At 61.9% G+C, this 103,831-nt stretch carries 104 protein-coding genes and 1 pseudogene; 25 read left to right on the forward strand and 80 right to left on the reverse strand.

Annotated elements, in window-relative coordinates:
* Positions 1-961 (forward strand): SPM autocatalytic domain-containing protein (locus tag ACMV8A_RS09265; RefSeq protein ID WP_495325492.1); only part of this gene is annotated, 961 nt, incomplete at its 5' end.
* Between the two features lie 54 nt (positions 962-1,015).
* On the opposite strand, the gene tsaB is transcribed toward ACMV8A_RS09265, so the two are convergent.
* The 4 genes from tsaB to ACMV8A_RS09285 form a co-directional block, all read right to left on the reverse strand.
* Positions 1,016-1,684 (reverse strand): tRNA (adenosine(37)-N6)-threonylcarbamoyltransferase complex dimerization subunit type 1 TsaB, encoded by a 669-nt coding sequence (gene tsaB, locus ACMV8A_RS09270; RefSeq protein ID WP_495325493.1) that lies wholly within the window; start codon positions 1,682-1,684, stop codon positions 1,016-1,018.
* 207 nt (positions 1,685-1,891) lie between these two features.
* Entirely contained in the window at positions 1,892-2,551 is a 660-nt protein-coding gene (locus ACMV8A_RS09275; RefSeq protein WP_495325494.1) for a hypothetical protein, read from the reverse strand.
* Between the two features lie 68 nt (positions 2,552-2,619).
* Positions 2,620-4,530: a DNA repair helicase YoaA gene (gene yoaA, locus ACMV8A_RS09280; protein WP_495325495.1), complete on the reverse strand. Its 1,911-nt coding sequence runs from the start codon at positions 4,528-4,530 to the stop codon at positions 2,620-2,622.
* A 72-nt stretch (positions 4,531-4,602) separates the two neighbouring features.
* Entirely contained in the window at positions 4,603-5,103 is a 501-nt protein-coding gene (locus tag ACMV8A_RS09285) for a hypothetical protein (RefSeq protein WP_495325496.1), read from the reverse strand.
* A 117-nt stretch (positions 5,104-5,220) separates the two neighbouring features.
* Here ACMV8A_RS09285 and ACMV8A_RS09290 point away from each other — a divergent pair, with 117 nt between their 5' ends.
* Both ACMV8A_RS09290 and ACMV8A_RS09295 read left to right on the forward strand, forming a co-directional pair.
* On the forward strand, positions 5,221-6,798 hold the full coding sequence (locus ACMV8A_RS09290) for a bifunctional aminoglycoside phosphotransferase/ATP-binding protein (protein ID WP_495325497.1): 1,578 nt from the start codon (positions 5,221-5,223) through the stop codon (positions 6,796-6,798).
* Positions 6,799-7,479 carry a hypothetical protein gene (locus ACMV8A_RS09295; protein ID WP_495325498.1) on the forward strand — a complete coding sequence of 227 codons (681 nt, stop codon included), beginning with the start codon at positions 6,799-6,801 and terminating at the stop codon, positions 7,477-7,479.
* On the opposite strand, the gene ACMV8A_RS09300 is transcribed toward ACMV8A_RS09295, so the two are convergent.
* From ACMV8A_RS09300 to hrpB, 7 genes are all read right to left on the reverse strand, one after another.
* Positions 7,474-8,418: a GIDE domain-containing protein gene (locus ACMV8A_RS09300; RefSeq protein WP_495325499.1), complete on the reverse strand. Its 945-nt coding sequence runs from the start codon at positions 8,416-8,418 to the stop codon at positions 7,474-7,476. The two genes, ACMV8A_RS09295 and ACMV8A_RS09300, sit on opposite strands and share 6 nt — an antisense overlap.
* A 94-nt stretch (positions 8,419-8,512) precedes the next feature.
* Complete coding sequence (locus ACMV8A_RS09305) at positions 8,513-9,085, reverse strand: LemA family protein (RefSeq protein WP_495325500.1); 573 nt, start codon at positions 9,083-9,085, stop codon at positions 8,513-8,515.
* A 77-nt stretch (positions 9,086-9,162) separates the two neighbouring features.
* Positions 9,163-9,702, reverse strand: a complete 540-nt coding sequence (locus tag ACMV8A_RS09310; RefSeq protein WP_495325501.1) for a putative metalloprotease CJM1_0395 family protein — start codon at positions 9,700-9,702, stop codon at positions 9,163-9,165.
* A 63-nt stretch (positions 9,703-9,765) separates the two neighbouring features.
* Entirely contained in the window at positions 9,766-11,919 is a 2,154-nt protein-coding gene (locus tag ACMV8A_RS09315; protein WP_495325502.1) for a hypothetical protein, read from the reverse strand.
* 100 nt (positions 11,920-12,019) lie between these two features.
* On the reverse strand, positions 12,020-12,556 hold the full coding sequence (locus tag ACMV8A_RS09320; protein ID WP_495325503.1) for a flavin reductase family protein: 537 nt from the start codon (positions 12,554-12,556) through the stop codon (positions 12,020-12,022).
* Positions 12,557-12,859: 303 nt separating this feature from the next.
* Complete coding sequence (locus ACMV8A_RS09325; RefSeq protein WP_495325504.1) at positions 12,860-13,120, reverse strand: hypothetical protein; 261 nt, start codon at positions 13,118-13,120, stop codon at positions 12,860-12,862.
* Between the two features lie 100 nt (positions 13,121-13,220).
* Positions 13,221-15,719, reverse strand: a complete 2,499-nt coding sequence (gene hrpB, locus ACMV8A_RS09330; RefSeq protein WP_495325505.1) for an ATP-dependent helicase HrpB — start codon at positions 15,717-15,719, stop codon at positions 13,221-13,223.
* Between the two features lie 104 nt (positions 15,720-15,823).
* Between hrpB and ACMV8A_RS09335 the strand changes: the two genes are divergently transcribed.
* On the forward strand, positions 15,824-16,282 hold the full coding sequence (locus ACMV8A_RS09335; RefSeq protein ID WP_495325506.1) for a host attachment protein: 459 nt from the start codon (positions 15,824-15,826) through the stop codon (positions 16,280-16,282).
* A gap of 128 nt (positions 16,283-16,410) precedes the next feature.
* Here ACMV8A_RS09335 and ACMV8A_RS09340 read toward each other — a convergent pair whose 3' ends face one another.
* Positions 16,411-17,799, reverse strand: coding sequence for an adenosylmethionine--8-amino-7-oxononanoate transaminase (locus tag ACMV8A_RS09340; protein WP_495325507.1), 1,389 nt, complete (start codon positions 17,797-17,799; stop codon positions 16,411-16,413).
* Positions 17,796-18,653 (reverse strand): 4-hydroxybenzoate octaprenyltransferase, encoded by an 858-nt coding sequence (gene ubiA / locus ACMV8A_RS09345; RefSeq protein WP_495325595.1) that lies wholly within the window; start codon positions 18,651-18,653, stop codon positions 17,796-17,798. Before ubiA ends, ACMV8A_RS09340 begins: the two co-directional genes overlap by 4 nt.
* A gap of 220 nt (positions 18,654-18,873) precedes the next feature.
* On the opposite strand from ubiA, the gene ACMV8A_RS09350 reads away from it, so the two are divergent.
* Positions 18,874-21,585, forward strand: coding sequence for a cation-transporting P-type ATPase (locus ACMV8A_RS09350; RefSeq protein ID WP_495325508.1), 2,712 nt, complete (start codon positions 18,874-18,876; stop codon positions 21,583-21,585).
* A 420-nt stretch (positions 21,586-22,005) separates the two neighbouring features.
* Positions 22,006-22,230, forward strand: a complete 225-nt coding sequence (locus ACMV8A_RS09355; protein WP_495325509.1) for a hypothetical protein — start codon at positions 22,006-22,008, stop codon at positions 22,228-22,230.
* 44 nt (positions 22,231-22,274) lie between these two features.
* Here ACMV8A_RS09355 and ACMV8A_RS09360 read toward each other — a convergent pair whose 3' ends face one another.
* Entirely contained in the window at positions 22,275-22,547 is a 273-nt protein-coding gene (locus ACMV8A_RS09360) for a hypothetical protein (RefSeq protein ID WP_495325510.1), read from the reverse strand.
* A 267-nt stretch (positions 22,548-22,814) separates the two neighbouring features.
* Between ACMV8A_RS09360 and hyfB the strand changes: the two genes are divergently transcribed.
* From hyfB to ACMV8A_RS09395, 7 genes are all read left to right on the forward strand, one after another.
* Entirely contained in the window at positions 22,815-24,830 is a 2,016-nt protein-coding gene (gene hyfB / locus ACMV8A_RS09365) for a hydrogenase 4 subunit B (protein WP_495325511.1), read from the forward strand.
* Complete coding sequence (locus ACMV8A_RS09370) at positions 24,815-25,780, forward strand: respiratory chain complex I subunit 1 family protein (RefSeq protein ID WP_495325512.1); 966 nt, start codon at positions 24,815-24,817, stop codon at positions 25,778-25,780. Before hyfB ends, ACMV8A_RS09370 begins: the two co-directional genes overlap by 16 nt.
* Positions 25,777-26,481, forward strand: a complete 705-nt coding sequence (locus tag ACMV8A_RS09375) for a formate hydrogenlyase (RefSeq protein ID WP_495325513.1) — start codon at positions 25,777-25,779, stop codon at positions 26,479-26,481. The genes ACMV8A_RS09370 and ACMV8A_RS09375 overlap by 4 nt, the downstream gene beginning before the upstream one ends.
* The gene (locus ACMV8A_RS09380; RefSeq protein WP_495325514.1) at positions 26,478-27,965 is read left to right on the forward strand and encodes a hydrogenase 4 subunit F; all 1,488 of its coding nucleotides are present in this window, start codon (positions 26,478-26,480) and stop codon (positions 27,963-27,965) included. The genes ACMV8A_RS09375 and ACMV8A_RS09380 overlap by 4 nt, the downstream gene beginning before the upstream one ends.
* A complete protein-coding gene (locus ACMV8A_RS09385; protein WP_495325515.1) occupies positions 27,962-29,545 on the forward strand; it encodes a hydrogenase large subunit in 1,584 nt (527 codons plus the stop codon). Before ACMV8A_RS09380 ends, ACMV8A_RS09385 begins: the two co-directional genes overlap by 4 nt.
* A gap of 7 nt (positions 29,546-29,552) precedes the next feature.
* Positions 29,553-30,080 (forward strand): NADH-quinone oxidoreductase subunit B family protein, encoded by a 528-nt coding sequence (locus tag ACMV8A_RS09390; RefSeq protein WP_495325516.1) that lies wholly within the window; start codon positions 29,553-29,555, stop codon positions 30,078-30,080.
* A 157-nt stretch (positions 30,081-30,237) separates the two neighbouring features.
* Positions 30,238-30,453 (forward strand): hypothetical protein, encoded by a 216-nt coding sequence (locus ACMV8A_RS09395; RefSeq protein WP_495325517.1) that lies wholly within the window; start codon positions 30,238-30,240, stop codon positions 30,451-30,453.
* A 112-nt stretch (positions 30,454-30,565) separates the two neighbouring features.
* Here ACMV8A_RS09395 and ACMV8A_RS09400 read toward each other — a convergent pair whose 3' ends face one another.
* Together ACMV8A_RS09400 and ACMV8A_RS09405 are read right to left on the reverse strand one after the other, a co-directional pair.
* Positions 30,566-31,636: a LysR substrate-binding domain-containing protein gene (locus tag ACMV8A_RS09400; protein ID WP_495325518.1), complete on the reverse strand. Its 1,071-nt coding sequence runs from the start codon at positions 31,634-31,636 to the stop codon at positions 30,566-30,568.
* 15 nt (positions 31,637-31,651) lie between these two features.
* Complete coding sequence (locus ACMV8A_RS09405; protein ID WP_495325519.1) at positions 31,652-32,029, reverse strand: DUF3579 domain-containing protein; 378 nt, start codon at positions 32,027-32,029, stop codon at positions 31,652-31,654.
* Positions 32,030-32,179: 150 nt separating this feature from the next.
* Between ACMV8A_RS09405 and cysB the strand changes: the two genes are divergently transcribed.
* Entirely contained in the window at positions 32,180-33,151 is a 972-nt protein-coding gene (cysB, locus tag ACMV8A_RS09410) for an HTH-type transcriptional regulator CysB (RefSeq protein WP_495325520.1), read from the forward strand.
* Between the two features lie 14 nt (positions 33,152-33,165).
* Here the strand turns inward: cysB and ACMV8A_RS09415 are convergent, their stop codons facing one another.
* The 17 genes from ACMV8A_RS09415 to ACMV8A_RS09495 form a co-directional block, all read right to left on the reverse strand.
* Positions 33,166-33,510 (reverse strand): c-type cytochrome, encoded by a 345-nt coding sequence (locus ACMV8A_RS09415; protein ID WP_495325521.1) that lies wholly within the window; start codon positions 33,508-33,510, stop codon positions 33,166-33,168.
* A 38-nt stretch (positions 33,511-33,548) separates the two neighbouring features.
* Entirely contained in the window at positions 33,549-35,159 is a 1,611-nt protein-coding gene (locus ACMV8A_RS09420) for a hypothetical protein (RefSeq protein WP_495325522.1), read from the reverse strand.
* A 31-nt stretch (positions 35,160-35,190) separates the two neighbouring features.
* A complete protein-coding gene (locus ACMV8A_RS09425; protein WP_495325523.1) occupies positions 35,191-35,802 on the reverse strand; it encodes a hypothetical protein in 612 nt (203 codons plus the stop codon).
* Between the two features lie 57 nt (positions 35,803-35,859).
* The gene (gene ccsA, locus ACMV8A_RS09430) at positions 35,860-36,651 is read right to left on the reverse strand and encodes a cytochrome c biogenesis protein CcsA (RefSeq protein ID WP_495325524.1); all 792 of its coding nucleotides are present in this window, start codon (positions 36,649-36,651) and stop codon (positions 35,860-35,862) included.
* Positions 36,648-37,682: a cytochrome c biogenesis ResB family protein gene (locus ACMV8A_RS09435; RefSeq protein ID WP_495325525.1), complete on the reverse strand. Its 1,035-nt coding sequence runs from the start codon at positions 37,680-37,682 to the stop codon at positions 36,648-36,650. The genes ccsA and ACMV8A_RS09435 overlap by 4 nt, the downstream gene beginning before the upstream one ends.
* On the reverse strand, positions 37,682-39,646 hold the full coding sequence (locus ACMV8A_RS09440; protein WP_495325526.1) for a cytochrome c3 family protein: 1,965 nt from the start codon (positions 39,644-39,646) through the stop codon (positions 37,682-37,684). Before ACMV8A_RS09440 ends, ACMV8A_RS09435 begins: the two co-directional genes overlap by 1 nt.
* On the reverse strand, positions 39,643-40,674 hold the full coding sequence (locus ACMV8A_RS09445; protein ID WP_495325527.1) for a 6-bladed beta-propeller: 1,032 nt from the start codon (positions 40,672-40,674) through the stop codon (positions 39,643-39,645). Before ACMV8A_RS09445 ends, ACMV8A_RS09440 begins: the two co-directional genes overlap by 4 nt.
* A 10-nt stretch (positions 40,675-40,684) precedes the next feature.
* Positions 40,685-43,645 carry a cytochrome c3 family protein gene (locus ACMV8A_RS09450; protein ID WP_495325528.1) on the reverse strand — a complete coding sequence of 987 codons (2,961 nt, stop codon included), beginning with the start codon at positions 43,643-43,645 and terminating at the stop codon, positions 40,685-40,687.
* Positions 43,646-43,661: 16 nt separating this feature from the next.
* Positions 43,662-44,576: an NHL repeat-containing protein gene (locus tag ACMV8A_RS09455; protein ID WP_495325529.1), complete on the reverse strand. Its 915-nt coding sequence runs from the start codon at positions 44,574-44,576 to the stop codon at positions 43,662-43,664.
* A gap of 55 nt (positions 44,577-44,631) precedes the next feature.
* Positions 44,632-45,708 (reverse strand): hypothetical protein, encoded by a 1,077-nt coding sequence (locus ACMV8A_RS09460; protein WP_495325530.1) that lies wholly within the window; start codon positions 45,706-45,708, stop codon positions 44,632-44,634.
* A gap of 126 nt (positions 45,709-45,834) precedes the next feature.
* Positions 45,835-46,797 carry a cytochrome b/b6 domain-containing protein gene (locus ACMV8A_RS09465; protein ID WP_495325531.1) on the reverse strand — a complete coding sequence of 321 codons (963 nt, stop codon included), beginning with the start codon at positions 46,795-46,797 and terminating at the stop codon, positions 45,835-45,837.
* Positions 46,798-46,832: 35 nt separating this feature from the next.
* Positions 46,833-47,897: a multiheme c-type cytochrome gene (locus ACMV8A_RS09470; protein WP_495325532.1), complete on the reverse strand. Its 1,065-nt coding sequence runs from the start codon at positions 47,895-47,897 to the stop codon at positions 46,833-46,835.
* A 136-nt stretch (positions 47,898-48,033) separates the two neighbouring features.
* Positions 48,034-49,038 (reverse strand): cytochrome c3 family protein, encoded by a 1,005-nt coding sequence (locus ACMV8A_RS09475; protein WP_495325533.1) that lies wholly within the window; start codon positions 49,036-49,038, stop codon positions 48,034-48,036.
* On the reverse strand, positions 49,035-50,129 hold the full coding sequence (locus ACMV8A_RS09480) for an outer membrane protein assembly factor BamB family protein (protein WP_495325534.1): 1,095 nt from the start codon (positions 50,127-50,129) through the stop codon (positions 49,035-49,037). Before ACMV8A_RS09480 ends, ACMV8A_RS09475 begins: the two co-directional genes overlap by 4 nt.
* Positions 50,129-51,943, reverse strand: a complete 1,815-nt coding sequence (locus tag ACMV8A_RS09485; protein WP_495325535.1) for a hypothetical protein — start codon at positions 51,941-51,943, stop codon at positions 50,129-50,131. The genes ACMV8A_RS09480 and ACMV8A_RS09485 overlap by 1 nt, the downstream gene beginning before the upstream one ends.
* Before the next feature lie 141 nt (positions 51,944-52,084).
* Positions 52,085-52,780, reverse strand: coding sequence for a cytochrome c3 family protein (locus tag ACMV8A_RS09490; protein WP_495325536.1), 696 nt, complete (start codon positions 52,778-52,780; stop codon positions 52,085-52,087).
* A 54-nt stretch (positions 52,781-52,834) separates the two neighbouring features.
* Complete coding sequence (locus tag ACMV8A_RS09495; protein ID WP_495325537.1) at positions 52,835-53,926, reverse strand: 6-bladed beta-propeller; 1,092 nt, start codon at positions 53,924-53,926, stop codon at positions 52,835-52,837.
* A gap of 299 nt (positions 53,927-54,225) precedes the next feature.
* Here ACMV8A_RS09495 and ACMV8A_RS09500 point away from each other — a divergent pair, with 299 nt between their 5' ends.
* The 3 genes from ACMV8A_RS09500 to ACMV8A_RS09510 are packed head-to-tail and all read left to right on the forward strand — an operon-like array spanning position 54,226 to position 56,109.
* The gene (locus ACMV8A_RS09500) at positions 54,226-54,765 is read left to right on the forward strand and encodes a hypothetical protein (protein WP_495325538.1); all 540 of its coding nucleotides are present in this window, start codon (positions 54,226-54,228) and stop codon (positions 54,763-54,765) included.
* Entirely contained in the window at positions 54,749-55,540 is a 792-nt protein-coding gene (locus tag ACMV8A_RS09505; protein WP_495325539.1) for a cytochrome c3 family protein, read from the forward strand. The genes ACMV8A_RS09500 and ACMV8A_RS09505 overlap by 17 nt, the downstream gene beginning before the upstream one ends.
* Positions 55,537-56,109, forward strand: a complete 573-nt coding sequence (locus ACMV8A_RS09510) for a hypothetical protein (RefSeq protein WP_495325540.1) — start codon at positions 55,537-55,539, stop codon at positions 56,107-56,109. Before ACMV8A_RS09505 ends, ACMV8A_RS09510 begins: the two co-directional genes overlap by 4 nt.
* A gap of 166 nt (positions 56,110-56,275) precedes the next feature.
* Here the strand turns inward: ACMV8A_RS09510 and ccmI are convergent, their stop codons facing one another.
* From ccmI to ACMV8A_RS09560, 10 genes are all read right to left on the reverse strand, one after another.
* Positions 56,276-57,463, reverse strand: coding sequence for a c-type cytochrome biogenesis protein CcmI (gene ccmI, locus ACMV8A_RS09515; RefSeq protein ID WP_495325541.1), 1,188 nt, complete (start codon positions 57,461-57,463; stop codon positions 56,276-56,278).
* Complete coding sequence (locus ACMV8A_RS09520; RefSeq protein ID WP_495325542.1) at positions 57,460-57,936, reverse strand: cytochrome c-type biogenesis protein; 477 nt, start codon at positions 57,934-57,936, stop codon at positions 57,460-57,462. The genes ccmI and ACMV8A_RS09520 overlap by 4 nt, the downstream gene beginning before the upstream one ends.
* Positions 57,933-58,475 (reverse strand): DsbE family thiol:disulfide interchange protein, encoded by a 543-nt coding sequence (locus tag ACMV8A_RS09525; protein WP_495325543.1) that lies wholly within the window; start codon positions 58,473-58,475, stop codon positions 57,933-57,935. The genes ACMV8A_RS09520 and ACMV8A_RS09525 overlap by 4 nt, the downstream gene beginning before the upstream one ends.
* The gene (locus ACMV8A_RS09530; RefSeq protein WP_495325544.1) at positions 58,472-60,427 is read right to left on the reverse strand and encodes a heme lyase CcmF/NrfE family subunit; all 1,956 of its coding nucleotides are present in this window, start codon (positions 60,425-60,427) and stop codon (positions 58,472-58,474) included. The genes ACMV8A_RS09525 and ACMV8A_RS09530 overlap by 4 nt, the downstream gene beginning before the upstream one ends.
* A gap of 113 nt (positions 60,428-60,540) precedes the next feature.
* Positions 60,541-61,002 (reverse strand): cytochrome c maturation protein CcmE, encoded by a 462-nt coding sequence (ccmE, locus tag ACMV8A_RS09535; RefSeq protein WP_495325545.1) that lies wholly within the window; start codon positions 61,000-61,002, stop codon positions 60,541-60,543.
* Positions 60,983-61,162: a heme exporter protein CcmD gene (gene ccmD, locus ACMV8A_RS09540; protein WP_495325546.1), complete on the reverse strand. Its 180-nt coding sequence runs from the start codon at positions 61,160-61,162 to the stop codon at positions 60,983-60,985. The genes ccmE and ccmD overlap by 20 nt, the downstream gene beginning before the upstream one ends.
* Positions 61,162-61,917: a heme ABC transporter permease gene (locus ACMV8A_RS09545; protein WP_495325547.1), complete on the reverse strand. Its 756-nt coding sequence runs from the start codon at positions 61,915-61,917 to the stop codon at positions 61,162-61,164. Before ACMV8A_RS09545 ends, ccmD begins: the two co-directional genes overlap by 1 nt.
* Positions 61,918-61,927: 10 nt before the next feature.
* Positions 61,928-62,602, reverse strand: a complete 675-nt coding sequence (gene ccmB / locus ACMV8A_RS09550; protein ID WP_495325548.1) for a heme exporter protein CcmB — start codon at positions 62,600-62,602, stop codon at positions 61,928-61,930.
* Entirely contained in the window at positions 62,599-63,231 is a 633-nt protein-coding gene (ccmA, locus tag ACMV8A_RS09555; RefSeq protein WP_495325549.1) for a cytochrome c biogenesis heme-transporting ATPase CcmA, read from the reverse strand. The genes ccmB and ccmA overlap by 4 nt, the downstream gene beginning before the upstream one ends.
* Before the next feature lie 22 nt (positions 63,232-63,253).
* Positions 63,254-63,490, reverse strand: a complete 237-nt coding sequence (locus tag ACMV8A_RS09560) for an HP1242/YdcH family protein (RefSeq protein ID WP_495325550.1) — start codon at positions 63,488-63,490, stop codon at positions 63,254-63,256.
* A gap of 230 nt (positions 63,491-63,720) precedes the next feature.
* On the opposite strand from ACMV8A_RS09560, the gene ACMV8A_RS09565 reads away from it, so the two are divergent.
* The 8 genes from ACMV8A_RS09565 (at position 63,721) to ACMV8A_RS09600 (ending at position 70,078) form a co-directional block, all read left to right on the forward strand.
* Positions 63,721-66,522, forward strand: coding sequence for a monovalent cation/H+ antiporter subunit A (locus ACMV8A_RS09565; protein WP_495325551.1), 2,802 nt, complete (start codon positions 63,721-63,723; stop codon positions 66,520-66,522).
* Positions 66,522-66,851 carry a Na+/H+ antiporter subunit C gene (locus ACMV8A_RS09570; RefSeq protein ID WP_495325552.1) on the forward strand — a complete coding sequence of 110 codons (330 nt, stop codon included), beginning with the start codon at positions 66,522-66,524 and terminating at the stop codon, positions 66,849-66,851. The genes ACMV8A_RS09565 and ACMV8A_RS09570 overlap by 1 nt, the downstream gene beginning before the upstream one ends.
* Positions 66,848-68,338 (forward strand): monovalent cation/H+ antiporter subunit D, encoded by a 1,491-nt coding sequence (locus ACMV8A_RS09575; protein ID WP_495325553.1) that lies wholly within the window; start codon positions 66,848-66,850, stop codon positions 68,336-68,338. The genes ACMV8A_RS09570 and ACMV8A_RS09575 overlap by 4 nt, the downstream gene beginning before the upstream one ends.
* Positions 68,335-68,826, forward strand: a complete 492-nt coding sequence (locus tag ACMV8A_RS09580) for a Na+/H+ antiporter subunit E (RefSeq protein ID WP_495325554.1) — start codon at positions 68,335-68,337, stop codon at positions 68,824-68,826. The genes ACMV8A_RS09575 and ACMV8A_RS09580 overlap by 4 nt, the downstream gene beginning before the upstream one ends.
* Positions 68,820-69,089, forward strand: a complete 270-nt coding sequence (locus ACMV8A_RS09585) for a K+/H+ antiporter subunit F (protein ID WP_495325555.1) — start codon at positions 68,820-68,822, stop codon at positions 69,087-69,089. The genes ACMV8A_RS09580 and ACMV8A_RS09585 overlap by 7 nt, the downstream gene beginning before the upstream one ends.
* A gap of 11 nt (positions 69,090-69,100) precedes the next feature.
* Positions 69,101-69,397 (forward strand): Na+/H+ antiporter subunit G, encoded by a 297-nt coding sequence (locus tag ACMV8A_RS09590; RefSeq protein ID WP_495325556.1) that lies wholly within the window; start codon positions 69,101-69,103, stop codon positions 69,395-69,397.
* A gap of 64 nt (positions 69,398-69,461) precedes the next feature.
* Positions 69,462-69,695, forward strand: a complete 234-nt coding sequence (locus tag ACMV8A_RS09595) for a type II toxin-antitoxin system Phd/YefM family antitoxin (RefSeq protein ID WP_495325557.1) — start codon at positions 69,462-69,464, stop codon at positions 69,693-69,695.
* Entirely contained in the window at positions 69,692-70,078 is a 387-nt protein-coding gene (locus ACMV8A_RS09600) for a type II toxin-antitoxin system VapC family toxin (RefSeq protein WP_495325558.1), read from the forward strand. Before ACMV8A_RS09595 ends, ACMV8A_RS09600 begins: the two co-directional genes overlap by 4 nt.
* A 220-nt stretch (positions 70,079-70,298) precedes the next feature.
* On the opposite strand, the gene ACMV8A_RS09605 is transcribed toward ACMV8A_RS09600, so the two are convergent.
* The 37 genes and pseudogenes from ACMV8A_RS09605 to ACMV8A_RS09785 all read right to left on the reverse strand — a co-directional run.
* On the reverse strand, positions 70,299-71,039 hold the full coding sequence (locus ACMV8A_RS09605) for a DUF4197 domain-containing protein (protein ID WP_495325559.1): 741 nt from the start codon (positions 71,037-71,039) through the stop codon (positions 70,299-70,301).
* Positions 71,024-72,019, reverse strand: a complete 996-nt coding sequence (locus ACMV8A_RS09610) for a 2Fe-2S iron-sulfur cluster-binding protein (RefSeq protein WP_495325560.1) — start codon at positions 72,017-72,019, stop codon at positions 71,024-71,026. Before ACMV8A_RS09610 ends, ACMV8A_RS09605 begins: the two co-directional genes overlap by 16 nt.
* Positions 72,020-72,028: 9 nt before the next feature.
* Positions 72,029-72,460 (reverse strand): hypothetical protein, encoded by a 432-nt coding sequence (locus tag ACMV8A_RS09615; protein ID WP_495325561.1) that lies wholly within the window; start codon positions 72,458-72,460, stop codon positions 72,029-72,031.
* 265 nt (positions 72,461-72,725) lie between these two features.
* Entirely contained in the window at positions 72,726-73,814 is a 1,089-nt protein-coding gene (locus ACMV8A_RS09620) for a GGDEF domain-containing protein (RefSeq protein ID WP_495325562.1), read from the reverse strand.
* Positions 73,815-73,939: 125 nt separating this feature from the next.
* Entirely contained in the window at positions 73,940-75,226 is a 1,287-nt protein-coding gene (locus tag ACMV8A_RS09625) for a TRAP transporter large permease (RefSeq protein ID WP_495325563.1), read from the reverse strand.
* Positions 75,223-75,714, reverse strand: a complete 492-nt coding sequence (locus ACMV8A_RS09630; protein WP_495325564.1) for a TRAP transporter small permease — start codon at positions 75,712-75,714, stop codon at positions 75,223-75,225. The genes ACMV8A_RS09625 and ACMV8A_RS09630 overlap by 4 nt, the downstream gene beginning before the upstream one ends.
* Before the next feature lie 28 nt (positions 75,715-75,742).
* A complete protein-coding gene (locus ACMV8A_RS09635; protein WP_495325565.1) occupies positions 75,743-76,723 on the reverse strand; it encodes a TRAP transporter substrate-binding protein in 981 nt (326 codons plus the stop codon).
* 409 nt (positions 76,724-77,132) lie between these two features.
* Positions 77,133-77,990 carry a TRAP transporter TatT component family protein gene (locus ACMV8A_RS09640; protein ID WP_495325566.1) on the reverse strand — a complete coding sequence of 286 codons (858 nt, stop codon included), beginning with the start codon at positions 77,988-77,990 and terminating at the stop codon, positions 77,133-77,135.
* Between the two features lie 92 nt (positions 77,991-78,082).
* The gene (locus ACMV8A_RS09645) at positions 78,083-78,505 is read right to left on the reverse strand and encodes a PIN domain-containing protein (protein WP_495325567.1); all 423 of its coding nucleotides are present in this window, start codon (positions 78,503-78,505) and stop codon (positions 78,083-78,085) included.
* A complete protein-coding gene (locus ACMV8A_RS09650; protein ID WP_495325568.1) occupies positions 78,495-78,725 on the reverse strand; it encodes a hypothetical protein in 231 nt (76 codons plus the stop codon). The genes ACMV8A_RS09645 and ACMV8A_RS09650 overlap by 11 nt, the downstream gene beginning before the upstream one ends.
* A gap of 70 nt (positions 78,726-78,795) precedes the next feature.
* On the reverse strand, positions 78,796-80,100 hold the full coding sequence (locus tag ACMV8A_RS09655; RefSeq protein ID WP_495325569.1) for an O-antigen ligase family protein: 1,305 nt from the start codon (positions 80,098-80,100) through the stop codon (positions 78,796-78,798).
* A 74-nt stretch (positions 80,101-80,174) separates the two neighbouring features.
* Entirely contained in the window at positions 80,175-82,052 is a 1,878-nt protein-coding gene (locus ACMV8A_RS09660; protein ID WP_495325570.1) for a polysaccharide biosynthesis protein, read from the reverse strand.
* Between the two features lie 67 nt (positions 82,053-82,119).
* Entirely contained in the window at positions 82,120-82,713 is a 594-nt protein-coding gene (locus ACMV8A_RS09665; protein ID WP_495325571.1) for a sugar transferase, read from the reverse strand.
* Positions 82,710-83,891, reverse strand: a complete 1,182-nt coding sequence (locus tag ACMV8A_RS09670) for a DegT/DnrJ/EryC1/StrS family aminotransferase (protein ID WP_495325572.1) — start codon at positions 83,889-83,891, stop codon at positions 82,710-82,712. The genes ACMV8A_RS09665 and ACMV8A_RS09670 overlap by 4 nt, the downstream gene beginning before the upstream one ends.
* Positions 83,881-84,522, reverse strand: coding sequence for a GNAT family N-acetyltransferase (locus ACMV8A_RS09675; protein WP_495325573.1), 642 nt, complete (start codon positions 84,520-84,522; stop codon positions 83,881-83,883). The genes ACMV8A_RS09670 and ACMV8A_RS09675 overlap by 11 nt, the downstream gene beginning before the upstream one ends.
* Positions 84,519-85,670, reverse strand: a complete 1,152-nt coding sequence (locus ACMV8A_RS09680; protein WP_495325574.1) for a glycosyltransferase family 4 protein — start codon at positions 85,668-85,670, stop codon at positions 84,519-84,521. Before ACMV8A_RS09680 ends, ACMV8A_RS09675 begins: the two co-directional genes overlap by 4 nt.
* An 8-nt stretch (positions 85,671-85,678) precedes the next feature.
* On the reverse strand, positions 85,679-86,614 hold the full coding sequence (locus tag ACMV8A_RS09685; RefSeq protein WP_495325575.1) for a glycosyltransferase family 2 protein: 936 nt from the start codon (positions 86,612-86,614) through the stop codon (positions 85,679-85,681).
* Positions 86,615-86,620: 6 nt separating this feature from the next.
* Positions 86,621-87,346 (reverse strand): glycosyltransferase family 2 protein, encoded by a 726-nt coding sequence (locus tag ACMV8A_RS09690; protein WP_495325576.1) that lies wholly within the window; start codon positions 87,344-87,346, stop codon positions 86,621-86,623.
* Between the two features lie 148 nt (positions 87,347-87,494).
* Complete coding sequence (gene fcl, locus ACMV8A_RS09695) at positions 87,495-88,460, reverse strand: GDP-L-fucose synthase (RefSeq protein ID WP_495325577.1); 966 nt, start codon at positions 88,458-88,460, stop codon at positions 87,495-87,497.
* A gap of 85 nt (positions 88,461-88,545) precedes the next feature.
* On the reverse strand, positions 88,546-89,667 hold the full coding sequence (gmd, locus tag ACMV8A_RS09700; protein WP_495325578.1) for a GDP-mannose 4,6-dehydratase: 1,122 nt from the start codon (positions 89,665-89,667) through the stop codon (positions 88,546-88,548).
* Positions 89,668-89,866: 199 nt separating this feature from the next.
* Complete coding sequence (locus ACMV8A_RS09705) at positions 89,867-90,967, reverse strand: glycosyltransferase family 4 protein (RefSeq protein ID WP_495325579.1); 1,101 nt, start codon at positions 90,965-90,967, stop codon at positions 89,867-89,869.
* Between the two features lie 3 nt (positions 90,968-90,970).
* Positions 90,971-91,762, reverse strand: coding sequence for a class I SAM-dependent methyltransferase (locus tag ACMV8A_RS09710; protein WP_495325580.1), 792 nt, complete (start codon positions 91,760-91,762; stop codon positions 90,971-90,973).
* Positions 91,759-92,466: a hypothetical protein gene (locus ACMV8A_RS09715; protein WP_495325581.1), complete on the reverse strand. Its 708-nt coding sequence runs from the start codon at positions 92,464-92,466 to the stop codon at positions 91,759-91,761. The genes ACMV8A_RS09710 and ACMV8A_RS09715 overlap by 4 nt, the downstream gene beginning before the upstream one ends.
* A 381-nt stretch (positions 92,467-92,847) precedes the next feature.
* The gene (locus ACMV8A_RS09720; protein ID WP_495325582.1) at positions 92,848-93,492 is read right to left on the reverse strand and encodes a sulfotransferase family 2 domain-containing protein; all 645 of its coding nucleotides are present in this window, start codon (positions 93,490-93,492) and stop codon (positions 92,848-92,850) included.
* Between the two features lie 69 nt (positions 93,493-93,561).
* Complete coding sequence (locus tag ACMV8A_RS09725; RefSeq protein WP_495325583.1) at positions 93,562-94,914, reverse strand: flippase; 1,353 nt, start codon at positions 94,912-94,914, stop codon at positions 93,562-93,564.
* Entirely contained in the window at positions 94,911-96,131 is a 1,221-nt protein-coding gene (locus ACMV8A_RS09730) for an O-antigen ligase family protein (protein WP_495325584.1), read from the reverse strand. Before ACMV8A_RS09730 ends, ACMV8A_RS09725 begins: the two co-directional genes overlap by 4 nt.
* A gap of 111 nt (positions 96,132-96,242) precedes the next feature.
* On the reverse strand, positions 96,243-97,649 hold the full coding sequence (locus tag ACMV8A_RS09735; RefSeq protein WP_495325585.1) for a mannose-1-phosphate guanylyltransferase/mannose-6-phosphate isomerase: 1,407 nt from the start codon (positions 97,647-97,649) through the stop codon (positions 96,243-96,245).
* Between the two features lie 63 nt (positions 97,650-97,712).
* A complete protein-coding gene (locus tag ACMV8A_RS09740) occupies positions 97,713-99,251 on the reverse strand; it encodes a phosphomannomutase (protein WP_495325586.1) in 1,539 nt (512 codons plus the stop codon).
* 184 nt (positions 99,252-99,435) lie between these two features.
* Positions 99,436-99,885, reverse strand: coding sequence for a hypothetical protein (locus ACMV8A_RS09745; RefSeq protein WP_495325587.1), 450 nt, complete (start codon positions 99,883-99,885; stop codon positions 99,436-99,438).
* Positions 99,886-99,899: 14 nt separating this feature from the next.
* Complete coding sequence (locus tag ACMV8A_RS09750) at positions 99,900-100,184, reverse strand: nucleotidyltransferase domain-containing protein (RefSeq protein WP_495325588.1); 285 nt, start codon at positions 100,182-100,184, stop codon at positions 99,900-99,902.
* Positions 100,175-100,816: an adenylyl-sulfate kinase gene (cysC, locus tag ACMV8A_RS09755; protein ID WP_495325589.1), complete on the reverse strand. Its 642-nt coding sequence runs from the start codon at positions 100,814-100,816 to the stop codon at positions 100,175-100,177. The genes ACMV8A_RS09750 and cysC overlap by 10 nt, the downstream gene beginning before the upstream one ends.
* On the reverse strand, positions 100,791-101,174 hold the full coding sequence (locus ACMV8A_RS09760; RefSeq protein ID WP_495325590.1) for a MarR family EPS-associated transcriptional regulator: 384 nt from the start codon (positions 101,172-101,174) through the stop codon (positions 100,791-100,793). Before ACMV8A_RS09760 ends, cysC begins: the two co-directional genes overlap by 26 nt.
* Positions 101,175-101,271: 97 nt before the next feature.
* Positions 101,272-101,694: a type II toxin-antitoxin system VapC family toxin gene (locus tag ACMV8A_RS09765; RefSeq protein WP_495325591.1), complete on the reverse strand. Its 423-nt coding sequence runs from the start codon at positions 101,692-101,694 to the stop codon at positions 101,272-101,274.
* Positions 101,694-101,942, reverse strand: coding sequence for a type II toxin-antitoxin system Phd/YefM family antitoxin (locus tag ACMV8A_RS09770; protein ID WP_495325592.1), 249 nt, complete (start codon positions 101,940-101,942; stop codon positions 101,694-101,696). The genes ACMV8A_RS09765 and ACMV8A_RS09770 overlap by 1 nt, the downstream gene beginning before the upstream one ends.
* Before the next feature lie 160 nt (positions 101,943-102,102).
* Positions 102,103-102,549: a putative toxin-antitoxin system toxin component, PIN family gene (locus ACMV8A_RS09775; protein ID WP_495325593.1), complete on the reverse strand. Its 447-nt coding sequence runs from the start codon at positions 102,547-102,549 to the stop codon at positions 102,103-102,105.
* The gene (locus ACMV8A_RS09780; RefSeq protein WP_495325594.1) at positions 102,546-102,782 is read right to left on the reverse strand and encodes a ribbon-helix-helix protein, CopG family; all 237 of its coding nucleotides are present in this window, start codon (positions 102,780-102,782) and stop codon (positions 102,546-102,548) included. The genes ACMV8A_RS09775 and ACMV8A_RS09780 overlap by 4 nt, the downstream gene beginning before the upstream one ends.
* Before the next feature lie 240 nt (positions 102,783-103,022).
* A pseudogene (locus tag ACMV8A_RS09785) lies at positions 103,023-103,583 on the reverse strand (aminotransferase class I/II-fold pyridoxal phosphate-dependent enzyme); the annotation flags it as partial.
* Positions 103,584-103,831: the final 248 nt, after the last annotated feature.

The raw sequence follows: 103,831 nt of genomic DNA on the forward strand, positions 1-103,831 counted from the left end.
CATGGGCGCCAGTGCCAGCAGTCTCAGCCTGGACCACGCCCTGCCGCGCCTTGCACTGCCCGAGCGCGCCGCCACGGCCGCTCCGGTTGCTCCGCCTGTCGCCGCCCCCGTCACCGAAACCGACGAGGCCGATGCCACCGTATACAGCGCCGGAGACCTGCAGGTCACCATCCTCAAGCTGCTGGTGGAAAAGCTCACCGGCCGCAAGCTGGAGTTGTTCGATGCCCGCCAGATGAACAACGGCAAGGAGGTGGAATTGCCTCCGGAGCAGGCCAGCGGCGGCGACCCGCGTCAGGGTTGGGGCGCGGTGTATCACGCGGAGGAAACCACACTGGAGCGGGAGAGCACCCAGTTCTCCGCCCAGGGCATCGTGCGCACCGCCGACGGCCGCGAGATCACACTGTCCGTGGAACTGAACATGAGCCGCGAATTCATCAGCCACACCAACCTCACGGTGCGTGCCGGCGATGCACTGAAAGACCCGTTGGTGATCAACTTCGAGGGCAACGCCGCGGAACTCACCCGCACGAAATTTGCCTTTGATATCGACGCCGACGGCAAGACGGATCAGATCGCCTTCGTCGGCCCCAACAGCGGCTTTCTCGCCCTCGACCACAACGGTGACGGCGTCATCAATGACGGCAGGGAACTGTTCGGCGCACTGAGCGGCAACGGCTTCGCCGATCTGGCCGCCTACGATACGGACGGCAACGGCTGGATCGACGAGAACGACGCCATCTTCGCGCGCCTGCTCATCTGGAGCCGCGACGCCGAGGGCAATGATCGTCTGGATGGACTGCTGGAACGCAACGTCGGCGCCATCTACCTGGGCCAGGCCGCCACACCGTTCTCGCTCAAGGATAATGACAACGCCCTGCTCGGCATGGTGCGCGCCAGCGGCATCTATCTCAAGGAAGATGGCGGGGCGGGAACGGTGCAGCAGTTGGATCTGGTGGTGTAGGAGCGGCTATGCCGCGATCTATCGTTCCCACGCTCTGCGTGGGAACGATAACACTCAGCGCTGGTGCGTGACCTTGTCGCGCAGATAGACCGGCTGCGCCTGCGCGGCGCTGACGGCCTGCCCTGACTGCCAGGCCGCCGCGGCCAACGGCAGCAAATCCGCGGCCTGGGGAAAACGCTCGCTTTGCCGGCTCTGGATGTCGCAGCGTTGCGCCAGCACCGTAGCGTAGGTGGCCCAACCGCTGCCGTAACCCACGTAACCTGCCTCAGAAGGCGCCGGTACAAGATCGGGCGCATACACCCCCTCCTCGCCTTGCAGCACCATCACGCCGTCATGGGCATGATACAAACCCCAATACACCTCGCCCATACGCGCATCGATGGCCGCCGCCACCTGCTGTGCGCCCAGCTCGCGCAGCGCGCCCTGCGCCAGCGCGGCGAGAGTAGAAATGGGCAACACGGGAAGATCGGCGGCAAAGGCCAGCCCCTGGGTCACACTGGCGGCGATACGCACGCCGGTGAAACTGCCGGGACCGCGGCCGAAGGCGATGGCATCCAGCACGCTCAAGGTGATCCCGCTCTCCGCCAACAGCTCCTGCACCATGGGCAACAGCAGCGCCGCATGTTCGCGCGGCGCCAACTGTGAACGCACGTGCACCTGCGTGCCGTCCAGCAGGGCGACGGAACAGGATTCAGTGGCGCTTTCCAGGGCAAGTATCTTCACGGGAACGACAACAGTAGAAAAGGAACGGCGATTATCGCATGAAGCGCGGAGCGCCGCTCACGACCTTCCATGGCCTCCACGGCATAAGTCCGTCCATGTCCAAGCGCCGCTCCCGGTCATCCATGGCCTCCGCGGCATAAGTCCGTCCATGGACAAAACAACAACGCCCGCGCCGAAGTTCGGCGCGGGCGTTGCTCTAGGCCACCATCAGAAACCGTAGGAAATGCCGATGGCGATCTGCGGATACCACTTGAAGCTGTCGAGGCTGTCCTTGGCCTTCTGTTGCTCCTTGGCCAGCTCCGTATAGAAGTCATCACACACCGGTGAGCCTGCCGTACAGCTGCCCACCAGCTTCACATTCGGGGCATCCTGGTAGACCGCGCCCAGTTCAAAGCTGAACCCAAATCCCTTGCGCGCCGAATTACCCCAACCTAGGCCGATATAGGGGCCGTCTGAGAAATCCACAGTGCCCGAAAGATCCGCGATGTCTGACGCCGAATAGGTCGTATCACCCACGGTATAGGAAACTGCGGGCTTTGCCTTCATCTCCAGCTTATTACCATTCAGCATATAGCCGGCGGTCAGGCGGAAGCTGCCACCGCCCGGGTGCCAGTCCAGCAGCAGCGCCGTGCTCTGCCACTTCATGTCGATGTCGTAGTCCACATCGCCTTCCTTACCGGAAGTGGTGAACTTGTAGCTGTTGAAGCCGACGCGACCGTTGAGGGTTTCGGTAAAGGACTTGGTGATCTCCGCACCGAAGCCGAGGGTGCCGGCCTTCACGCCCAGCCCCAGCCCCATCTCCGCCTGTGCGGCCCCTGTTGCCAGCATGGCCGCCGTCATGACTCCACCGAGTACCAAATGCTTCATCTTGTTATCTCCCTGGTTGGCAAATCTCGAATGCGGTTCAGTCTAGCCGCAAGTCAAAAAACACTCAATCAGCCCTGCGCAAAGAAGCGCTGCACCACGTCCAGCTTGCGTGTCTTGGACATGGGCGGCAGGCTGTCGATGAACACCCGGCCATAGGACTTGCTGCCCAGGCGCGGGTCGCACAGCATCAGCACGCCACGGTCGTTGATATCGCGGATCAGTCGCCCGACGCCCTGCTTCAGGGTGATTACCGCCTGCGGCAACTGATACTCCATGAACGGATTGCCGCCCTGCTCGCGCATCGCCTCGATGCGCGCCTGCAATACCGGATCGCCCGGTGAGGCGAAGGGCAGCTTGTCGATGATCACGCAGGACAGGGCCTCGCCGCGCACATCCACCCCTTCCCAGAACGAACCGGTGCCGAGCAGCACCGCGTTGCCCAGGGCGCGGAACTGCTCCAGCAGGCGCGAGCGCGGCATCTGTCCCTGCACCAGCAGCGGATACTCGATGCGGCCCTCCAGCAGGGCCGCCGCCTCCTGCAAGGCGCGATGGCTGGTGAACAGCAGGAAGGCCCTGCCGCGGCTGGCCTCCAGCACCGGCAGGGCCTGCTCGATGACGGCTGCGGTGTAGCCGTAGCTGTTGGGGTCGGGCATCTCCGGCGGCACGTAGAGCAGGGCCTGGCGGGCAAAGTCGAAAGGGCTGTCCCAGCGCCGAGTCTGCGCCTCGTTGAGGCCGAGGCGATGGGTGAAGTGTTCGAAGCTGTCGCCCACCGCCAGTGTGGCCGAGGTGAAGATCCAGGCGCAGGGTCGCGCCTGTACCTGGGCCTGGAACAGGGCCGCCACGTCCATCGGCGTCAGGTTGATGGTAAACGAGCGGGTGTGGGTTTCGTACCAATGAATCTGATCGGCAGGCGTATCGCCACTCACCTGCGCATAGCGCAGCATCAGGTCCTCGCAGCGGCGCAGGCAACTTTCCAGCCCCTTGCCGCGTGCCGCCAGTGGCTTGAGCTGGGCATGCAGTTCCTTCAACGCCGTATCGACATCGTTCAGCGCGGCCTGAAAACCGGACAGCTGCATCACTTCGCGCCAAGCGCCGCGACGCTGCTCCACGCCGAAGGCCAGGCGCAGATCCTTCACCGTCTTTTGCACATGTTCCGCGGCGCTGCGCAGGCGGCCCGTCTCACCCGCCTCGCGCAGGTCCTCGGCGATGGTATCGCTCGCCAGCTCCAGCAACTGGTTGCCGCTCACCGCCGTACCGAAAAAATTGGAGGCGGTTTCCGGCAACTGGTGCGCCTCGTCGAGGATGAAAGCATGGGCACCGGGCAGCAGCTCGCCGAAGCCCTCGCCCTTCAGGGCCATGTCGGCAAACAGCAGGTGATGGTTGACCACCAGCACGTCAGCCTCCTGCGCACGGCGCCGCGCCTGCATCAGATAGCAGTCGTCGTACTGGCCGCACTCGCTGCCCAGGCAGTTGTCGCCGGTGGAGGTCACCTGCGGCCACAGCGGCGCGTCCTCCGCCAGCTCGGTGAGTTCGGCGATGTCGCCGCTGCGGGTGCGGCCGGACCACTCGCGGATCAGCTGCAGATCGGAGACCTCGCTGCGGCTGCGAAAACGTCCTTCGGCCAGGGCCAGCTCCATGCGGTGCAGACAGAGATAATTGGCGCGCCCCTTGAGCAGCGCCACCTCCACCGGCACCCCCAGGGCCTGGCGCACCAGCGGCAGATCCTTGTGGAACAACTGATCCTGCAGATTCTTGGTGCCGGTGGAGATGATCACCTTCTGCCCGGACAGCAGCGCCGGCACCAGATAGGCAAAGGTCTTGCCGGTGCCGGTGCCGGCCTCGGCGACGAAGACCTGATGATGTTCCAGGGCGTGCGCCACCGCCTCGGCCAGTTCCTGCTGCTGGACGCGCGGGGCAAAACCGGGAATCAACTGGGCGAAGGGGCCATCCGCGGAGAGGATGGTGTGGATGTCATGCATCAATGATGTATTCGAGTTACAGAACTGGGGTCTTGAATGGCCGGTGGGAAATCAGCGCCGCACAAATGGTGATCAACGGTTTTCCCAAATCTCATCCGTGATCACCCCGTCCTCCCGCGTCCATACCAGGCGGCCGATGGCCTTGAACTTGGCCACGGACATGGGGCCGCGCTTGCTGCGGCTGCTGTTTTCGGACTCGCGCACCGCCTCCACCAGGACATCGCGCTCGGCCTCCCAGATTTCCGAGGGCTCGAACTCCTCGTCCATCAGCACCAGCATCACGCTGTCCCACTCCTGCTCCAGCTTGAGCTGGCCGATGCGCTGGCCGCCCTTGCTTTCATCGAAGATGGCGCGGCCCTTGATCTGCACGCGGCGGCCGGCGCGTTCACCGCTGCGGCCGACGGCATCGTAGCCCAGATTGGGGTCCTTGCACGACTCCAGATCGAGCAGGCGGGTGGCGTCGTACTTGGCGATCTCGCCGCTCACCGCCAGGGGCTGCCCCGTCGTGCGGCGGTATTCCGCCGCCAGACGCCGCGTCTCCGCCATCAATTTGTCGACCGAATAGACGCCCACCGGCTCGGCTCCTGTTGCCCTTTGCCGCCCTATCTTACCAGCCCCCTGCGGGGAATGGCTGCTATGTATTTGCTCCTGCATCTTGTAGCTGCTCCCCGCTAAAGGCACCATCACGCCATGTCCGACGAACTTTCCACGCAAAGGCGGCTGATCCAAGGCCTGATGCGCCAGGCACAGGCGACTTCCGGCCGTGCCGAACTGGTGGAAACCCACATCTCCTGGCTCATCCTGGCCGGCGACTACGCCTACAAGCTGAAAAAGGCCGTCAACCTCGGCTTTCTCGACTACTCCACCCTGGAGCGGCGGCGCCGCTTCTGCGCGGAGGAGATCCGCCTCAACCGCCGCACCGCGCCGCAAATCTACCTCGAAGCCGTCCCGGTATGCGGCACGCTCGATAATCCCTATTTCGGCGGCGCAGGCCCGGTACTTGAGTACGCGGTGAAAATGCGCCGCTTCGCCCCCGGCCTGCTGCTGGACGAACTGCTGCACGCCGGACGCTTACCGCCGCCGCTCATCGACACCCTGGCCCGCAACGTCGCCGGCTTCCACGCCGCCGCGGCACCGGCCGACCCGGCCTCGCCCTGGGGTACAGCGGAAGCCGCCTGGCAACCGGTGCGGGAAAACTTCGAACAGATTCTGCCGCGGCTGCACGACGCGGCACAGAAGGCGCAGGTCGGGCAGATCGCCGCCTGGGCGGCGGCGGAAAAGGAACACCTGGCAGCGTTGCTGACGCGGCGCCGCGCCGAGGGCCACATCCGCGAGTGCCATGGCGATCTGCACCTGGGCAACATCGTCCTGCTCGACGGCGAGCCGCTGCCCTTCGACGGCATAGAGTTCAACGACGGCCTGCGCTGGATCGACACCCTCAGCGACACCGCCTTCCTGGTGATGGACCTGCAGGCACGCGGCCGCAGCGACTATGCCTGGCGCCTGCTCGACGCCTACCTGCAACACAGCGGCGACTACGCCGCCCTGCCCCTGTTGCCCTGGTATCTGAGCTACCGCGCCATGGTGCGCGCCAAGGTGGCGGCGATCCGCGCCACCCAGGCAGGCATCGACGCCGCGCCGCGGCAGCAGGCGGAACACGATGTGGCCGCCTACCTGACCCTGGCAGACTCCTGTGCCGCACCGCGCCGGCCCTATCTCATCATCACCCGCGGCCTGTCCGGCTCGGGCAAGACCCGCCACAGCCAGGTCGTGCTGGAACAGCGGGGACTGATCCGGCTACGCTCGGACGTGGAGCGCAAGCGGCTGTTCGGCCTGGCCGCCACGGAGCGCAGCGGCTCCGCCGTCGACGGCGGCATCTACAGCGCCTCGGCCGGCGAACAGACCTATGCCCATCTGGCCGCCACTGCCCGGGATATCCTCCAGGCGGGCCTGCCGGTGCTCATCGACGCCACCTTCCTGCGCCGCGCCCAGCGCGATGCATTCCGCGCCCTGGCGCACGACCTCGACCTGCCCTTTCTCATCGTCGAATGCCACGCCTCCACCGATGAGCTGCGTCGCCGCATCCAGCATCGCAGCGCCCAGGGGCGCGACGCCTCCGAGGCTGGCCTTGCCGTGCTGGAGCGGCAACTGGCAAGCCAGGAGCCGCTCGCTGAGGATGAGCGCATGCTGTGCATCCGCGTGGACACCGAACAAGCCGACGCGGACACCGACATGCTGCGCCAGCTCGACCACCACCTATCCCGCTGAATGGAACCTGCGCTGAATCCCCCCTATCTGCTCGCCGCGCTGTTCAGCCCACAGTTGCTCGGCGCCCTGCTGCTCTATGGCCTGCTGGTGATGGCGCTGGAATATTTCACCGCCCGCCTGCACCACGCGGTGCGCGAGGTGGGCCTCACCGCCTGGGTGGTGGAGCATGTGCTGCTGCCCTGGGGTCGCGTGCTGGTGTTGCTGCTGTTTCTGATGCTCGCCTATCCAGTCATCTTCGGTCTGCATAATGCGCCGCCGATGCCCGACCTGCTGTGGGCACATAACGGCCGCGTCAGCACGCTGGTCAACACCGCCTTCGTCCTCAGCCTGCTGCTGCCGCTGGCGCCGCTGCTGGGCAATCTCCAGGGATTGGTGCTGCCGGTACAGGCCATCGCCATGGCTACCCTGCTGTTCCACTGGCTGGTCCTGGCTCTCGGCAGGAATGATGTCAGTTACTGGCCGGGCTGGCTGACGGTACTCATGATCGTGGTATTGGCGCCGCTGACCCGATGGGCTGCGCAGCACAGCGCCCACTGGCTGGGCGATCATCTCAACCGCGTCAACAACCGGGAGGGTTTCGAGAAGCTGGCCTATGAAGGACTGCTGTTGTTTTTTCAGGTGCCGGCGGTGCTGATCTATACGCTGGCGCTGGGAGCGCAATTGCGCCCTGCCGCGCTATGACAGGGTGCCAAAGCGTGCCGTCAGCATCCACGTCGCCACACTGCCGGCCAGCAGAAACACCAGCAGCGACAAACCGGCATAGCGACGGAAACGGCGCAGCAGCAACGCCTGCGGCAGCACCGACAGAATGAAAGGACGGCGGCCATCATCCGGCCGCGTCAGCAGATGGTGTACCGGGCCGCGCGCCCGCTTGGCCTGCGCCGCCAGCACGTCCTTCCACGCCGCCTTGCGCACCTCTTCCCACTCGTCGAGGCTGAGTACGCCGTCGTTGTTGCGGTCGAACCGCGCATGCAGCGCCACCTGATCGCGTTTCCACTCCGCCAGCAGCTCGCGCACCTCGGCGTGGGTATCGGGCAGTTCCTGCGAACCGCCGATGCTGCGGAACTGGCCGATGGCATAGAGCGCATCGCCCGGATGCATGCGCTTTTCCGTATAGCGGTAGCGCCCGCTGCTGCGGCGCAGCAGGGAGGCATTCCACATGGGCACATCGCCGTACCACACCTCGCTGATGGCCGGGGTCACTTCGGCCCCTTCCGGGTCGATGACACACTCGCCGGTGTCGTCCTTGAGCAGGAACAGATCATCGCTGGTCTCCTGGCGCAGGGTGCGCCAGCGCTCGCGCCGGTCGTTGCCCGATTCCGTCTTTTCCTCCACCTTGTAGCTGTACCAGGTGCAGGTGATGCCGGACAGCGGCGCGACGATGGGCGTGCCCGGCAGCAGGTAGCCGATGCCATCCAGTTCCACATAGCCCTGGGCGGCGGAGCGCACCTTGGAGGTGGGCGTGCCTTCGATGATGTGATAGCGATGGATGAAACGAAAGATGGCGTAAAAGGCCGCCAGCGCCAGTGCGATGAGCAGGGCGACGCCGATCCAGAACTCTTCCGGGGCGAGTTGCTGGACACGCAGGGCCCAGTCGGGCGGGATCAGGGATTCAAACACGGTTCAGGATTTCAGCACGATATGCGGCACAGGAGCGGCTACGCCGCGCGAGAACGTACCACGACGTATCGCGGCGGAGCCACCCTCACAGGCATCAACCAAACAACGCCTTGATGTCCACGTCCTTCTTTTCTTCTTCGCTGAACTCCAGCAACTGCTTCGGGCCGAAATTGAACATGCGCGCAATGATCACGTCCGGGAACTGCTCGATGCGCACGTTGTTGATGTTGACGCTCTCGTTGTAGAACTCGCGCCGATCGGCGATGGCGTTCTCCAGACCCGAGATGCGGTGTTGCAAATGCTGAAAGTTTTCATTGGCCTTGAGGTCGGGATAGGCCTCGGCCACGGCGAACAGATTGCCCAGTCCCAGGCGCAGCTGCGTTTCCGCCTGCCCCAGCGCACCGACGTCGCCGCGTTCGCGCGCCGCCGACACGGAGGAACGCGCCAGCATCACCTTCTCCAGGGTTTCCTGCTCGAACTTCATGTACTGCTTGCACACCTCGACCAGCTTGGGCAGCTCGTCGTGACGCTGCTTGAGCAGCACGTCGATATTGGCCCAGGCCTTGGCCACCGCATGCTTGAGCGTCACCAGATTGTTGTAGATGGCGATGACGTAGATGAGTACGACTGCGAGGATGCCCCAGGTGATGAAACCGCCGATGCTCATGCTGCACTCCCTGTTGTTGGTGACAGTGTGGGATGCAGTTTCGGGGTTTTCGCGCCCGGGTTCAACCGCGGCGTGATTCAGGCGTAGAGGTCGAGCTGGGGCGCTCTGGAATTATCGCCGGGGGTATTGGAAGTGCTGGCCGCCAGCGCCTGTTGCAGGCGCGCCTCCATGGCCATGTTCGCCGCCTGGGCAGCCACGGCACGGTCCTGGCCGGAAGGCTGCGCCGGCGCCAGCGCCGCGCGCATGATCTGTTCGGCCTTGCGCGCCGTCGCCACCGGGTCGCCGGGCACGGCCGAGGTGTCGATGCTTACCTCGCCACCCACGGCATAGAAGCGGCCGTCGGGACCGCGCTGATAGGCGAAGGAGGCGCCGCTGCGCACCAGACCGGCGCCGGCCGCCACATGGGCCAGCTCGTGGGCACGCACCTCGCGGTCGCGTGCCTGCAACTGCTGCAACACCTGGCGTTCCTCGGGTGACTGCGCCGGTGCCGCCTGTTGCGGCGCGGCCCCCGGCTCCGCCTGAGCGGCGTCCTCCGGCGTGGCGTTGTCGGCAGCCGCACGCCGCTCCGCCGCCGGGGGCGGGAAAGCGGCAATACGGCTGGCAACGGAGATTTCCATGGTTCAGGCACGCGGCAGAGGCAGTTGGCTAAATTTTAGCCAACTGCCGGTGATACGCAAAGTTCAGCCCAGCACACCGCGCTGCCACAGCCAATACAGCACGCCGCCTGCCGCAATGGCGAGGAGGAACAGATACCAGCCCCACGGCGTGCGCTTCTCTGCGAACGGGTCGCCGATGGGATGGGCCGAACCCGGCGGCAACTTGGCCAGGGCGGTGAGCGAGGTGCCGAAGGGGATATTGATGCGGGCGCGGGTGTTCACCGCCCAGCCGTTGGCGTCGAGCAGCGGCGCCAGATTGCGCTGGCGCAGTTTCATCCAGGCGATGAGCATGGACGGCCCGGAGATGGCGAGGATGATGCCGACGAACACCAGCGGCATCTGCCACCAGGCCAGCGACAGCAGGCCGGTGACCAGCGCCGCCAGCGCCGTGCCGATGGCGCCGATGGCGAGGCCGATGGCGGCGAAGATACCAGCGAACTTGGCCACATCGAACGGCGCCGGCGGCGCCTTGCCCGCCTCCGCTACCTTGGCGGTCCCCTCCACGCCGGCGGCCATGGAATCATCCACCGCCTTGGCCTTGGCACTGGCCATCTTTTCTACCTGCGCACCGATGAATCGCACCAGTTTCTTGTACGGGTCGCTGAAGGCCTGGCGGATGCTGATGGGGTGCTCGATCACCTTCACCACCGCCGCATCCCAGTCGTTGCCGTGGCGATCGATGAACAGGCCGTTGCGCCCCGCCATCAGGCCGTCGGCATCACCGGCGGTCACCGCCGCCGCGATGGTCATCTTCTCGCCGCCGCCCCGACGACGGCACTCGCAATACACCAGATAGGTGCGACTGAGTGTGGCCAGTGACGAATGCTTGCCGATGTCGTCAATGCGGATACACAGATCGCAACTGCGCTGATCCAGATACAGGGTTCCGGCCTGAAAGATGGCCTTGTGCTTGCCGCTGTAGAAATCGGCGAAGGAGATGTAGTTGCGCAGCAGCACGCACAGGTCGCGCACGTAACGTACCAGCCGCTCCACCTGCTCCATCGCCTCAATCTCGGGCTTGAGACCCAGATCCTGCGCAATCAGCGCCTCGATGCGCGCGCGGGTATCGCCGGCGAGCAGCGCCTGCAACTGCGCCGCATCGAAGCGTTCCAGCGCCGCACCCGGCTGCGTCGCCAGCCAGGCGGCATAGGGCGCGAGCCGCGCCTGAATAGACTGCCACTCCGCCTCGGTCAGTGCGGAGCGCTCGCCGAGCAGCGGCACCACCACGACGGAACGGAACTGCGCCAACACCGCGCGCCAGGCCGGGTTCACGCCCTGCTCCAACGGCAGCACACCCTCCGCCGTCACCGCCGCCAGCGGAAAACCCGCCAGTTGTTCATCGCCGCTGCTGAGGCACCGCGCTGCCAGCGCGGCATAATCCGCCTCACTGCGGTTGAGCGGCGTAGCGGCGCGCACATCGTAGGCCGCCAGGCGGCAGCGCACGAAGAAATCGTCGATCTTCTCGCGCACCGCGAGCAGCGCCGTGTGGGCTGCCGCGGTGGCATCACCCAGGGGAAGAATCTCGTCGTGTCCCGCCTGCGCCGCCTGCAACCAGCTGAGGCGCGACTGCGCCGCCTCAAAGAACTGCGCCAGCCTGTCGGCCGAAACGCCGGCCTCACCGCCGCGATCCGCATCGCCGCCGACACAGGCAATGATGTCCTCCACCACCGCGCGCACACCTGCATCCTCGACCGCCGACGGCGGCATGACGCCGTCGCCGTTGAAGGGCATCCTGGCCATCACATCGTGCGCCGTCATCAGATCATCGACGGAGATTGCGCTCGCCGCCTCCTTGCCCAGGCTCGCCAGGACGCGCCGTGCCGATGCCAGGGCATGCCTGCCGTCGTCGTGACTGTCATCGATGAGGTCCAGCGGCAATGCCTGCCCGCCCTCCACCAGCACATCGAGTTTTTTGAGCAAACGCTTGCAGAAATCAATGGCCGCCAGAATCTCCGGCACGCGGATGCGGTCGTCGTTGTCGCTGTCGATGAACTGCAGGGTGCGGGTATCGAACTCCAGGCCGTGCACCGGACAACTGAGCGTGGCCCACAGTTTCTTGTCCAGTTCGCCCAGCGCCGCCAGATCGGCGCCGTTGCGGATCACTACCTGATCGAAATCCCCGGCACGAAAAAACTGCCACTGGTGTACAGCGGCATCCGCTTGCGGCTTGCTGGACATCGGCTTCCCTCCGATTGGGAGTTGGTAACGGGATGGATAGACTGTTCCTGCGAGCCAGTATAGCCACTTCCCACCGGCCGAAGCACAGGGCGGCACGGCTTTATTTCATGCGCGAACGCAACCTGATCCGCTCGCCCGCCACCATGAACGTCCCCCGCCCCTCGTGATGCAGCGTGCGCGGGCTCTTCACCGCTGTATCGCGCCAGGCCTGCACCACCTCCAGCACGAAGAAGCTGTAGCGGTTCACCATGCGGACATCCACCACCCGGCACTCCAAATTGGCAAAACACTCGGCAATGAGCGGCGCCCCGACCAGACGTGCCGGTTTGGTGGTCAGGCCGAAACGGGCAAATTTATCCACCTCCGCCCCGCTGGTATTGCCGCAGCCCACCACCTGCGCCGCCAGCTCCACCGTGGGGATGTTGATGACGCACTCTTTTGTCGCCTTCAACGCGGCAAAGGAAAAGTCACGGTCGCTCACCACGCAGCCCACCAGCGGCGGCTCGAACTCCAGCATGGTATGCCAGGACATGGCCATGACGTTGGCACGCCCCCGATGCGCAGTGGTCAGCAACACCACCGGACCGGGTTCGAGCAGGGTGTAGACCTTGGACAGGGAGAATGTTCGCTTGGCCATGGCATCGTGCCTCGATAAACGACAGATGTTGGACTTCCTGCGTCAGCCCATACGAGCTACCGTGTTCATATCCATGGTTTTAGATTAAAAATGACCGCATAACTTGGCCGCAGCTGACGACATTTCTCATAGACGTTATGCATAGTCGCATCCATCTCAACTGAGAGTCTTGGCGGATCGTCAGCAGCACTAGCCAATTTTTGGTGAATCTCCCTCGCCAACCCACCCGCATCTCTATGTTTTAATGATGTCAGGTCTGATGCCGCATAGAGAATGCCTGGTATTTTTTCCCCTCCGCGAATTTCAGGGTGTGCATTTCCTGAATATATATTCAAAACCCAGGGCAATACGCTTGATTTGATTCCTAAGCTCTTCGAACCGCGCCATCCGCGTCACAACCACACCAGAATAAATACCAGCCACAACACCTGTAAACAAACCCATTGCAGCTCCGACAATTAAGCCGTCGCATGTTGGAAAAACGTCTCTTTCTATGACTGCGCCGATGTATGCACCGACAAAGAAGAAACATATCGCCATTGCTACTTGAGTGTCGCCTTTCATCTTGCTATGAACTCGTCCCGAGTTAACGTGTTGGGCTAACTCAGGAAGCCCAACATCCTTCTGTCCACTGAATATACGGCAATCCAACCAACAGAAAAACTCAACTCCGCGGCTTCGCCCGCGCCGTCGGCGTGGCGGTCCACGGGTCATCGGGCCAGGGGTGTTTGGGATAACGGCCCTTCAATTCCTTTTTCACTTCCGCGTAGGTGCGCTCCCAGAAGCCTTTCAGGTCCTGCGTCACCTGGATCGGGCGCTGCGCCGGCGACAGCAGGTGCAGCATCACGGCGACCTTGCCGTGGGCGATGCGCGGGGTGTCGGCGAGGCCGAACAGTTCCTGCAGTTTCACCGCCAGCACCGGCGGCTGGCCCGGTTCGTAGTACAGGCGCTTGCGCGAGCCGCTGGGAACGGTGAGATGGGGCGGCGCTTCGCTGTCGAGGCGTTGTGCGCGCTCCCAGCCGAGGCTGTCGCGCAGGATGGCGTGCAGGTCGAGTCTGGCCAGATGGCTGCGACGGCTCATGCCGCTGAGATAGGGCGCGAGCCACTGCTCCAGCGTGGCGAGCAGCGCGGCATCGGACAGGTCGGGCCAACCGTCCTGCGGACACCACTGACACAGTGATTCCACCCGCGCCTGCAACTGGCGCGTGTCGTCGTCCCACGGCAGCGCCTCCAGTCCCATGGCACGGATACCGTCGAGCAGCGCGGCGCCCATGCGTTCCGGCGCGGCCTTGTCCAGCGGCGCGCTCTCCAGTTCCAGCGCGCCGAGGCCGCGCACGCGCCGTGCCACCACCGCCTCGATCGCCGCGTCCCAGCGCACCTCCTCGCGCCATTGCAGGCGGGCGGCATGCACCTGTTCCAGTTCGGCCAGGGTGATGGCGGCGGCGCTGCGGATGCGGCTGTCGTCGCCGGCGCCGTCCAGTTCGGCGGCGACGATGTAGGGCTGGCGGGCCAGCGGGCAGTGGGTTTCCAGCTTGCCGCCGCGGCCGTTGGCGAGCAGGTAACGGCCGCCCTCGCCGCGCTGGCGCGCCACGCGATCGGGATAGGCCAGGGCCAGCAGCAGGCCGCATTCGGCGATGTGGGTTGTGTCGGGGGCCTGCGCCTCCACCAGATGGCGCCATTGCCGTGCGGCCCGCTCCACCGCGGCGCAGGCATTGGGGTCGGCATCGAAGCGGCGGGCGCCGTCGCGGCCATCACGGCGATGGGCCTGCACCGCCTCCAGCCGGACGGAAAAATCACAACTGCGTTCGTGGGGCGGGCCGCGCAGGATGTCGCGCTCGGACAGCAGGGCCGCCACGTCGCAGGCCAGGCCGGCGAGGCCGAGCGGTTTGGCGCGCAGCAGCATATGGGACAGACGCGGGTGCAAGGGCAGCGCCGCCATCTCGCGGCCCAGGGCGGTGATGCGGCCCTCCCCGTCCAGTGCCTCCAGTTCCGTAAGCAGGGTGTGGGCCTGACTCATCGCCCCGGCGGGCGGCGCATCGAGCCAGCGCAGGGCGGCGGCATCGCGCACGCCCCACTGCGCCAGGTCCAGGGCCAGGGGTGCCAGATCGGCGCTGCCAATCTCGGGCAGGGCGAAGGGGATCAGGCCGCGCTGGGTACCCTCGCCCCACAAGCGGTAACAGACGCCGGGGCCGAGACGGCCGGCACGGCCGGCGCGCTGGTCGGCGCTGGCGCGGGAGACGCGCACCAGTTCCAACCGGGTCAGGCCGCTGCGCGGATCGAAGCGCGGCACCCGCGCCCAGCCGCTATCGACCACCACGCGCACGCCCTCGATGGTGAGCGAGGTTTCGGCGATGTTGGTGGCGAGGACCACCTTGCGGCGGCCCTGCGGATCAGGCACCAGGGCGCGCTGCTGCTGCTCCAGCGGCAGATCGCCATAGAGAGGATGCAGCTGCACCGGGGCATCGGCCAGCAGCTCCGCCACGCGGCGGATCTCGCCGGAACCGGGCAGGAACACCAGCACATCCCCTTCCGTTTCACCCAGGGCGCGGCGCACAGCGGCGGCGGTGATGTCCGCCGGGCGGCCGTCCGGCTCCGCGTTCAGGTAATGGATATCCACCGGGTAGGCGCGGCCCTCGCTGGTGAGGATCGGTGCATCGAGCAGCCTGGCGATGGCGGCGCCGTCCAGGGTGGCGGACATCACCAACAGGGCCAGGTCGTCGCGCAGCGCCTCGCCGGCGTCCAGGCACAGGGCCAGCCCCAGGTCGCTGTGCAGGTGGCGTTCGTGGAATTCATCGAAGATCACCAGGCCGACGCCAGCCAGTTCTGGATCGGATTGCAGGCGGCGGGTGAGGATGCCCTCGGTAACCACCTCGATGCGGGTGCGGGCGGAGACCTTGTGCTCGAAGCGTACCCGGTAGCCCACCGTCTCCCCCACCCTCTCGCCGAGCATCTGCGTCATGCGCGCAGCGGCGGCGCGGGCCGCCAGCCGGCGCGGCTCCAGCATCAGGATGGTCTTGCCCGCCAGCCAGGATTCCCCCAGCAAAGCCAGGGGTACTGCCGTGGTCTTGCCGGCGCCGGGCGGCGCCTGCAACACCAGCCGACGGCCGGGACCGAGGCAGTTTTTGACTTCAGGCAGGATATGTTGGATGGGGAGCAGGTCCATGACGGAGGGGATTCTACTCCAGATGATCAGGCGGGATTTTTATGCCAAGCTTGAATCACGGCATTCCCCCGATGACGCAAAACGCACAGAGAAAGGAGAGTCGTATGGAAAACACCTGGGTTTTGGTCGCCAACGGCAGCGAGGCTCGCGTTTTCAACTTGGCCAAGCGCAGCGACGGTCTGAAACTGGTCAGCGAACATCTCCATCCCGCCAGCCGGATGAAAGGCGAAAAACTGGCCTCGGATCGGCCCGGCACCTACAAAGACGACAGCAACAGCATGAGCAGCGGCAGCGCCTATGAAGAGGCCGTGTCGCCCAAGGATTACGAGATTGATCGTTTTGCCCATGAGCTGGCCGGCATCCTCAACAGCGGGCGCACCGCCAACAGCTACAGCAAACTGGCCGTCGTCGCCCCACCCGCCTTCCGCGGCATGCTCAACAAGCACATGAACGATCAGGTGAAGAAACTGATCACCCAGCAGATCGACAAGGACTACACCAAGGTCAACGAACGTGAGCTGCTCGGCCAGCTCGAACCGCATCTGTTCCCGCTGGTCTCCTGACCAGTCTCAACGAGGGGGAGCCGCCGGCTCCCCCCCTTTTACCGTAGGTTGGGCTGACGGCAGAACGCCCAACAAATCGGCAAAGAAAAATGTTGGGCTCCGTTCCTCAGCCCAACCTACCACCAGCTTCAGAACAACAGGGTTGCCGTGGCACTGGAGGCATCCGACCGATCGCTCACGGCGACATCGATGCTCTCCGTCATCACCTGCGCCAAGAACTGAATCTGCTCCGGCGTAATCACATAGGGCGGCATCAGATAGCTGACATTGCCGAGCGGCCGCAACAGGGCGCCGCGCGACAGGGCGTGCTGATACAGGCGCACGCCGCGCCGCTCCTGCCACGGATAGGGTGTGCGACTGGCCTTATCCTTCACCATTTCCACCGCCAGGATCATGCCCATCTGGCGCACCTCGGCCACATGGGGATGGTCGCGCAGGTGCGCCGTGGCGCGCCCCATCTCCGCTGCCAGTGCCCTGTTGCGCTCGATGATGTTGTCAGCGGCGAAGATATCCAGCGTAGCCAGGGCCGCGCTGCAGGCCAGCGGGTTGCCGGTGTAGGAATGGGAATGCAGGAAGGCAGAGAGACGGGCGTAATCGTCGTAAAACGCCTGATATACCGTGTCATGAGTCAGCACCACCGACATCGGCAGATAACCGCCGGTGAGGCCCTTGGACAGGCACATGAAGTCCGGCGTGATGCCGGCCTGCTCGCAGGCGAACAGGGTGCCGGTGCGGCCGAAGCCGACGGCGATCTCATCGGCGATGAGGTGTACGCCGTGGCGATCGCAGGCCTCGCGCAGCAGCCTGAGATAAACGGAATCGTACATGCGCATGCCGCCGGCGCACTGCACCAACGGTTCGACAATCACCGCGCACACCTCGTGGGCGTGGCGCGCCAATGTTTCTTCCATGTGGGCGAAGGCGCGCGCCGAATAGTCGGCACAACTCTCCCCAGCCTCGCGCTGATAGCAGTCCGGCGACGGCACGGTGATAGGTGTGAGCAACAGCGGGTGGTAGGTTTCCTTGAACAACGCCACATCGCCCACCGCCAGCGCACCGAGGGTTTCGCCGTGGTAGCTGCCGGCCAGATTGATGAAGCGTGTCTTGTTCTTCTGTCCCACGTTCTGCCAGTAATGGAAGCTCATCTTGAGCGCCACTTCGATGGCGGCCGAGCCGTTGTCGGCATAGAAGCAGTGATTGAGCCCCGGCGGCGTCAGTTCGATCAGCCGTTCCGACAGGCGCACGACCGGCTCGTGGGTGAAGCCGGCGAGGATCACATGCTCCAGTTCGTCGAGCTGCGCCTTGACTGCGTTGTTGATGCGCGGATTGGCGTGACCGAACAGATTCACCCACCAGGAGCTGATGGCATCGAGATAGCGTTTGCCCTCGAAATCCTCCAGCCACACGCCCTCACCGCGACGGATGGGGATCAACGGCAGTTGCTCGTGATCCTTCATCTGGGTGCAGGGATGCCACACCACCGACAGATCGCGCCTGGCCCAGTCGTGGTTGTTCATGTCAGCAGATAATGCAACGCGATGCCGATGAAGATCGACGCGCCGAGGTAGTGATTATTGAGGAAGGCACGAAAGCACTGCTGCGCCTCGCGGCCGCGAATCAGGTACTGCTCGTACCCGGCAAAGCCGGCGGCCACCAGCAGGCCGAGGTAGTACCAGACACTCAGGTCGAAGCTGAGTCCGGCCAGCACGAACAGGCCGAACATCACCGCCTGCATCAGGCCGATAATCAGGCGATCGTGCCGGCCGAACAGGATAGCGGATGACTTGACGCCGATCTTGAGATCGTCTTCCCGATCGGCCATGGCGTACATGGTGTCGTAGATCAGCGACCAGAATACGTTGGCGATGAAGAACAGCCAGGCGGCGAGCGGCACCTCACCCAGTTGCGCGGCAAAGGCCATCGGCACCGCCCAGCCGAAGGCGACGCCCAAATAGGCCTGCGGCAGATAGGTGTAGCGCTTGGTGAAGGGATAACTGGCGGCGAGCAGCACGCCGATGATGGAGAGCTGGATGGTGAGCGGGTTCATCAGCAGCACCAGCGCGAAGGCCAGCAGCGACAGCACGGCAAACACCCACACCGCCTCGCGCGGCTGGATGGTGCCAGCGGCCAGCGGGCGCTGTTTGGTGCGAGAGACGTGCAGGTCGATATGCCGATCGGCGTAGTCATTGATGGCACAGCCGGCGGAGCGCATCAGCACCGTACCCAGCATGAACACCACGAACACCCGCAGGTCCGGCTTGCCTTCACCGGCCACCCACAGCGCCCACAGCGTCGGCCACAGCACCAGATAGATGCCGATGGGGCGATCCAGGCGGGTGAGGCGCACGTACTCGCGCAGACGCTGGGTGATTACCGACACGAAATTCTCCACAATGAGGGTCCAACGATGCAGGAGTGCCTTCGGCGCGATACAACGCCGAATCCGACCCCGCCTTATCGCGGCGGAGCCGTTCCTACAGAAAGGCGCACAGTGTAGCGAGTTGAACCACAAAAATCAGGTGGATGAAACTCCCCTGCCATATGGGCATCATACTGTTACTGACCAAGAACAATCCGCAGGGAGCTCCGCCATGTCCACCCCCAATACCCCGCCGACTGCCTGGCATGCCATCGCCGCCGAACAGGCGCTGAGTGCGTTGGACAGCCATACCGAGGGGCTCAGCGCCGCAGAGGTGCAGCGTCGGCTGGAGAAATATGGCCGCAACCACCTGCCGCAGCCGCGCCGGCGCAGCCCCTTCATGCGCCTGCTGCTGCAATTCCACAACATCCTGATATATGTCCTGCTGCTGGCGGCGGTGGTCACCGCCCTGCTCGGCCACTGGGTGGATACGGCGGTCATCATCGGCGTGGTGGTGATCAACGCCCTCATCGGTTTCATTCAGGAAGGCAAGGCGGAAAAGGCGCTGGACGCCATCCGTTCCATGCTGTCGCAAAAGGCGGTGGTGCTGCGTGACGGCCACCGTGCGGAAATAGCTGCCGAGGAACTGGTGCCGGGTGACGTGGTGCTGCTGCAATCGGGCGACAAGGTGCCGGCGGACCTGCGCCTGCTCAAGGTGCGCAATCTGCAGATCGAAGAGGCTGCTCTGACCGGCGAATCGGTGCCGGTGGAAAAGGACAGTGCGCCGGTGGCACAGGATGCCGAGTTGGGTGACCGCAGCTCCATGGCCTATTCCAGCACCCTGGTCACCTACGGCCAAGGCAGCGGCGTGGTAGTGGCCACCGGTGGGTATACCGAGATTGGCCGCATCAGCGCCCTGCTCACCGAGGTGGAGACGCTGACCACGCCGCTGCTGCGCCAGGTGGACCGTTTCGGCCGCCTGCTCAGCTTCTGGATCGCCGCCATCGCCGCCGCCACCTTTGCCGTCGGCGTGGTGGTCTACAGCCAGGGCGCCGAACAGGTCTTCATGGCGGCGGTGGGCCTGGCGGTGGCCGCCATCCCCGAAGGACTGCCCGCCATCATCACCATCACCCTGGCCATCGGCGTGCAGCGCATGGCCGGGCGCAATGCCATCATCCGTCGCCTGCCAGCGGTGGAAACCCTGGGTTCGGTCTCGGTCATATGCACCGATAAGACCGGCACCCTCACCCGCAATGAAATGACCGTGCGCTCGGTGGTCACCCAGCACCGCCGCTATGACGTCAGCGGCGTGGGCTATGACCCCCACGGCAGCTTCTCCCGCGGCGACGAAGAGGTAACACCGGAACAGCGCCCCTCCCTGTACGAGATCTGCCGCGCCGCAGTGCTCTGCAACGATGCCACCATCAGCGAGGAAAACGGCCATTACCGCCTGCAGGGCGACCCCACCGAGGGCGCCCTGATCACTCTGGGCCTCAAGGCCTGCCTGGATCCGGCCACGCTACAGAAGGAGTTTCCCCGTACCGACGCCATCCCCTTCGAGTCGGAACATCGCTTCATGGCCACGCTACACCACGACCATGCCGGTAACGGCTTCATCCTGCTCAAGGGCGCACCGGAGCGGGTGTTGACCGCCTGCAACAGCCAGCGGCTCGACGGCGATGACCATCCCCTCGATGTCGCCTACTGGCATGAGCGCATCGACGAACTGGCGGCACGCGGCCAGCGCATCCTCGCCATCGCCACCAAGCCGACCGGCAATGACGGGCGCCGCGAATTGACCTTCGACGACGTGGAAGGCGGCCTGACCCTGCTCGGTCTGGTCGGCCTCATCGACCCGCCCCGTGACGAGGCGATCCGCGCCGTGGCGCAGTGCCGCGAGGCGGGGATCCGCGTCAAGATGATCACCGGCGACCATGCCGTCACCGCCCGCGCCATCGGCGGCCAGATGGGCATCGGCGACGGCGTCCACGCCCTCACCGGCAAGGAAATCGAGCAGATGGATGACGCGGCCCTGCGTCAGGCCGTGCTCGACACCGACGTGTTCGCCCGCGCCAGCCCCGAACACAAGCTGCGCCTGGTGGAGGCCTTGCAGGCCGAAGGCAAGATCATCGCCATGACCGGCGACGGCGTGAACGATGCCCCGGCACTCAAGCGTGCCGATGTGGGCGTGGCCATGGGCATCACCGGCACCGAGGCGGCCAAGGAGGCCGCAGAGATGGTGCTCACCGACGACAACTTCGCCTCCATCGCCCACGCCGTGGAGGAAGGGCGCACCGTCTACGACAACATCCGCAAGTCGATCATGTTCATCCTGCCCACCAACGGCGGCCAGGCCTTCACCATCGTCGCCGCCATCCTGCTCGGCCGCAGCCTGCCCATCTCGCCGCTACAGATCCTGTGGGTCAACATGGTCACTGCCGTCACCCTCGCCCTGGCCCTGGCCTTCGAGCCGCCGGAGCCCAACGTCATGCGCCGCCCGCCGCGTCAGGCGGCCGAGCCGCTGCTCAGCCGTTTCCTGGCCTGGCGCATCCTGTTCGTCTCCGCCATCCTGGTGGCCGGCACCTTCGGCCTGTTCCTCTGGCATCGCGCCGCCGGTACACCATTGGATGAGGCGCGCACCATCGCCGTCAACACCTTGGTGATGTTCGAGGTGTTCTACATCTTCAGCAGCCGCTACATCCTCGAACCGTCCCTGAGCCGCGACGCCCTGTTGGGCAACCGTTACGTGCTGATGGCCGTGGCCCTGGTACTGGGGCTACAAATGCTGTTCACCTACGCCCCCCCCATGCAGCAGCTGTTCCACACGGTGCCGCTGAGTGCGGATATCTGGCTGCAAATCGTCCTCATCGCCGCCACCGTGTTCCCGCTGGTGGAACTGGAGAAGTGGCTGGTGCGGCGCTGGGTCGAACACCGGAGAACGTGAAGGCCGCAGGCCGGACCAGGCATGGGAGCGCGTGCGCTCGCGTCTTTACCGCCGCGGCGGCCGGATCGCCCACACCACCACCGCGACCACCACGGCCAAAACGATCAACTCGACCAGAACCAGCACGACAGACCTCCGTTCTGAAATATAAGGAAGGTCTGAATAAGTCCATCCTGGACTTCTCAGCCCACGCGAATCGAAAATGCGATTTTCGATTCGCTTCATTTTCCAACGACTTATCGTCGTCGGAAAATGGCGGCACATCCCTGTGCCGCGGAAGCTCTGAACTTATTCAGAGCTTCCTTAACCGGAATGCACCGTTCCGCCCGCATAGGGCATCTATACTGGGCCATCGGTGTAGCGGCAATTGCAGTTTGCACGCCACTCTTGCACATTATCCACTCCATAGGAGGCCATGACATGCCGGACCGATTGATGCTGTTGCCCGCGCGTGATTTCGAACACATCCGGCTGATCCGCATTCCCGACGATTACAGCGAGCGCGACGCCGTGCGCCGCGTGACGGCGCTGATTGCGGAGGCACAGGAGGAGCTGAAGGACTGGCGCTGGGAGGAAATCGCCGCAACGCTGGAGGATCACGGTTTCAGCAGCGTGGAGTTTACGCTAGGCCCGGCGTTGGACTGAACGGACAGAAGCCGCTGCTTGCGAACGCAGCGGCCGAAGGAAACTCAGTAGAGGGAGAAATTCTGGTGCTCGGGGTTCCAGCTCAGGATGACGTGGGAAATACCCTGGCGCCCCAGGCGACCGGCATACTCCGTGGCCTGCACGGCGTCGTCCAGCGCGATGAACGGCATCAGCGAGGCATCGGCCTCGCGCAGGGCCACGCAATAGCTCTTTTGCAGCAGGTGGTGGCGGCACTTGGTGCAGAAACGCTCCGTGGCATCACCCTCGCCATAGCTGGGTACCACGCAGGAGGTACAGTCCATGATGTGTCCTTCCATGATGTCAGCCCCATCGGTTAAGTGCGGGATCAAGTTAGCAAGCGGCGTAAGGCGTGTATGTAGGAAAAATCTGATTTTTACCCCTACACAAGCACGGTTATTTTACTTTTAATATCAAGGGCTTTCTGTCGTAGAGCGGGATCGGGGCCGAATCAGTCTCTACAAAAAATTACTTATCACGCCGCCTTAAACAACAATAGAAAGCTTATAATCGCGCTTCATGTATTTTTCATGTCGTCGTGGTCCGTGAGGGGGGCATAGGCAGACGTGGCACTACAGCTGATCGCATACGCAGTCGTGCTGGCCCTGTTGTCTGGGCTGCTTGGGCTGGGCGCCAGCCGCTACCGCTTCCTGCTCAAATGGCTCTGTTTCCCCCTGCTCGGCCTCTCCGGCCTGGCCGCCGCGGCCGGCGGCCTGCTGGCGCTCACCGGTGAGGCGGCGGCGGCACAACTCCCCCTCGGCCTGCCCTGGCTGGCCTGGTCAGTGCGGCTCGATGCCCTGTCCGGCTTCATCCTGCTGCTCATCGGCGTGGTGGTGTTTGCGGTCGCCGTGTTCGGCCCCGGTTACACCCGCGAATTCCTGCATGGCCGCCATTCGCTGTCCGCCCTGGGCGTCTTCACCGGACTGTTCGTGGCCGGCATGCAAATGGTGGTGATCGCCGATGACGCCTTCATGTTCATGGTGGCGTGGGAACTGATGTCACTGTCCAGCTACTTCCTGGTGGCCTTCCAGCACGAACACGCCCCCAACCGCCGCGCCGCCTTCCTCTATCTGCTGATGGCGCATATGGGCGGCCTTGCCATCCTGCTCGGCTACGGCGTGCTGGCCGCCTTCGGCGGCGGCTTCACCTTCGCACTGATGCGCGCGGCGGATCTGCCAGCACTGTGGGCTGGGGTGGCCTTTGCCCTCGCCTTCTTCGGCTTCGGCATGAAGGCCGGTCTGGTGCCGCTGCACGCCTGGCTGCCCGAGGCCCATCCGGTGGCGCCGTCGCACATCTCGGCCTTGATGTCCGGCGTGATGCTCAAGGTGGCCATCTACGGCTTCGTGCGCGTCACCTTCGATCTTCTCGGTACGCTGCAGGTGGACTGGGGCGTGATCGTGCTGCTGGTGGGCAGCGTCTCCGCCCTGCTCGGCGTGCTCTACGCCATGCAGCAGACCGACATCAAACGCCTGCTGGCCTACTCGTCCATCGAGAACGTCGGCGTGATCTTCATGGCCCTGGGGCTGGCCATCATCTTCCTCGCCAGCGGCCAGCCGCTGCTCGGCAGCCTCGGCCTCATCGCCGCGCTGTACCACGCCCTCAACCACGCCGTGTTCAAGAGCCTGCTGTTCCTCGGCGCCGGCGCGGTGATCCAGCAGACCCACCAGCACAGCCTGGAACACATGGGCGGCCTGCTGAAGCGGCTGCCCTACACCGGCACCTTCTTCCTCATCGGCTGCCTCAGCATCGCCTCGCTGCCGCCGTTCAACGGCTTTGCCTCCGAATGGCTCACCCTGCAGACCGCCTTGCAGGGCGTGGTGCTGGAAAGCGGCGTGCTGCGCATCGTCATCCCGGTCACCGCCGCCATGCTGGCCCTCACCGCCGCCCTCGGCGCCATGCTGTTCGTGCGCCTGTACGGCGTCGCCTTCCTCGGCCAGCCGCGCACGCGCCACGCGCGCCAGGCCCATCTGCCCTCCTTCGGCATGCGTGCCGCGCAGGGTCTGCTCGCCGCACTGTGCCTGCTGCTCGGCGTGCTGCCCGCGCTGGCCATCGACGTGATGGGCGCCATTCCACAGGCCCTCGGCGGCCTGCCCGAACCGGGCATCACCGGGGAAGGCTGGTTGTGGCTGACGCCGGTGTCGCCCGCCGTCGCCAGTTACAGCGCGCCACTGGTCCTGCTCGGCCTGGGACTCGCCTGGGGGCTGTTCTATCTGCTGCTGCATGGTCGCAAGGAGCAGCCCCTGCGTCGCATCCAGCCGTGGGATTGCGGCTTCGGCCCGTTGAGTCCGCGCATGCAATACACCGCCACCGCCTTCGCCCAGCCGGTGCGGCGCATCTTCCAGCCGGTGTGGCAACTGGATGAAAAGGTGGAACGCCTCAGCGACGACAAGAGCGGCCAACTCACCGGCCTGCGTCATCAGTTGCTGGTAAGCGATCGCAGCTGGGGCCTGCTCTACGAGCCCATCGGCCGCTGGGTGTTGCGGGCGGCGCGGCGCCTGACCTTGCTGCAAAGCGGCAACATCCGCACCTATCTGTCCTATTCCTTCTTCACGCTGCTGTTCCTGCTATGGCTGATTACCTGACCCTGCAAGGCTGGCTGCTGGCGCTGTTGCAGACGGCGCTGTTCGTCACTGCGGCGCCGCTGCTGGTGGGCTGGCTGCGCCTGCTCAAGGCGCGCCTGCAGAACCGGCGCGCGCCGGCGCTGACGCAGCCCTACCGCGACTTGAGCAAGCTGTTCCGCAAGGAAGTGATCGTCGCCGACACCGCCTCGCCGCTGTTCCGCGCCGCGCCCTATGTGGTGTTCTCCGCCACCGTGGTCACCGCCGCGGTGATCCCGCTGCTCGCCGTGCACCTGCCCACGGCGGCCATCGCCGATGTGATCGTGCTGGTGGGCTTTCTCGCCCTGGCGCGTTTCTTCCTCGCCCTCGCCGGCATGGATGTGGGTACCGCCTTCGGCGGCATGGGTTCGTCACGCGAGATGACCATCGCCTCACTGGCCGAGCCGGCCATGCTGATGGCCATCTTCACCCTCACCATGACGGCGCAGAGCAGCAACATCTCCCACGCCATCGACTTCCTGCTGGCGCAGGGCCTGGTGCTGCGGCCGTCGTTCATGTTCGCCCTGCTCGCCCTGCTGCTGGTGGCGGTGGCCGAGACCGGCCGCATCCCGGTGGACAATCCCACCACCCACCTGGAACTGACCATGGTGCACGAGGCGATGATCCTCGAATACAGCGGCCGTCATCTGGCGCTGATGGAATGGGCAGCGCAACTGAAGCTGATGATCTACGGCGTGCTCATCGCCAACATCTTCTTCCCCTGGGGCATCGCCGCCGAGAGCACGCCGACCGCGCTGCTGTTCGGCCTCGCCGCCATCGCCGGCAAGCTGATGCTGCTGTGCGTGGTGCTGGCGGTAGCGGAGACAGCATTGGCCAAGATGCGCCTGTTCCGCGTACCGGGCTATCTCAACCTCGCCTTCCTGTTTGCCCTGCTCGGCATGCTGAGTCATGTGATCCTGGAGGTGGGCGCATGAACTTCGCCCAGTTCACCCTGCAGGAACAGGGCGTGGTGATCCTTGCCGCGCTGGTACTGTTTACCTCCTTCTCCCTGCTGGCGCAGACGCGCATCATCGCCTGCATCCACGCCTTCGCCTGGCAGGGTGCACTGGTGGCCGCCGCCACCGCCCTGGTGGCGCTGGTCGCCGGCCAGCATCATCTGTATCTGTCGGCGCTGATCACTCTCGCCCTCAAGGCCGTGCTGATCCCCTGGGTGCTGCACCGCATCGTGGTAAAGCTGCAGATCACCCGCGAGGTGGAGACGGTGGTGAATCCGGCGCTGGTACTGCTCGCCGCCGCCGCACTGGTGGCCTTCAGCTATTACGTCGCCCTGCCGGTGGAGAAGCTGTCGACACTGGCCACGCGCAACACCATCGCCATCAGCATGGCGGTGGTGCTGCTCGGCATGCTGATGATGGTGACGCGGCGTCAGGCCATCACCCAGGTGGTGGGATTCATGTCCATCGAGAACGGGCTGTTCTTCGCCGCGGTGGTGTCCACCCACGGCATGCCCATGGTGGTGGAGCTGGGCGTCGCCTTCGACCTGCTGGTGGCGACGGTGATCTTCGGCGTGTTCTTCTTCCAGATCCGCCAGAGCATCGACTCGCTGGACGTGGACCGCCTCAGCCGCCTGGCGGAATCGGCCGAGCTGGAAGACACACAGGACGAGCGCGAATGAACGCCCTGTTCGCCACCCTGCTCATCCCCCTGCTCGGCACCGCACTGATGGCCGTGGTGCCGCGCTGTCGCATCGCCGGCTGGGTCAACGTGGCCTTTGCCGCCGCCACCACTGCCGCCTCCGTCGTGCTGGCACTGGAGGTGTTCGATAACGGCCCGCTGCTTTCGCCCGGCAAGTTCTTCTACGTCGATGCCTTCAACGTCTACCTGCTGGTGCTCACCGCCTTCGTCGCCACCACCACCGCGATCTTCTCGCGCCCCTACATGGATCACGAACTGGCGCAGGGCCGCGTCAACAGCCGGCGCATGCGCCTGTATCACGCCATGTACCAGGGCTTTCTGTTCACCATGCTGCTGGCCCTGTCCACCAACAACCTGGGCATCCTGTGGGTGGCGCTGGAAGGCGCGACACTGGCCACGGTGCTGCTGGTATCGCTGTACCGCACGCCGGAATCGGTGGAGGCGGCGTGGAAATATTTCATCCTCTGCGGCGTCGGCATCGCCCAGGCGCTGTTCGGCACCGTGCTGCTGTACTTCGCCGCCGCCTCGGTGCTGCCCTCGGCGGAAGACGGCCTGCTGTGGACCACGCTGCACGGCATCGCCGGCCAGCTCGATCCCACGGTGATGAGCATCGCCTTCGTGTTCCTGCTGGTGGGCTACGGCACCAAGGTCGGCCTGGTGCCGCTGCACAACTGGCTGCCCGACGCGCACTCGGAAGGCCCGACGCCCATGTCGGCGGTGCTGTCCGGCCTGCTGCTCAACGTCGCGCTGTATGCGGTGGTGCGCACCAAGATGCTGGTCGATGGCGCCTTGCAGGCGGCACCCAACGTGCCGCAGCCACAACTGGCCGGTTATCTGATGATGGCCTTCGGCCTGCTTTCCTTCCTGGTGGCCGGTCTGTTCCTGCACCGCCAGCGCGACATCAAACGCATGTTCAGCTACTCCTCCATCGAGCACATGGGGCTGATGACCTTCGCCTTCGGCCTCGGCGGCCCGCTCGCCACCTTCGCCGCCCTGCTGCACATGACGCTGCACTCGCTCATCAAGTCGGCGATCTTCGTCACCGTCGGACACGCCACTCACATTGCCGGCACCCAGGCCATCGACAAGATCCGCGGTCTGATCCGTACCCAGCCGACCGTAGGCTGGGGCCTGCTGCTCGGCACTGCCGCCATTGCCGGCTTCCCGCCCTTCGGCCTGTTCGTGAGCGAATTCCTGTTGCTCATCGCCACCATGCAAAGCTGGCCCTGGCTCACCGTCGCCTTGCTGTCGGGTCTGGCCATCGCCTTCGCCGGCCTGTTCCGCAACATCCATCCCATGGTCTACGGCCACCAGCCGGAGGGTCAGGCACCCGTGAAGGCCAACATGCTGCCGGTCTACCTGCACCTGCTGCTGGCGCTGTGGTTCGGCCTCGCCATCCCCGCCGTGCTGGCGCAGTGGTTCGATCAGGCGACGCAGCTCATTGCCGGCAAGGGGGTGTTATGAGCCACTTCGACTGGCTGTCCGAACTCCTCGCCCGCTACCAGGATGAACACATCCTGGTGCGCCATGGCTCGGCCGTGCAGCTGGCGCCGGCGCACCTGCTGGAGATCGACGCGGAGGACTGGGGCCGTGCCGCGCAGGTGGCGGCCAACTTCGGCTGCCGCTGGGCCGGGGTGTGGGCAGAACAGCGCGATGAAGAGTTCATCATCTCCGCCGCGCTGGCGCGCGCAGGCGATCACCTGCTGTTGCGCACACGGCTTCCCGTCAGTGCGCCGCTGCTGCCCTCGCATACGCCCTACTTCCCCGGCGCGGCGCGCCTGGAGCGCCACGTGCAGGACATGTACGGCATGGTGTTCAGCGACCATCCGGATGCGCGGCGCTGGAGCCGCCACAACCGCTGGGCACCGGACCAATACCCCTTGCGCAAGGACTTCGCCGCCGACAGTACGCCGCTGCCTGCGGCGCCGGAACAGGATTATCCGTTCGTTCAAACCCAGGGCGCCGGCGCCTATGAAATTCCGGTGGGTCCGGTGCATGCCGGCATCATCGAGCCGGGGCACTTCCGCTTTCAGGCGGTGGGCGAGACGGTGCTCAATCTGGAACAGCGCCTGGGCTATGTGCACAAGGGCATCGAGAAGATCGCCGAGGGGCGCGATGCGCAGGGCCTGGCGCGCCTCGCCGGTCGTGTCTCCGGCGACAGCACGGTGCACCACGCCTGGGCCGCCTGCATGGCGATGGAGCGCGCCGCCCGTATCGAGGTACCGCCGCGGGCGCAGGCCCTGCGCGCCGTGCTGGCCGAACGGGAGCGCATACACAATCACCTGGGCGACATCGGCGCCATCTGCAACGACGTCGCCTTCACCTTTGCCTGGCAGCAGTTTGCCCGCCTGCGCGAACTGTGGCTGCGCGACAACGCCGCCTGCTGCGGCCACCGCCTACTGATGGACTGTATCGTGCCCGGCGGCGTGGCACACAACCCGAATGCAGAACGACTCAGTCGCCTGCGTGCCGCCATCGACCCGCTGCGCCGCGAACTGGCCACGCTGTATCCGATCCTCGACGACCATCCCTCGCTGGAAGACCGCCTCGCCACCACCGGCGTACTGAGCACGGAACAGGCGCAACGCCTCGGTTGCCTGGGGTATGTCGGCAAGGCCAGCGGCCAGGATGCCGACCTGCGCCGCGATCATCCCTATGCGCCCTACCATCGCCTCCATGTACAGTCGCCGGTATTCACCACCGGTGATGTGGAGGCGCGCATGCAGGTGCGCATGCAGGAGATACTGGATGCACTGGACCTATTGGTTGTGCTGCTCGATACCCTGCCCGACGGCGAGGTGAACGTGCCGTGGCAAACTCCCGCCACCGGCAGCGAAGGTATCGGTCTGGTGGAAGGCTGGCGCGGCGAGATCATCAGCTACGTGAGTTTCGGCGCGGACGGCCGCATCACCCGCTACTTCCCGCGCGACCCGAGCTGGTTCAACTGGCCTGCGCTGGAACTGCTGATCCACGGCAACATCGTGCCCGACTTCCCGGTGTGCAATAAGTCGGTGAACGGCTCCTACGCGGGACACGATCTGTGAGGTGCCCATGCTGAGAATCCTCAACAAGATCCGCCAGACCGGACTCATCACCGAAGACCTGCCGCGCGAGCCGGTACTGGAACAGGTGGGCGCGCAGTTGCGCGCCGGCATCGCCCGGCAGTTCCAGGGCAGCCTCGCCATCCGTCAGGTGGATGCCGGCTCCTGCAACGCCTGCGAACTGGAGATCCACGCCCTCAACAACGGCTACTACGACATCGAACGCTACGGCGTGCACTTCGTCGCCTCACCGCGCCACGCCGACGTGCTGCTGGTCACCGGCCCGGTGTCGGTGCATATGGAAACGGCGCTGATCCGCACCTTTGCAGCGACGCCCGCCCCCAAGCTGGTCATCGCCGCCGGCGACTGCGCCGCCTGCGGCGGCGAGTTCGGCTGCTCCTATGCCAGCCGTGGCGCGGTGAGCAACGTCATCCCTGTGGACGCCGTCATCCCCGGCTGCCCGCCCAGCCCGCTGGTCCTGATGCAGGGCCTCCTGCAGGCACTGGAAGGGCGCGAGCTGACCGGCGAGAAAGTGTGACGAAGATCAAAAAATCTTTACTAACGGGAAGTTAGACGGGATTCCGAGGATTGATGCCAAGTTTCTATCCCAAATGAAACCGACCTATCCCCTGCCCCTGCCGCACGGCTTGTTCTAGTCTTGGTCCGGTCGCAACAAAAACCGTGAGGGACACTCCATGATTCCTGTGATGATGACGCCGACACCGAGCGCACTGCTGGAAGACGCCACGGAAGAAACCCTGCACAACGAAATCCTTTACTACAAGGCCATGCTGGCCGAGGCGGCACGCCACACCGGCTCGCTGCGCAACCTCAGCCCGACGACCCTGCACCAGAAATTGAAAGACTGCGAGAATCGCCTGCGGCGGCTACGCGGAGGCCGTTGTCGATGAGCGCTGAGGGCAACGGTGCCGTGCATTGAACCGCGGCCAAGATCGGCTGCCGCTGAACAAGAAACAACGCTGACAGGCACGGCAGCACCCGCCGGCCATCCACACAACAAATTCAGTAGTTCGCAATACTACGGCAGGCAAAATCCAACTCATAGCGTGATGCCAGAGCCGCAGCGCGCGGTAGCGACGTCACGTTGTCCATGGACTGTCCGATAACCGGCCGCGGCGTATCCCCCGCCACATCCAACACCGGTCCGAAATCGCGCATGGTGCAGGCCTGCGCCACTTTGTCGTAACTCAGATGCGGTGCCAATTGCTCGATCAATGCATAACCATGGCGGCGCATCACACCATCCCGGCGCAAGCAGACATACACGGCCACAGGCGCAAACAAACGCCCGCCCTCTCGCGTCAGCAGGTTAGCCGCCGTTCCCTGGGAATACGCGCTGACGCAAAACACACCGACGACATCACCGCCATGGATCATATTCTGGAGCAATTCTGCATCATTCGAGGTATAGGCAATATCAGGCACCACGTTAGCAGCGGCAAATGCCGCATCGACGTTGGCACGTCCCACATGCCCAGCGGCATAGGTGGCCAGCGGATAGGCCGCCAGGTCGGTCAACGAGATGCTTTCCAGTTGGCTAAGTGGATGCCCTGACGCGACCACGATCGACAAGTTGTGCCGCATGTACGGCAATAACAGCAATTCGCCGTACTGCGGCATATCACCTGCGACCAAAGCGAAATCCACTACACCATCTCCAAGCAAGCGGATCATCTCCTGCGGTGAACCATGTAATATGTTGACGACCACACCAGGGTAGTGTCGTTTGAATTCTGTCAGCGCCGGCGGCAATACCTGTGCAGCACACACATCGGCGCAACCTACGGTCAAACGTCCATCAGCGACATGCTGCATGTCTTGCGCCAGGCGATGCAGTCCGTCCACCCCTGCCAGCACCGCCCCTACTTCGAGCATAATGCTGACGCCCTCCGGAGTGAGGCCAGTAAGCTTACCACCAACCCGCTGAAACATACGCACGGCAAGTTCCTCTTCCAGCAGACGTATGTAGCGACTGACATTAGGTGGCGTGTTTCCCAAGGCACGGGCAGCGGCTGAAATATTCAACCCATGACGCACCACTTCCTGAATGCTGCGTAATTGTTGCAAAGTCATCAAAGATTCCCTGTCTCATACCATGCTCAGCTGCAAACCATTGTCCCGACCAAACAGGACCATGAAGTCATATAGCGGCGGATCAATCTCGTGTAACGCCTGGGAAATCCACAGCGAATAAACACCATCCTCAATTATCACCTTGACATAGGGGTTCACGACACGACCCCGCACATCCAGGCAATAGGAACAATTGAGGGTGGCTGCCGCCGCAAGGCGCTGACACCAGTCGCTGGGGCGAAACACCCGGCCATCGAGCGTGATGCCCTTGATGATGACGGTAGCACTTAAAGACGCGGAAACACATTTTTCTGACCCTACAACAGGATTATCAAAAAATGGGGTTTGCGCAGCCATCTTCGGCGCAACCCAAACCACTTGCTCTTGTGTCACGTCGACCTCGCTATAGCATTCTAAAGGCCATGTGTGCAGAATATGCGGCACACATTCAGGCTTAAAAACAGGCACGGGCGCACCCTAACAATGGATTATTAGGATGTAAAAGAATATGTTTTCCTATCTATAGACGGGCAGGTTATAAGGATGAAGCTGCAACAACTGCGTTACATTTGGGAAGTAAGTCGGCAGGGATTGAACATCTCTGCTGCTGCTGCCGCGCTGCATACTTCGCAACCAGGCATCAGCAAACAAATCCGATTACTGGAAGAAGAGCTGGGGCTGGAGCTATTTACCCGCGTCGGCAAACAACTGGCCGCCATCACCCCGGCGGGGCAGCGCATCGTCGAATTGGCAGGACACATCGTCGACGACGCCTCCACCATCAAGCAGTTGGCCCTGGAACATACCGATCCACACAGCGGCACGCTGTCCATTGCCACTACCCATACCCAGGCACGCTACTGGTTGCCAAAGCGCATTGCGGGATTCATTCGCCGTTACCCTGGCGTGCGGCTACACATGAATCAGGGAACCCCCATGCAGATCGCCGAGATGGTGTCCATGGGTCTGGTCGACATGGCTATCGCCACCGAGGCGATGGAGCACTTTGAAAATTTGATCTTGCTGCCCGTGTATCGCTGGAATCGCAGCATCATTGTGCCGGCAGATCACCCCCTGAACGAGGTACGACCGCTTACCCTGGAGGCCATAGCCGACTATCCGATCGTCACCTACGTCTTCGGTTTCACCGGTCGGTTCCAGCTCGACTCTGCCTTTCAGGCGCGTGGCCTCACACCAAACGTCGTCTTCACCGCCACCGATGCCGACGTCATAAAAACCTATGTGCGTCTCGGTCTAGGCATCGGCATCGTGGCACACATGGCCTATGACCCCAAGGTCGACTGTGACCTGTGCGCCCTCGAGGCGGATCACTTGTTCGACAGCAGCGTCACCAAGATTGGCCTGAAGCGTGGTGCCTTTCTGCGCCGCTACATGTATGACCTGTTCGAGATGCTGGCACCGCACCTGACGCGCGCCACGGTGGAAAAGGCTACGACCTTGCAGACCCAGGCCGAGATAGACGCTCTGTTCGATCTGGAGCTGCCGGTATACTGAGGTTCTGCCGCAAGCTATTGCATGAAGACCGCGCGCAAATAGGACAATACGTCGTACATCTCGCGCTCATTGAGCATCTGTGGTGGCATCATGCCAGCCGTGTAGTTGCGCCCTGGCGTGCTGAGACCATTGCGCAGGCTCTGCATCAATTCGGCATCCGATTTAGTCAGGCGATACCACTCCTCGCGGAAATCCACGGCCATGCCGTCATTACCACGCCCATCCATACCGTGGCAGATACTGCAGCGCTGCATGAATATCTCCTGACCCTGACTGGGGTCACCCTGAAAGGCCTGCGCCGTACCGCCCAGCCCTATCAACACCAGACCCAATAGCACCAGCTTCATCTTGTGATTCATCGCAATCTCACCTCAATCTGAAACTCACGGAGCGCAAATCATTGTGCGCCTTTACGCGCCGGATAGGGAGTGCGCACACTGGTCTGGATGACAGGCACTGGTGCGCCGCCGAACGCACCGGCGGCAAAACGGCAACCCGGAACCGTATCGCCGTCCTGATCAGCAATCGCACGCACAAAAGCGGCGATGCGCTCGCCCTGCTCCACCGCAGGCAAGGCTGCCACTTCGGTGGCAAATTCCACGCCGCGCTGTGCCAGCGCCTGCTCCAGTGACTGCGGTTCACCACTTTGCGACGGCTCGCACTGCAGCAACCCACCTTGCTTCCATACCCCCTGGATCAGCAATTCACCGCGCCGCCTCATCTCTGCAGTCCCCTGTCGACGTAACCAGCGCAGGGTGAGTGAGAACATATGTCCGTCATAGGCCGAGGCGGTAAAACCCGCAGCCGTGCGGTACAGCCCAGCCTCCTCAGACCAGTAATCTGCCTCCAGTCGCGCGGTCAGACGTTGTGGCAGTTCGCCCACATCCTGCACACCAAACTGTTCTGCCAGTTGCAGCATGGACAGTATCGCCAGTGTTTCCTCCAGCGAACGTACCGTGGCACGCAAGGGGACGGCCTTGCGCACCAGATAGCCGCGTGGCGGTGGCTCCTTACCGGTCTCTGCCCGCAGCAGGAACTGTATCTGCTCCCGGCCGAGCTGTTGCGCCTGCGACCGCAACGCACTCGGCTGGGACGATTGCGCCAGCAAGGCCAACGCCTCCAGCCACTGCGCCATATCCTCCAGCATCACACGGTCACCACGCCCCTTGTCCGGGTCATGCACGTCCACGACACTGCCCGCTTCCGCATCGTAATGACGGCGCACCATGCCGGTAAATACGGTCTCGATATTACGCTGTACCTGTGTGCGCCAGTCTTTCACTGGGGCCCCCAGGATTGCCAGGGCCGCATCGGTTTCGAGCAGGCCGCGCAGCAGGGCCGCTTGAGAGAACAGTCGGCTGCGCCCGTCCACCACCACCCAGCGGCTGTCCTCCCAGCGCACCACTTCCGGCATGTAACCGTGCGGTGCCAAGGTAAGCAACTGGGCTGACAGCTCATCATACTCACGCCGTAAGGTTGCCTGTAGCCATTGCCGTTCTGGTGTAGCGGCCGGCAGGCGCATCAGTAGCAGTGCCTTGGCCGACAGCGATTTCCCAATCGCCGCCGGCGTGGTGCGCGGTTCTATGCCGTCACTACGCCAGATCCGGCTGTCCGGCCGGTTCACATCGGGCTCCTGACTGTAGCGTGGCAGCGCGCGCAGATAGCCAATGCCAAGCAGCCCATGCCCCGCGGCCGGGCCAGCCTGCGAATCACGTACCACCGACTCCATGCCGGCGAGTATGGTCGCCATCGTCTCATCCCGCACTGCGGCAGGCACATTGGGCTGCGCCACCCACAGCAGGAGTTCGCGATATACCGCCATGGCATGCAGCGGCGAATAGTAGAAGTCGATGTGATATTTGTCCTGCCGGTTAAGGTCGTAGCCACGGGCAAATTTCTCCACCCGCTGCAACACCTGTTGCTGCGCCTCATCGCTGCTCGCCACAGCCAGCGCCGGCCACAGACACAAACCTGCCAGCGCCCCCCATACGGAGTATCGTCGCATCATCGCCACCTCCCTCACCTGCGGCCAGACCAATTCAGTCGTGGGCAGCCAACAGCCGCAAAGCTACCCGCGTGTTGCCTACCGTGTTGAAGTCGGGGTAGTCGCGGAACAGCCAGCCCTTGTCCACCACCGCCTTATTGTGCAGCACGCTCACCTGCAGGGCGGGGTTCGTCAGCTCGTCTCCGTCACTGGTGACCTGCGAAAAATCGCTCATGTAGGCCGGCAGGAAGGCGCCGATCTGCAGAGTGAGATTGTCCTGCCCCAACGCGACCTGTTCGCCAGGCACTACCCGCAACTCACGCGTTACCCCACCCTGCGTCACCTCCAGAGTCACACTCTTCCAGCGTGCGCGCACACTGTCCGGCACCACAACCGTAGGCTCGTTGCGCGGCCGCGTCGTGTGGCCGGCAGGGGCCGCGGGCTGATCCGTTAATCCCTCCAGCGTCGGGTGACCGGCTGGCAGCTGAGCCAGCACCTCTGCCGGCTGCACCTGTAGTTCGGCCGGTGGATGATCCGCCGGCATCGCCGCCTGCGTTGTGGCCATCGGTTTGGGCGCTGTGACCTCCTGCGTCGGCTCCTTACCGCAACCAGACACCAACAATGCTGTCACCATCACACCTGCCGCCACTGAAAAAACATGCTTCATCATCACACTCCAATCAACGATTAGACTCGACAACAGCAATATCGCTATCTGCCGCCATCAACGAAACAAATACTGGCCATGCATGCTGTAACGCACCAACACCAACCCATAGGTGGTAAACAGCAACATGGCATACGGCAACAAGGCCAACCGGCAGCCAGGCAACCCATTCCAACCAGGACGCAACATCCAATGGCACACCGCGGCATAGGCCAGCGCCGTCGCCAGTGCCCAACTCTCGATGGGGTCCCACCCCCAGAAGCGCCCCCAAGCCAGATAGGCCCAATAGGCCCCGCTGGCAACCATTGCACTCCACAGCAACAGCACCCACCACAACAAGCGGCTGCAGCGCCACGCCTGCGCCTGCCCCCCCAACAGGGCCAGCGATGCCGCTAGGGTTGCCAGCGCCACTGCCAGGCTGTTCAACGGTGCATGGATCTGCAACCAGAAGATGCGCAGCGCCGGGCTCCATGGATAAAAGTCCTGGCTATAGGTCAGCGCAGCGAGTGCCAGCCCCCCTGCCGCCGCCAGCATCAATGCCGCGGCCCGTCGCAACTCGGCTCGACCCCACTGTGCCAGCAGATAGACCACGACCAGAAACAGCGCATCCAAGGTGAGGTCTTCGTAGCGCGTGACCAGCGGCAGTTGCCCCTGACCATACCAGCGCAGTATGAACAACATCACGTGCACCAGCACCGCCCCGACCACCAGCATGAGCGCCAGCGGCTGCAGACGCGACCATCCCACCATCAGCATGGCCGCCAGCAGGTACGCCACCGCGATACCACCCTGTAATGCCACTACCAGTTCCGGCATCAACACCGGTGCCGCCACACTCACCTTCGTCACCGTCGCCCGAGCAGATACCCAAAGAAGCCCACGACCGCCAGCACCATGCCGACAAACACCCAGGGCGCCCCGCGGTCGGCGGCAAGATACAGCCCGGCCCATGGGCTCACCTGTCGTAATGTCATGCGCTCGCCGCCCACTTCAGCACTATCACCCATTCTCAACCAACCCTCGAACAGCTGCTCGGCACCTCGACTCACATTCATGTGCAGCCTTGCCGGTTCCCCCTCCAGCCGCAGGCGGAACGAGCGGACCTCGTCACCAGTGTTGATGGCACGACTGTGCTCGACCTGCCAATTCGGCGCACCCCACTGCGCGCGTGGCAAGGGAAAATGCACCAGCAGTAGACGGCGGCTGCCATCGCGCAACACACGCTCCAGGACGGCGCTATGACCAAAGGTGTTGTCGGGATAGATGCGGTAGCCCGAAACATGCACTGGCCGGTTCGAACTAATTTCACCGACCTGTGCAGCACCGCCTGTTTCCTGCCAACTCACCACTAGGCGCAAGTCGCGCAACCGGCTGTCCTGCCCCACCACCGCCTCCACCTTGTCGAGGCGAAACATGCCGGCAAATTCTCCCTCCTGGCCGCGATCCACTACCAACTTGTTTTTCGCACCACTCCACACTTCACCTTCGGTGAGTTCCAGATGGGCACCAAAGCCTGACACCGCACTCACCATGGCACCGGCAATGAGCACCACCAAGCCACCATGCCCCAGCACCACACCCCACATCCCCAGCTCGCGCTGGCTACGTAAGCGCATCATCAGTTGCAACGTGCCCGTCACCAGATTCAGCAGCAACAACACACACAGCAGCCAGAACCACCAGGCGCCAAACACATCGGCCAGGCGCAGACTCTCCAGCCAGCCGCTGCTCGCGCTCCACTCCTGCTGCCAGCCCTGCCGCTCCTGCGGGCTGAGCCGCGCCGACTGCGGCAGGGTTCCGCCCAGCACGGCCACCGCAGCCACGAGGGCCAGCAATACGGCCGCCAACCGATGTGAACCGAGCAGACGCCAGCCGTACATTAACAGCTGCCCACACCAGCCACGCCGCTGCTGCCGGTGTAGCTGGCATTGTGACAATCTGTCTTTTTCCAGTTACCGCTCGGAATGGTATCGAGCGGAATGCTGGAATTGAGGCCGTAGTAGACGCTGCCATTGATGGGGAAGCGGTAGTGAGCATTGTAGGGGGCCGGATCCGGGTCACCGGTACCGAACACCAGCAGTGCACGCCGCTGCCAGCCATGCGGCACCGCCACATGACAGGCCAGACAGGGCATATTGCGAAAGCTGATGTGGCGGTTGTGCAAGTTCTTCGCCGCCCCACCCACCCGACCGGAGAACCCCGTGCTGTACTGACTGGTATTGGTACCACCGCCATAGACACCCCAGTCATGGCACTTGAAACACAGGTGATTGTTGGTGCCGCTCATGCCGGTCGTGAAATCATAGGGCGCCCACAGGATCGGCCATACGTCGGAGCCATGCGGCCCCTTCAGCCCATCGATCCCCTGACTGTCGGAATGGCAATCGGCACAGGTCATGGTGCTGGTCGGCGTCATGCCATTAATCAGGGCAGCAGAATAATTCACACCGTCATAGGCAATAAAGTCGTTTTTTCCAACCGCCACCACCGGGTGGTAGGACTTGTTGTTGGGATTGAACTCCTTGGCCTGATCAGTGAGCAGACCATCGCCGCCGATCAAGCCATAGGGGTCGAGCGGCGGGCTGTTGCCGAAGGCGTAGTAGGAGTGGCATTTAAAACAGAGCTGGTGCTGGTACTGCACGTCGTTCACCACCGTGTAACTGGTCACATCCTGCCAATTGCCGGGCCAGACCGGTTCCACGCCCCAAACCCCCTTGAGCACATTGGAGGCCAGATTATTGGTCGGTGTGCCGCTACCAACGCTGGGCGACACGCCGGGCGAGACCGCATGCGGATTGTGACAGTCAGGGCACTCGGCATGGCGGTTGGCCAGATTGGATTGTGGCTCACGCACGGTGTTGGCATCGATACGCTCCGTGCGATGAACACCATTGGTGGTAGTGACGGGGTGCGTATAGGCCTTGGCCAATGCCACCGCGATATTCTTTGAACCAGTGGCTACATTGCCGTTGTGACACACCAAACAGACGCCACCCTCACCATCCTGCTTGAGCAGTTCACGGCCACCACCACCACTGTGCGGGCGATGGCAGCTCTCGCACCCATTGGCCTTGGGCGTGGAGTTGGCGTTGTTGGCCAGGTTGTGGCCAGGTAGGTGCCAAGGATTGGTGCCGGCGCCATTCCACTGGGCGATAGATTCGCGGTGGCCCTGATTGACCACGGTGGACCAGTATTTCTTGTCATGGCAGGTGCGACACAACGGCGAACCGTAACCGGCCTCGTCGGTGAAACCGATACGTAAAAATTTCGGATAGGTGTCACTGTGCGGCTCATGGCAACTGGTGCACTGCAATTCGCCGTTGTGATCCGGCTTGATGCTACCGGTGAGCAGTGCCGGCGATACTAGTTCGAGATTCTGGCCGGCCAAGGCGGTGTCATAAACAAACGAAATGGGATGGTCATCGCTCAGATCCGTGCTGAGCGATGACGCACCTGCCAGCACCGCCTCCAGACCGGGCACCACTCCAACACCATTGCCCGTACCGAAAGGTAAATTGTGCACACTGCCCAGGGCTACGGTACCGTCATGGCAGGACAGACAAAGCTTGCTGGCGCCAGTAGGCTGGCCCGGGCTCGCCACCATCGTCGGGCTATCATAAAGTGCATAGGTCGCCCCGGACATTTCATGATTCCACAGCGGAACCGCCGGCGAGGCATTGTGCGGCGTGTGACAGAACACGCAGATCTGCTGTTCGCTGGTCGCCTTGTAGGTACCCGGGCCATCGGCAGAAAGATTGTGCTTGGTGGTGGCGATACCGGCCCAGGCCGTGCCCTGCACGAGCAGCACCAGCACTACGCCAAGACGATGCAGATACCTGTTCATGGCCGCCCAGCCTCCCGCAGATACTGAAACACCTGCACGCGCTTGTTGTAGGAGTCGGCAACGTACAACCGGTCATCTTGGCCCATGGCCAACCCGGTCGGCAACCAGAACATCCCTGGCGCCTGTCCGCTGCCACCGAAGAACAGCAACAAACGACCTTCCGTATCGAAGATTTGGATATTGTCGAAACTGGCGTCAGCCACATAGGTATGGTCGCTACTGTCCAGCGCCACCCCCTTGGGGGCCGAGAAATCACCGGAGCCATCGCCACGCTGTCCAATGCTGCGCACGAATTCACCCTGCGCATCGAACACCTGGATGCGACCGTTGAGGGCATCGGTGATGAAGACCTGACCACGGCGATCGACTGTGATAAAACTGGGATAGTTGAACTCTCCATCCAGCATGCCGCGACGGCCGATGCGCCCCGTCAGTGCGCCACTAGCCAAATCAAACACCTGTACTACATGCGCCGGGGTATCCACCACGTAGAGCCGCCCGCGTACAGCATCCACCGCGGCGGCCGTCGGGCGCTGCAGCAACTCGCCCCCGCCGTAACTGCGTCGCCACTCTTTTGCGTCGGCCCAGACATGTACTTGGCGCTGTTCACTGTCAACGACATACAGGTTGCCTCGCCCATCACCGCTCACGGCCAGAGGATGCTGCAACAACTGTTTGTTCGCGGTCGTCAGCGCCCAATACTTGCCCCGCGCCTCATCAAACACATGGACACGTTTATCCGCCGGATCGGCCACCGCCAGCCAACCGCCGATCGCATCTACTGCCACCCCCATAGGCTTGCGCATTTCCATCTGCTCCGGTCCGACGATGAAGTCCCACAGCCTGGCAAAAAAGCCTTTGGGGCCCGTCACATCCTCCATGGTGGAAATCGACTTTATATATTGAATACGCGCCGGTGCAGGCGGTGCCGGCCATACCAGCATGGAGGCATCAGCCATGACGGAAGACGTCCACATCAGCATGGCGCAGAGCAGCATCGGCGCAGCGATGATTTTCCTTCGGTTCATGCCTTCCCTCCTAGCGATACAAGCGATGCGGCACGCGCGAGGTCTCGCCATGGAAATACTTGTAGCGGAACAACGCATCGAGGCCATGGCAGTTGGTGCACAGATTGAAATTGCTCTTGTTGCGCAGGAAGCTGTTCAGCGCATTACCTTCCACGTTGCGCCCCGGCCCCTCGCGCTTCACCCCCGCCTCCCACTGATGGGGGTTATGGCAGGTCGGGCAGGAGATCACGCCACTGTCCACCACTGCACCGTCCTTATCGTATACGGGATAGGAACCGAAAATCTCCCCAGGCCGAGGCCAGCCGCGCACCGATACCACCTGCACGTCGAGCGGATGATTGAGCTTTACCGGCACCTTGCCTGCCGCCACCTTGTCCGGCGCATGACAACTGCGGCACAGGCTCTCCATCACCTCCTGCCCCTCACTCGTACTGCGCCCCCACAAGCGTGTGCGGCGCTGGGCATTATGTACCGCATGGCACTGGCCGCACACACCGGACTCCGCTACCGTCTGGCCCCGGGCGTTCCGCTCCTGCGGCGCCGTAATGCGCAGGTCATGCTCGGTATTACGCACCCAGCGGGCATCCATGTGGCAGTCCGCGCACAGCTCACCGGCCGGCGCCGCCGGCAAGCGCAGGAAACTGTCGCTAGCCTGCCCCTCCACCTTGGCGCTGGCTCCCGCCTTGCTGTGCGCCTCACCCGGTACCCATTGGTGCGGATTGTGGCAGGTCGGACAACTGACGCGGCCATCGTCGGCATCACGCGTGCCATCGAGACGGAACAACGGCAGTGAGGTCTCGACACCGACACTCTTCACATCGACCCGCAGCGGGTGGGAGTGCTGCCCCACCAGTTTCTCTTGGGCCATACCACCCTCCTGGTGGCAACCCTGGCACAGTTGCACCATGGTATCGGCGCCCTCACCACTATGGGTCGCCCACAGGCGGGCACCGCCCGCATTGTGCGGCTGGTGACATTGTGCGCAGACATTCACTTTCTGCACCGCCTGCTTGTCCTTGGGACGAGACAGTTTCAGGTTGTGCTTGGACCAGGCCACCATCCCCTTATCGGTATGACAGTTGCGGCACAGGGTGGCGTCCGCATCATTGGCCAGACGCAGGAATTTGCCCTCGGCGGCCGGCTGCCGGTGCGGATCATGGCAACTAGCGCAGGCGATATTCCCCTCCACCGCCACCTTGCGCCCGCGCTCATCGAACAGCGGCAAAGGCTGCAAGGCCGTTGTTTCAAACAGATCGCGCACCTGGCTCAACCAACCCTGCGCGGTAGCGACAATGCCGATGCGCGCGATAGGTACGTCCACCGGATGGGTATGCTCACCTACGGTGCGGCCATGTGCCACCCCCTGCGCACGGTGGCAGGACAAGCAAATAGAGGACACCGGGTCCACACCCGCCTCCGGTGCCAACGCCCACATGCGTGGCCCCTCGCCCTGGTGCACCCGATGACAGGTGTCGCACATCCCGTTCGCCTCGGGCAGGTTGGCATGGCGCGGCATCTTGCTACGATCATGCGGCGTTCCGGCCAACGCCTTCTTTTCTGCATGACAACTGAGACACAAGGATGAACCGCGCACATTGTCACGGCGCAGGAAACTGTTGCTGGCGTCCCCCTCGCCCTGCAGGCTGTCCACCACCTTGTCATCAGGTGCCCAACGGTGCGGGTCATGACAGCTGGCGCAGGTCACCTGGCCACCGCTGCTGACTGCCAGGCCCTCGGGGCTGTAGGCTGGCAGGCCCGTGCCAGCATTGATGCCCTGCATGGCGCGTCCCACCGGATGGCTGTGCATACCGGGCAGCTTGGCCTCGGCTACAGCCCCTGGCTGGTGACAGCTCAGGCAATTGGCTGCCATGGGGTCATCACTGGCACCCGGCTGCCGGGCCCACATCTTCGGTCCGCTACCACCATGAGGTAGATGACAGCTGGCGCACACGCCGTTCGCAGCCGGTTGCTCCCTGATATTGGCGATGCCAGGACGGCTGCCCGACAGATTGTGCCGTGTGGCCACCACGCTGCGCTCACGCTGATGGCATTCCTGACACAGCGCCGAATCCGCGTTGCTGCGGATCAGGATCTTGCCCTCAGCCAATGCGCCATGGGGGCGATGGCAGGTCTGGCAAATCACCTCTCCCGCAGTGCCCAGGCGCGCCCCCGCATCCAGCAGCTGCGACGGTACCGTCACCTTGTCTGGCCGCACATTCACCGGATGGGTGCCCTTGCGCGCTGCCTCGCTGCGCGTCGTGGCGTGGCGATCATCATGACAGGTGCCACACAGAGCGGAATTAGTATTGTCCACCACCAGCAGCTTTTCCGCCGTGGCTGCACCATGCACCCGATGGCACGACTGGCAGATCACCTCATCGTTATTGCCACCGAACTTGGCGCCGCTCTGCGTCAGCACCTCTGGCTTGTGCGCCAGCGGCTTGAATACTGGATGATTGCCCTCGCCGCTACCAGTGCTGCGATCCAGGTGGCAGGCTAGGCACAGGCTGGAATCGACATTTTCCACGCGCATGAACACCGGTGAATACTCCTGCTCCCAATTCACGCCATGAGCGCTGTGACAAGTGCCACAATACAGCTTGCCATCGTCATTGAGCGGGAAGATATCCTTGCCATCCTTGCGCGGGATATGGATCTTTCCGGAAGGCTGGATACCGACGGGGTGGAAATGCTCCCGCTTGGCCCACACGAAGCGCGAATCGCGCACAAAGCCATCGTGACAGGAAAAACACATACGTTCGGTACTGACCACATCTTGCCGCCCGGTCAGCTCCAGCGGTCGCGGCTCATAAGGGATCAGGGGAGTAACATTCTCACGCTGGAAATCATCCAGCCACATCACATGGCAAATGGAGCATTCACGCTTAGGAGAAATATCGCGCGCCTCGGCCAGTGTTGCCCCCAACAGGCACAGGCACACTAACCACGTCAGACCTCGCCCGCCCATCATGCCTTTCAATCTCGGGTTATCGCAGTTCGAACACGGAAACGCGATTGGCCAACATCTCCGCCACGTACAGCCGCCCATCCATGCTTACGGCCAAACCTACGGGGGCCACAAACCGGCGTGGTTTGTCCCCCTGCCCCAGCACATGCAGCAGGCGATAACCGCTGTCGAACACCTGCACCACTTCCATATAACTGTCGCTGATGTAATAGCGTCCAGCCTGATCGATGGCGATCCCCTTGGGGCGAAACAGCTGACCCGGCAATACACCCCACTCGCCCAGCTGATAGTGGTAACGCCCTTCTTCATCAAAGATCTGCACCCGCGTATTGAGCACGTCGACCACCGCCACCAGTCCCTCGCGTACCGCTAGGGTAGCCGGATAGCGGAACTGGCCCTGGGCCACGCCTTCGCCACCCCAGGAACCCACTACCTCACCCTGCGGTGAGAGCTTCAGTATACGGTGGGTATTGTTGCCACTGACGAATAAATGGCCGCTCCGCTCGCTGACCGCCACATCGGCCGGACGCACCGGCCTGCCGCGATCCAGCAGCGGCAGGGAGCGCAGAAAACGGCCCTCCCCATCCAGCACCTGAATGCGGTGATTGCTGGCATCGGCCACGTACACCAGGCCCTGGCGATCAACGGCCACACCTAGCGGTTCGGCAAACTGGCCGGGGCCGGCACCATGCTGGCCCACGGTGGCAATCAAGCCACCCAGCGCGTCATAGATCACCAGACGGTGGTTGCCTCCATCCACAACATACACACGACCATTACTGGCTACCGCCACATCACTGGGCAGGGCCAATGGCATACCACCGGCATCGGTAAGCCGATGCAGCGGGACGACTTCGCCGATGCGCAAATCCTGCGCCGCGCCCAGGCCCAGCCAGCCCAGCAACACTATCAGCAGCACGTACCTCATCTTCATCCCGGCATCCGACGAACGGTGAGTAAACCCCATATGCCTGGCACGCAGCATGCTCCTAGCGCCGCCCGCCCGACGGATTGTCATAATTGTCACGCCACCATGAACGTGGATCATCACGCAACTGCCGGTTCGGTTCTGGCAACTTCACCTCCTTACCGACCAATACCTCCTTGCTCGCCGGATCGGTGCCACCGTGGAAGATGGTCGGGATATAGAACTCGCGATATTTCTGCACGATGCCGACGATGTTCAGGTTGGTCAGCGCCGCTACACGTGCCTCAGAGAAGCCGAGCGCGCGAAACGGGATGTAACTGTCCTTCTCGTCCACATGGCAGCGGGTACAGAACCGCCCCACCGGATTGACGGTGGCGTGGAACATCTTCTTGACTGCGCCCTGCTGCTGCGGTGTCAGCGCGCCACGCACGGCGAGGAAGTTCCGTGCATCCTCGCTCTGCTCGGTGATCTCCAGCAGTTTTTCTGTACCATTGGCCAGTATCTGGTACGGCACGATCTTGGAAAAATAGTCATCCGTCACAGCCAAGCTGCCGGTGGCCGGATCGACCTCCACGCCAAAGGGCTTACCTTTGACCTCGATACCGGAGTAGTTGAGCCAGCGCAGCCTGATATCCTTCTCCGGCACCTTGGCATCATCGGCATGGCAGGTCATGCAACCGGCAAACTGGGTATGCATGTTGAGCAGGGTACGCACCATCGGCTTGGCAGAGTGCGGATACTCGCCATGGCAGGAATAGCAAATCGGCTGCACCCCTTTGCTGTACTCGGTAGTAGCCGGCAGGTTGTGGAAGTGGCGGATGCGCTCCGCCCGATGTTCCTTGTCCAGGCTGCTAAACAGGGCGTTCTCCTGCGGCTTGGCTACCAGCTTGTGCCCGAACATCTTGTACAGCGAGGCACCGGCCAGCAGTAGGATGATCGCCCATAGCATCATCGACACCATCCAGGACCACATGGGATGACTACGGCGCCGGCCAGCGATACTGGTCAGGTCATCAGTGGCCGGCGCCGGTATGCGCGCCTTGTGGTCAACGATGATCAAAACGGCAATGGCAAAGAAGATGAACATCAACACCGCCAGTGCGATAAAAATACTGTCTAGTTGTACGATGGTATGCATGGCAGTCGCCCCAATCCTATTCAGTGAGCATGAGCCAGATAACGAAAATGCCGAACACCGTCCAAGCGAGAATGATCGCCAGCGTGGTGTAGGCAAATACCTTTTGCAGAGGAGTCAGCGGCGTAATCACGACACCGGGCTCCGCACCAGATCCATTTGCAGCAACGCGCCGGCATCATCCTCCACGGACTGCGCCAGACCACGCTCCAGCAACATCTCGCGCAATAGGCGCCGCTCCTCCGGCAGTTCCACCAGGCAGCGCAGATACTCCAGGAAGTGCTCCTCCATCTGGTGCTCACGGGTGATATAGCCAGTGAGGTAGGTCCACTGCATGGGGAACCGCCCCGGTGCCAGATGGACGTTATACCAATGCCAGAAGGCGATGGTGAGCAGCGCCAGCAGCGCCTCATGCGGATGGGACAGACGCATGATCTCCTGGAAGTGCGACGCCACCGTACTGGGCAGGATGCTGGCCCATACGTCGGGGAATAGGAAGCTAGAGCCGGACACCACCATTACCGTGTTGCCAAAAGCCGCAGCGAAATAGTGAATCTTCTGCTTGTACATGAACTTGTCCATCTCCGGCCTCTGCGCGCGCTTGCCTGCGAAGTACAACATGTCCTCCTTGAAGTCGCGCGCATCCTTCCACAGCGGGATGATGGTGCGGCGAATATCGAAGCGGCGCGCCCCGATACGCTGGATCGTGCCAAATAACAACGTACCAACGTGGTATACCATGGAAAAGATCATCACCACCGCCAGGGTGCGGTGGATGACCCGCGTCACCTCCACCCCACCCAGCATGCTGTTGAACGGCGCCGCCCAGAAGGCGTCGTTGTAATAGATCGGCAGACCGGTGAAAGCCAGCAGCAGGAAGGTGGTGAAGGTCAGCAAATGCTGAATGCGGATGTGGATATTATAACGCGGCAGATCGCCAATCGGATTGGATACCACATTCTTGTACAGATGCTTGCGGTCATCCGGCATCATGGCGATCAACTCATCCAGTTCCTTGATCTCCTCCCAGGTGAGTTCACGCTGCCGAATACTGGTTTCCAGCACGGCCTTGGCTTCAGTGGAAAGTTTCATGTCAGTCCTCGTGCAAATTTGTCAGTATGCTGCAATCAGTTATCCAGCCCGTTGCGGCGCCGGCGCCAGGAACTGCCACGGACAAAGCGCCAGCTCGCGCCATCGCGCAGGCGACCGACCGTTTCCACAAAGGCCATACCGATGAGGCCGATCATCACGGCGTCACCGACGATGGTATAGATCAGCTCGGCATAATAATTGAACGGATTGATGGCCTTGGCGCTGGTCGGATGCGGGTCAATGGCCGCGTAGTTGGCATCCGCCACCTTGTGACAACGCTGACAGGTCTCAACCCGGTTGTTGGCATGCACCGGCGAAGCCGGGTCGCGTGACGGCCGCAACTCATGCACGCTCATGTAGTAGTTCTCCGAGGTCGCATGACAGTCCAGGCAGTTGGCCACATCGGAGGTACCATACTTTGTCATCTTGCCGTGGAAGCTGAGCTGATACGACTCACCAGCGATAGGGAATTTGCGCCCCAACTCACGGCCTTCATCCTTGGCCAGCTTTACACGCCGATCCACCAGCTCCTTGTCGTTGTGACAGGAGAGGCACATGGCGACGATTTCCTGCGACGAGCGTTTTACCTCGCGGATGCGGCGACTCGTGTGGTTATACCACTTCTCGGCAAACTGCTGGTCTTCATGGCAGACCACGCAACGCTCGATAATGTGCGGCGGCGGCGCTTCCTCGGCGGCGTTATAGAGCGGATTGGTGTGACAGGTGATGCAGTACGGCTTGTCACTATCCGGACCTAGCTCAACCTTCTGTCGCCCGTGCACACTTTCCTTGAATGCATCGTTGATCGGTTTGTGGCTGAAGGGCTTACCTGTAGAGGGATTGGTCACCGAATGGCATGCACTATCACAGCGTACCCCCTGCACCAAAGGTTTGTGCGGCAACTCCTTGATCTCGCTGTGACAGTCACGGCAGGGAACGTTACGGTGCACCGTGCGGGAGAATATTTCCGGCAGGATGTAATAAGTCTTCTGCACACCCTCCTCGGTGACACGGCCCATTTTCGGATATTTGTGACACATCAGACAGGCTTCATCGTCCTCGAAGGCCATAACCTGTGCACCCGACAGCAAGAGCAGCATGACGGCCAGCCACCCGCCCCAACGGGCGGTGCACCGCTGTTCTCCCCCCCGACTCCCCATATTCATTGTTGTCCACCCCATCGGTTGTTTACTCCTCCACAAGCCGGCCAGCTTGACCCTTCATGCCTTCGGCATCTTATTTGTCGTGGCAGGTAACACATATTTCCTGCACACCGCGGCGCAAGCGCCGCACACCGTCTGCTCCCACATCAGCCCGCGCCTGAAACTGCACTCCGCGCTCGTGCGGATTGTGGCAGGTGGCACAGGTAACCTTGCCGCTGAGCGGATCCAGCGGCAGTATTTCCTTACCTTCCAGTTCAATCCGGGCAATCCTTTCCATCACTCCTGGCGAGGGCACCACCAGATGATTGGGTCCCTTGCCACCCGACTGCTGAGCGTAACGCGCCCAGCCGCCACCCGGGTGCATGCGCCAGGGATGGCATCCGGTACACAACTGTGACAATTCCGCTACTACATTGAACTGCACGTCGTTTACGCCGCGCGCCGTCTTGCGATCGGGCATGGCGCTATGGCAGACAAAACAACGCGGACCATCCAGCACCCCCTCATCCGAAATCTGGTCATGCGGATTGAAGCGCTCGTATTGCTGTCGATCATGACAACGGAAACACAGTTCGGTACGTGCCGAATAGGGACCACCGCGAAAAAAAAACGGATTCAGCCCCCGCTCCTTGGCACGTTCTTCCTTGCACTGCATCGGCAGGTCATGGCAGGTCAGACAACTCACCACATTGCCGTGCCGCACTACTGCTTGATGAAAATCAGCCGGCATGCGTTCGACAAAATCCGCCGGCGGTGTCATACCCACAGCATGGATATAGGCCGCCACGCTGGCTGTTTCATGGCAGCCGTTGCACAGCCGGTTGGCATCCGTCTGCCGCAACTGCCCGTTGGCCGGATCGCCCGCATGGCAGGCAGCACAGCCATCCTTGCGCCAATGCGGATTGGGCACCTCATCCAGTTGCAGTTCACCGCTTTCCAGTTGCGGCAAAATCAGTTCCGGATTCTGCAGCAGAGCCGTCTCGCGCGCCGCATCGGCCGCCACAGCCACCGGCACACCAACGGCCAGCACGATCGCACTGGCGGCAACGAGCTGACCGATCCGTTCGCGCCACATCATTGCAGCCGCAATAGCTCGCCGGTCAAGGTGGTAGCGTAGACACCCATGGCAGTAAGTGCCGGCTGGGCATGCACCGCGCCGCTCACGAAGACCCTGCCCGTCACCTTGCCCTGTGCCAGATCCAACGTCACCACCTCCCCCCCAACCGTACCCAGCAGCGCCCGCCCGTTGCGCCCCAGTACCGGACCATGGCGCAGCTCACTGCCCAGATCGAGACGCCAGTCCACCGTACCATCATCGCGATTCAGCGCCACTACCTCACCGTTGCGGCAGGCCACGTGCACGCGCCCGCCGTGCAGCAGCACCGCCCCTTGTGGCCAGTCTGCAAAGGCGCTGCGCCACAACACGGCGCCATCGCTCTGCCTCAAGACGTACAGATGACGGTCGTAACTGCCGATGTAGATCCGTCCTTCCGCCACCACCGGCGCAGCATACATCGCCGAACCCAGGCGTGTGCGCCAGCGCATCAAGCCAGTGCGCGCCTCCACCGCATAGAACCAGGCATTCTTCACACCGAAATACACCGTATCGTTGGCATAAGTCGCCGGGGCATACAGGCCGCCATACTTGTAATCGGGTGCCTCGAAGCGCCAGCGTAGCTGGCCGCTATCCGCGGCCAGCGCATACAGATGATGATCCGTCGACCCGACATACACCGTATCCTTGTGCGCCAGCAGTGCCGCCACCACGCGCCCCCCCGTCCGGTACTCCCAACCACGGCTGCCCGTGTTGCGGTCCAGTGCCCGCACCATGCCATCCTTGCCAGCAATAATTAGCCAACGACCGAGCAGCACCGGTGTCGCCGACATCTCGCTGCTGTTTTCCATCTGCCACCGCAGCCTGCCATCCGCCACGTGACGGGCCTGGACGCTGCGCCCGGCCACCGTATAGATCATCTCAGCCGCGCTCACCACAGAGGCAAAGGCCGGGGCGCCCAGCGGCTGTTGCCAATTCAGTCGCGGCTGCGCCGCCAGATCGATGGCCACTTGGGCGCTGCGCTGCGCATCACCGCCCAATTGTGTCCAAGCCATCCCCATCGCTGGCATAAACAGCACGAGCAACAGCCCCGCCAGTCGCCACCATGCGCGCATCAGAACCGTGCTCCGAAACGGCGACGGCCGTAGAACATGATCGACTGCTCCTGCCGCTCTATCATCCCCTGCTCCGTTTCACGGAAGCGGTACTGCAAGCGAAACTGCCACAGTCCACGGGTATAGGTGGCATCGCCCTCCACCGTCTTGCGCTGCAAATCATCCGCCGAGGCATAACCTTCAAGCTCATGTCGCCACAACAGGTTGTACTGAACATTACCCAGCCCTTGAATCCCCCCCGTTAGACGGGCCTGCAGATAACTGCGATCAGTGGCGCTGCTACTGGTGCTGGAAAAGCTGCCAACAGGCTCACCAAATTCGTCATAGCTGACGCCAGTTACGGTAGTGCTGCCTTCATTGTGGGTATGTCCCCCGCTCACATTGAGACTGGTCATGGCCTGCAGGCGCCGCGTCCATGCCAGGGTTATGCGCTGAGTCTGAAGCTGCCGCTCACCCTGCGCATCCTGTTCGCGGAAGTCACGCATCTCTGCGACACCATTCACGGTATCATGCGCATTGGGCACACTGGTTACCGCATATCTGGCAGTATGTTCTACGCTATCGCGCTGGCCATGGTAGAGCGCCAGCCGATAGTCGGCGTTGTCTTGCCACAGGGGGTTAACGCTGCGTGCATAACCAAGATTTAACGTGTGGCGAATGGTGGAGGAGTCAACGTTCGTCACGCTATCATCGTAGCGTTGCTCGGCGGCTAGCGTATAACCACCGCGGAGCAGAAAATCTCCACGCCGATGGTTATACCGCACGCCACTCTCGGCAGTGTACTGCTGAATGTTCACAGCCGCAGCCGACTGTATCTCGCTCCGACGCACATCAATGCTGGCATGCTGTTGCCAGCGGCTGTTATAGATGTAATCCAGCCCGGCGCGACCACCGTAGGTCATATTCACATAGTCATTGATTTCGTTGCGACTGGTGCTCAACACATAGGAGTGACGCAACTGCTCCGACGCGCGCAGATTGAGACTGGCTGTACCAGAGAAGAAGCGACTATCCTGCGCCTGGGTGCCATCCGTACTGCTTGCCCCACTCCAGACATCGTGCCGATCGTAATAAGTGGCATTGGCATTAAAGAATGCCGTCGGACTTAGTGTGGTTCGGTCGCTGAGGAACAAGTGGTGTTGCCGCCGCGCCGTGTTACGAATACTGTCGGTGGTATTGTTGTAGCGGTAGCCATAATTCAGGTCAGAGGCCGCGCCAGCGGAACTGGTGAACCTCTTGGTGGCTTCAACGGCGGCATTCTCGATGGTTTCATCGCGCTGTACGGCTCCCCCCGTTGCCACGTTGTCGATACGATCTGCCGACAGGCGTATCGCCCCGAGCAGTTCGGAGCTGAATCCCCAGCGTCCACCGGCCGTTTGTGTTTCCAGCTCATAGGCCGGCGCGTCATAGTCGGCGATGGTGCTGCGCGTACGGCTGGCATGCAGTGTCAAGGGATTGGGGCGGGCGCCAAACCAGGTGGTATTCACGTTGTAACCCAGCATGCTGTAGTCGCTGTCGCCCTGGCTGGAGCGAGTAGTCTGTTCACGCAGATTGAGGCCAATATTGAAACGCAGAAAGCGTGGATCCCACACATGGCCGCTGCCAGCCAGGTCCAGTTCCTGGCGTACCTGCTGCCGGCTGTAGGAGGAACCACCGCTGTCATACTCATAGTCCTCCAGCCGCAGACCAATGGCCCCCGATAGCGTATAGCGTGAGGCTGTTTCCGCCAGCGGCATAGCCAACAGACGCAACGGCGCCACGACAGCGGCCACGCACAGCCATCGTCCCAGTTTCTCCACACGTATGGTCTTCACCCCGAACTCAGCGCCGCTCAGCCGAACGGCACTCTCTACAATGACATATCACCGGCGTCCAAGTACCACTCCGCCGCGTCTGATTCCTCACCTCCTTGACGCACATAGATGCGCCAAGGAGGATTTCTTGCGTTCTTGTTGTTACTTGTTGTGACACTCAAGGCAGAGGGCGCTGCCATTCATGCTGGCGCGCAGAAAGGCACCCTTGCCGCCACTGGTATCACTGGTGTGGGGATCATGGCAGGAAGCACACTGCACCTTGCCATTGAACAGACGGGCATTGGTCAGTGAGCCAGGTGCATGCAGGCCACCATCAGCGGTCACCAGGGCCGCATCGTAGGTAAAGTTGATCGGGTGGTCATTGGTAAGATGGCTGCCCAGGTTGCTATTGCCCGCGGGCAACATGCCGCCAGAAGTACCTTGCATGGTTGTGGTGGGATTGATGTTCGAGGCATTGTTGAGCGAATTGATCGCCACAGTGCCGTCGTGGCACGACAGACACAGATTGGTCACCGCCGCCGTTTCAGCGGTCACGCCGCCGACTTCCGCTGCATCCGTCGCATTGAAGGTCGGGCTCGTATACACCCCATAGGTAGCCACCGAAGACAAAGTGTGGTTCCACAACGGGATATTGTCGTTCTTGATGGCGTCATGGGGCGTATGACAGAAGATGCATATCTCTGGATTGTCTGTTGACTTGATGGATCCAGTGCCGGACATCGACAGATTGTGTTTGGTATCGGCAATGCCGGCATGAGCCGGCCCTGCCAGTACAAACAATGCGGTGACCGTAACGCCGAATAATCCTATGCGTTGCATAACTGTACCTTTTTTCATGATGACTCCTCCGTATTGCGACTTAGTAATGATTATTACCTGCCACCATCTCCTCTAGTGGGAAACGCTGGCTGGATTGCTACCCCCAGACACATCTGAACCCAAATACTGAAAGACCTGCACACGGGCATTCACGGCATCCACGACATACACCCGGTCCGCTTCATCAACGTACATCCCCGCCGGAATCCAGAACTTTCCCGGCTCCCGCCCCAAGGAGCCGACGAACAACATGATGTTGCCGTTGATATCGAAGATCTGAAAATTGTTGAAAGCGGCGTCGGCCACGTAGACATGGCCTTCACTATCCAGTGCAATCCCCTTGGGACGCGTCATAGCTCCGTAGGAGTCGCCCGCTCGACCGAAGCTACGCAGCGGCGTACCGTCCGGAGCGAGTATCTGCACGCGGAAATTGCCACTGTCCACAACATAAAGGTTGCCGTCCTTGTCCAGCGCCAGATTGACCGGGTAGTTGAACTGACCGGGGTCGCTGCCGCGCTCGCCGTAGGCATAGAGGTACTTGCCATCCATGCCATACACCACGATACGGTGAGCGCCGGTGTCGGCCACATAGATGCGCCCGTTGGTCTCATCCAGTGCGAGACCGGTGGGGCGTTGCAGATTTTCTGTCTTGCCCAGGGATAGCAGGGTCTTGCCCTGCGGCGAATAGACATTGAGGCGGGCATGCACCGAATCGGTGACGTAGAGGTTGCCACGCCCGTCGAGCCGCACTTCAATGGGCGAAACCAGGCGGGACTGGGCATCGGTACGGAAGGGGCTGAGCGTCTTGGCCTGCAAGTCGAAGACCATAACGGCGCGCAACTTGGTGTCCGTCACATAGATGCGCTGACCATCGGCGCTGGCGGTCACACCATAGGGCTTTTCCAGTGTGGGTACGACCTGGTTGTCACCCAACAGACGGGATTTGAAGCTGGGCCCACTGCCCAGATCGTTCTGGCTGCGGTATTCCGCCAAGAAGCGAAGGCGCGGCTCCTCGGGAGGTGCCGGCCATACCAACTCGCCCGTATCTGGGCGTTGCGGTGCGGCGGCACAACCTGCCAGCAGCAACATAGCGATGCACAGCAGCCGCCCACCCCAATAGTGTCTGGCCTGCGCTACGCCAACGTGATTGAATCTTTCTTCCATCCCGTTCCCCCCCATCATCCGGTTCCCTCCGGCGTGATATTTCCTTTTGTTATATGGACATTACCGTCATTTATATAATCTATGCAGGCATGTCATTTTTTTATTTCGCCGAAATGTAACAGCAGTGAATAGACAATTGCAATAACCACTTTCGTGGTACGACATATATCAGTTTTTTCACATATTCCAATCAGATAGCAAGAGTCTACAGACTCACCTAGGCGTGCAAATCGGCTACACTCGCCGCATCCTCTGGGCAGCGAAAACTGACCGCATGGCACAACACGGAGTACGCACACATGGATGAAGCAGCAAAAAAAAATCCGCGCCCGCTTCCCCTGTCCATCCGCCTGCAACTGCTCTCGCTGATCGCTCTGACCACCAGTGTGATAGCCATCAGCGCGCTGGTGATCATGCTGCTCATCATTGGTCACGATGGTGAGGCCGTATACGCAGAAGCACTGCGCAGTCACCGTCTGACTGAACAATTACTGGGACCGGCTTTGCTACTGACTGGCGCAGTGTTATTGCTGGTGGTGGGGCTCATCACCTGGCTGGCGGCCAGTCAGGTGAGTTTCCATGTGGCGGGACCCTTGTTCCGGTTGCGCCAGAATTTTATCGCGCTGACACGCGGCGAGGCGACACACGGTATCCGCCATAACGATCAATTGCAGGATTTGTCGCGCCAGATGCAGAGCAGCATCGCGGCGTTGCACGCCCACTATCAGCGTCTGCATCAGCTCGCTGCACAGGCAGAAGCACAGACAACTGACAGCGCAGCACTGACGCAAACGCTGCAACAAATCCAACAGGAGGCTGCGCGTGTCCACCTCCAGTAAACCGTTCGTTGTCCTGTTCCTCGCCATGCTGGGCGGCGTGTTGCTGGATGGTGTCGGCAACGGCAAGGCAGGTAACCAGCATCCCCTGCAGACTCCTTGCGCTGAATGTCACCTGGCCGGCAGCAGCACTGACCGTACCAACGCCGCGCAACTGACCCAAAGTCAGGAGGCCCTGTGTGGCGGCTGCCACCCAGGTGCCCTCAGAGTTGCCCACCCCACCGGCTTCCCCGCCGCGCGTCCCCTGCCCGCGGAATTTCCCCTCGACTGGAAGGGTGACGTCACCTGCAGCACCTGTCACGAAATCCATGGCATACGCGCCGGACGCCTGCACGGTGACAAGCGCCACAAGGCGCTATGTCTCTCCTGCCATGAGGCGGCGTTCTTTGAGCGCATGGTGGATGCGGGGTTGTCGCTACAACGCAGCGGCCACATCGCCGCCGGCGGGGAACAGTTGTCCGGCGTCGAACTCGACCCCTACTCACTGCACTGCCTCGGCTGCCATTCCGACAAGATCCGCGGCGGCAGCGTAACGGTGGATCAGCGCGGCGTGCTGCGTCATGCCAGCGGCTCGGTCAACCACCCCATCGGCACGCGCTATCCTGGCAACCGGCCCAGCGCCCGCTTCCACCCGGCGACCAGCCTGCGCCCGCAAATATTACTGCCCGAGGGGCGGCTGAGCTGCGTCACCTGCCACGAAGGGTATGCTGAAAAACACGGCGCCCTGGTGATGTCCAACCACGGCTCCGCCCTCTGCCTGGAATGCCACGACATATGAGTCAGCACAACGCCTCATCCCCCCAACAGCGGCGCCGCCGTTGCTATATCGACCGTGCCCTGCAGGGACCGTTGCTCGCCGGCCTGCTGCTGTTCGAACTACTGCTGCTCATCGCCGCCCTGTTGCTGTTGCAGCACAATCTGACCGCCGCCATGGAAGAGCAAATGTATCGCGCCCACCAGCTACCCACTTCCACCCTACCAATCCTGGTAGAGGAGTTGCTGTGGGTGGGGCTATGGCTGATCGGTATCAACGTCGTCGCCATCACGGTGATGGCACGGCTATGGAGCGGCATGGTGGGACGCGTAGTAAACCCACTGCAACAAATATTGCGTGCAGTGGCCCAACTGGATCTACGGCCAGTGGAAGACGTGTGTACGGAACATGAAGTTGTGCAACAGGCCGAGCTTTGGCTGCAGCAGGAACGCGAACGTTGCAGCCAGATTCACGCCCTGGTGATCCACTTGGATACCCAGAGCAGAGCGGAGGAACTGCACGCCACCTTGCAGGCGCTACGCCGGCTGACCACCGTCAGTGGGAGCGGGACACGCCAAGGAAGGTCTGAATAAGTCCATCCTGGACTTCTCAGACTACGCGAATCGAAAAATGTGATTTTCGATTCGCTTCATTTTCCAACGACTTAGAGTCGTTGGAAAATGGCGGCACATCCCTGTGCCGCGGAAGCTCTGAACTTATTCAGAGCTTCCCTTACCGCTGTGTCCCGCCGGGCAGCGGTTATGGCACGGTGCGTTCTATGACGATGGTGGCCTTGCCCTCGCCTGCGGTCCAGCGTGCCTCGCCATAAAGGTCGCCACTGCGCGTCGTCGCTTCACCACTGCGCGAGATGCGCGCCACCAGCCTGAGCGCCGGAAAATCGGTCAGGCGGCGCCCCGATTGCAACAGCGTCGAATCATCCAGCACCACCTCCGCCGGGAAAACGGCGGCACGGCGCACACTGGCGATGGGCATGCGTCCACCGGCCGGGTCCTGGGCATAGACAAACAACACATCCTGCGCCATCAACTCCGCACGCAACGCCTCGGCCAGTTGCACGCTGATCCGCACCGCTGCCTCCATCCCTGCCGCCGGCGCGGCGACGCCGAGTCGTGTGCGCGCCTCGGCCAGACTCTCCTGCACCATCGTGGTCATGCGACCATCCGCCGGCAACAGACCGAGCAGGCGCTCCCACCGCGCCACCGCGCTGGCAAAGTCACCGCGTTCGCTGGCACCATAACCGCTCAACCACAGGGCGATAACGCTATTCGGATCCAACTCCAGCGCGCGCCTGGCCAGTTCTTCCGGTCGACCACCTACTCGGCCCTGCGCCATCGCCAGCGCCTCGGCATAAAGGGCCAGCAACTCGGCCTGCTCTCCCATCTGCTGCATGGCCTGAGCATAGGTATCGGCGGCCGCACCATATTGCTGCTGCACCGTCAGCGAACGCGCCAGTAACAGCCAGCCCTCCAGGTCATTAGGATTATTGGCCAGGCGGTTGCGCAACCGCGCCACCGCCTCATCCATACTCCCCATGCCACCACCGACCTGATGCTGCGTAGCACGTTCCATCTCGATAAAGTCGGGGGCGCCCAACCACAGATAAATGCCGCCGGCCAGCAGCGGCAGCAGCATGCCCAAGGCAATCGCCGTGCGCGGCTGACGCTGCAGTGGCGTCATTGGCGTCTCGGGCATGGCATTTTCCAGCAGGTCGCGCTGCAACTCCACCTCGGCCTGGGCAAACTGATCCGCCGACAGGGCGCCGCTGTCGCGCTCGGCCTGCAGCTCGGCCAGACGATCGCGATACAGCGCCACGTTGATGGCCTCGCGCGCCGGCCCGGCGGCGCGGCGGTGGAAATACAGCGGCCAGACCACCAGCGCCACTGCCAGCACCAGCATGGCGCACGCCATCAGCACGAATGTGATCATTCCTTCTCCTCCTGCTGACGCTGCAGCATCTGCTCCAGTTGCTGCTGTTCGGCACGGCTGAGCGGGGCATCATCCGTTGCTGCGGTGACGGCGCGCTGTCGGACCAGCCGCCCCATCACCACTACACCGACCAGCAACAGCACAAACGGTCCCACCCACAGCAACAGTGTGCCGGCATTGAAGGGCGGGCGGTACAGCACGAAATCGCCATAGCGATCGGTCATGAAGCGAACGATGTCGGCATCGCTCTTGCCGGCCAGGATCATGGCATGCACCTGACGGCGCAGGTCCAGCGCCAACTCAGCATTGGAGTCGGCCAGGTTCTGGTTCTGGCATACCAGACAGCGCAACTCCTCCGACAGACGCTTGAAGCGAGCCTCCTGTTCCGGTGTATCGAATTGGTACACACCGATGGACGCAAACGCCGGGACATTCAGCGCCAGTATCAGTACCATCATGAGCGTACGCATCATGCCTTCCCCTGCTGCTGCAACTGCCGCACCAGCGGCTCGATCTTCTCGCGCCATACCTGCGGCGTGAGCGGGCCGATGTGCTTGTAACGGATCTTGCCCTGGCCATCGATGAGAAAGGTTTCCGGCACGCCATACACGCCCCATTCGATGCCGACGCGGCCATCCAGGTCGTGGCCCGACGCCCGGTAGGGATTGCCATGCCGCTTGAGCCAGGCGATGGCATCGCTGCGTTCATCCTTGTAGTTGAGGCCGTAGATGGGGAACTCACCGCGTTGCGCCAACTCCATCAAAAAGGGGTGTTCCTGCCGGCAGGCCACACACCAGCTGGCCCAGACGTTGAACAGCGCCACCGGCTGCCGCGCCAGATCGGCGCTGCCCAACACCGCGTCCGCCGCATGCAGCTGCGGCAGCTCGAAGGTTGGCACCGGCTTGTCGATCAGCGGCGAGGGCACCTCGCGTGGATTGAGGCCTAGACCCACGGCAAACAGCGCCACCAGTGCGGCGAACAGGCCGAGGGGGATCAGAAAACGCGCCTTCATACTGCGGCTCCTGCGCTTGGGTTGCGCTTCAGACGGTAACGCCGATCGGCGGCAGCCAGCAGGCCACCCAGCGCCATCAACAGGGAGCCGAGCCAGATCCAGCGCACATAGGGTTTGTGGTAGAGGCGCACAGCCCAGGCACCATCATCCAGCGGCTCGCCCAGCGCGACGTACAGATCCCGAGTCAGCCCCCAGTCAATACCGGCCTCGGTCATCGGCATGCCGCTCACCGTATAGAGGCGCTTTTCGCTGTGCAGCACAACCGCACGTTGCCCCTCCTTCTCCACCCGAATGGTGGCACGCGTCGCACGGTAGTTGGGACCGTCATGTTCAGTAATACCCTCGAAGATGAACTGATGTTCACCCATGGCATAGGTCTCCCCCGGCGCCAGACGCACATCATGTTCCTGGCTGTAGTAACTGGAGAAGGTGATGCCGATCACCGTCACCGCCACGCCCAGATGGGCGGCGGTCATACCCCAGAAACTGCGTCCCTGACGGCGCAGTCCCTGCCACAGACTCGTGCTGTTGCGCAGACGCAGACGCAGATCGAGCAGGGCCGAACCGACGATCCATACCGCCAGTGCTCCACCCAGCATCGCCAGTGGCGCCCAGGAGCGGAACAACAGCCACGGCAGCAGAGCGCCCACCGCCAGGCTCAGCCCCAGGGTCAGACGCAGTGTCTGCTGCAACCGTTCCACCACATCCTGCTTCCAGCGCACCAGGATACCGATACCGAGCATAAACAGCAGTGGCACCATCAGCGGCACGAACACCGTGTTGAAATACGGCGGGCCAACGGAGATCTTACCCATCCCCAGGGCATCGAGCAGCAGCGGATAGAGCGTGCCCAGCATCACCGCCCCGGTGGCCACCACCAGCAGCACGTTGTTGCCGAGCAGCAGGGTCTCGCGTGATACCAGCTCGAAGTGGCCAGTGCTCTTCACCTGCGGCGCGCGCCAGGCATACACCAGCAGCGAGGCACCCACCGTCAGCGCCAGCAGCAACAGGATGAAAATGCCGCGCTTGGGGTCATTGGCAAAGGCGTGTACGGAGGTCACCACGCCGGAGCGCACCAGGAAGGCGCCCAGCAGGCTCATGGCGAAGGTGATGATGGCCAGCAGCACGGTCCAGTTCTTGAAGGCGCTGCGTTTCTCCGATACCGCCAGCGAGTGTATCAATGCGGTGCCCACCAGCCAGGGCATGAAGGAGGCATTCTCCACCGGGTCCCAGAACCACCAGCCGCCCCAGCCCAGCTCGTAGTAGGCCCACCAGGAACCGAGCGAAATGCCCAGGGTCATGAATACCCAGGCCACCGTGGTCCACGGCCGCGACCAGCGTGCCCAGGCTTGATCCAGCCGGCCACCGAGCAGGGCGGCGATGGCGAAGGCAAAGGCGACCGAGAAACCCACGTAGCCCATGTACAGCATGGGTGGATGCAGCACCAGGCCGATATCCTGCAGCAAGGGATTGAGGTCGCGGCCATCGGGCGGGATCGGCCACAAGCGGTTAAACGGATTGGAGGTGAACAACAGGAAGGCAAGAAAACCGCTGCTGACCAGGCCCATCACCCCCAACACCCGCGCCACCATCAGCCGCGGCAAATGAGAGCTGAAAGTGCCCACCGCCACGGTCCAGCCCCCCAGCAGAAAAGCCCACAGCAGCAGCGAGCCCTCGTGACCACCCCAGACAGCAGAGACACGATACACGGTGGGTAAAAGGGTGTTGGAGTGCTGCGCCACGTAGGCGACAGAAAAGTCATTGGCCACGAAGGAGGTGATCAACAGCACAAAGGCGGTGAGCAGGAACAGAAACTGCCCCCAGGCCGCCGGCCGCGCCATCGCCACCCAGCCCTCCAGATTGCGAGCAGCACCGACCAGTGGCATCACCCCCTGCACCAAGGCTAGGCACAGGGCCAGAATCAAAGCGAGATGACCGAGTTCGGGGAGCATGTGGGTTCCTTAACGACCTGTCGCAGAGGTGGCAGACACCACGGGGGTTCCGCAACGGAATCTCCGTTTGTTCCGTGCCGGCTCTGCGGCGTGAGGGTGGATGTTCGAAATCGTCATTGCGGGCTGTGCGGATTGGCCAGCGCGCCTTCCTGTTCCGCCTTCATCAGCGCCTCCGCCACTTCCGGCGGCATGTAATTCTCGTCGTGCTTGGCCAGCACCTGATCGGCACGGAAACGACCGTCGGCCGTGAGACGGCCCTGGGCCACAATACCCTGCCCCTCGCGGAACAGGTCGGGCAGGATGCCAGTGTAGTCGACAGTGACGCGATGCGGGCCGTCGGTCACGTCGAAGCTGACCGTGAGGCCCTGCCCTTCGCGCCGCACGCTGCCGTCCGCCACCAGGCCGCCGATGCGGAAGTTATGTCCCTGCGGCACCTCGCCGCGCACCACCTGAGTGGGGCTGTAGAACAGATTGATGTTTTCGTTCAGCGCCACCAGCACCAGGCCCACGGCCGTGCCGACACCCACCACCAGCAGGGCGATAATCAGCAGCCGATTACGGCGTTTCGGATTCACGTGTTCTTTCCTCTCTTTGCTGGCGTCGCTTCAGGTAGCGCCATGCCTCGCGCTCGGCGCGCCAGGGTTGCCACAGATTCACCATCACCACGACAAGACCGAGCAGATAGCTGGCCCAGACGTATGCGGCGTAGCCGCCCATGTGCAGAAAGTCGCTCATTACCGGCTCCCCACGCCTTGATGCTGCTCAACCAGTTCACGCACCCACAGGCTGTCGGCCTCGCGCCGCAGCAGCTCCGTCCGTGCCAGGCGCAGCGCCACGGCGATGTAGAACAGCGTGGCGGAAAACGCCATCAGCATGAGCGGCCGCAACATGGTCCAAGCGATGGATGGCTTGTCGAACTTGGTCACCGTGGCGCCCTGATGCAGCGTGCTCCACCATTCCACCGAGTAGTGAATGATGGGGATATTCACCACACCCACCAGGGCCAATACCGCCGCGGCGCGCGCGGCCGTTTCGCGTTCCTCGATGGCGGCGAGCAAACCGATATAGCCTAGATAGAGAAACAGCAGGATAAGTTCCGAGGTCAGGCGCGCATCCCAGATCCACCAGGTGCCCCACATGGGCTTGCCCCACAGCGAGCCGGTGGCCAGGGCCAGAAAGGTGAACCAGGCGCCGATGGGCGCGCTGGCGGCCGCGAACATGTCGGCGACCTTGATGCGCCACACCAAGGACACCAGCGAGGCAAAGGCGATATTCATGTAAATGAACATGGACAGCCAAGCCGCCGGCACATGCACGTACATGATGCGCACGCTCTCGCCCTGCTGGTAATCCGGTGGCGAATCAAACAGCGCGTAATACAGGCCGGCGACGCCGAGCAGCAGGCTGCCCCAGCCGGCCCAGCGCGCCAATACGCCAGACCAGCTATAGAAACGTTTCGGCGAACCCTGTCGATGCAACCATGCCCACATGGCGTGTTCCTCAGTCCAGTGATATGCGCAGCGCCGCTGCCGTCGCCAGCGGCGCCAGGGCCACCGCCAGCGCCAGCAGGGCGCCGAGGAAGGCCAATTGCCCGGTCACCGCCATGCCCGCCTGGGCGTTGCCCACGGCGCCGGCGGCGAAGATCAACACCGGCACATACAGCGGCAACACCAGCAGCGACAACAGCACGCCGCCACGGCGCAGGCCCACCGTCAGCGCCACGCCGATGGCACCGATGAGGCTGAGCAGCGGCGTCCCCAGGGCCAGACTGGCCAGCAGTATGACCACCGCCTCCCCTTCAAGATTCAACAGCAGCGCCAGCAGCGGCGCCACCAGCAGCAGCGGCACACCGGTCACCAGCCAGTGTGCCGTCACCTTGGCGAGCACCAGCAAGGGCAGCGGATAGGGCGTGAGCAGCATCTGTTCCAGCGCGCCGTCATCGAAATCGGAACGGAACATGCTCTCCAGCGCCAGCATCGCCGCCAGCAGGGCGCCCACCCAGATCACACCCGGCGCAATCGAGCGCAACAGGGCCGGATCGGGATTCATGCCGAGGGGAAACAACGCCACCACCAACACGAAAAACAGCAGCGGATTGGCCAACTGGCCGCGCTGGCGCAGCGCCAGCATCACGTCGCGCCGCAACAGCGCAAACCAGGCGTGCGGCAGGCTCATCCCAGATGCAGCGTCTGCACGGCGCTGCCCTCCATATCCACCGCATGATGGGAAGTCACCACCGCCATGCCGCCGCGCGCCGTATGCTCGCGCAACAGCGTTTCCACCAGCGTGCGCCCGGTCACATCCAACGCGGTAAAGGGTTCATCCAGTATCCACAGGCGGCTGGAGGATAGCAGCAGGCGGGCCAGGGCCACCCGCCGGCGCTGGCCGGCGGAGAGTTTGCGGCAGGGAATGTCTTCGCATTCAAAGGGCAGACCGATACGTTGCAGCGCCTGCTCCGGCGTGATGCGTCCTTTGCCGCCGCCCAGGGCAGCGGCAAAGGTCAGGTTTTCCAGCGCGGTGAGTTCTTCCTTGATGCCGGCAGAGTGGCCGACGTAGACCAGTTCTTCCGCATAGGCGGCGTAGTTGTCCCGTATGTCTTCACCGGCCCAGCACACGCGGCCTTCCGCCGGCCGGGTCAGTCCGCACAGGGTGCGCAGCAGCGTGGTCTTGCCACAGCCGTTACGCCCCTCGATCTGCAACACCTGCCCGCCGTGCAACGCAAAGGATACGTCACGAAACAGCGTGCGTTCGGCGCGCCGACAGCTCAGTCCTTCAACGGTCAGCGCCACGGCAGCAGTAGACATGGAGGTTCGAGTGGCTGCGGCTTCAAGCACGCAGCATGCTGTAAAGCTCATCCTTGAGCCTGACCCGACGCATCTTCAATTCCTCAGTGTAGGCATCGGAGGGGGTTTCAATCTCCTGCTCGATGCGGCGCACCGCGCGGTCGACCTCGTGGTATTCATCGAACAGCTTGGCAAAATGTGTATTGCTGGTCTTCAGCGCATGGATGCGGTCATGAAACTCGGGGAAATCGTGCTGCAAATCGTGGTGTTCAATGGGCATGACAGTACCTGTTTATACCGACTGGAAAAACCCTAACCGGCCCCAAATTCGCCGGCTCACAAGCCTACTCGACAGCGCCGGCACGGCTCAAGCAGTTTTCGCCATGTTAAATAATCGTTATAGTCACTGTACTTTCATTAGCAGCCACATCCATTGACGCGCCGACCCCGTGACGAGGTCGGCGTTGTCATGTATAAACCGTCCGACTCATCATGTAGCGTAATCAGCCCATGAATCTCCTGCTCATCGTCCTGCTGCCCCTGCTCGGCGCCCTGCTGCCGCCGCTGGCCATCCGCTTCGGCCGCAGCGCCAGCGCCTGGACCGCGGCGGCGATCACCGCCGCCGCCCTGCTGCTCGCCCTGGAGCCGCTGACGGCGGTGTTCGCCGGCACCCCGGTGGAGGCGCACTGGGCCTGGCTGCCGCAGGCGGGGCTGGACATCCACCTGCGCATGGACGGCCTCGCCGCCCTGTTCGTGCTGCTGATCCTGGGCATCGGCCTGCTGGTCATCCTGTATGCGCGCTACTACCTGTCCGAGCGCGACCCCATGGGGCGTTTCTACGGCATGCTGCTGCTGTTCATGGGCGCCATGCTGGGCGTGGCCCTGTCCGACCACCTGCTGCAACTGCTGGTGTTCTGGGAGCTGACCTCACTCAGCTCCTTCCTGCTCATCAGCTATTGGCACCACCGCTCCGATGCCCGCCGCGGCGCGCGCATGGCCCTGGCCATCACCGGCGCCGGCGGTCTGGCCATGCTGGCCGGCTTCCTGCTCCTGGGTCACATCGTCGGCAGCTACCAGATTTCGGTGATCCTCGACGCCGGCGACATCATCCGCGCCCACCCGCTCTACGCGCCGATGCTGCTGCTGGTGCTGCTCGGCGCCTTCACCAAATCGGCCCAGTTCCCGTTCCATTTCTGGCTGCCCCACGCCATGGCGGCGCCCACCCCGGTCAGCGCCTATCTGCACTCCGCCACCATGGTGAAGGCCGGCGTATTCTTGCTGGCGCGTCTCTATCCGGCCCTGTCCGGCACCGAGCTGTGGTTCTTCGTGGTGGGCGGCGTCGGCCTCGCCACCCTGCTCATCGCCGCCTACACCGCCCTGTTCAAGCATGACCTCAAGGGGCTGCTGGCCTACTCCACCATCAGCCACCTGGGCCTCATCACCCTGCTGTTCGGCATCGGCACACCGCTGGCCGCCGTGGCCGGCGTGTTCCACATCATCAACCACGCCATCTTCAAGGCCTCCCTGTTCATGGCTGCCGGCATCATCGACCACGAGACCGGCACCCGCGACATGCGCCTCATCAACGGCATGTGGAAATACATGCCGCACACTGCCACCCTGGCCATGGTGGCCGCGGCCTCCATGGCCGGCGTGCCGCTGCTGAACGGTTTCCTGTCCAAGGAAATGTTCTTCGCCGAGACCCTGCACCTGGCCCCGCTGGGTTCGTTCAACTGGGCGCTGCCGGCGGCGGCCACCCTGGCCGGCATCTTCGCCGTGGCCTATTCGGCCCGCTTCATCCACGACGTGTTCTTCAACGGCGAACCCATCGATCTGCCCAAGTACCCGCCACACGAGCCGCCGCGCTACATGAAGGTTCCGGTGGAGATCCTGGTGGCCCTGTGCCTGCTGGTGGGCATCCTGCCGGCACTCACCGTGGCGCCGCTGCTGGCGATGGCGGCGGGCGCGGTACTCAACGGTCCGCTGCCCGACTACAGCCTGGCCATCTGGCACGGCTTCAACACCCCCTTCGTCATGAGCCTCATCGCCCTGGCCGGCGGCATCGCCCTGTACACCCAGCGCCAGAAGCTGTTCGACTTCCACGACCATGTATTCCCCTTCCCCGACGCGCGCGCCATGTTCTGGGTCGCCATCGAGCGGGTCATGGATGTGGCGCACCGGATCACCGCCGCACTGGAGAACGGTTCGCTGCAACGCTACGCCGCACTGCTGCTGCTCGCCGCCCTGGCCGCCGTCGCCTGGCCCTTCCTCGACAGCGCCGCCCCCGTCGCCGGGCCGGTGCCCGCCGCCCCCATCGACGCCCTCACCCTGCTCGGCGCAGTGGTGATGATGGCGGCGGCTGTGGTCACCACCGTCTGGCAGCGCCAACGCCTCACGGCAATCATCGCCCTCAGCGTGGTGGGTCTGGTGGTGTCACTGGCCTTCGTGCGCTGGTCGGCGCCGGACCTGGCCCTGACCCAGCTGTCGGTGGAGGTGGTCACCATCGTGCTGTTGCTGCTGGCGCTGTATTTCCTGCCCCAGCAGGCCAAGGTGGACTCGTCCCGCCTGCGCCGCGGCCGCGACCTGCTGCTGGCGCTGGGCGTGGGCGGCGGCGTCGGCCTCATCACCTGGGCCATGCTCACCCGCCCCTATACCACCATCGCCAATTACTTCGTGGAGAACAGCCTGCCCGGCGGCGGCGGCGCCAATGTGGTCAATGTGATCCTGGTGGACTTCCGCGGTTTCGACACCCTGGGCGAGATCACCGTCCTGGCCATCGCCGCCATCGGCATCTTCGCCCTGCTCGACAACCTGCGCCTGGACATGCCCGCCACCGACCAGGGCGGCCGCCCCTGGTCCAGCGAACGCTACCCGGTGGTTCTGTCCCAGCTCACCCGCTTCCTGCTGCCGCTGGCCCTGCTGGTGTCGGTCTACCTATTCCTGCGCGGCCACAATGCCCCGGGCGGCGGCTTCATCGCCGGCCTGGTCACCGCCGTGGCCCTGATCCTGCAATACATGGCCAGCGGCATCGAATGGACACGCCAGCGCTGGCAGGTGCAGTACCACCCGGTGCTCGCCTGGGGCGTGCTCATCGCCGCCGCCACCGGTGCCGGCAGCTGGCTGTTCGACCGTCCCTTCCTCACCTCCGCCTTCGACCACTTCCACCTGCCCCTGGCCGGCGAGTTCGAGCTGGCCACCGCCATGCTGTTCGACCTGGGCGTCTATCTCACGGTGGTGGGGGTGGTGCTGCTGATCCTGGCCAACCTGGGCAAGCTGACCCAGCGTTGCGCCGCCACGCGAGAAACTGACTGATGGAAGCCCTAGCCGCCCTTACCCTTGCCGTGCTGGTGACCTGTGGGGTCTATCTGGTGCTGCGCGCGCGCACCTTTCCCGTGGTGCTCGGCCTGTCGCTGCTGTCCTACGCCGTCAACCTGTTCCTGTTCTTCACCGGTCGCCTGGTCACCGGCGCCCCCCCACTGGCCGGCAGCGCCCTACCCACCGCCGACCCGCTGCCCCAGGCCCTGGTGCTCACCGCCATCGTCATCGGCTTCGGCATGACCGCCTTCGTGGTGATCCTGGCCCTGCGCGCCCGCGGTGAACTGGGCAACGACCACGTCGACGGCAAGGGAGACGAGCAATGAACCACTGGCTCATCGCCCCCCTCCTGCTGCCGCTCGTCGCCGGCATGCTGATCCTGCTGCTGGTGGGCCGGCGCGGCCTGCAGCGCGCCCTGTCCATCGGCGCCACCGCCGGCCTGCTGCCCATCGCCATCCTGCTCGTGTGCTTTGCCGGCGACGGCGCGTTCGGCGTCTATCAGCTCGGCAACTGGCCGGCGCCCTTCGGCATCGTGCTGGTGCTGGACCGCCTCAGTGCCCTGATGCTGCTGCTCACCGCCGTGCTGGCGCTGCTGGTGGTGCTCTATGCGGTCAATGGCGACGACAAGCGCGGCCGCGACTTCCACGTGCTGTTCCAGTTGCAGCTGCTCGGCATCAACGGCGCCTTCCTCACCGGCGACCTGTTCAACCTGTTCGTGTTCTTCGAGATCCTGCTCATCGCCTCCTACGGACTGGCCCTGCACGGCGCCGGACCCGAGCGCACCCGCGCCGGCCTGCACTACGTGGTGCTCAACCTCATCGGCTCCAGCCTGTTCCTCATCGGCGTCGGCATCCTCTACGCCGTCACCGGCACCCTGAACATGGCCGACCTGGCGGTGAAGGTCGCCGCCAGCGCGCCGGAGAACGCCACCTTGCTGCGCGCCAGCGCCCTGCTGCTGCTCGCCGTGTTCGGCCTCAAGGCGGCGCTGCTGCCGCTGCACCTGTGGCTGCCGGCCCTGTACGGCAACGCTGTCGCCCCGGTCGCAGCGCTGTTCGCCATCATGACCAAGGTGGGCGTCTACGCCATCCTGCGCACCTACACCCTGATCTTCCCCGCCGACGGCGCCATCGTCGACGTGGGCGAGTGGCTGCTGCCGCTGGCCCTGCTCACCCTGGCGGTGGGCGCAGTGGGCGTGCTGGGCAGCCAGCGCCTGCGCGTGCTAATCGCCTACTTGGTGGTGGTGTCGGTGGGCACCCTGCTGGCCGGCATCGGCCTGTTCAGTGCGGGAGGCATCAGTGCAGCGCTGTACTACCTGCCGCACAGCACCCTGGTCGGCGCCGGCCTGTTCCTGCTCGCCGACCTCATCGCCCGCCAGCGCGGCAACCACGGCGACCAGTTCGTGCTCGGTCCGCCCCTGTCCCAACCCACCCAACTCGGCGTGTTGTTCTTCCTCGGCGCCGTAGCCGCCGCCGGCCTGCCGCCGCTGTCGGGCTTCATCGGCAAACTGCTGCTGCTCAAGGCGGTGGCGCCGGAACAGGCGGCCTGGCTGTGGGGCATCGTCCTGGTCGGCAGCCTGGCCGGCCTCATCGCCCTGAGCCGAGCCGGCAGCCGCATCTTCTGGAAGACCGACGGTGAGGGCGCCGTCACCGGCCAGGCCAATCTGACCCACCTGGCGCCCACCACCCTGCTGCTCGCCATGAGCGTGGCCATGACAGTATTCGCCGCGCCCATCACCCGCTACGCCGAAGCCACCGCGGTGCAACTGCTCGCGCCCCAGCAGTACATCGCCGCGGTACTGGGAGGACAGCCATGAGACGCCTGCTGCCACAACCCCTGTTCAGCCTGTTCCTGTTCCTGGTCTGGCTGCTGCTGGTGAACACCGTCGCACCGGGCCATCTGGTGCTCGGCACGTTTCTCGCCATCGCCCTGCCGCTGCTGACGCAGCGCTTCTGGCCCGACCGGCCGCGTATCTACAGCCCGTGGAAGCTGCTGCGCTACATCGCCATGTTGCTATGGGATATCGGCCTCGCCAACATCACCGTGGCGCGGCTGATCCTCGGCCCCACGCGCCGGCTGCGCCCGGCCTTCATCCACCTGCCGCTGGATTTGCAGAACGAATTCGCCATCAGCGTGCTGGCCAGCACCGTCTCTCTCACGCCGGGCACCGTGTCGTCCGACCTGAGCGCGGATCGCAAGACCCTGCTGATCCACGCGCTGGATGTGGAGGATGAGGCGGCGGCGATCGCCGCCATCAAGCAACGCTACGAGAAGCCGCTGCGGGAGATTTTCGAACCATGCTGAACGCCGCCATCGCCTTCGCCTTTGTCTGCATCGCCGTCGCCCTGCTGCTCAACTTCTGGCGCCTGCTGCGCGGCCCCAGCGCGCCCGACCGCATCCTGGCGCTGGATACCATGTACATCAACACCATCGCCCTGCTGGTGGTGTTCGGCATCTACCTCGACCTCACCGCCTTCTTCGAGGCGGCCCTGCTCATCGCCATGATGGGCTTCGTCGGTACCGTGGCGCTGTGCAAATACCTGCTGCGCGGCGACATCATCGAATAAGGAGCAACGACGTGCTGGAAACCCTCATCGCCCTGTTCCTGGTCATCGGCGGCGCCTTCGCCCTCATCGGCTCCATCGGTCTCGCCCGCCTGCCCGACCTGTTCATGCGCCTGCACGGCCCCACCAAGGCCACCACCCTGGGCGTCGGCGGCATCCTCATTGCCTCGGTGCTGCACTTCTCCAGCCGCGGCGATGGCCTCAGCCTGCACGAACTGCTGGTCACCCTGTTCCTGTTCATCACCGCGCCGATCAGCGCCTACCTCATCGCCCGCGCCATGCTGCACCTGCGCGGCGGCAAGGATTCCTGAACTTGCCCAAACCCACACCCTCCTATAGACTTAGTCCAGTAACTTAGTCCATAGGAGCTGTGCGATGACCACCATCGTCAACGTACACGAAGCCAAAACCCACTTCTCAAAGCTACTGGAACAGGCCCATGCCGGGCAGGAGATCATCCTCGCCAAGGCGGGCAAGCCTTACGCGCGCCTGGTACCGCTGGAACCCGCACCAGCGCAGCGCCAGCCCGGGCGCCTGGCCGGCCGGGTTGGAGATGCCTTTTTCGAACCCCTCCCCGAGGACGAACTGGCGGCGTGGGAAGGCCGGTGAAGCTGCTGCTCGACACCCACACCCTGCTGTGGTGGTTCACTGACGACCCACGCCTCTCGGTGCCGGCCCGGCAGGTCATCACGGAGATGGGCAATGAGATATTTGCCAGCGCGGCGAGCGCCTGGGAAATCGCCATCAAGCAAAGGCTGGGAAAACTGGCTGAAGTGCCGCAAGCAACTGCGCGCTACGCGGAGCTGGTGGATAAAGACGGCTTTATTCACCTGCCCATGACCCACCGGCACAGCCTGCGCGCCGGTACTTACGACGTAGTTCACCGCGACCCTTTCGATCGCATGCTGGCCGCACAAAGCGAGATCGAGGACCTGATCCTGGTGACGCGCGATCCTGCCTTCGCGGCCTTCGGCACGCGGACACTTTGGTAAGTCACACAGCGGTACAAGCCGGCATCCCTCCCCTCAGCGGGGGCAACTACATGCATCGTTCCCACGCTCTGCTTCATCGTTCCCATGCTCCGCGTGGGAACGGGGTCCTGGACGCTCCGCGTCCACCGCGACGCAGAGCGTCGCCAATGGCATCCCCACGCAGAACGTGGGAACGCTACAGATCGCTAAAAGGACTCGGCTCGCGCCCTACAGTGTGTAGTTATCCCTTGCTGCCGAACACCTTGCGCAGCAGTTCCGTGGTGCGCGCCGCCGGATTGTCGCGGATCAGTTTTTCCTCCGCCGCCAGCTTGTGGAACAGGCCGTCGAGGGCGCGGGCGGTGACATAGCCGTCGATGTCCTGCGCCTCCTTGTCGATGAGCGAGGCCAGCGGCCCGGCGCGGCGCAGCATGTCCTTGTAGGATGAAGTCACGCCCACCTGGGCGGTGGCGCGCTCGATCACCGGGCGCAGCTTGTCGCTCAACCTCACCTCGGAGCGCTGGCGGAAAAACTGGGTCGCGGCATCATCGGGACCGTTGAGGATTTTTCGCGCATCCTCCAGGGTCATGCCGCGAATCACATCCACAAAAATGTCCACCGCCTCCGGCGCGGCACGCTCGGCGGCGCGGTTCAACGTGGTGATGAAATCGTCCACCGCCTTACCCTGACCGAGGTCGCGCAGGGTACGCTCCATGCCGCGCAGCGACTCTGGCACCGGGATACGCACCTGCAAATCGTTGAGATAACCGCCGTCCTTGCCGAGCAACTGCACCGCGCGCTGCGTGCCCACCTGCAGCGCCTCCTTCAGGCCGGCAATGATCTCCGCCTCGCCCAGCTTACCCTGGCCGGCGGCGCTGGCCGCGGCATCGGTGATACGGCGCGACCAGTCGTCACGATTGGTACAACCCGCCACGGCCAGCACCACGACAGCCGCCATCACCCCACACTTCATCGCATTCCACATTGTCGTTTCTCCATCACAAAGATACGGTCCGCCGCCACGCCGCATGCCGTGAGCGACTTGAGCAACGCCGTGCGCAACGGCGCCGCCGTGGCCAGATAAAAATCACACTGTGCCGGTGCCGCAATGCTGGCAACCAGCACATCCGCCGTCACCGCCTCACCGCCCGGCTCCAGAAACAGGGGTTGATAGCTGAAATTATCCATGGCATCCACCCAGGAGCGGCACAGGTTGGCAAGATAAAACCCATCGTCATAGGCGCTGACCCAGAACAACGCCAGCGCTTGCGGCATCTCCAGTGCAAAGGCATGCTCCAGCAGACTCTTGAGCGGCGCGAAGCCGGTGTCCTGGGCAATCATCACGATGGGACGGCGCGAAGCCTCATCCAAGGTAAAGGTACCGAAGGGACCGGTCACCTCCACAGCGTCGTTGACCCGTAACTGCTCGAAGGCATGCACGGTGAAGGGCTCATCCGGGCGCAACGCCAGATGAAACTGCAACAGCATACCGTTGCAGGGGCAACTGGCAATGGCGGCATCGCAACACTGCTCGCCGCCGATGCGCAGCTCCACGTGCTGGCCAGCCAGAAACTGCAAGGTCTGGCTACGCGGCGTGCGCAGCGTGAGCATCACATAGCTGTCGCCCACCCGATCGATGCGGGCGGCACGGGTCATGATTTGCTGGCGGGGGATCTGCTGGGCGTCGCCGATCTCCTGCACCTCCAGCGTCATATCGCTGCCGGCGCTGACGCTGCAGAGCAGTACCTGGCCCTGCCCCCGCTCGGCCTCGCTGAAGACATAGTCGTGAAAACGCGGCGCGGCTATCTCGCCTGACAGCAGCCGCGCCTTGCATACCCCACAACTGCCACCGCTGCAGTTATAGGGGATATTCACGCCGTTGCGCAGCGCCGCCTCCAGCAGGCTTTCCTGCGCCTCGGCGGTGAACTCACGGCCACTGGGAACCAGACGGATACGATGGCTCATGATGACCGGCTATTTCTCCAGCCGTTCCAGCAGCCAGCGGTTGATGTCATGCACCACCCGGCGCTGCTGCTCGTCGCCGGCATCCTGCATCCCATCGAGCTTGCGGCACAACTGGTCGATGATCTCGCGGTACTTTTTCGCCATCGCCCGCTCCAGCGACAGCTCGGCGTTGCGCTTGCGCAGCTGTATCTCCAGGGCATCCCGCTCTGGCGCCAGCGTACTGCGCACGCGGCGCGAAAACGCCGTGGTCTTGATGAGCTGAACGCGTTCGAGTACGGCAGAATCCTGCAGGGCAAGGCGGGGATAGAGCTGGCGCAGCAGATCGATATCCACCATGCCGTCGGGCGCCGGCAATTCGCCGTCATGTATGAGATGCTGGAGTTCCGTCCGCTTGATACCGAGCAGACGTACTGCGGTGGCTACTGCGACTTTCTGTCCCACGATGCACCCCTGTCGCAACCATCTTATGGCGTTAACTGTAACGCACTTCGCGGAGGAATGCGCCTCTTGCGGCACAGGAATGAACGACTAGGCTTAAGGAAGGTCTGAATAAGTCTATCCTGGACTTCTCAGCCCACGCGAATCGAAAAGTGTGATTTTCGATTCGCTTCATGTTCCAACGACTTATCGTCGGCGGAAAATGGCGGCACGTCCCTGTGCCGCGGAAGCTCTGAACTTATTCAGAGCTTCCTCAACGAATTGAACCCTACCCTATCCGCTCCACCCGGTTGCGGCCGCCCTGTTTGGCGCGGTACACCGCCTCATCGGCCTGGGCCACCAGGCGCTCGGCGCAGGCGCCCAGATCGCCACTACAATCCACCGCGCCCAACATGGCCATGCCTACGGACATGGTGACGTTGAGATTGTGATCGCCACCGAGCCGGAACGGCTCGGCAGCAATGGCCGCACGAATGCGCTCAGCAATATCCAGCGCCTGTTCCGCGTCGGTCTGCACCAGTAGGGCGGAAAATTCCTCACCGCCATAACGGCCCAGCGCGTCGGACAGGCGTAGCTGCGCCTTGATGCGCGCCGCCACCTCCTGCAACACACGATCGCCCACCTGATGACCGTAGGTATCGTTGACCTTCTTGAAATGATCCACGTCGAGAAACAGACAGGCCAGCGGCTGGCCGGTGCGCTGCACGCGCTCCACCTCTTCGGTCAGGCGACGATCGAAATAGCGCCGGTTGTGCACGCCGGTAAGGGCATCGGTCAGGCCGATATGCTTGAGGCGCTCGTGGTTGATGGCGTTTTCCAACCCGATGGCCACCACCGCCCCAAGGCGTTCGAGAAAGTCCGTGGCACTGCCGGGAATGAAACGCCCCTCTTCGCGGCTGCCCAGGTTGAGGCTGCCGATGAGGCGGCGCTGACGCAGCAGGGGCAGCACCGCCACGCTGGCAGGCGGCGCACCGAGGTGAAACAGGCCCGCATGCTGATCGGCGCGGTAACTACCTAGCTTGGGCAACTGGGCCGTGCCGAAAAAGGCCGCCAGCTCCTCGCCTGAGTCCACGAAGCGCAGTTCGGGAAAGCCGTCGCTGCAACCGAGCTCCGCCAGCAGACGCTGTAACTCGTACTCCGGATCCAGCAGCGTCATGGTCACCGCCTCCAGCCCGAACACCTGCCGATGCCCGACCACGGCATGGCGCAACAGATCGACCAGGCCGCCGGCACTGAGCAGGCGCAGCTCCTGCTCATGGAAGCGCCGCATACGCTCTTCGTTATGCCGCGCGTTGGCCATCACCGCCGTCAGACGCCGGCGCAGGTCCTTGTTTTCATTCAGCAGGTCAGTGCTCATGGCAACATCCGATGTGCAAAGGATTCCGTCTTTTACGCCATGCCTTCGGTCAAGAACGTGAAGGCCGCAACACTATTCCATCCCCGCAGGAGCCCACGCCGTGGACGTAGCGGCACGCCTCGGCTCTACGGCCCCGCCCGCCCCGGCAAATACAGGCTCAGCGCCGGCCAATAGGTAATGATCAACACCGTCATCAGCAGGATGAAGAAAAACGGCAGCGTCGCGTGATAGATCTGCATGACCGGTATCCTGAAACGATAACTGGCGATAAACAGGTTCATACCCACCGGCGGCGTGAAGTAGCCGAGCTGCATATTGGCCAGGAAGATGATGCCCAGGTGCAGCGGGTCGATGCCATAGCCCAGGGCGATGGGCAGCAGCAGCGGCACCATGATCACCAGGGCGGAAAAGATGTCCAGCATCATGCCCAGGATGAGCAGAAAGATGTTGAGCAGGATGAGGAAGGTCAGCGGGTCCTTGATGTGCTCACGGATCGCGTCGAACAGACGCGTCGGCACCTCGGCATCGATCAGGTAATTGGTGGAGGCCAGCGACACGCCGAGGATCACCAGAATCCCACCGACCAGCACCATGGACTCGCGGATGATGCGCGGCAGGTCACGGTACTTGACCTCGCGATGGATCATCACCTCGACGATCAGCACATACAGTGCCGTCACCGCCGCCGCCTCGGACACGGCAAAATAGCCACTATAGATGCCGCCCAGCACGATGAACGGCAGCGGGATCTCCCACATCGCCTCGCGCAGCGCCTTGCCGATCTTGGTGCCGGCAATGCCATGCAGGGGCTGGCCACGGTTGACCCACATGCTCCAGGCCGACAGGGCTGCCACCATCAGCAGGCCCGGCAGGATGCCCGCCAGAAACAGGTCGTCGATAGTGATGGAGGTGCCCACCCCCAATTGCTGCGCAATGACGCCATACAGGATCAGCGGCAGCGACGGCGCAAACAGCAGACCCAGACTGCCGGAGGTGGTGATCAGGCCGAGGCTGAAACGCCGGTTGTAACCAGCCTGCGCCAGCGCAGGGTACAGCAGTGCACCCAGTGCGACGATGGTGACGCCGGAGGCGCCGGTAAAGGCGGTGAAGATGGCACAGGCCACCAGCGCCACCACCGCCAATCCCCCGGGCATCCAGCCCAGCAACGCACTGGTCACATGCACCAGACGGCGCGGCGCATTGCTCTCGCTGAGCAGGTAACCGGCAAAGGTGAACAAGGGGATCGCCAACAGGATCGGCATCTCCGCCAGGCGGTAGAACTCGATCACCACCACGGAGAGATCGATCTCCGCCGCATGGAAGCCGATCAAGGCACTGGCGGCGATCACCGCAAACAGCGGCGCCCCCAGCAGGGCCAGCCCGAGCAACAGCAGGCCGATGGCCGCGCTCATGCCGGCTCCGGCAGCGGCCGGATGGTCACCACGAGGAAGCGCAGCGCCATCACACCGAATCCGAGGGGAATGATCAGTTCACAACACCAGGCAGGAATACCGGAAAAAAGGATCGTGCCGGCTTCATATTCCATGGCGACAAAGCGCGCGCCATGCCAAGCCAGCACCATGCATACCGCAGAGGCGAAGACACCGGTAATCCACTGCCCGGCCCGCTTTAACAACGGCGGCAGAAAACGGGATAAGACATCCACCGTGATGTGATTGTTGTGACGGGTCGCTGCCATGGCCCCCAACAGACCGACCCACAACACCATCACGCGCAATAAGGGGTCGGCCCACACCAGCCCCACGCCCCAGAAATTGCGCAACAAAATCTGGCTGGCAGCCAACAGGATCATGGCCAGCACCAGCACCACGATCAACGCATCTTCCACCAGGCGCACGCCGCGGATGATGCGATCCAGCCTGTCTCCCAGCCGCGTCATGCTGTCCTTTGCGTGAGCGGGCCGGCGCCTATCGCGCCGCCCCCGCGCGGTAGGCGCTGATATGCTGCTGCAACACCTGCAACATCTCGGCGCTGAACACCTTGCGCTCGGTCAGCCGCCGTGTGGTCTGCTCCACCACCCCATGCCAACCGTCGTTGTCATGCTGCAACGGCACGAACTCGATACCCTGCTGCTGCAACACCTCGCGTGCCCGTACCTCATCCAGACGGCTTTGCGCGTTGAGCTGCGCCAGCACCTTGCCGAACACATCGCGCACCACGGCCTGATCTTCCGGTTGCAATTGGCTGAACGCCTTGGCGGATACCACCAGCGTGCCGTAGAGATAGATGAGAGGCGTATCGGTCAGGTACTTCACCCGTGTGTGCCACTGCAGAGCGATGGCACCCACACCCGACGCCGCCACCGTATCGATCAAACCGGTCTGCAGACCGGTCAGCACATCGGTCAGCGGCAACGACACCGGATGCACCCCCACCGCCTGGAACGCCGTGTGGCTGATCACATCCCCCTCCGGCACCCACACCTTGAGCGGCTTCAGATCCTCCACCGCCTGCACTGGGCGATTGGACATCAAATAGGCAAAGCCGCCATCGCTGATGCCGAAGCCGATAAAGCCCTCCTTCTCCAGCCCCTGCATCAGCAGCGGGTCCATCTTCGCACGCACGTAATCCACTTCGGCCAGCGACTGGAAGACAAAGGGCAGGCTGTAAATCTGCGCATCAGCGTATATCTCGGCCAAACCGCCGCCGGTAATGGCGCCGCCGTGCAACTGCCCGACGCGGATCTTGCGCAACACGCTCTTGTCGTTGCCCATCACCCCGCCCGGATAAAAGCGGAACTCAACCCGCCCGGCAGTCCGCGCCTTGACCTCCTCCGCCCCCCTGCGGAAGGCCTCCATCCAGGCCGTGCCGTCCGGCGCCGCCGTGGCGATCTTCAAGGTCACTGCCGCTGCCGGCAAGGGCAGCAACACCACCAGCATCCAGACCATGCTCAAAACAACCTGCCGCCACCGCTCCCCCATGGAGAAAGAACGACTTTCCTCCTCCCCCACGACACTGGGAGAGGCCGGGAGGGGGCGCCCATCACAGCCCCCCTCCCCAACCCTCCCCATCCAATGGGGAGGGAGTGATGTGTCCTCACCCACGGTATTGGAGGAGAACGAAAGGGAGCATTTTCCCCTCCCCCACACCGTGGGGGAGGCCGGGAGGGGGTGCCCATCGCAGCCCCCCTCCCCAACCCTCCCCATCCAATGGGGAGGGAGTGATGCATCCTCCCCTGCTGCGCGGAAGGCATCCTCTAACACCTCCTCCCCCGCTCTGCGGGGGAGGCCGGGAGGGGGATTCAGCCCCACCCATCCGGGCAGGACATCATTCTTGGAAGCGGCCCCAATCATCATTTCACTCCATGAAATAATCGCGCGACGACGCCAGCAGCTTCGCCGCTTCCTGTTGCGCCAACACATTGCTCAGTACCAGGCCCGGCACCCGCGCATCCGCCGCCAGCACGTCGTGCAGCAGACGGTCATGCAGCTCCCGGTCGAACACCATGCGCGCATAACGGCGCGCAAACTCCACCTTGGCCATCAAATCCCTGCCCCGCGAAATCTCGATGGCCTTCTCGAAATAGCCGCGCCCCACCTCCGGCCGCCCACCCAGCGACGGCGGCACCAGGGTATTCAGCACCGCCAGATAGAGTTGCGCCTGCCCGTTGGCATGGGCCTCATCCATCGCCACCACCCGCCGCATCACCGCCTCCACCTTGGGCAGATCCGCCACCGCAGCCCAGTCGGAACTGTCCGCCTGGATGCGTCCTGCCCAGGCCGTGCCATAAACGTACAGCGCATCCAATCCCTCCGCCTGCACCTCATGCAGCGACGGCACGAACTGGTCATAGGGCGCCGCCTCCACCCTGCACACCTGGGGGTAGTCGGCGCAGAGACCGCGCCGGGCGTAGTCGCGCGCCTTCTTCGCCATCTGCAAGGCGCGCGCCTTGTCGTCCACGAAGATGGCCGCATAGGCGCCATACAGCCGCGCCCCGGCCAGCAGGGTGTTCTTGTCGTTGGGAGAATCGGCAATCAAGCCGTCGATGAGCAACAGATAGGCCGGCGCCCCGGTGCGTACCGTCTCGGGGTCATCCTGGTTCAAAATGGCATCGGACAGGGTATTCCCCAGCCGCTGCGTCACCATGCCGGCGCAGCCCGTCAGCGCCAACATCAATACCAGCGCCCCCGCCAGCCTCAGACTTCCGCGCATCATGAAATTAGTCTCAAATATCGTTCGGATAGCCAATATTGGCATACAGAAACTACGAAATACATCGTCACTGCATGGACAAATTCAGCAGTGGGCTAATGCGCGAACGGATTTTCGATACGGACACCCTCGATCATCTGCCCATGATTCAGGTCTTCCGTCAACAGCACGTCTGCCCCGCCTTGCACAGCACAAGCGACAATCATTGCATCCCAAAATGAAAGCTGATGTTTTTCTTGAATGTCTGAAGCGGCAAGCAGCGTCTCAACCGTAGGTGACACAACACTCCATACCTGATAGGCACCAATCAAACCACGGGCCTTCGCTGGCGTAAGCGGCACCGGTATCTTCCGCGTTACGTTGACATAGAATTCCTGCAATACCTGAATGCTGATTATCCCTCCACCACTTTCCCACAAATTCCGGATGACATCAGCGGCGCGGGCGTGCCTTTCCTTGGCATCCAGATCGTGCGCGTAAATCAGGATATTGGTGTCGACGAACTGCCTATCGCTCATGGAGTGCATCCCTCAAAGCGGGCTTTCCTCCCAAGCGCATTCCCATCTCGATAGCGTGCAGGGCGCTACGCTTGCTTATTTCATATCTTTCTGATTTTTCGATAATCTCGCGCAACTCATCTGTAAGCAGTCGATTGACGGAAGTGGAGCGCTTCGCCGCGACTATCTTCAACTTGACCAACAACTCCTTGTCAATAGAAAGGGTAATGTTCTGCTTCATGAGAGCCCCCAGTGGTTACCTACACGACAATACGTGTAACACGTGATTTACGTGTAATCAAGGGGCGCGGCTACGCCAAGCGAGATTTATCGTTCCCATGCCCTGCATCCACCCGGCCCCCGGCCAATCCCGCCAGCATGATCACGAGGCACATCAAATACGTACGGACCATGGGATTGCGCGAAAACCACGCCTCGGTCAAACCAAACACCAGAAACCCCACCACCGTCAGCATAATCCCCGTTGCATAAAAGACCTGCCACGGCGTCACCGCCGTGCGCCACGCACACCAACCGATGTGAAACGGCCGCCAGAAGGCAAACCACAGCATCGCCACCAGCCCCACCAGCCCGGTCGTCGCCAAGGCATCGAAATAAATGCTGTGGGCGTGGCCGAATACCACCGTTGAATTGCTGCGCCCTTCAGCGATCAGCCGCTCGGTTTCCCGCTCGAAGTCACCCAGACCAATGCCAAACACCGGCGCCTCACGCCACATGGTCAGGCTGTCGCGCCACATCTCGAACCGGGAGCCTACGTTAAAATCCCCGGCCGAATCCGGAGAGGTCAAATGCGAAACCGCAGCCGCGACTCTTGCAACAACCACATTGTTGGGAGACACAGCCACCAGCCCAACAATAATCACCACAGCAGCAGCAAGCACAACACCATGTCGGAGGTTTACCTGTCGATATAGCAGACCGAACACAACCGCCATGCCTATGGGAATGAACAGCAAACCATTCCGGCTGGCGGCGGCCGCCACCACCACCAGCCCCAGCAACACCAGTGCTCCGCCCGCCAACAAGGTGCTCCACCTCTTGGCAAATACCAGCACAGCCGCCAACAGGAGCAGCGTCATCAAGCCGGCGATGTTGCCCAGAATGATGGTGTCGTAAAAACCGCCCAGCCGCTCACGCAACATCAGCACGGACGCCATGCGACCAAAATCCCAGTCCAGACCAAAAAATAACGCACCAAAAGGCGCCAGTAACAACCCCGCAAGAAACGGCCGCCCAGGCTCCTGCACATAACGCCGCACCGCCAGATAGGCCGGGAAGACAAACAGAAATGTGCCGTATTTTTCGATCCGCCGCACCCCTTCGCGCATGTCATCTCCCAGGACGAATGACAGAAACACGACAGCAAACACCAGCGCAAACCCAGCGAATAACCTCCGCTCCCAAACCATCAATTCCGGCCAACAACGCCAACCGTAGACCATGCCAATCAGTACCAGCAGGGCAAAGGGATAGCTCGCCCCGCCCTTGGCACCCGCCGCAAACACAGGAAACAGAAAAAGGGCCAGCCAAATGCTCCACGCCTGCCAATTCCTGTAGCGAAGTTCCGGCATACCGGTCGTCAGTGAACGCAGCACCACTACACCCCACGATTCTTACCGCACAAAACTATTTCAATGATCACAGGCACTCTGCATGAACATGAGGCCAGTCAATGCAACTGCTCACCACGCATTGGCGGTCCATCCGAAACCGCCTTCGGCTGCAACGATCCGGAAAATTCAGGAACAATCAGCTTCAAGGTGTGCCGCAGAGGCGCAGCCTCATAAACGGCACAGGCATCAGCAAGCTTCTGCAACTGCTCCAGCAATACGCTCCGATCGATGCCGCGAGCTTCCGCCAGAAGAATCTTCGGGTGCCGTGTTCCCATCAGGTTCTCCTGGGTATGGAACAACTCCTCGTGCAACTTCTCGCCGGGGCGCAATCCGATAAAGCGAATTTCGATATCACGCCCGGGTTCGTGACCAGACAGGCGGATCATCTGCTCGGCCAGGTCGACGATGCGCATGGGCTCCCCCATGTCAAGCACATAGATTTCGCCGCCCTCGCCCATCGCGGCGGCCTGCAAGATCAGGCTGACCGCTTCAGGAATCGTCATGAAATACCGGCTGATTTCGGGATGGGTGACGGTCACCGGCCCGCCTGCGGCGATCTGGCGCTGAAACAGCGGCACCACCGAACCTGCGGACCCGAGCACATTACCGAATCGCGTAGTAATAAACGCAGTCTTTCCAGCGGCCGCCAGCGACTGGCAATAGATTTCCGCCGCCCGTTTGGTGGCGCCCATGACATTGGTCGGATTGACGGCCTTGTCGGTGGACACAAGAACGAACTTCTCCGCGCCGAACTCCAGCGCAAGGTCGGCGATCAACTGCGTCCCGAACACATTGGTCCGGACCCCCTCCGCAACGTTATCCTCAACCAAGGGCACGTGCTTATAGGCCGCCGCGTGCAACACGACCTGTGGCCGGTACTGCTCGAACACCCGGCGCATCGAACCGGCATCACGAACATCGCCCAGTAACGCGACGCAAGCCTGCCTGGTGTCGTTGGCGCGCATTTCCTGCTCGATGCGATACAGATTGAACTCGCCGTTGTCCAGCATCACCAGTTGCGCCGGGCCATAGCCCAGCACCTGGCGGCATAACTCAGAACCGATGGAACCGCCGGCTCCCGTCACCAGGACACGCCGGCCACCCACAAACGCCTGCACGTCCAAGTCATCAAGGCGTATCGGGGCGCGCCCAAGAAGATCGTCAATGCGAACCTCGCGCAGACGCGACACCTCCACGCGCCCATCTGCCAGCTCGGTCAGCGACGGCAAGGTCACGCAGGGGATGTTCCGGGCGACGCAAGCGCTCACGATACGCCGCATAACCGACGCAGAAGCCGACGGCATGGCAATCAACACCACATCCACCGCCCGCTCCTCCATCTGCCGCTCCAACTCTACCAACGGGCCAACCACCCTCACGCCATGGATATCCCGCCCGGACTTGACCGGATCGTCATCCAGGAACCCCACCGGCTGATAGGAAGTGTCCTTGATCAAATCACGCACCAGCATCTCGCCGGCGCGGCCGGCACCCACTATCAAGGCTCGCTTGCCGCCGCCACGGATGGCAAGAAAGCTGTGGTCCTTCAGCCAGCGATACAGAAGACGCGGCCCGCTCAGGGCGGCGACCAGGAACAGGGGATACAGCAGCATGACCGAACGCGGCACGCCCTGCAGGCGATTGAGCAGAAACAGTGCAATAAAGGTGGCGGCAGTGCCGACCAGCACCGCCTGGAGAATGCGCATCAAATCGGGAATGGAAGCAAAGCGCCACATACCCCGGTAGAGGCCGAACATGAAAAACACTACGCCCTGTACGACCAGAGCGGTGGACACGCTGGGCCAATACCCCTCATAGGCAAAAAGCGGCAGCGACTCGAAGTTGAAACGCGTCCAGTACGCCAACCACAAGGCCACCGGCACCCAGAGCAAATCATGGACATAGGCGGCCCAGCGATTGCGCAGCACAGACATCGGCATAGTTTTCACGTGGTCATAATCCCTGAATAGACGCCTTTCCGTAGCAGCAAGCGCAACGTGCCTACTTGCCAATAACGCCCAACGTGCGGAAGATGGTCAGGATGTCCTGCCATAGGGTCGCGCGTTTGGAGTATTCCATATTCAATCTGATCTTCTCCGGCATCAGAACATCTATATAGTACCGTTCAGGATCATCCGCCGTTCCCAGAAGTTCGGCCTCGGCACGAAACTCAATCGATGCAGGATCGGTAATGCCTGGCCGTAGTCTCAGCACTTGCCGCTGCTCATCCGTATAGAGCGCCACATAACGCGGCACCTCTGGCCGCGGTCCCACCAGCGACATATCCCCAAGTAGAACGTTAAACAATTGTGGCAACTCATCCAGTTTATAGCGGCGCAACAGATGACCTGCCTTTGTAACCCGACGGTCTGCGCCTACTGTCAGTTGCCCCCCCAGAGATTCGGCATTGGCAACCATGGTGCGGAACTTCAAAATCCGGAACAATCGGCCGTTGAGGCCAACCCGTTCCTGGCGAAAAAACACCGGCCCGGGCGACTCCAGCTTGACCCAAACCGCGATCAACAAAAACAGCGGCGCCAATACAATAATGCCGGGTATCACACAGACCAGATCGAAAAGCCGCTTCATCCTCATGGTGACTTGCCGCCCAGAACCTGGAGGACCGCCGCGATAACCCTGTCCACCTCGGCATCGCTCATGCGCGTATAAATAGGCAGACTGACGGCCGCCCGATAAGTCGCCTGCGCATGGGGAAAATCATCAGACCGAAGGCCATACGCATCGCGCCAGTAGGGCTGCAGGTGCAACGGAATGAAGTGTACGCTGCATCCGACCCCCCGTGCCGCCATCAGCTCAATGAAGGTATTGCGATCCACGGGGGCATCATCCTTGAGCCGAAGCACGTACAGATGCCACGAGTGAGTATCTCCATCTGGCGCGTGGGGAGGCAGTAGTACCGGCAACCCTGCAAAGGCCGCGTCATAGCGCGCGGCGATGGCGGCGCGACGCGCCTGGAATGCATCCGCCTTGCGCAATTGATGAATCCCGATGGCCGCCGCCAAATCGGTAAGGTTGTACTTGTAGCCCGGAGCCACGACGTCATACTGCCAGGAAGGCTTGGTCGACACATAGCGGTCGAACGCATCCCGGCTGATGCCATGCAAACGCATCACCCTGCAACGTGCCGCGACGGCCGCATCTCGCGTAACGACCATCCCGCCCTCTCCGGTGGTAATGGTCTTGGTGGCATAGAAACTGAACACCGTAGCGTCACTCTTCAACGAACCTATGACGCCACCGGAAAAGGTTGCCGGCAAGGCATGAGCCGCATCCTCCACCACCTTCAGTCCGTGACGGCTGGCAATGTCGTGGATCGCCTCCATGTTGCACGACAAGCCAGCGAAATGAACCGGAATAATCGCCTTGGTACGTGACGTTACAGCCGCCTCGATCCTGGCAGGATCGATATTGAACGTCTTGGGGTCGATATCGACAAAGACAGGATCGGCGCCCAAATAACGTACTACCTCGGCCGTGGCGGTAAAGGTGTATGGTGTGGTAATCACTTCATCGCCGGGGCCGACACCGACCGCTTCCAGCGCCAAATGGAGCCCGGCCGTCGCGGAGTTCACCGCCACGGCCTCCAGCCCTTCCCCGATATACGCCGCAAATTCAGCCTCGAAGCGCTTTGCCTTCGGCCCGGTGGTTATCCAACCGGAACGCAGGGAATCCACTACCTCGGCTATTTCTTCCTCGCCAATATCAGGTAGCGCGAACGGTAGAAAGTCCGCATTCCCGCCGTTATCCGCCATGATGTTCTCCCATGTCCGTGGACACCGGTATTATCTCATATACATATTCAACCATTTGCCGTTCGCCTCCGGCGACGAGGCTGCGCGCCGCATGGAACCCCAAACCTTGATAGAATGAGTTCACCCGCTCATTGCACTCTGCATCGGTCGTCAGGGCAACACACCGGGCGCCATCCGCGCCGGCGCTGACAATGAATTCACGCACCAACCGCTGTCCATAGCCACGTCCGGCATATTCCGGCGCCACCGCCAGCGAGGCCAACTCGGCGACCGATGCATCACTGCCGCCACTCGACGCGCTGCGCCCTGCCCGCCCATAACTCGAAAACACACGCATCCACAGCCAAGGCCGGATTGCGAGGTAAATAAATGCGCTCATCGCCAGGCGCCCCTTGGCTACCTTGAGATTTCTATAGAAAAGGCTGGGCGCAACAAATCCGGCCACAAACCCACACACCGTTCCGGCGTTCTCAGCCACTAAAAAAATGCGGCGCGGATAGGACAACACCAGACGATAGTATTGCATCAGGAACAGCGGCCCAAGGCGGGTCATCAGAAAGCCAGGGAATGCACCACGATGCACCGCCACAATCCGCGACAGGTCCATGATTTCGGCATTGCGAATAATCATGCCTTGCCCCGCTCGTCCAGCAGCTCATGATACAAGGACACGTAAGCATCAAGCATCCGCCGCTCCGTATAACATGCATCGAACCGCTCCCGCGCCGCCCTCCCGAGCCCTGCGGCGACATCGGGATTCTGGAGCAAATGCTCGATGGAATCCGCCAGAGCTACTGCATCCTTGGGCGGGACGATACTCGCAACACGGCCATTATCAGTGGCCTCCAGATTGCTCCCAATGGATGTGGTAACGATAGGCTTGCCTGCCGCCATGGCCTCCAGCAAGGCAATGGACAGGCCTTCCCTCAGGCTCGGCAGGGCAATGTAATCGCTGGCAGAAACAATATCGCCGATATCTGCCCGATAGCCAGTAAAAACAACCCTCTCATCGATACCGAGTTCACGACACTTCTGCTGCAGAGGTTCGCGCAACACGCCGTCGCCGACGATCACCAGAACGGCATTGCGCCGTCCGCGGCGCACCAACAGTTCGAACGCCTCCACCAAATATTCAAGGCCTTTCTGCGGCGCCAGCCTGCCGGGCGCCATCACCATCACTGTTTCGGGAGCAATGCCCAATTCCGCCCGCACGGCTTCCGAACTCCGCGATTGCGCAACCCGCGTTGCCGGAATCCCATTGGGTATCGCCACAACCTGGCCGGGATATCCAATGCCCAGTTCCAGTGCCCATTGCCGGTGGAAGCGGCTCACAGTCACTAGCCTGTGACACCAGTGGGCGGCACGGCGCTCAAGAAACGAATATACCCGGAGCGCCGCCCGTGAACTTTCCTCATGAAAGGCAAAACCATGGACGGTATGAACAATCGCCGGAATCCTCGCCATCCAGGCCGCTGCCCGCCCGACAAACCCTGCCTTTGAGGTATGCGTATGAACGATATCGTAGGGGTGTGCGATCAGATAGCGGCGCAGGCGCCACAGACCGATAATATCCTTGAACGGACGGATATCGCGCCAAATGCAGTCCAGCGGAACCACACCTATGCCGCTGGACTTCAGCGCATCCTGAAACACCGGATCGGTCGCCAGCACGTCGACGTCAAAGCCCGCCTCCATGGCCGCCAGTGCCAGATGAATAATAATTAGCGAACCACCACCGTACTTCGAGTCGCCGACAACATGGAGTATTCGCTTCTTCATTGTCTCACCTACGCCCGCCCGTGCCTGTAATGCCTGGCAAACAACAGGACAGGCCGCGGAACCAGGGGGATGAGCGCAAGAAACATCTTCAGCAGAGTGTTGGCACGCACAACGTGCAACCCGCGTAACGCCGCAATGGCTGAAAAATCTCCGTCAACCCTGTAACCGGCGGCGGAGAAAATGATGCCCTTCCGCAACAACGCACGGATACCAGGCACCTCACGAGGCGGCGCAGAATTTCGTTCGACAAGACTATCTAGCCATTGCAGATAATAGGGGACTTCATGACTGCCGCTGACGTTGCTGCGATTCGTGGCATCACGATTGTAGCGGGCACATACCCTTGCGCTATGGGCCAGCCCCTCACTCATGCCAATCTTCAACCATAGGTAGACGTCTTCGCCTCGCTTGACCCCCACCGGAAATCCTCCCGAGCGGACAAATGCATCCCTTGAAACGCAGGCCGTGCTGCTGTTCACCAGCGCCAGCCCCCTGGCAAATGTTCCGGCAACATCGTCCACACTACCCCGAAAACCCTTGGCAACACCGGTGCTTGGGTAATACACAATGTCTCCCTGCACGATTTCGTGTGCAACACTGTATATCCCCCTGCCGGGAAACTCGTCTGTCAGGCCAATGAGCTCCTCCAAATGCCACGGCATCCACTCATCATCCGCGTCAAGAAACGCGACGTATTCGCCACGACTCTCCTCAACGCCGCGATTCCGCGCTACCGAGACGCCTGCATTCTGCTGCCTCACCAGACGCAGTCTCGGGTCATTGATGGCGGCCACTATTTCATCGCCGCCATCGGTTGATCCATCATCGATGACCACCAGCTCAAATCCGGCATAGCTCTGCACCAGCACTGACGCAATCGTGGCACCGATGTGCCTAGCCTTGTTGTACAGGGGCACGACCACTGAAATTCGTGGAACAGACATAACCGGCTACAACCTGTGTATATTCTTGAGCAAGCGAAGGATATAGAGAAAGGTCTGAAGATACTTTCCCTCCGTTGCCAACTGTACCCGGAACACCTCGGACAAGGTTCCGGCCACATCAATGGAGCTGGCGCCGTCGCTGCCGAACTCTCCCGCCACGAAGCTGGCCCGGTGCAGTGACGCACCGCCCATGCACGCCTGCTTGATGAACAACTGATCCGCGGCGATGGGAAACTTGCGGGAATACATCCCGAACCTATCGTGCAGTGACTTCCGTAACAACGTCCCTACCGCATGGGATGAAACAAAGGCGGCCTGCCCACAGAGCCAAGAGGGGCCTTTCCTCCAATGAATCGTCTTGCCGTTGACCACAACCGGTGCCGTAACCACATCCGCACCTGAACTTGCCGCCTCCATCCGATAGTTTGCTATGGCCCCCTCAGTTAGAAGGTCATCGGCGCCAACCACCAGATAGTACTCTCCGCTCGCCATATGCAAAGCCTTGTTCAAGGCATCATAAATTCCGAAGTCAGGTTCGGATACCCAGCGACTTACGACATCACCAGCATTCCGTAGGATATCTACAGTGCCATCGGTCGATGCACCGTCCACGACGATCCACTCGAAATCTCTGTCGCTCTGTGCCCGCAGGCTTTCGATCAGCGATGGCAGAACCTTCGCCGCATTGTAGGTGGCGGTAATCACGGAGATGGTAGGCACTGCTTGAGTCATGTGATGTCGCAGGTCAGTTCAAATAATTCAAGCGTCGAGTCCAGATGCAACGGGGGCTATTATCTAAAAAACATTCGCATATGCGCGCCCGCCGTGGCACGGCGCCCATGAAACGCCCTATGCCTGACTACGCATTCGAAGCACATGTTTAGCGCCTGGCCGCAGTGCCTTGAGCCCGGTACCACTCATAGGTATCCCGCAGCCCGTGTTCCAGGGTAATAGCGGCATTCCACCCCATCGCCGACAGACGGGATACGTCCAGCAGTTTGCGCGGCGCGCCATCTGGCTTGCTTGCATCGAACACAACCTGTCCGCGGAATCCCACCACCTGGGAAACGGTTTCGGCCAGTTCGCGGATGGTTACGTCCGCGCCGCAGCCCACATTGATATGCGAGCACATGGGCCGGGTATTCGCCTGATACACCTCCGGCGCCAGTTCCATCACATGCACGCTGGCCGCGGCCATATCATCGACATGGAGAAATTCGCGTCGTGGCGTGCCGCTACCCCAAACCACCACCTCCGCGTCTCCCCTCTCTTTAGCTTCGTGGAAGCGTCGCATCAGCGCAGGAATAACATGACTGTTCTCGGGATGAAAGTTGTCGCCGGGGCCATACAGATTGGTCGGCATAACGCTGCGGTAGTCGCGGCCATGCTGGCGGTTATAGGACTCGCACAGCTTGATGCCGGCGATCTTGGCTACGGCATAGGGCTCATTGGTGGGCTCCAGGGCACCAGTAAGCAAGGCATCCTCACGTATCGGCTGCTCCGCCAGGCGCGGGTAGATGCACGACGATCCGAGGAACAGCAGTTTCTGCACCCCATGCGCGTGCGCCGCATGAATCAGGTTGGCCTCGATCATCAGGTTTTCGTAGATGAATTCCGCCGGGTAGGTATTGTTGGCGTGAATCCCCCCTACCTTTGCCGCCGCCACGTACACCTGGTCAACCTGATGCTCCGCAAAGAAGCGGGCGACCGCCTGCTGGTCGAGCAGGTTCAACTCCTGGCGGCTACGGGTAATGATGTTGTCGTAACCCAACGCGTGCAACCGGCGCACGATGGCAGCGCCCACCATACCGCGGTGACCGGCCACGAAGATGCAAGGTTTAGTCATCCTGCTTTCTACTCATTCAATCAACCATCCGTAGGGCGTCCCATGGGCGCCGTGCTGCTCACCGAAATGACTCGGCTCCTAAACGCTAACTCTCCCTTGAAATCGGCAACTCAAATCCATGCTGCCTCAACAAGGCATGGCGCCGCGCCTCCTCCAGATCAGAGGCCACCATCTCCTTGACCATTTCATCCAGGGTAATCTCAGGCACCCAACCCAGCTTCGCCTTGGCCTTGGCCGGATCGCCCAGCAGGGTTTCCACCTCGGCGGGACGGAAGAAACGCTGGTCCACCATTACGATTACATCACCCGGCTTTACGCAGGGCGCCTTGTCCCCACTGACAGATTCGACGATGCCCTTCTCCTCCAGGCCGCGCCCCTCGAAGCGCAGAACGATCCCCAACTCCACCGCCGCCTTGCTGATGAAGTCGCGCACGGAATATTGCACACCCGTGGCAATAACAAAATCGTCCGGCACCTCCTGCTGCAGCATCATCCACTGCATGCGCACATAGTCCTTGGCATGCCCCCAATCGCGCAGCGCGTCCATGTTTCCCATAAACAAACAGCTATCCAGACCGAGCGCAATATTCGCCAGGCCACGGGTAATCTTGCGGGTGACAAAGGTTTCGCCGCGGCGTGGCGATTCATGGTTGAACAGAATACCGTTGCAGGCATACATGCCGTAGGACTCGCGGTAATTCACCGTGATCCAGTAGGAATAGAGCTTGGCCACGGCATACGGGCTGCGCGGATAGAACGGCGTGGTCTCGCGCTGCGGCACCTCCTGCACCAGGCCATAAAGCTCCGAGGTCGATGCCTGGTAGAAGCGAGTCTTCTTCTCCAGCCCGAGAACGCGGATACCCTCCAGCAGGCGCAAAGTACCCAGTGCATCCACGTCCGCTGTATATTCCGGCGACTCGAAGCTCACCGCCACATGGGACTGCGCCGCCAGGTTGTACACCTCATCCGGCTCTATCTCGCGTAACAGGCGGATTAGATTGGAGGAATCGGACAGGTCGCCATAGTGCAGGAACAAGCGGCGCCCCGCCCCTTGTATAGCGGCATGCAGATGGTCAATACGTCCCGTATTGAACGAAGAGGCCCGGCGAAGCAGGCCATGGACCTCATATCCTTTTTCCAGCAAGAACTCAGCCAGATAGGAACCATCCTGACCGGTAATGCCGGTAATGAGCGCCTTTATTGCCATACAAGAAATCCCGTCATATTAATAATTCAAAACATTCTTGGCATGTTCTGCATTGCAGGCGACTTCTGTGGGATCCATACCCCTATGGCGTTCATTATTTCGAAACAGTCATTTGTCCATAGCACCATCGGAATCAGAGACGGCGTCATCCGGCTAAGCGTTGTACTTCATTGGCAGAGCGGAACAATTACCTTCATGACTATTGCACTGAACGATACACAGCCATGGTCTCGGATGCACATTTCTCCCAAGAAAACCTCTTAATACGGGCATATCCAAGCCGCACCAACTCTTGCCTTCTGTCCTGCGAGTAAACTACGGTCTCAATGGCTCGCCTAATATCTTCGACTGACTCAGGCTCAAAAAACTCACCTGCATCACCAATAACTTCCGGCATAGAACTGGTATTGCTGGCAACAACCGGACACCCCTGCGTCATTGCCTCAAGAGGAGGAAACCCGAAGCCCTCGTACGCCGACGGGTAAACGAATGCATCGGCATGCGCATAGAGTTCCCCAAGAAGGCTGTCATCCCCTCCCATCTGCACGACACGATCGTCCCCGAATCCCAGTTGCGAGATCATGGCAGTCTCTGAAGACCTGAATGAACCACCGCCGAAAGCAATGACATCATAGTCAGCCCGCAGCATGGGCGACGCTGCCACGGCGCGGAGCAATCCTTCAAAGTTTTTGTACCCGCCTCTCAATCCGACATAGAGCAAGTATGGCCTAGGATAAGGCATCTCCGCCCCATCGGCCTTTTTCACCTCAAACATCTCGAAGCCATGATATATGACCGACGTCTTGTTCTCCGGCACACCATGCAACCGAATCAGATCCCGCCGTGTATTCTCCGAAATACATATCACGTGGTCCGCACGCTGCACGGCGCGCCTCTTGTCCCGACTGGTCGTATCTCTCCTGGAAAACTGCCCTGCATATAGCTCATGAATCATGTCATGCACAGTAATGACCACCGGGCATTTTCTTGATGAAAGATCACGACTCGTATAATAGGTTTCATGCAGCACATCGGGTTTCCACGAGTGCAACACCGGAATTGACGCCACGTGATTAAAAGCCGAGACAAAGCGATAGGTATGGGGAGGCAGCCTTCTTAGAGAAGTACCGTAGACAACACCGGACTGGAACCCGGAAATGTACCGATTGACATGAAGAGGAGCAATAATTCGGACCTCTTCGCCACCTGCCACGTACTGTTGCGCGAGCCTGGCAATATAGCGGGATATACCACCATAGGTCTGTGCAGCGAATATTTGATGGTCGAAGGCAATCCGCATGAGCTATTCAAACTTGTCCTTGGAGCCCGACAGCAACAGGTGATCGTCCCAGGTTTTTGACTCCAGCCTCCAGCCGGCGGCCATGGAAACGACCTTGCGCAACCGCAGCAACAACTTCCATGCAAAACCGCTTACAGCCCGTTCCGTTATCATGTGATAGGCACGACCGTCCGTCACAAACCACTTTCCCCGCGCCTCAGCCAGTTTCTGAAGAGTTCTTGCCCTGAAAAAACCGATATGCTGGCCGTGCTCGGATCCGTAATACCACCAGTCACCCGGCTGCGGCGTGGGCTTGGGAATCAACACGGTCGAGAGCAGCACGTTGGGGGCAATGGCTAGCAGTCTGTCCAACTCTTCTCCCGGCTCCACGAAGTGTTCGAATGCCTCGAATGCGGTCACCAGGCCCGCACCGGCCCCGTCATATTCGAAACCGCGTGCCAACAGATTTGCACAGTAGCGATCTGACCAATAGGCATCGACGCCCAAGTCACGCAGCAGTCTGACGAGTATTCCATAACCACCCGCGGCATCAACCACACGCCATCCCAACCCACCCAACAACGACAATGCAGAAACGACGATATCCGCATTGACCTGGTTACGGGCCAATATGCCCGTATCGGAGACATTGATCGCCTCCCCATAGGCCTGCTCCAGCCAATCGGGCTGTTCCGTCTGCACGTATCCGCACGCGGGGCACTCAGCATATTGCACCACCTGCCCCAGCACCTCGCCGACCCCCAAGCCATTGGCCACGGCGCCGCATGCCCGGCACACCTGTTGGGAGTCGGTCATGCCCTGGTCCTTCCAGAACCCATGAATCCGATCAATCGCCGCACGGCTAGCTTGGCCAATGAAACGCCGCGCCTGGGCCAACGCAGGCTCCGCCCTCCAAAAGCCATATCAAACGTGTATTTATCCGCGTCCACATCCCGCACGACCGATACTGGATGAATGATGGTCCCCAGCGGGGCCACCGCAATTTCGTGATCTTCCGCGCCGGACCTGGTATGCGTCGCGTCCGGCCCAAAGCCTATATTCATCACCAGGTTTGTGTTAGGCGTCGCCGTCAAACCGCCGTGATACCAGATACAAGCTGTCCAAGGGTAGTCCCAGGTGTCGATTTCATTGCGGTGGATACGGTCGAAGATTTGTGTCCAGTAACGCCGTTCAACCGGGTCTGCGGCATGCTCCATCCAGTCTGCGGACCGGCGCCAGTCAGGCCAAAACGGTATATCTCCCTGGTAGTGCCACCAGGCCCGCCGCCATGACGCCCAGCCCCACACATGGTTGTACTTGGAGAAGTAATACGATGCGTCGCCGCGGCGTATTCCCTGCTGAAAATTGTCGCCGGTGACAACCCAAACGCGCTCGTCATTGCGGTACCGCTCCAGTAGCGTATCGCAATAAGAAAAGAATTCCGGGTGCGGCACACAATCGTCCTCCAGGATCACTCCCTCCGCCTCCTGCTCAAAGAACCAGGTGATCGCGCTGGACACCGCCGCCTTGCAGCCTAGGTTCTCGTCTCGAAACAGAGTACGAACCTCGCAAGGCCAGTCTACTTGTGTTGCGATGCGCCTGACCTCCGCACAACGCACAGCTTCACCCTCCCGATCTGCTCTCGGCCCATCGGCGGCGACATACAGGCGCGGGGGTCGGACAGCTCGTATCGCCTCGAACACCTTGGCAGTAGGTGTGGGGCGATTGAACACTAGAAATAAGACTGGTGACTGCATTATCTACCCAAAAATAGGAAACGTACTAACATTTTGCTACGGACGCGCTTTGTTTTCATAGCCTCGATACAACGCTGCATGCTCTAATCCGATCTTGATCCGGTTTCACAGATACTCTGGGCGCAAAACGTGCTGAGGCGGAAATCAGATTTTTGCTTCGGTGAATGAATTGAATGCATAGCCAAACAACTCAATGTCATCTTTGAATACGTGGGCAATCAAATCGCGCGATTCATCGTCATAATAATCCATATAATTCCTGTGTCGTGATCGATTCAAGTGGCGCAAATTCGCACTAATTCCAATCTTCTCACAAACGTTCTCGAAGTCATCGTTTATTGACTCAAACTTACCAATAAAATCAATCGCAATATTGCCGTCCTTGTCTAGTACATGCTCACATTGAAGCCTCGCATTCTCCGGCTTGGCACGCCAATATAAGTACTCCTTGAAATCTTTAAATTGACATGCAATTTCATGCTGAAAGTGACGCCTTTCTTGACGCATGTAGTGATATAAAGAAACCTGCCAATCCCAAGGATTCCTCACAAACGCAAACTTAAAATAATCAGCATATTTTTCCTGGCCAAATCTATCTATCACTTGCTGAACGGTCAAATGTGGTGGGTGCATTAGAAACTTTTCAAAGAATCGCACCCTAGAAGCAATCCTTTTCAACCACAAGGAGTCATCCTTGTCGATGTATGGGCTAAGCGCGTGTATAACACTTGTTCCGGCAACCTTTGGGATGTGAATAAAGATAAATTTGTGATTATGTGAGACTAACATACTCTCCCCATTTCTATACTGCGGTATTAGAGTCAGAGAAATAACCTAGACAGAATTTCGGAATAGCTATCATCGCATCGGAAATAATCCCGCCCCGATAAAGCTCCTGCACTGCATAACAAATACAACCCGCGTCCTCCCGCTCAGCGCATTGAGCAGCACGCTGGCAACAGCCTGCGAAATAACCGTGGCCACCGCTGCTCCAACGACGCCGTACGCCGGAATCATCACAGCATTGAGCGTCACATTGGCCACTGCCCCCATGATGGCTCGGTAAAAAATATACATCGACAAGCCTTCAACTAAAAACCACCGCACGCTCACCACACCAAGAAATACAAAGATTCCCGCCCATATATGCATGGCCAGTATCATCCCCGCCTCGGCATATCCCTCGCCAAACAGAAGCAGCACCAACCAGTCCGATAGGAAAGTCAGGGGCACGGCCACCACAAGGGCAATCACCACCATCAGGCTGTACAGCTTCTGCAGCCGGGCGAGGTAGATGGACTCACCCAGCTTCTTCGACTCGATGATCGCCGGGAATACCGACGCTACAATCACCGTCGGGATGAAGTACCAGACCTCGCTGATACGTACCGCGGCGGTATAGATGCCCACCGCGCCGTCATCCAGCATCTGTCCCAGCATGATCTGATCGATCCGCATGTATACCATGACGGCCACGCCGGAGAGTACCAGCGGCCAACTGTCCTTGAGCAGGCGCGCAGCCCGCGCCAACTTAACCCGCCAAACTGCAAAATTCCCGCCCGTTTTTTGATATACCCCGGCCAGGGCCAAAGCCACCACCACCACCTCGGCGAACGCTGCCCACGCGAAGGCCACCAGCGGTGCCTCGGCCAGTATCATGCTGATCTTGGCGATAGCAATGCCGAGGAAAACGGCATTCTCCGCCCAAACCACATATTTGGACTGTACCTGCGATTCAAACCAATAGCGCACGCCATCGAGCGAACGGAACACCAGGGAGCTTCCCAAGATAGCAACCAACAGCCGGGCCATTGCATCATCCGGGCGCAGATAGGCGATGGTCACAGTCGCCAAGACGAACGCCGTTAGCCCTCCCAGCAACTGGAGCACAAACCCCGTCCCCAGGATATCGGGCGCCTGGGGCGGGTCGCGCACGATGTCGCGGACCACTATCCCTTGCAGGCCGAGCGAAGCCACCGCGCCGAACAGGGCCACGAGAGCCATGGCGAAACTCAGCAAGCCGAACTGTTCTGGCCCGAGATAGCGCGCCAGCCAGACGCCGACGATGAGACCAACCCCCATGCGCAAAACCCTATCCGAGAAAAGCCAGGCAGTGTTCGATAAGGCATTAACCAACCCGGCGCGGTGTACAATCCTGGCCTGCAGAAAGGAAGGGAGGAGGGCCAGCCAGAATGGCGCAGCGGGCTTCATGCAGGGCGGGGTTCTGATGGGGAATAGGAAATGAGCGAGGTATACACAAGCAAGACCACGCTGAGACTCACGGGCATGAACATCGACGGCTCGGCAATCTGGTGCAGGAAGATCACCGTCCACATCCCCGCCGCGATATAGCGGGGGCGGTCAAATTCGCGCCGGCGGATCCAGCCAACCAACCGCCAGAACAAATGCACAAACATACCCAACCCCAGCAGGACACCCACCAGCCCCACATCTACCTGCAGGCGGATAAAGCCATTGTGGACATTGCCCCCCCCTGCCAGCATGTCCTTCCACTTCCCCAGCCGCTCGACCACTCCATCCGCGTGCAAATAGGCGTCATAGCCATACCCAAGCAATGGCCGGTCCAGCATGATGGGCCAAAGGGTCTGCCAAATGGACCAGCGCCCGGTCAGCGTCTCGTTGCGGCCAAATAGCCGGAACAGCTCCCCGTAGAACACCGCGAGCAGAAGCAGGGCCGTCCCTGATAAAATCGCCAGCTGCCATGCCTTAAGCCAGCCCCGTTGCACGGAAAACAGCACCAGCAACACCACCACACTTGCGGCAAACCCGAAGTACGACGTCACCGAGTCCGACTTCCACATCACCAAGACGGCAACGACAATGCCGGCCAGCGCCACCAGTACCCCGGACGGGCGGAGGGCGGACAGAGCCAGAGCCAGGCAGAGCGCCCCCCACAGCGCCGCCGCATTGCCCAGCCAGTTCTTCTGGCCGAACAGCCCCTTCCAGGAGCCTGTGTGTATGGTGCCGTGCAACCCAATGTCCGGTGCAGACCAGACCACAGATGCACTGCCTATCACCATCGTCACCAAGGCAGCCTGAAGTACGCCAACACCAGTGCCGAAGGACACGGTCCGGGCCAACGCAGCACCGATAAGGAACATCACCGCCAACAGTACTACGCGCTTCGCGCTGAACATGGGCGCGACCGACCAGATTACCGAAAGCCCCGCCAATACCAGCAAGGCCCAGAAAAAAGGATTGGCCCTCACCACCTCCAACGGTCGGACACGGGCGTCATAAATAGCCCAGCCCAAGCCCAGGACAATAACAGACCAAATTGCGCGGGAAATAAACTGTGGGGAAACAACGTCAAACTCAAGCTTGCCACCCCAGGAGATAGCCACGTTGGCGGCCGCCAGCAGGCCCAGATACAGAAGAAAAAGCTTGACCACATTCCGGATATTCATAGCGGCACATTATATCTCGCTGACCGGCAGAAGTTGTGCGGAGGATTCAACTCGTAAGTGCAACTCAACAGGCACAACGACATATTCTTGAGATGGATTCGAACAACTGTCTTATCGACCATAGATATCGTCGAAGCGCTCGATATCATCCTCCTCCAGGTACTCCCCCACCTGCACTTCGATGATCTGCAGCGGAATCTTGCCGCGGTTCTCCAGCCGATGTTTGGCGCCAATGGGAATGTAGGTGCTCTGGTTCTTGGCGATGGCGATCACCTCGTCGTCACGGGTTACCGTGGCAGTTCCAGCAACGACGATCCAGTGTTCGGAGCGGTGCATGTGGCGCTGCATGCTCAAGCTTTGTCCGGGCTTGACTGTGATGCGCTTCATCTTGAAGTCGTTGGCGCTTTCGAGCACGGTATAGCTGCCCCAGGGGCGCTGCACGGTGAGATGTGCAATGTGTTCCTGGGCGTTGTTACGCTTCAGGGTATCGACCACCTCGCGCACGCGCTGGCTCTCGCCACGCTTGGTGATGAGGACAGCATCGGGGGTTTCGATGATATTCAGGTCTTCCACACCAATGGCGGCAACCAGGCGCTTGTTGCTCTGGATCAGGGCGTTGCGGCAATCCACGGCGATGATGTTGCCCTGGGTGGCGTTGCCGGCTGCGTCCTTGTCGGAGACTTCGTGCACCGCATCCCAGCTACCGACATCAGACCAGCCGATGTCGCAGGGGATAAGGGCAACGTTGGCGGTCTTTTCCAGCACGCCGTAATCGATGGAGATGCTGGGCATGCGCGGGAAGTGCCGGGAAACAGCCTCGGCGGCGTTGCCGCTTTGCCATTCGGTGGTGATATCGTTGAGGATGGCCGTCACTTCGGGGAGATGGTGGGTGATCTCCTGCAGGATGGCCGAGGCCTTCCAGACGAACATGCCGGAGTTCCAGTAATAACTGCCGTCGCGGAGAAAGGATTCTGCGGTGGCGAGGTCCGGCTTTTCGGCAAAGCGTTGCACGGCGTGCACGTTACCGCTCTGGGCGGCACCGGCCTGGATGTAGCCGAAGCCAGTGTCCGGCCGCGATGGGGTAATGCCGAAGGTGACCAGTTGGCCGTTCTGCGCCGCCACCACAGCCTGGCGCAGGGCGGTCTGAAACAATGCCGGCTCCTTGATGACGTGGTCCGCTGGCAGAACGAGCATGACGGGATCCTCGCCGTTGCGCGTCAGCCAGGCGGCAGCCAGGGCGATGGCTGGCGCGGTATTGCGGCCTTCCGGTTCAAGCAGGGTCTGGTAGGGGCTGAGGGCATGGTAGGCCTCGCCTTGGGCGTAGTCCTTTTTGGTGACGATGAGGACATGCTCGCGCGTGACCAGCGGATGCAGGCGGCTGATGGTGGCTTCGAGCAGGGTGTGGCCGCCATCAATGGAGAGGAACTGCTTTGGCAGCTGCTCGCGGGAGAGCGGCCACAGGCGGGTGCCGCTGCCGCCGGCGAGGATGACGGCCTGGATATCGGGTTGTGCGTTCATAGTTTTTGTCGCGCTGCGTTACCGTTTTGTTCTCTTGTGCCTTTTCGCCCACGGAGTGGACTCCTACGTTGTAATCAGTTTTTCCAACTCGCGTGTTTTTTCCTGCATCAATCGTTCGTCACCGCGCGTCTCCACGTTGAGGCGCAATAGCGGCTCGGTGTTGGAGGAGCGCAGGTTGAAGCGCCAAGTGCCGAAATCCATGCTGAGGCCGTCGGTGCGGTCGACGGTTATTGATCCCCTCCCCCCTGCCCCCCTCCCTGAGGGAGGGGGGGAATTAATGTGGCTCCCTGAGGGAGGGGGGGAATTAATGTGGCTCCCTGAGGGAGGGGGGGAATTAATGTGGCTCCCTGAGGGAGGGGGGGAATTAATGTGGCTCCCTGAGGGAAAGGTGGAACTAATGTGGCTCCCTGAGGGAGGGAGGGGATTCATGTAGTGCGCCTCGATGCGGGCGACGGTGGCCGGGGCATCGGCCACGCGGTAGTTGATCTCGCCGCTGCATGGGTAGGCTTTGATGCGTTCCTCCACCAATGCCGAGAGTGGCTTGCCGGAGGCGGAGATGTATTCGGCCACCAGCAGCCAGGGGATCATGCCGCTGTCGCAGTAGGCAAAGTTGCGGAAGTAGTGGTGGGCCGACATTTCACCGCCGTAAACGGCGTCTTCACTGCGCATGCGCTCCTTGATGAAGGCGTGACCGGTTTTGCTCATGACCGGGATACCGCCCGCCTGCCGGACCATATCGATGGTGTTCCAGGTCAGGCGCGGGTCGTGGATGATCTTGGCGCCGGGATTGTGTTGCAGCAGTTGGGCGGCGAGCATGCCGACGATGTAGTAGCCCTCGATGAAGTCTCCCTTCTCGTCGAACAGGAAACAGCGGTCGTAGTCGCCATCCCAGGCGATGCCCATGTCAGCGCCGTGCCGGCGCACAGCCTCGGCGGTGGCAGCGCGGTTTTCCGGCAGCAGCGGATTGGGGATGCCGTGGGGGAAGGTGCCGTCGGGCTGGTGGTGGATACGGGTGATCTTGAACGGCAGATGGGCGGCGATGGCGTCAAAGGCCGGTCCGGCAGCGCCGTTGCCGGCGTTGACCACCAGATGCAGCGGCTTGAATTTGGTCTGGTCGATGAAGGACAGCGCCTTGGCGACGAAGCTGGGCATGATGTCCCAGGGCTGATCGCTGCCCTTGCCCTTGACGGCCGGGCCTGCGTGTTCCCGGGCGTAACGTTCGATATCGTTCAGGCCGCTGTCGCCGCTGACGGGGATCGCCTGTTCGCGCACCAGCTTCATGCCGTTGTAGTCCATGGGGTTGTGGCTGGCGGTGACCATGATGCCGCCGCCCATGCCGGACTGGGCCGCGGCGTGGTAGATCATCTCGGTGCCGCACAGGCCGATGGAGCGGGTGTCGACGTCGCTGTCGTTGAGGCCGCGGATCACGGCGGCAGCATAGGCCGGGCTGGTGAGGCGGATATCCCAGCCGACCGCTACCGGCCCTGAGGGCTGGATGACGGCCGCATAGCCACAGCCAATACGGTAGGCGATGTCCTCGTTCAGCTCGTCCGGGATGCGGCCGCGGATGTCATAGGCCTTGAAACAGGGCAGCTTGCTCATGTCAGACCCAGGCTCTGCGGTGGTGCAATAGGTTGATGGCCATGTATGTATGTATGTCGTTGTTTGTCAGTTGTCGCGGCGGAGCCGCTCCTGCGTTCAATTGCGTGTCTGTGCCTGTGTAGGAGCCGAGTCCTCTCGGTGAATGGCGCCCCGCTCCGGCGTCTTTCGCCCACAGAGTGGGCTCCTACGATTGCCGTTTTCCATACGCCTTATCAACAAATCTCTGCATACGCTGGAAATATTCAAACAGAGTCGGCGTCTCATCCGCCAATCGCCGGAAAAAATCGGTAAGACGCGATTCATCTTCTTCGTATTCGTGGTTTACGGAGTTTCTAAGCTCGCGTATCAAACGCCAATGTTCGACTGAATCGAGAATTTCAAGTTTTTCCATGTAGGCGAGTACCGCGCCGAAGGGTTCGGTGTTCTCTTCCTCTTCAATCGCGATGGCACGCATGGTCTTGCCGAGATGCTCCTGAAACTCGCTGAAGCGGATACGGAACGCTGCGAGCGACTCGTGCTGCTCCGGCGTCAGCGTCCCCCAGTCGGCTATGGGCACGAACGCCCTGACTTGCCCCAAGGACCAGGCGAGATAATCCTTCATCCTACGCAGATGATCGATCTTCTTGTGAATCAAGCGAATATGCTCTGTCACAGGCGTACCCCCTGCTGTTTCGCTAGACGATAGATGGGGTCTTCCTTACCTATCTGGTTGATCACCATATCTACGTGCAAATCAAGGTCGTCCTCCAGATCGATTTTGCACTTCAATTCGGAGGTCAGGTCGGCGAACTCAGGTTCGATGTACAGATCAACATCGCCGCCCCTTCTTTGATCGTCCACACGCGAACCGAACAGCCAAACCTTGGTATCCGCGCCGAAGTACCTTTGTACGTGGCTCTTAATCAATTTGGCCTGTTGGTCCGTCAGACGCATTGCGTCCCCTCCATATCATTTCCACCAATCACGCCGCGCTGGCGCAGCAATGCCACTACCTTGTTTACGCTCTCCGTCAGTGTTTCTTCGGCTGTGTCGACTATCAGGTCGGGGTTTGCCGGTTCTTCATAGGGCGAGGAAATGCCGGTGAACTCCTTGATCAGCCCGGCCCGCGCCTTTTGGTACATACCTTTGACATCACGCGTCTCACAAACCTCCAGCGGACACTTGACGTAGATTTCTATGAAATTCCCCGGCCCCATCAGCTCCCGCACCCGCTGCCGATCGGCCCGCAGCGGCGAGATGAAGGCGGTCAGGGCGATGACGCCGGCCTCGACGAAGAGTTTGGCCATTTCACCGATGCGGCGGATGTTTTCGCTGCGGTCGGCAACGGAAAAACCCAAATCGGAACACAGGCCATGACGCACGTTGTCGCCGTCGAACACGAAGGTGCGGCAGCCGCGCTGGTGCAACGCCTCCTCCACCGCGTGGGCCAGGGTGGACTTGCCGGCGCCGGACAGACCGGTAAACCACAGCACGGCGGTCTTGTGGCCGTTGAGCTGCTCGCGGCGCTGGCGGGTGACGGTGGCGTGGTGCCACACCACTTCACGCTGACTGCTGTCCGGCTTCATCGGATTCCTTCTCAAAATCATGCGTCGTTTCGGCGTTGAGGTGAGCCACCTCGAGATGCAGGCGCTCGATTTCGGCCTTGAGCGCGACGTACTCCTCTTGCTTGCGGCGCAGGAAACGCAGGGTAATACGCGCCTTCTCCTCCAGCCCCGTGGGGGTGAGCAGGTAGGCGTAGGCCTTCTTGTTGGGGTTGTTCCTGAAGTTGGCGGCCTTGATCAGGCCCTTGGCGATCAGCGCCTTGAGGCAGTAGTTGATCTTGCCCAGGCTGACGCCGGCCGCCTCGGCCAGCTCGCGCTGGGTGAGCTCCGGGTTGTCCTGGAGGAGCTTGAGGAGACGGTAGTGGGTGGCTTCGTCGAGCATTCCATGTTCAGCCGTTGAACAGATGGCGTATTACATGATTTTACGTGGGGCAAGTCAAGGAGACCCTGGGGCTGAAAAGCCCTTTCACTATCACGGTCTACAGCAGAACGGCGCTGACGCCCAAGGCTTCTGCCGCACTTGCCAGCACCTGATCCAGAGAACACAACCGTGCACCATGGGTTGATGCGACCGCGAGGTGCAGGGCGTCACCCGCACACAACCCTGTCGAGTACTGATCGGCAAACCGTGCCGCCATTTGGAATTCAAGGCGTGAAACCGGCAGGACGGTAAACGATGCATCGGCCATGGCGGTAAACGCAGCCAGCACCTCTGCCCGTTGGGCGGGCGACAGATGTCCGGCTCGGACCTTGAGCGACAAGGCACCAGAAAATTCGGTGATAACCCAGTCGCTGATGGCAAGCTGTTCCGGCGGCTGGGCGGCGAGCCAGTCCTGCATTTCCCTGGTCCGCACCTCGTTGGTGAATGCCGCGACCAGCAGGCTGGTGTCGAGATAAAGCATCAATAGCGTGCCTCATCACGCATTGAGCGTACAAACTTGCCCGCATCTTCAGTTTGCTGCGGCAATCCGGCGGTCAACTGGCGCAATACGCTCACATCGACGGGCTGACGCGGAATTTCCTGTCGGGAAAGTCGCAATACGGGCTTGCCGCGTTTGGTGATGACGACTGTTTCCCCGCTGGCTGCGAGTTCGACCAACTCACTGAGCCGAGCCTTGGCATCCGCGATACTGACGGTGGTGCTGTCCATAGTCCGCTCCCGGGATGACTAACTAGATGGTCATATTGTAGTTCTTTCGGTAGCCGCCAACCACATGAATGTCGACGGCTCCAAGTGCAGGAGCCGTATTCTCTCGGCGAACAGGCTTGACCATGAGTCAGCCTCTGTGGCCTACCCACGGAGTGGATCCCTATTGCTTTTTCGCGCACATACCCGATAACTCCAGGCAACTTGAAGGCGTTACGATGGAGCTTCCCGGCCTGGGGTTTTCGAGCAACAGGCGGTCCCCGGTAACCAGTATTGCAGCGGGCTCGCCCGCTAGCAGCGCCCATAGATGAGCATCCTGCGGATCGGGAGCGGGGTTCGCAGCATCATCGACAGGCTCACGCCAAATGGCGTTGGCAGCTATCTCCACGAGAAAGGTATCGACCTCGGCTTCATCAAGACCGTGCATCTGGGCCAGCTTTGGCCTCAACAGTACAGCCCTGTATTCGCGCAGCAAGGCGGGCGACAGCAGGTAGAGTACCCGGCCATCAAGCATCGCATCGAGAACTATGGCGGTGGGGCTTGATGCCTGCGCTGTAATCAACCCGGCAACGACAACGTTGGTGTCGATGATAAACAGGCGAGGCGTCATGGCTTGCGGGTGGCGCGGGTCTCTTCAACAGCCAGCTGCACAGCCTCGTTCTCATTGAGGTGCGCTTGTGCACGGGCACGCGCCACAAGCTGCCGGGCACTTTCCAGCGGCTTGATGCCGCGCAGCAGCAACCCTTCTTCAATGATCTTGCCGATGGAGCGGCCCTGCCTGGCCGCAGCCTCTTTCAGCGCCTGGTGCAACGCGTCATCCAGTGTAATAGTCAGCCTGCTCATACTCACAACCTCTGTTTAACCACACAAATGCATTTTAGCACCAAGACACCAACGCACAATCCTGCAGGATAGATTTAAGGAAACTCTGAATAAGTTCAGAGCTTCCGCGGCACAGGGATGTGCCGCGTGGGCTGAGAGGTCCAGGATGGACTTATTCGGACCTTCCTTAAGTACAGCGCATCTGCGAACGATGCTGCGGCGGGCAGAACCCTTCGCCCACGGAGTGAGCTGCTATGGGGATCAGCGTCCGAGGAAACGACGGATACGCTCCACGCCTTCCTGAAGGCGTGTCAGGTCGGTGGTGTAGGCGAAGCGCAGGTAGCGTTCGGGCTGGTGACTGCCGAAGTCGGCGCCGGGGGTGACGGCGACACCGGCCTGCTCCAGCAGGTCGCGGCTGAGTCGTCGGCTGTCGGCGGCGAGGCGGCTGCAGTCGGCATATATATAGAAGGCGCCCTGCGGGGTGAGCGGGATGTCGAAGCCCAGCTCGCGCAGGGCCGGCAGCAGGTAGTCACGGCGGCGCTGGAATTCGGCGCGACGCGCCTCGAGGATGGCCAGGGTGTCGGCGCTGAAGGCGGCCAGGGCGGCGTACTGGGCTGGGGTGGAGGGGGCGATGAACAGGTTTTGGGCCAGTTTTTCGACCTCACGGATGTAGCCTTCCGGCACCACCAGCCAGCCCAGGCGCCAGCCGGTCATCTGGAAGTACTTGGAGAAGCTGTTGATAATGAAGGCATTCCCCCCTCCCCGACCCTCCCCCTGCAAGGGGGAGGGAGTAATCTCCAGGGCAGTGGTGGCACGACAGCCCCTTCCCCAACCCTCCCCCTGCGAGGGGGAGGGAGTTTTCTCCAGGGCAGTGGTGGCACGACAGCTCCTTCCCCAACCCTCCCCCTGCGAGGGGGAGGGAGTTTTCTCCAGGGCAGTGGTGGCACGACAGCCCCCTCCCCAACCCTCCCCCTGCGAGGGGGAGGGAGTTTTCTCCAGGGCAGTGGTGGCGCGACAGCCCCCTCCCCAACCCTCCCCCTGCAAGGGGGAGGGAGTTTTCTCCAGGGCAG

The organism is Sulfurivermis sp., from assembly GCF_059410345.1.

Bases quoted from the DNA above. Each gene is read 5' to 3' on its own strand.
- ACMV8A_RS09275 (WP_495325494.1), bottom strand. From the start codon at position 2,551: ATGAAGCATTTGGTACTCGGTGGAGTCATGACGGCGGCCATGCTGGCA.
- yoaA (WP_495325495.1), bottom strand. From the start codon at position 4,530: ATGCATGACATCCACACCATCCTCTCCGCGGATGGCCCCTTCGCCCAG.
- ACMV8A_RS09290 (WP_495325497.1), top strand. From the start codon at position 5,221: ATGTCCGACGAACTTTCCACGCAAAGGCGGCTGATCCAAGGCCTGATG.
- ACMV8A_RS09295 (WP_495325498.1), top strand. From the start codon at position 6,799: ATGGAACCTGCGCTGAATCCCCCCTATCTGCTCGCCGCGCTGTTCAGC.
- ACMV8A_RS09305 (WP_495325500.1), bottom strand. From the start codon at position 9,085: ATGAGCATCGGCGGTTTCATCACCTGGGGCATCCTCGCAGTCGTACTC.
- ACMV8A_RS09310 (WP_495325501.1), bottom strand. From the start codon at position 9,702: ATGGAAATCTCCGTTGCCAGCCGTATTGCCGCTTTCCCGCCCCCGGCG.
- ACMV8A_RS09315 (WP_495325502.1), bottom strand. From the start codon at position 11,919: ATGTCCAGCAAGCCGCAAGCGGATGCCGCTGTACACCAGTGGCAGTTT.
- ACMV8A_RS09320 (WP_495325503.1), bottom strand. From the start codon at position 12,556: ATGGCCAAGCGAACATTCTCCCTGTCCAAGGTCTACACCCTGCTCGAA.
- ACMV8A_RS09325 (WP_495325504.1), bottom strand. From the start codon at position 13,120: ATGAAAGGCGACACTCAAGTAGCAATGGCGATATGTTTCTTCTTTGTC.
- hrpB (WP_495325505.1), bottom strand. From the start codon at position 15,719: ATGGACCTGCTCCCCATCCAACATATCCTGCCTGAAGTCAAAAACTGC.
- ACMV8A_RS09335 (WP_495325506.1), top strand. From the start codon at position 15,824: ATGGAAAACACCTGGGTTTTGGTCGCCAACGGCAGCGAGGCTCGCGTT.
- ACMV8A_RS09340 (WP_495325507.1), bottom strand. From the start codon at position 17,799: ATGAACAACCACGACTGGGCCAGGCGCGATCTGTCGGTGGTGTGGCAT.
- ACMV8A_RS09350 (WP_495325508.1), top strand. From the start codon at position 18,874: ATGTCCACCCCCAATACCCCGCCGACTGCCTGGCATGCCATCGCCGCC.
- ACMV8A_RS09355 (WP_495325509.1), top strand. From the start codon at position 22,006: ATGCCGGACCGATTGATGCTGTTGCCCGCGCGTGATTTCGAACACATC.
- ACMV8A_RS09360 (WP_495325510.1), bottom strand. From the start codon at position 22,547: ATGGAAGGACACATCATGGACTGTACCTCCTGCGTGGTACCCAGCTAT.
- ACMV8A_RS09370 (WP_495325512.1), top strand. From the start codon at position 24,815: ATGGCTGATTACCTGACCCTGCAAGGCTGGCTGCTGGCGCTGTTGCAG.
- ACMV8A_RS09375 (WP_495325513.1), top strand. From the start codon at position 25,777: ATGAACTTCGCCCAGTTCACCCTGCAGGAACAGGGCGTGGTGATCCTT.
- ACMV8A_RS09380 (WP_495325514.1), top strand. From the start codon at position 26,478: ATGAACGCCCTGTTCGCCACCCTGCTCATCCCCCTGCTCGGCACCGCA.
- ACMV8A_RS09385 (WP_495325515.1), top strand. From the start codon at position 27,962: ATGAGCCACTTCGACTGGCTGTCCGAACTCCTCGCCCGCTACCAGGAT.
- ACMV8A_RS09390 (WP_495325516.1), top strand. From the start codon at position 29,553: ATGCTGAGAATCCTCAACAAGATCCGCCAGACCGGACTCATCACCGAA.
- ACMV8A_RS09395 (WP_495325517.1), top strand. From the start codon at position 30,238: ATGATTCCTGTGATGATGACGCCGACACCGAGCGCACTGCTGGAAGAC.
- ACMV8A_RS09400 (WP_495325518.1), bottom strand. From the start codon at position 31,636: ATGACTTTGCAACAATTACGCAGCATTCAGGAAGTGGTGCGTCATGGG.
- cysB (WP_495325520.1), top strand. From the start codon at position 32,180: ATGAAGCTGCAACAACTGCGTTACATTTGGGAAGTAAGTCGGCAGGGA.
- ACMV8A_RS09415 (WP_495325521.1), bottom strand. From the start codon at position 33,510: ATGAATCACAAGATGAAGCTGGTGCTATTGGGTCTGGTGTTGATAGGG.
- ACMV8A_RS09420 (WP_495325522.1), bottom strand. From the start codon at position 35,159: ATGATGCGACGATACTCCGTATGGGGGGCGCTGGCAGGTTTGTGTCTG.
- ACMV8A_RS09425 (WP_495325523.1), bottom strand. From the start codon at position 35,802: ATGAAGCATGTTTTTTCAGTGGCGGCAGGTGTGATGGTGACAGCATTG.
- ACMV8A_RS09435 (WP_495325525.1), bottom strand. From the start codon at position 37,682: ATGTACGGCTGGCGTCTGCTCGGTTCACATCGGTTGGCGGCCGTATTG.
- ACMV8A_RS09440 (WP_495325526.1), bottom strand. From the start codon at position 39,646: ATGAACAGGTATCTGCATCGTCTTGGCGTAGTGCTGGTGCTGCTCGTG.
- ACMV8A_RS09445 (WP_495325527.1), bottom strand. From the start codon at position 40,674: ATGAACCGAAGGAAAATCATCGCTGCGCCGATGCTGCTCTGCGCCATG.
- ACMV8A_RS09450 (WP_495325528.1), bottom strand. From the start codon at position 43,645: ATGATGGGCGGGCGAGGTCTGACGTGGTTAGTGTGCCTGTGCCTGTTG.
- ACMV8A_RS09455 (WP_495325529.1), bottom strand. From the start codon at position 44,576: ATGAAGATGAGGTACGTGCTGCTGATAGTGTTGCTGGGCTGGCTGGGC.
- ACMV8A_RS09460 (WP_495325530.1), bottom strand. From the start codon at position 45,708: ATGCATACCATCGTACAACTAGACAGTATTTTTATCGCACTGGCGGTG.
- ACMV8A_RS09465 (WP_495325531.1), bottom strand. From the start codon at position 46,797: ATGAAACTTTCCACTGAAGCCAAGGCCGTGCTGGAAACCAGTATTCGG.
- ACMV8A_RS09470 (WP_495325532.1), bottom strand. From the start codon at position 47,897: ATGCTGCTCTTGCTGTCGGGTGCACAGGTTATGGCCTTCGAGGACGAT.
- ACMV8A_RS09475 (WP_495325533.1), bottom strand. From the start codon at position 49,038: ATGATGTGGCGCGAACGGATCGGTCAGCTCGTTGCCGCCAGTGCGATC.
- ACMV8A_RS09480 (WP_495325534.1), bottom strand. From the start codon at position 50,129: ATGCGCGCATGGTGGCGACTGGCGGGGCTGTTGCTCGTGCTGTTTATG.
- ACMV8A_RS09490 (WP_495325536.1), bottom strand. From the start codon at position 52,780: ATGAAAAAAGGTACAGTTATGCAACGCATAGGATTATTCGGCGTTACG.
- ACMV8A_RS09495 (WP_495325537.1), bottom strand. From the start codon at position 53,926: ATGGAAGAAAGATTCAATCACGTTGGCGTAGCGCAGGCCAGACACTAT.
- ACMV8A_RS09500 (WP_495325538.1), top strand. From the start codon at position 54,226: ATGGATGAAGCAGCAAAAAAAAATCCGCGCCCGCTTCCCCTGTCCATC.
- ACMV8A_RS09510 (WP_495325540.1), top strand. From the start codon at position 55,537: ATGAGTCAGCACAACGCCTCATCCCCCCAACAGCGGCGCCGCCGTTGC.
- ccmI (WP_495325541.1), bottom strand. From the start codon at position 57,463: ATGATCACATTCGTGCTGATGGCGTGCGCCATGCTGGTGCTGGCAGTG.
- ACMV8A_RS09520 (WP_495325542.1), bottom strand. From the start codon at position 57,936: ATGATGCGTACGCTCATGATGGTACTGATACTGGCGCTGAATGTCCCG.
- ACMV8A_RS09525 (WP_495325543.1), bottom strand. From the start codon at position 58,475: ATGAAGGCGCGTTTTCTGATCCCCCTCGGCCTGTTCGCCGCACTGGTG.
- ACMV8A_RS09530 (WP_495325544.1), bottom strand. From the start codon at position 60,427: ATGCTCCCCGAACTCGGTCATCTCGCTTTGATTCTGGCCCTGTGCCTA.
- ccmD (WP_495325546.1), bottom strand. From the start codon at position 61,162: ATGAGCGACTTTCTGCACATGGGCGGCTACGCCGCATACGTCTGGGCC.
- ACMV8A_RS09545 (WP_495325547.1), bottom strand. From the start codon at position 61,917: ATGTGGGCATGGTTGCATCGACAGGGTTCGCCGAAACGTTTCTATAGC.
- ccmB (WP_495325548.1), bottom strand. From the start codon at position 62,602: ATGAGCCTGCCGCACGCCTGGTTTGCGCTGTTGCGGCGCGACGTGATG.
- ccmA (WP_495325549.1), bottom strand. From the start codon at position 63,231: ATGTCTACTGCTGCCGTGGCGCTGACCGTTGAAGGACTGAGCTGTCGG.
- ACMV8A_RS09560 (WP_495325550.1), bottom strand. From the start codon at position 63,490: ATGCCCATTGAACACCACGATTTGCAGCACGATTTCCCCGAGTTTCAT.
- ACMV8A_RS09565 (WP_495325551.1), top strand. From the start codon at position 63,721: ATGAATCTCCTGCTCATCGTCCTGCTGCCCCTGCTCGGCGCCCTGCTG.
- ACMV8A_RS09570 (WP_495325552.1), top strand. From the start codon at position 66,522: ATGGAAGCCCTAGCCGCCCTTACCCTTGCCGTGCTGGTGACCTGTGGG.
- ACMV8A_RS09575 (WP_495325553.1), top strand. From the start codon at position 66,848: ATGAACCACTGGCTCATCGCCCCCCTCCTGCTGCCGCTCGTCGCCGGC.
- ACMV8A_RS09580 (WP_495325554.1), top strand. From the start codon at position 68,335: ATGAGACGCCTGCTGCCACAACCCCTGTTCAGCCTGTTCCTGTTCCTG.
- ACMV8A_RS09585 (WP_495325555.1), top strand. From the start codon at position 68,820: ATGCTGAACGCCGCCATCGCCTTCGCCTTTGTCTGCATCGCCGTCGCC.
- ACMV8A_RS09595 (WP_495325557.1), top strand. From the start codon at position 69,462: ATGACCACCATCGTCAACGTACACGAAGCCAAAACCCACTTCTCAAAG.
- ACMV8A_RS09605 (WP_495325559.1), bottom strand. From the start codon at position 71,039: ATGTGGAATGCGATGAAGTGTGGGGTGATGGCGGCTGTCGTGGTGCTG.
- ACMV8A_RS09610 (WP_495325560.1), bottom strand. From the start codon at position 72,019: ATGAGCCATCGTATCCGTCTGGTTCCCAGTGGCCGTGAGTTCACCGCC.
- ACMV8A_RS09620 (WP_495325562.1), bottom strand. From the start codon at position 73,814: ATGAGCACTGACCTGCTGAATGAAAACAAGGACCTGCGCCGGCGTCTG.
- ACMV8A_RS09625 (WP_495325563.1), bottom strand. From the start codon at position 75,226: ATGAGCGCGGCCATCGGCCTGCTGTTGCTCGGGCTGGCCCTGCTGGGG.
- ACMV8A_RS09630 (WP_495325564.1), bottom strand. From the start codon at position 75,714: ATGACGCGGCTGGGAGACAGGCTGGATCGCATCATCCGCGGCGTGCGC.
- ACMV8A_RS09635 (WP_495325565.1), bottom strand. From the start codon at position 76,723: ATGGTCTGGATGCTGGTGGTGTTGCTGCCCTTGCCGGCAGCGGCAGTG.
- ACMV8A_RS09640 (WP_495325566.1), bottom strand. From the start codon at position 77,990: ATGATGCGCGGAAGTCTGAGGCTGGCGGGGGCGCTGGTATTGATGTTG.
- ACMV8A_RS09645 (WP_495325567.1), bottom strand. From the start codon at position 78,505: ATGAGCGATAGGCAGTTCGTCGACACCAATATCCTGATTTACGCGCAC.
- ACMV8A_RS09650 (WP_495325568.1), bottom strand. From the start codon at position 78,725: ATGAAGCAGAACATTACCCTTTCTATTGACAAGGAGTTGTTGGTCAAG.
- ACMV8A_RS09660 (WP_495325570.1), bottom strand. From the start codon at position 82,052: ATGTCTGTGCTGCGCAATCGCTGGGCCGCCTATGTCCATGATTTGCTC.
- ACMV8A_RS09665 (WP_495325571.1), bottom strand. From the start codon at position 82,713: ATGAGGATGAAGCGGCTTTTCGATCTGGTCTGTGTGATACCCGGCATT.
- ACMV8A_RS09670 (WP_495325572.1), bottom strand. From the start codon at position 83,891: ATGGCGGATAACGGCGGGAATGCGGACTTTCTACCGTTCGCGCTACCT.
- ACMV8A_RS09675 (WP_495325573.1), bottom strand. From the start codon at position 84,522: ATGATTATTCGCAATGCCGAAATCATGGACCTGTCGCGGATTGTGGCG.
- ACMV8A_RS09680 (WP_495325574.1), bottom strand. From the start codon at position 85,670: ATGAAGAAGCGAATACTCCATGTTGTCGGCGACTCGAAGTACGGTGGT.
- ACMV8A_RS09685 (WP_495325575.1), bottom strand. From the start codon at position 86,614: ATGTCTGTTCCACGAATTTCAGTGGTCGTGCCCCTGTACAACAAGGCT.
- ACMV8A_RS09690 (WP_495325576.1), bottom strand. From the start codon at position 87,346: ATGACTCAAGCAGTGCCTACCATCTCCGTGATTACCGCCACCTACAAT.
- fcl (WP_495325577.1), bottom strand. From the start codon at position 88,460: ATGACTAAACCTTGCATCTTCGTGGCCGGTCACCGCGGTATGGTGGGC.
- gmd (WP_495325578.1), bottom strand. From the start codon at position 89,667: ATGGCAATAAAGGCGCTCATTACCGGCATTACCGGTCAGGATGGTTCC.
- ACMV8A_RS09705 (WP_495325579.1), bottom strand. From the start codon at position 90,967: ATGCGGATTGCCTTCGACCATCAAATATTCGCTGCACAGACCTATGGT.
- ACMV8A_RS09710 (WP_495325580.1), bottom strand. From the start codon at position 91,762: ATGACCGACTCCCAACAGGTGTGCCGGGCATGCGGCGCCGTGGCCAAT.
- ACMV8A_RS09720 (WP_495325582.1), bottom strand. From the start codon at position 93,492: ATGTTAGTCTCACATAATCACAAATTTATCTTTATTCACATCCCAAAG.
- ACMV8A_RS09725 (WP_495325583.1), bottom strand. From the start codon at position 94,914: ATGAAGCCCGCTGCGCCATTCTGGCTGGCCCTCCTCCCTTCCTTTCTG.
- ACMV8A_RS09730 (WP_495325584.1), bottom strand. From the start codon at position 96,131: ATGAATATCCGGAATGTGGTCAAGCTTTTTCTTCTGTATCTGGGCCTG.
- ACMV8A_RS09735 (WP_495325585.1), bottom strand. From the start codon at position 97,649: ATGAACGCACAACCCGATATCCAGGCCGTCATCCTCGCCGGCGGCAGC.
- ACMV8A_RS09740 (WP_495325586.1), bottom strand. From the start codon at position 99,251: ATGAGCAAGCTGCCCTGTTTCAAGGCCTATGACATCCGCGGCCGCATC.
- ACMV8A_RS09750 (WP_495325588.1), bottom strand. From the start codon at position 100,184: ATGCGTCTGACGGACCAACAGGCCAAATTGATTAAGAGCCACGTACAA.
- cysC (WP_495325589.1), bottom strand. From the start codon at position 100,816: ATGAAGCCGGACAGCAGTCAGCGTGAAGTGGTGTGGCACCACGCCACC.
- ACMV8A_RS09760 (WP_495325590.1), bottom strand. From the start codon at position 101,174: ATGCTCGACGAAGCCACCCACTACCGTCTCCTCAAGCTCCTCCAGGAC.
- ACMV8A_RS09765 (WP_495325591.1), bottom strand. From the start codon at position 101,694: ATGCTTTATCTCGACACCAGCCTGCTGGTCGCGGCATTCACCAACGAG.
- ACMV8A_RS09770 (WP_495325592.1), bottom strand. From the start codon at position 101,942: ATGGACAGCACCACCGTCAGTATCGCGGATGCCAAGGCTCGGCTCAGT.
- ACMV8A_RS09775 (WP_495325593.1), bottom strand. From the start codon at position 102,549: ATGACGCCTCGCCTGTTTATCATCGACACCAACGTTGTCGTTGCCGGG.
- ACMV8A_RS09780 (WP_495325594.1), bottom strand. From the start codon at position 102,782: ATGAGCAGGCTGACTATTACACTGGATGACGCGTTGCACCAGGCGCTG.